We start from the raw sequence: 113034 nt of genomic DNA on the forward strand, positions 1-113034 counted from the left end.
AGCGAGACCTCCTTCAGAACCTCGTGCGAGCCGTAGTGCTTGCTGACGCGCACGGCGTCGAGGAGGGGACGTTCGGATCCACTCTGCCGAGCGTTCGCCTGCGGGGTGTTCGTCATTGGTGGCTCCTCACGAGCGGTGGTGTCACGAGATCACGGGCGAGCCGGCGCTTGGCACGGCGTGTGGGGCCACCGCGCGCCCGGTCGCTGCGGTCGAACGACCGCTCGAGGGAGGACTGGCCGACGCTCGCCACACTCACGATCACCATGTACCAGAAGGCGGCAGCGATCAGCGTCTCCATCACCTGGAGGTTGAACGAGGCGATGTTGTTGGCTGCTCTGATCAGCTCGACGTAGCCGATCACCGACGCCATCGCGGTGCCCTTCAGCATGTTGATGAAGTCGTTGCCTGTCGGCGGGATGATCACCCTCATCGCCTGCGGAAGAACGATCCGCCACATCCGCTGCAGGGGCGTCTCGCCGATCGACTGGGCGGCCTCGATCTGCCCCCGGTCGACGCTGTTGAGGCCCGCCCGGACGATCTCGGCCATGTACGCACTCTCGTTGAGCATCAGGCCGAGGAAGGCCGCCACGAAGGTGGTCATGACGGCGTTCGTCGAGAGGTCGACGAAGACCACGTCGGTGAACGGGATACCCAGCTGCAGCCGGGGGAAGATCAGCGCGAGGTTGTACCAGAGCAGGATCTGCAGCAGCACAGGGAGCCCCCGGAACAGCCACGTGTAGGCGGCGGCGAACCATTTCGCCACGGGGTTCTCGGAGATCCGCATGAGTGCGATGACCACACCGATGATCACCGCCGAGACCTGCGCTGCAACGGCCAGGATGATCGTGTTGACGAGCCCCTGCAGGATGATCGGCGAGATGACGTAGTACGGGATGTCGCGCCAGGAGATGTCGCCCTGCGACGCCCCGTACGCGAGAGCGCCGAGCACGATGAGGATCACGACGGCGATCACCCACCGCCCCCAGTGGCGCAGGCGCACCTGGGGCAGGAGTTCCCGCACGGAGGGGGTCGACATCACTTGCCGCCGTTGACGACCGCGCTGGTGACCTTGCCGGAGGAGATGCCCCAGGCATCCAGGATCTTGCCGTAGGTGCCGTCTTCGATCAGCTGGTCGAGAGCCTTCGCCATGGCGTCGCGGAGGCCGGGGTTGTCCTTGTTCACACCGATGCCGTAGGGGGCGCCGTCGATGACGTCTCCGGGTACGACCTCGAACGCGTTGCCGTCCTGCGTGGTCTTGGAGATGTACACGGCGCTCGGCAGGTCGTTCACGATCGCGTCGATGCGCCCGGTGCGCAGCTGGGTCTGGTTCTGGCTGTCGCTGTCGGTCACCGAGATGTTCAGGGCGGCCTTGCCGTCCGCAACGCACTTCGTGCTGGTGTCTTCGGCGAAGGTCTGCTGGCTGGTGCCGGTGACGACGGCGATGTTCTTGCCGCAGAGCGTGTCGGGCCCGGTGATGCCGGCCGGGTTGCCCTTCTGCACCATCAGCGTGATGCCGCTGGTGAGGTAGTCGACGAAGTCGATCGACTGCTGGCGGGTGGCGGTGTCGTTCATGGCCGCGATGGTGGTGTCGACCCGGCCGGACTGGAGGCTCGTGATGAGAGCGCCGAAATCGAGGTTGGAGTATGTCGCCGCCAGGCCGAGCTTGGTGCCGATCGCCGTGATGATGTCGTGGTCGGAACCGATGACGGTGGAACCGTCGGCTGCGAAGAAGTTGTTCGGAGCGGACTGCACGTTCGAGCCCACCTTCAGCTCCTTCGTCGAGGCAATGGCCTCGGGCACCATGGCCGCGAGCGTCGCGTCTTCGCTGACCGCCGAGAGCAGCGCGGAGGTGTCGGGGATGGTGCTCGAGCCGCCGCCCGCGGCGTCAGAGGAGCCGGCGGCGCCGGGCTGGGGAGCGGAAGGGCCGCCGCAGGCAGAGAGCAGTACGGCGAGCGAGGCGGCGGCGAGGGTGGTCGCCAGCGCTGTTCTGCGGGAGGTGCGCATGGGGGTTTCGTCCTTTGGTTCGTCTTCGGCAAAGAGGCTGAGGGGCACGCTGTGGCGCCTCCGGCCTTACATTAGTCGACTTTTTGCACGATAATAGTTAATTATTATGCTGACGAAGACTTTTTACCAGAACGAAACAAAGTGCCTTCCGGCATCGGGCAGGATGTCTCCATGACCGCTTCCGCCCACGACGAGCCGGAGCGCCGCATCAGGTCCGAATTCGAGCCGTACCTCGCCCTCCTGCCGTTCCTCGCCTCCCTGCTGGGTTCCCGCACCGAGATCGTCCTGCACGACATCAGCGACCTCTCACGGTCGATCATCGCGGTGGAGAACGGGGAGATGAGCGGCCGGAGCGTCGGTGGCCCGGCCACCGACCTGGTGCTGAAGATCCTGCAGAACCAGGACTACCTCGAGCGCGACTTCCTCACCAACTACCTGGCGCAGTCGCAGACCGGCGGGTACTTCCGCTCCTCGACGTTCTTCGTTCGCGACGATGCGGGTCAAGTGATCGGGATGCTCTGCCTCAACGTCGACGACGGGCCCCTCCACGAGGCGCGCCAGTTGCTCGAGTCGATCACCCGGACAACAGGGCTGCTGAAGTCGTCGGGCACCGCGCCCGAGAACCCTCCGATGCCGTCGCCGCCCGCGGAGCTGGGCACCGAAGTGGCGGAGCGCCTCAGCCTCAGCGTCGACGAACTCACCCGCGACAACGTCGCACGCACGGTCGCCCGGCTGGGCGTCGACGGCTCACGGATGACTCCCGACGAGAAGGTGCAGGCGGTTCGCGAGCTCGACTCGGCCGGCATCTTCCTCATGAAGGGCGCCGTCTCGTACGCCGCCGTGGAACTCCACGTGTCGGAGCCGACGGTCTACCGGTACCTCAAACTGGCCCGCGGCCAGCGCTGAGCGCTGAGCGCCCCGCCAGCCCCTGATCACCGGTCGGCCACCCGGTCGAGTCTCCTCGCGGCCTGAAGGTACGCACCCAAGTTCCGCCGTTCGCCCACTGCGACAGCCTCAACAGCAACTGCCTCAATTTCATTCGGAGTGAACCGGTAGACGAGCCGATAGCGCGGCTTCTGGCTGCCATCCGGATCGAAGTACAGCTTGTAGCAGTCGCTCAGATCGCCCGTTTGGGAGTGCTGTCCCAGCGGCACACCCGTGACGCGGCCGTCGCGAACAAACACAAGCATGTCGAGAGCCATCTTGCGTGTTCGAAGATCCGGGAGAGCATGAACATCGTCGGCAAATCCCGGCAAGCCTCGTCAGGGCGAGCCTCCGTTCAGCCACTACCGGTAATCGGCAGCGTCAAGACCGAGCTGATCCGCAAGGTCACTCAGCGGCACGGAGGGACCAGCAGAGGATCGCTTGCGCAGCACATCGGCGATCTCGAGCTGTTCGATCGCCGGCAGGAGCGCGGTGTACAACGCGAACGGGATGACGACGGCCTCGGCCTTACGGTGGGAGCCGAAGACCAATGGCTCCGAGGCGGAGCCTTCAGCGCGGAATCGTTTCAGCGCCTTGGGCAACTCGGTCCGCGCTTCCCGACTCGGAAGAATGGGGGAGGAAGCTGCAAGTGACATGATGACACCTTATCAACAATCGAAAATGTGTACACCTTTTGCGCCACAATTGTGGCCTCTCTCGGCGGTTTTCGGCTGGCGACGGCGGGCGGCCTACAGGCCGGAGTAGGAGTGCAGGCCGTGGAAGAAGACGTTGACGATGCCGAAGTTGAAGAGCACTGCGGCGAAGCCGATGATCGCCAGCACCGCTGAGCGGGAGCCCCGCCATCCGCGGGTCGCGCGAGCGTGGATGTAGCCGGCGTAGATGACCCAGATGATGAAGGTCCAGACCTCTTTGGTGTCCCAGCCCCAGTAGCGGCCCCAGGCGCGTTCCGCCCAGACCGCACCGGCGATGAGGGTGAAGGTCCAGAAGACGAAGCCGACGATGTTGACGCGGTAGGCGAGGTTCTCGAGCCGGGTCGAGTCGGGCAGCGAGGCCATGAACTTGAGCCGCCAGAACTTCGCGCCGGCCACGATCGACTCGCGGCGGTACTGCACGAGCTGGATGGCCGAGAGGGCGAACCCGAGGGCGAAGAAGGCGGTGCCGAGGCTCGCGACGAACACGTGGATGACCAGCCAGGCCGACTGCAGCGCCGGCGGCAGCGGGGAGACGCCGACGTAGTAGTTCACCGTCGAGATGCCGAGCAGGATGAGGACCAGGCCCGTGATGAACGTGCCGAGGAACCGGAGGTCGACCCGGGTGATGACGATCAGGAAGACGCCGACGATGAGCACCGTGCCGGTCATCGAGAATTCGTACATGTTGGCCCACGGCACCCGTGCGGCCGCGATGCCGCGGAGCACGTCGGCTGTGGCCTCGAGCAGGAAACCGATGAGCGTGAACGCCACACCGAGTCGCAGGCTGAGCGACCGCTTGGTGGTGCTCCCGCCGTCGCTGCTGCCGCCTGAAACCGAATTGCCGCCACGCGAGAAGAAACCCGCACGCGCCGGCGTCGTCGCTACGGAGGCGGACTCCGCCGCTTCAGCCCCGGCACCGGCAGCCCCGGCGCCGACCTTTTCGAGCACGCGCTCGTTCACAGTCACCGAACCGTCGACACCGACAGCATTGCCGGCCCCGACCTGCGCGGAACGGCGGGCCAGGTCGAGCGCGAAGGCGATGAAGGCGAACGCGTACACCGCCATGGCGGCGTAGAGGAAGAAGACGGAATACTCGTCGATGGTTTGCGTCACGGTGACAGCCTAAGCGTTAGTTTCCGGCGGCACAGGGCCACCGATCATTTTGGTGTGCCGGTCGGCAATTTCGGCCACCGCGGGCACGAGTCGCGGGTCCTCGCCCCGGGCGAGCCCGGCGTATTCGAGGCTGACGGAACCGTCGGCCCGCTCGGTCGCCTTGACCCACACACGGCGCCTGGGGATGAAGAGCGAGACCAGGAGTCCGAGCAGGGCGAGCGTGGCGAAGAGCAGCACGAATCCCTGGGTCGGGTCGTGGTGGATGTCGAGGGAGGCGAAGCGGGAGACCTTGTCGAAACTGACTGTTCCGAGGCCGTTCGGCAGTTCCGTACTGTCGCCGGGCTTCAGTTCGATCGACTTCACGCCCGTCGACCCACCGGTCAGCTGGCTGAGCGTGTCCGTGTCGAGTGAGTAGACCGACGTGGGCGTTCCCCCGTTCAGTCCGAGGTCGCCCTGGTAGACGTTCAGCGTCAGCACGGGGTAGTCGTCGTCGGGATACGTCGAGTAGTAGGCACCCGTGGTGGAGACCGCCTGCGTCGGGTAGAAGAACCCGATCATGCCGAGTTGTTCGGCAAGACCATCCGGAACCTTCACCACACCGACGCTGGTGAGGCTCGCGTCCTGCGGCAGGAACGGCACGGAGTCGGTGAAGACGACGGTTCCGCTCGGGTCTTTGACCGTGATCGTCGGTGCGTAGCCGTTGCCGAGCAGGTACACATCCGTGCCGCCGATGCGGAGCGGAGAGTTCACCTTGATGTCCGACTGCTGGGGCTCACCGCCCTGCTCCTGGGTCGTGACCCGTGCGTTGTAGTCGAGCGGCTGGCCGAAGGCGCCGTCGGCCTTCGTCTCGTAGGTCGCGCTGAACTGGTCGAGCTTCATCGTGTACGGGGTGAGAGAACTCTCAGTGAAGAATCGTCCGGGGTTGAACGAGTCGAACGCGCTGAGCGTGTTCACGAAGGTCTGGCCGTTCTCGACGAGCACCCGCTGGCCGCTGAAGCCGAAGCCGCCACCGACACCGACGGTGATGAGGATGCCCACCAGCGCGGCATGGAAGACGAGGTTGCCCGTCTCCCGCGCGTAGCCGCGCTCGGCCGACACCGAGGTGACCTCGCCGCCGTTCCGGCTGGGGGCGCTGAAGACGACGGTGCGGTAGCCGGACTTCCGGAGCATCGCCCGCGCGCTCTCGATGGCCGCCGCACCGTTGGTTCCGGGGGCTGCATCGCGCTGCTGGAACCCGGCCAGCCGTGACAGGCGGGCGGGCGTCCGCGGCGGTTTCGCCCTCAGCGCGTCGAAGTGGTGCTTCGCGCGCGGGATGACACAGCCGACAAGGGAGATGAACAGCAGCAGGTAGATACTCGAGAACCAGACCGACGTGTAGACGTCGAAGGCCTGCACCTTGTCGAGAACGGGTGCCCAGTCGGGGTTGTCGACGAAGTACTGGGTGACGCCGTTGGGGTCGGCGGCCCGCTGCGGAACCAGCGAACCCGGCACGGCCGCCAGCGCGAGCAGCAGCAGGAGGAACAGCGCGGTGCGCATGCTGGTGAGCTGTCGCCAGAACCAGCGGAGCCAGCCCACGACCCCGAGCCGGGGCTGGGCGATGTCGCCGCCGTCGCCGCCGTCGGTGCCGCCTGCGGCGCGGGTCGCGAGCGCGGGATCGGGTGAGTCGAAGTGATCAGATGGCCGGGACAAAACCTGTGATCACCGCCTGGAGCTGGTAGGTCCAGGCGGTCCAGAGACCGCTGACCATGAGAATGCCGATGACCACGAGGCCCGCTCCCCCAAGAATGTTGATGATGCGGATGTGCCGCTTGAGGAACCGGATCGTGTGCGTGACCCAGTTGAGCCCGAGCGCGACGAGCAGGAAGGGAACACCGAGCCCGAAACAGTAGAAGAGGCCGAGGAGGGCGCCGTTCCAGGCCGATCCGCCGGTGAGACTCAGTGCCTGGATCGCGCCGAGCGTCGGGCCGATGCACGGCGTCCAGCCCAGACCGAAGACGATACCGAGGATCGGGGCACCGGCCAGGCCGGTCGCCGGGCGCCAGGAGGTCTTGAACGTGCGTTGGAAGAAGCCGAACTGCCCGATGAACACGAGCCCGAGCAGGATTACCACCACCCCGAGCACTCGCGTGATGACCTCGCCCCACACCAGCAGCCACACCCCGAGCGCGCCGAACAGTGCGGATGCCGCAACGAACACGAGCGAGAAGCCGAGCACGAACAGGCTGATGCCGAGCAGCACCCGGCGGCGGTTGCTGCGGGCGCTCGGGTCGCTCAGCCCGCCCACGTAGGCGAGGTAGCCCGGCACGAGAGGGAGCACGCACGGTGACGCGAACGAGACGAGGCCGGCGAGCATCGCGATCGGGATCGCCACGATCAGCTGGCCGTTCAGAACGGCGTCGGCGAACGGATTGACCACGCCTCAGCTCGTCTCGGCGACGGCGCTGCTGATGAGCGTGTCGAGGATGCTCGGTGCCGTGGCCTGGCCGAGGATGCGTGCGGCCACCCGCCCCTGCTTGTCGATGACGAGCGTGGTCGGCACAGCGTTCGGTGCCACGACCCCGCTCATCGCGAGCTGAACCGCACCGTTCGTGTCGATCACCGACGGATAGGTCACCCCGAATGAGGTACCGAACGCGACCGCTGTCGCGGCCTGGTCGCGCACATTGACACCGAGGAACGTGGCCCCGTTGCCCGCGTACTTCACGTTGAGGGTCTCCAGTGCAGGCGCCTCCGCGCGGCACGGGGCGCAGCCGGCGTACCAGAAGTTCAGAACGAGCACCTGGCCGAGGTACTGCGAGGCCTCGACCGTCTCCCCGGTTTCGGTGGTGCCGGTGAACGAGACCGGTTCGGCGCGATCGGCCGCGGGGATCTCGGTGACGGTGCCGTCTCCGGCGATGTACTGCTTGCTGTCGCCGCTCCGGTACTGGGCGGCGAGCGGGTCGCTCGAGCATCCGGCCAGGAGGCCGAGCGCGAGGACGGCGGCTGCCGCTGAGAGCGCGGTGCGACGGCGGGTCGAAGTGCGGTTCACGGATCAGACCGCCCCGTCGTCGACAGCCGCGGACAGAAGGGACCGGGCCGGATCCTCGTAGCCGACCTCGACGAACCGGGCGCCCCGGCGTTCGAAGGAGGTGATGCTCGACAGGTTGCAGCGGCGCCTGCGGGGGTCGTGCCAGAGTCGCTGGCCCGTGATCTCGAGGTGCGTGGACCAGATCGGCAGTTGGTGACTGACCATCACGACATCACCGCCGTCGACAGAGTCGTAGGCGTCGTTCATGGCCGCGATCATCCGTGCCGTGATGCTCGTGTACGCCTCACCCCAGCTGGGACGGAACGGGTTCCGCACCCACGGCCAGTTCTTCGGGTTGCGGAGAGCCCTGTTGCGCGTGGCCGGGCTCATCCCCTCGAAGACGTTGGTCGGTTCGATGATGCGGGGTTCGGTCTGGATGGCGAGTCCGAAGGCCCGCTCGAGGGGTGCGGCCGACTCCTGGGCGCGCTGGAGCGGCGAGGCGAACAGGGCTGACACGGGTCGACCGCGCTCAACGAGTTCGTCGGCAGCGGACTGCGCGATCTCGCGGCCGAGCTCGGAGAGACCGAATCCGGGCAGGCGTCCGTAGAGCACGTGCTCGGGATTGAAGACCTCGCCGTGACGCACGAGATGAAGTTGGCTTGCTACCACGCCCACAAGTCTACGGAGCGTAGAAGTTGCAAAGCTGCCCACCACCTGAAAGCTGCTCCCAAGCTGTAGCAGAGCTTCACGAAAAGGGAAGATGAATGCAATTGTGCTCAACAGTTGTAGAGGGCACCATTGAGTACAGAAAGGTTCACTCATGGCACTCATCATCGTTCTCTCCGTCTTCGCTCTCCTCGCTCTCGTCGGCATCGTCGCGGCCATCATCCAGACCGCCACCGACGGCTACGGGCCCATCGCAACGCGCGGCTACTTCCGCCGCCTCCCCTGAGCCGACTCCCCCGAGCCGCCTCCCCCGAGCCAGCTGCCCGGGGGGCCGCACCCCCGGCACCCCGTGGCCCACGGCATAGGATGAGTCCCCGTGACTGAACGCGTTCTCATCAAAGACCTGTCCGCCCTCGCCGACCAGACCGTCACGGTCTCCGGCTGGGTCGAGACCGTCCGTGACCAGAAGAAGGTGCAGTTCGTCGTTCTGCGCGACGAGTCGGGCGCCGTTCAGCTGGTGAATCCGCGAAACACGGACGCCGACGGCATCGTGATCCCGGACGAACCGGCCGTAACGATCTCGGCCCTCACCCAGGGCTCGTTCGTGACGGCGACCGGCTCGCTGAAACATGACGAGCGCGTCAAGCTCGGCGGCCTCGAGATCAAGCTGGATTCCCTCTCCGTAGCGTCGCTGGCCGACCCCGCCACGCCGATCGCCCCAGACAGCGGGATCGACAAGCGGATGGACTGGCGTTTCCTCGACCTCCGTGTTCCCCGGAACGCTCTCATCTTCCGCGTCCAGACGACCCTCGAGCACGCCTTCCGCACGTACTGGATCGATCGCGGCTATGTGGAGATCCACACGCCGAAGCTCATGGCGAGCCCCTCGGAGTCGAACGCCGAGCTGTTCAAGCTCGACTACTTCGACACGACCGCCTACCTGGCCCAGAGCCCGCAGTTCTTCAAGCAGATGGCACAGTCGGCCGGCTTCGGCAAGATCTTCGACATCGGCCCGGTCTTCCGCGCCGACCCCTCGTTCACCTCCCGGCATGCCACCGAGTACACCGGCGTCGACGCGGAGGTCAGCTGGATCGACAGCCACGAAGACGTCATGGTCATGCAGGAGGAGCTGCTCGTGGCCGGCTTCACCGCCGTCGCCCAGAAGCACGGCGCGGAGATCTCGGAGCTCTTCGGCATCGACATCGTCGTGCCGAGCATCCCGTTCCCCCGCATCCCCCTGCACGAGGCGAAGCAGATCGTGGCCGCCCGCGGGCATGTCATCGACCGGGCCGACGACGACCTCGACCCGGAGGGTGAGCGCCAGATCGCCGCGCACGTCGAGGAGACGTTCGGGCACCAGTTCGTCTTCCTGACGGAGTACCCGACGAGCATCCGGCCGTTCTACCACATGCGGAGCGACGAGAACCCGGCGCTCACGAAGAGCTACGACCTCATCTTCCGCGGCACGGAGATCACCACCGGCGCGCAGCGCGAGCACCGCGTCGAGATTCTCGAAGCACAGGCTGTGGAGAAGGGCCTCGACCCCCGCGAGCTCGACTACTACCTCGACTTCTTCCGCCACGGGGTTCCCCCGCACGGCGGCTTCGGGATGGGCCTCGCCCGCGTGCTGATGTTGATGCTCGACCAGGGCAACCTGCGCGAGGTCACCTACCTGTTCCGCGGCCCGACCCGTCTCACTCCGTAACTCGACGCGGCCACGGCCACGGCCACGGCCACCTGCCCGTCCCGCAGAGCGCGCCAGCAGCCCGTGCGCGCTCATTCGAGCGGCGCCCACCGTGCGCCCGTGACCACGACCGTCGAGAGGTAGCGGAGGCCGACGGTCGCTGACGCCAGTTTCAGAACGTCACGGATGGCGCGAAGGTCGGCGAGGCCCTCCGGATGGTCGTCACACACCAGCGCCAGCGCGAACGCCGCGCCCCCGCGGTACAGCACCTCGTGCAACGCCGATGCGACGAGCGAGTGTGCGCGTGGCTCGCCCGAGAGCCCGCCCGCGAGCGGCACCACGACCCGCAGCCGCAGCTCGCTGTCTGCCACCACGATGAGCATCACGGAGTCTGTTCCGTCACCGCCCGCCGGGTTCGCTGCCACGTGGGCTCGCGCAGCATCGGCGACGTGGCGGGGGCTCTGCAGCACCGCGCCCGGCGGCGGATCGTTGGCGCGGCGCCAGAGTTCCGCCACCGCGACGATACGCCCCGCGGTCGCCACGCCGACGCCCTTCAGGGAGCGCAACTCTCCGACGGTCATCGTCATGAGCTCGGTGACGCCGCCGGTCTGCCGGAGGAGCGACCCCGCACTGTCGAGCACGTTGACCCCGGGCATCCCGGAGCCGAGGACAAGAGCCACCAGTTCGGAATCGCTGAGACCGCCGGGACCGAGCCGGGCGAGTCTCTCGCGCGGCCTGTCTTCTGGTGCGACGCTCCACAGCGATTCACGGGTCGATGTCATGCGGCAACGGTAGAGCCGTCACGCCACGCCGATTACCGTCAGACGTGATCTGTGGATGGATGCCAGCCCTTACCTGCCTGTGGGCGAGAGGAGCAGGCAGGCGCGACCCAGACCCCGGACGGCTCAGACCTCGAAATCGATCGCAGCGCGCCCCGCGAAGAACGGTTTGATCGACGACGAGACCCGCACGTGATCGGGGTGCACTTGGTAGCGGGCGAGCGCCGCCTGGTCCGCATAGTCGGAGATCAGCGCGACATGGGCGTTGCCCGGCGTCTTTTCCACATCCACCACCACCTCGAGCGAGATGATCTCGGGGATCACGCCGACGAGCGACCGCAGCTGCGACGAGATGAAGGCCGCCTGCTCGGCGCGCTTCTCCGGCGACGGCTCGGCGAGCGTGAAGGTGACGATGTGACGGATCATGATGCTCCCAGGAGGGCTGAGGTGAGGCGCGCCGGGTCGACGCGCCAGAAGGTGTGCATTCGGCCGTCGATCAGCACGACCGGAATGTCTTCGACGTGTTCGTCGTAGAGCGCCTGGTCGTCGAAGATCGACACCTCGCGCACGTCGACGCCGACCGGCGGCGTACGACGGGCCAGCTCGGCGACCACCGTCTCGACCACGCCGCGCGCGTCATCGCACAGGTGACAGCCCGGCTTGGAGACGAGGGTGATTTCGATGCGCGCCACGATTTCACTCTAGTGCGGCAGCCTGTGACAGTGGCTCGCTAGCATGGCGCCATGCCCTCCCCCGAAAGGCTCCCCGCCCTCGAACGGCTCCCCGCCCCGGACGGACGCCCCGCCATCGCATTCTTCGACATCGACAACACCCTCGTTCGCGGCGCCACCGTCTACTTCGTGGGTTTCGGCGCCTGGCGCCTTCGCCTGCTGACCGTCAGGGATGTCGCGGTCTTCGCCTGGCAGCAGGCGCGCTTCATCGCGGTCGGCGAGAACATGCGCCACACCGAGAGCATCAAGACGCGCACCCTGCAGATGCTCGGCGGACACACAGAGGACGAGCTGCGCCGGCTCGGCGAAGACGTCTACGACCGCCAGATCGCGGCCCGGCTCCGGCCGGAGGTGGTGGCGAGGGCGCGTGAGCACCTCGCCCGCGGCGACGAGGTCTGGTTGGTGTCGGCGACCGGCGAGATCGTCGCCCAGGTCATCGCTCGGCGGCTCGGCCTGACGGGAGCGCTCGGCACGCGCTTCGAGGCCGACGCCGGGGTCTTCACCGGACGGCTCGACGGCAAGATGCTGCACGGTCAGGCGAAAGCAGACGCAGCCCATGAGCTCGCACGACGGAACGACGCCGACCTCGGAGACTGCTGGGCCTACTCCGACTCCGCGAACGACCTGCCACTGCTGGGGCTGGTCGGGCATCCGGTGACCGTCAACCCTGACGACACCCTCCGCTCCGCGGCAGCCGAGCGCGGATGGCCCACGATGATGCTCCGCAGAACACTCCGCAGAAGACTCCGCGGGCAACACAAAAAGCGCCAGACCGAACCTGCCTGACGGCGGACGGTGCTGACGCTGATTGGCTGAAGAAGGATCTACTTCTTGTTGCGTCGCTGGTGGCGCGTCTTACGAAGCAGCTTGCGGTGCTTCTTCTTCGCCATGCGCTTACGACGCTTCTTAATTACGGAACCCACATGTACCTCACAAGATTGGGGAGTGGTCACGCCGTCAGGAACTGTGCTGCCTGGCGCAACCGAGAAGGAAAAATTGCCTCGCAGCAGTCTAGCGCACTAGCGCGCCTGCTGGTTTTCCGCAGGCGGCGACGAAGCCGGTCGCGCGAGAACCTCTGCCACCGCGGTCTCGGGCACCCGGAACGAGCGTCCGAACCGGATGGCCGGCAGTTCGCCCGAGTGCACCATCCGGTACACCGTCATCTTCGACACCCGCATCATGTCGGCCACCTCGGCGACCGTCAGGAAACGCACGTCAGCCAGATCGTTCGGCATGCGTACGCCTCTCTCGCGATAGGGGTGGAAAACAGGTGGATGTTACCTGAGTGAACTCTAGGGGCTGGTGTGAACGGCTGTCCACCGCAGAAGGCCTCAGCGTTATGGGGAGACCTCAGCACAATGCCGAGGGGCCGGGCCCCGCACCTTCCGGTGCGAAACCCGACCCCGAGCGTTCAGCGACGGTTACTCGTCGCTGCTGTTCGCCTGGCCGACGCGGCGCTGGTGGCGCACGACGAGGGCTGCGATGCCGGCGAGCAGCAGGATGCCCGCCAGACCGATCGGCACGATGGTGCTGAGACCCGTGCTGGCCAGGCCACCACTTCCGTCACCCGATCCGTCACCCGGAACCGGGGTCGCGGTGGGCGTTCCCGGGTCACCGGTCGGAACCGGTCCCGCCGTGGCGGTCGGCGTCGGAGTGCTCGTCGCCGTCGGGGTGGGGGTCGGCGTCGGAGTGGGCTCCGGCGCGGCCTCCGTGGTCACACCGACGAACGTCGAGACGCCCGAGTCACCGTAGGCGACGACACCGAGGTACTTCGAGGAGTAGTCGAGACCCGACCACGAAGCGGTGTACGAGACCGGCGTGCCCTGCGTTCCGGCAACGGTCGCCGGCGCCGTGAAGGCTCCGTCTCCGCTGTCCGGGGTGACGTAGAACGCGTTGAGGTCCATCGCGCCGTTCGCCTGTCCGTCGGGCAGGGCGAAGACGTCGGCGCGGATGTTGTACTTGCCCGCCTCGGGAGCCGCGACGTCGATCCGCTCGTTCGCAGCGCCGGTCGCCGACGAGTACGTCGCGATGACGTTCCCGTCTGCGTCGAGCTGGTCGAGGAACAGATCGAGGTCGGCGCCCTCTTCTGCCGTCGTGATCGACGTCAGGTCGAAGCGCGCCTCGCTGAGGCCAGCGGGGATGGTGAGCGCGAACTCTGCGGTCTCCTTCAACGGGGTGACCGCCGAGTGACCGTCGAGCGGGATCTTCGGGTCCTGGTTGTCGGCGACCAGCAGGTCGGCCTTGGCAAGACCTTCGACCACGAGCGGGATGTCACCGTCGGAGCCGGGCGTCACCGTGACGTCGACCGAGCCGGTGGTTCCGGTTCCGTCGACCTCGTAGGGCGCGGCGATCGGCACGGGCTGCAGCGCAATGGGGCTGCGCACCGTCTGGTCACCGTTCGCCCAGGTGAGGTACCCGGTCGTGTACTCGTTCAGCGGAGCATCCGTTCGCGTGAATGTCACCGTGTAGCTCTTCGACTCGCCAGCGGCGGAGAAGTCGAGCGTCGACGGGGTCACGACGGTGTCGATACCGGGAACGTCGACGGGCTGGGCGGTGAAGGTCCCCGCCTCGGTCGACGTCACCGTGCGGGTGACCGTCTGCGTTCCGGTGAGCGAGCCGATCGCGATGGACGCCAGGTTCAGGTCGCTCGCATCGATCGGCTTCGGGGTGCGACCGACGTCGTAGCCGATGCCCTCGAGGTAGGAGTACCAGTCGTCGACACCGTTCAGGTAGAGCAGTCCCGGGTCGAAGTACTTGGTGGGGGTGACCTCACCGGCGCCCTGGCCGAAGACGTCTTCAACAGCGGCGCCGTCGGACGACACGGTGTTGGTTGCGGTGGTCATCATCGCGGACTTGATCTCCGAGACCGAGGCCTTCGGGTGCACGCCCAGGTAGAGCGCTGCGAGACCGGCGATGTGCGGAGCCGCCATCGAGGTTCCGGAGAGGAACTCCCAGGTCGGGTCTGCACCTTCGGCGTTCGCTGCTGCGGCGAGGATCGCCACACCCGGGGCCGTGATGTCCGGCTTCAGGATGTCGCTGCCGTCGGCGAGCACCGGCCCGTGGCTGGAGAATCCGGCGAGAACGGGGACGGCGGGCGAAGCTCCTGCGGTGTTGCCCTTGGTGAACGTGACCGTCGCACCGGACTTCGCGGAGTACGCGTAGGTCGCATCCCACGCCGGAGCGTCGAGGTGCACGGTGGGCACGGAGTGCTCGTCGAGGTCGATCGAGGAGCCGGTCTTGTTCACCAGCAGCATGCCGATGCCGCCGCCGCGCTTGACCTCGGCCGACTTCGCCGTGCGGTCGTAGACACCGCGCTGGCAGAAGACGATCTTGCCGGCGATCTTCGACGGGTCGAGCGAGTTCGGGGCGCAGAGCAGGGCGTCGGCGACGCTGGCGCTGGCGTTCTTCACCAGGTCGGCCCGCACGAGGTCGCCCTCGACGGGAGCCTCGTCGCCGGGCTGGACGGTGATCGAGCCACCGGCGAACTTGCTGCCGTCACCGAGGGTGGCGGTCGCTTCGTAGCTGGGGATCGTGGATGCCGCGACCGTGGTGTACCACGGCGAAGCGTTGTCGAGCGTGGAGGCGCCGGGGCCGGAGTTGCCCGCGGAGGCGGCGACGAAGATGCCGGCCGAGGCCGCACCGAGGAACGCCTGGTCGGTCAGCGAGACCGTGGTCTGCGCCGAGCTGCCACCGATGGAGAAGTTCAGCACGTCGACACCGTCGAGCACGGCCTGGTCGATCGCGGCGAGCATGTCGGCGGTCGAGCATCCATCGTCGTCTGTTCCGACCGGGTCGGGGCCCGACCAGCAGACCTTGTAGACCGCGATCTTGGCCGCCGGGGCGACACCGCTGATGTTGCCGAAGCTGTTGCCGGCGATGGTCGCCTCTGTCGCGTTGTTGCCGCCGGCGGTGCTGGCGGTGTGCGAGCCGTGGCCGTCACCGTCGCGCGGGGAGACGTACTCACCGGTCGCCGCGGTGCCGATGTTGCCCTGGCCGAAACCGTCGACGTAGTAGCGCGCACCGACGATCTTGGTCGAGCAGTCGCTGGCGGCGAACTCCTCGCCCGTGACGCAGGCACCGTAGAACGTGCTGCCGTCCGCCTTGTCGAAGCGGATGTCGGTGTCTTCGTGGTTCTTCGTGACCTCGTCGGTCAGGTAAGGCGCATCGCCCGGCGTGGTGCCGAGCGCGTCACCGGCGAACGAGGGGTTCTCGGGAGCGATACCGGTGTCGAGGTCACCGATGACGATGCCCTTGCCCGCGTCGGCAACGCCGCCGTTCTGGGCCCAGACACCGTTCGAGCCGTCGAGACCGAGGTACGTGGTCGACGGTTCGGCAGCGGTGATGTGCTTGATCTCGTCGTGGGTGACCTGGGCGACATCCTTGCTGGAGGTCAGCGCGGAGGCCTGCTCGGCCGTGAGGTTCGCCGAGAAGGCGTTCAGCGCGAGCGTGTACGAGTAGTCGATGCTGACACCCGCAGAGGCCGCGACATCCTTCTGGCGGCCGGCGAGGAAGTCGGTGTAGCTGGTGACGGGCGCCGAGCGGGCGTTCATCTGGTCACCGGCGGAGGGCTTGGTGGCGGTGAAGCCGTCGATGCCTCCTTCATACGTGGCCGCTGACGGGTTCGTCAGCGTGACGATGTAGCGACCCGACGTGAAGTCGGTCGCGGGCTTGGTGGCCCCACCCGGCAGCGGAACGAAGCCGACAGCCTTGTCGGTCTGCACCGAAGTGGCCAGGGAGGCCGCGGTGGGGCTGAATGCCGCGGCGCTGCCGGCGGCACCGGCGACAGCGAGCACGAGGGCGGCCGCCGCAGCGACGACAGCACCCCTCTTCGACAGGGAACGGGAATGGGGCGCTGGAGAACGTCGCCGGGAACTACTCACGTAGGAACCTCAATCTGTATTCGAACAGTGTTTGGGCACAGGCCAGGCCCGCACTCGTTCGACTACCCTAAGCAGTTTTCGACCCCCTAGTGGGGGGAGCTATGTTTCCGTTGTGTTAACGATGTGAGCTGGCACAGAATCCTTGCGCTCACAGCAGTTTCTCAGCGCGTATGCCGCGCAGATGAGAGTTTTCCGCGATTAATCACTACTTCTTGAAATGTTCGGAAATCTCCGGGTGACTTCTTCGAGAATCGAGCGCGCACGGCCCGTGGCCGACGCCACCGAGTGACCGACGCGCTCACCCACGATCGACGCCTGGGACTTCGCGCGGTCGGCGAGCTCGGCGAGATCACCCTCGACATCGAGGCCGTCCTCCTCCTGCACCTCGTCGAAGTCGGCGCTCAGGAAGGGGATGAGCCAGTCCTCGACCTCCTCGAGCGGCGAGGCCTCCAGCGCGTAGAAGCGGTGCTGGCCGACCTCCCGCACGCTGACGAGCCCCGCATCCCGGAGCACTTTGAGGTGTTTGGAGACCGTCGGCTGGCTCAGGTCGAGCTGGGAGACGAGCTCCGAGACGCCGATCTCGCCCAGGGGCTCAGCGCCCTCGTCGTCGTGGTCGGCCCCGACGTATCTCTGCAACAGCAGTGAGAGCACGTGGCGGCGCGTGGGGTCAGCTATTACGGAGAAAATGTCAGCCATGGCTACAGGGTAGCGGCCCGGCCGCGTTGTGTCCGCAGGGCACGAGTGCCAAGCTGGGGGGCATGAGTCAGGGCGCACCGGTCAGAGCGCCCCGGTACGGAGTGCGTTCGGGCTCGCGCCGCTTCCGCGACGCCGTCGAGGACTTCTCCGGCCGCTCCCCGTCGCGCTTCGCCGTCATCGTCTTCGTGCTCCTGATCGTGCTGTTCACGTTTCTCTTCTCGCTGCCGATCTCGAGCGCGACCGGCACGTCGACGAACCTGGCGGATTCGCTCTTCACCGCCGTGACCGTCATCTGTGTCACCGGGCTCTCCACCGTCGACATGGCCACCCACTGGTCGTTCTTCGGCGAGGCGGTCATCTACCTCGGCGTGCAGATCGGTGCCCTCGGAGTGCTGACGCTCGCCTCGATCCTCGGCCTCGTCGTCTCACGGCGGCTCGGCCTCCGCTCGCGGATCCTCGCGGCCGGCGAAGCAGACCCGTCGCGCACCCATTCGGGCGTCGCAGGTGCGAGCCAGGCCGTGCGACTCGGCGAGGTGGGCGGGCTGCTCGCCACCGTGGCCGTCAGCGCCCTGGTCATCGAGGGCGGCCTCGCCCTCCTCCTCTTCCCCCGGATGCTGATCGACGGTATCCCCGTCGGAACGGCCGCACTCCAGAGCCTCTACTACTCGGCGATGGCCTTCACCAACACGGGCTTCACCCCCAACGCCGACGGGCTCGCCCCGTACGCGTCGGACTACTACTTCCTCACCGTGCTGATGATCGGCGTCTTCCTCGGCAGTATCGGCTTCCCGGTGATCTACGCCTTCTCGCGGGCTCTCCGCACGCCCGGGCGCAACCAGTGGTCGCTGCACGTCAAGCTGACCCTCGTCACCTCGGTCATCCTGCTGGGGGCCGGCGGCATTCTCTACTTCGCCCTCGAGTTCTCGAACCCGGCCACGTTCGGCCCGCTGAACGGGTTCGACAAGGGCTTCCAGTCGCTGTTCCTGTCGACGATGACACGGTCGGGCGGCTTCTCGACGATCCCCATCGACCAGCTCAACGGTTCCAGCATGCTGGTGACCGACATGCTCATGTTCATCGGCGGCGGCTCGGCGTCGACGGCCGGCGGCATCAAGGTGACGACGATCGCGATCCTCTTTCTCGCCGCCTTCGCCGAAGCGCGCGGCAACGACCAGGTGCAGGCCTTCCGCCGTCGCATCCCGGTCGACATCCTCCGCCTCGCGGTCAGCGTCGTGCTCTGGGGCGCGAGCACCATCGCGATCTCGGCCATCATCATCCTGCAGATCTCGAAGGCCTCGCTCGACGATGTGCTCTTCGACGTGATCTCCGCCTTCGGAACGTCGGGTCTCTCGACCGGCCTCACCGCATCGCTGCCGGATGCCGGCGTCTACGTCATGGCGGCCACGATGTTCATGGGACGCATTGGTACAGTGACGTTCGCCGCAGCCCTGGCACTCAGGCAGAGGCGCCAGCTGTTCCAGAACCCCGAGGAGAGGCCGATCGTTGGCTAGAGACAGGTCGACCGGCGCTCCGGTGCTGGTCATCGGGCTCGGCAGGTTCGGTGCTGCCGCCGCCGACAAGCTCGAGCAGCTGGGGCGGGAGGTGCTCGTCATCGACACCGACGCGATGCTGGTGCAGAAGTGGGCGACGCGCGTCACGCATGTGGTGCAGGCCGACGCGACAGATCTGGATGCCCTGCGGCAGATCGGCGGCCAGGACTTCGATGTGGCGATCATGGCGGTCGGATCATCCGTCGAAGGCAGCGTTCTGATCACCGCGAACCTCGTCGACCTCGGTGTCTCGCAGATCTGGGCGAAAGCGATGTCGAAGTCGCACGGCACGATCCTGGAGCGCATCGGGGCGAACCACGTGATCTATCCCGAGGCGGAGTCCGGCGACCGGATCGCCCACCTCGTATCGGGGCAGGTGCTCGACTTCATCGAGTTCGACGACGAACTCTCGCTCGCCAAACTCCGCCCGCCTGAGGTCGCCCGCGGGGGCGCACTGCAGGGTCTCGGGCTCCGCCGCCGGTACGGCATAACCGTGGTGGGCGTGAAGTCGCACGGCGCCCCCTTCGTCTACGCAGGCGCCGCCACCGAGGTCGGCGCAGACGACTTCATCGTCGTCTCCGGCACGGCCTCGGACATCGACGCGTTCGCGCGACTGCCGCGCTGACCTGCCGCACCGGCCACCGCCGCTGACCTGCCGCGCCGGTCGGTTCTACACTGGGCCAAGGGCTGGAACGAACGAGGGAACATCACGTGAGCACAGGCGGCGGCAACAGAGCGATCTTCGCAGCGCTCGGCGCGAACATCGGTATCGCGGTCATCAAATTCATCGCCTTCGTCTTCTCTGGGTCGTCGTCGATGCTCGCCGAGAGCGTGCACTCCCTGGCCGATTCCGGAAACCAACTCCTGCTGCTGCTCGGCGGCCGGAAGGCCAAGAAGGCCGCCGACAGCGAGCACCCGTTCGGCTACGGCCGCGAGCGCTACGTCTACGCCTTCGTCGTGTCGATCATCCTGTTCTCGGTGGGCGGGGTGTTCTCCCTCTATGAAGGCATCGAGAAGATCGGGAACCCGCACCCGATCGAGACGCCCTGGCTGCCGATCGCCGTGCTGTTGGCCGCGATGGTGCTCGAAGGCTTCTCACTCCGCACCGCGATGAAGGAGAGCAACCACACGCGCGGGAAACAGAGCTGGGTGCAGTTCGTGCGCCGCGCGAAGGCGCCCGAACTTCCTGTCGTGCTGCTCGAGGACTTCGCCGCCCTGGTCGGCCTTGCGCTCGCCTTCGTCGGTGTGCTGCTCGCCATCATCACTGGCAACGGCGTGTTCGACGGCATCGGCACCATCGGAATCGGCGTGCTGCTCATCCTCGTCGCGCTCGTGCTCGGCATGGAGACGAAGAGCCTGCTGGTCGGCGAAGGGGCCAGCGAGGTCGACAACCGCGCCATCCTCGACGCCATCGAGGCGGGCGACGAGGTCGAGCGGGTCATCCACATGAAGACCCTGTACCTCGGGCCCGACGAGCTGCTGGTCGCGGCGAAGATCGCTCTCCCGGCGAGCGCACGGCTCGAGGATGTCGCAACCGCCATCAACTCGGCGGAAGCACGCATCCGCGCCACCGTGCCGATCGCGCGCGTGATCTACCTCGAACCGGACGTGTATGTGGCACCGGTCGACCCCGCGACGCCGACCGAGGCGATCGTGATCAGGGCGTCGGACTGAGGGTCACGACGTCGCACTGAGCGGTTTTCCGTCGCCCGGTTCCGAGTCACCCGATCCGCCCCGTCCGCGGAAGAAGTCCGACAGCAGGGTGCCGCACTCCTCTGCACGCACCCCCGCGAAGACCTCCACGCGGTGGTTCAGCCGACGGTCCCGCAGCACGTCGTAGACCGAACCCGCGGCACCCGCCTTGTCGTCCCACGCCCCGAAGACCACGGTCTTCACCCGCGCCGCGAGGATCGCTCCGGCGCACATCACGCACGGCTCGAGGGTGACCACCAGGGTCGATCCCGGCAGCTGCCAGTCGCCTTGCTGCGCGGCGGCCTCCCGCAGCGCGACGACCTCCGCGTGCGCGGTGGGGTCGTGCAGCAGCTCCCGTTCGTTGCGGCCCCGCCCGATGACCCGGCCCGACGCGTCGAGCACGACAGCGCCGACGGGCACATCGGCGCTCATCAGTGCGCCGGACGCCGCGGCGAGGGCTTCGAGCATCCACCGGTCGTGCTCGGGGGAGACGGGGAGCGGGAGGCCAGGGAGCGGGGAATCTGCCACAGCACCCAGCTCCTCTCCGACGCACGGCACGAGTGACCCGAAGCGGACACCCCTGTAGATTGAGCCTATGCGAGTACACGTTGCCGACCACCCGCTCATCACGCACAAACTGACCGTGCTGCGCGACAGGACCACCCCCTCGGCGACCTTCCGGGCCCTCACCGAGGAGCTCGTCACGCTGCTGGCCTACGAGGCGACACGGAACGTGCGCGTCAACGAGGTCACCATCGAGACCCCCGTGACGACCACCACCGGCGTGGCCCTCAGCGAGCCGCGTCCGCTGGTCGTTCCGATCCTGCGGGCCGGGCTCGGGATGCTCGAAGGCATGGTCAAGCTCGTCCCCACCGCCGAGGTCGGCTTTCTCGGCATGGTGCGGAACGAGGAGACCCTGCAGCCCACCACCTACGCCGAACGCCTGCCCGACGACCTCAGCGACCGGCAGTGCTTCGTGCTCGACCCGATGCTCGCCACCGGCGGCTCGCTGAGCGCGGCCATCGACTTCCTGTTCGACCGTGGCGCCGTCGACGTCACCGCCATCTGCCTCCTGGCCGCGCCCGAAGGCGTGGAGATGCTCGAGAAGCGCACCGAAGGCCGCGACGTGACGCTGGTGCTGGGCGCACTGGATGAGCGGCTGAACGAGAACGGCTACATCGTTCCCGGGCTGGGCGACGCGGGCGACAGGCTCTACGGCCTGGTGTGAATATATTGCTCGCCGCCGCTCCTGCGGCGAGCTGTCCGTAGCGTCCGCCCTCTTTTCGCTGGATCCGCGCAAAAGAATTGACATGGACGCCGATAATCGGCTTTACTCATGACTATGTATGACAACGCGCCCACCCCAACCTCCTTCGAGGCTCTGAGGAACGCCGGCATGATGATGCCCGGCGGCGCCGTCATGTGTTGTCGAATGTGTCGCTGACGAGAACACCCCTCCTCGCCGAGCACTGACAGACCGAACGCCCGCTTCCCTGCCGGCGTCATCGGCAGAGTGCTCCCGGATACCCGCATCCCGGCATCCGTTCTCCGGCTCAAGCCGAATCGACTCACAGCACCGTTCTGAAGGCCCTCACGGTCGCCGGTGCTCAGCATCATCATCCAAAGGATCACCACTGTGTCCATCGCACACCTGACCAGCCCCCGCACCACCTCCTACGTCGCCCCGGCCGAGACCCCGGTCATCCACGCCGCACCGGCGCCCGTCGCCGCCGCCCCCTCCCACATCCGTGCCGTGCCCGCCGGCACTGAGGCCCGCGGCTTCGTCGTCTACGTCGGAATCGATGAGGAGAAGGCCGAAGCCGACGGCACGTCGCTCGGCTCGATCGTCTCGCAGATCAAGGCACTCGTCGCCCAACTCGCCCCGAGCTCAGAGACCTACGCCGCCGTCGCCCTCGCGCCGCGCGGTTCCGGAGGCCGGGATGTCGAGGTCGTACGCCTGGCCCTCCAGGACCCGGCCGCCCTCGCCAAGCACCGCCAGACCACCGAGCCCGAAGCGGAGGCCGACCGGGCCCGCGACGGCGTCGTCATCGACCTCTCCCGCAAGCGCGTGCTGCTCGACAACGAGGCCGCGAACCTCACCTACAAGGAGTTCGAGCTGCTGCAGTACCTGGTGCTCCGTGAAGGCCGCACCATCGAGCGGGCCGAACTGATCTCCTCGCTCTGGGGCGCCGGCCACGAAGACCTCGACGACATCCCCAACGAGCGCACCATCGACGTGCACGTGCGGCGCCTCCGCGCCAAGCTCGGCGACTACGAGGACATCGTGCGCACCGTGCGCGGCGTCGGGTACCGCTTCGACCGCCACGCCGACGTGTCCGTGCGCCAGACCAGCACCCCCTCCCCCGACCTGATCTAGCCGCTCTCGTCCCTCCCTCCCTCCCTCCCCGAACCCGTTTCGCCGGAGTGCAAGGGACCCAAATCGCTCCGGCCCCGAGCGGTTGGCGCGATATGGGTCCCTCGACGCGGAGTGAAAACGACCTCTGGGCAAACTCTGGGGAAAATAACGTTTTGATAACTAGCGCTCCGTTACGCAACCGTTATATAGTTCAAGAGCGTTAGTTGTTTGCTGTGGCAGCGAAGCGCGGAATGTGATTGCAGGACACTCTTGGTGCAAGGGAAAGAGCCGGTCGTTAGCCTCTACGACCGGCTCTTGTCCGTTTAACGGGCACTGTCCGCAACCCGCCCGCCGGGACGCCAACCACGAACTACCCTGTATTCATGACTGACAGAAGCCCCGTGACGAAGGTGTCGCCGATCGCCTCCTGGGAGGCCCTCTTCCGGGCCCAGGTGCAGGTGATGCGCACCCTGGCCGAGGACTTCCCCTTCAAGGGCATCTCCCTCACGGAGTACGACGTGCTGTACACCCTCTCGTTCCAGCCGAACCGGCGGATGCGCATCCGGGACCTGAACTCCCGCACCCTGCTCACGCAGCCGAGCGTCTCGCGTCTCGTCGACCGCCTGTCGTCCCGCGGGCTGGTCAACAAGTCGGTGGATCCCTCCGACGGGCGCGGCACGATCGTCTCCCTCACCGGCGCGGGGTACGAGATCTACCGCGATGCCGCCCGCACGCACGGCCGCTCCATCACCAGCCAGATGACCAAGGCGCTCACCGACGACGAACTCGCCCAGCTCGCGGTGCTCTGCGACAAGCTCCGCATCGGCGTGAGCGGCATCGACGACGACTGCGTCGTGGAAACTCCCGACGCCTGATGGCCTCGCCGAGCATCGTCTGGTTCCGCGACGACCTGCGGGTGGGCGACAATCCCGCCCTGCATGCCGCCGCCGAACGCGGCGAACCGATCGTCTGCGTCTACGTGTTCGACGAGCAGACCGACTACTCCGACACCTCCGTCTTCAGCGACGACTCCCCCGGCATCAGGCCGAACGGCGGCGCCGCGAAGTGGTGGATGCACCACTCACTCGAAGCCCTCGCCGGGGAACTGGATGCCCGGGGCCTCGCCCTCACCTTCCGCTCCGGCCCCGCCGCCCAGGTCATCGCCGGGCTGCAGCGGGAGACCAACGCCGGCGCGGTCTACTGGAACCGGCGCTACGGCCTCGCCGAGCGTGAGCTCGACGCGTCGATCAAGTCCAGCCTCAAGGAGGCCGGTGTCGAGGCGCGGAGCTTCCAGGCGAACCTGCTCTTCGAGCCGTGGACCCTCCGTACCGGCCAGGGCCAGCCCTACAAGGTCTTCACTCCGTTCTGGCGGGCGTGCCTCGGTGCGCCCACCCCGCGACATCCACTGCCCGCACCGTCGGCCGGTCACGTCACGGGCGCGAAGACCGTCCCGTCCGAGAAGCTCGGCGACTGGGCGTTCCTGCCGACGAGACCCGACTGGGCCGGAGGGCTCCGCGACACGTGGACGCCCGGCGAAAAGGCGGCCCACGCTGAACTCCGCGCCTTCGAGGCGGAAGGGCTCGGCGACTATCAGCGCGAGCGCGACTTCCCCTCCCAGGACGCGACGTCACGCATGTCGCCGCGGCTCCGGCACGGCGAGATGAGCCCGTTCCAGGTCTGGCACGGTGTGCGGGATGCTTCGTCGGCAGAGGGTGCAGCATCCTTCCTCCGCGAGGTCGGCTGGCGCGAGTTCGGCTACCACCTGCTCTACCACTGGCCGAAGCTCGGCACCGAGAACATGCGCCCGGCGTTCAACGCGTTCCCGTGGAACGACCCCGACCCCGAGGTGCTCGGCCGCTGGCAGCAGGGACAGACGGGCATCCCGATCGTCGACGCCGGCATGCGGGAGCTCTGGCAGACCGGCGTGATGCACAACCGCATCCGGATGGTCACCGCCTCGTTCCTGGTGAAGAACCTGCTGCTCGACTGGCGGCTCGGCGAGGCCTGGTTCTGGGACACCCTGGTCGACGCCGATCCGGCGAGCAACACGATGAACTGGCAGTGGGTGGCAGGTTCGGGTGTGGATGCCGCACCCTACTTCCGCGTGTTCAATCCGGAGCTGCAGGCCAAGAAGTTCGACAAGCACGGGGAGTACATCAACCAGTACGTGCCCGAGGCGGGAACGCCGGGGTACCCGGAGCCGATCGTCGACCTCGGCGAGTCCCGGAAGCGCGCGCTGGCAGCGTACGACACGATCAAGGGCAGCTGAAACCGGCCCGCAGGTGCTCGGCGCGGGCGTTCAGCCGCCTGCGACCGGAGCTGGCGTGGGCGGCTGTGTCGGAGTCGCCGGCACCTGCAGCGTGCTGTCGAGGCTCCGCCCCAGCTCCTCGGCCTGCGCGTTGAGCGCCTGGAGCTGGTCGCGCAGCGCGTCGTACGCCGCGATGTCGCTCTGGATGCCCGCATACCGGTTCGCGAGGTCGGTCTGCCGGGCCTCGAGCGCCTCCCGCTGCCGGTCGAACTCGGCACGGCTGGAGATGTCGCCCGCGGCTGCCCGGATGTTGAACTCGGCCACATCTGCGCTCAGGGTGTCGCTGTCGGCGGAGTACTGCGAGCTGTTGCGGTCGATCGCGTCGCCCGCGGCGGTGACCTGGGCCGCGAGCGCACTCTCCTGCTCGTGGATCTGGCTGAACACCGCCTCGAACGACGCGTTCAGGGCGACGACCTTCGTGCGGTCGGTGAAGTACTTCGCGTAGTGCGTCTCCAGCTCGGGGCTGAGAGCGGCGACCTCCGTGCCGAAGATCGAGTGCAGCTCATTGTCGCGCTGGCCCGGCTCGGTCTCGGCGTAGCTCAGCATGCGGGCGGCGAGCTCGGGGTCGCCTTTGTGGGCGTCGTACTGCTGTTCGAGCAGGCGGTCGAGGTCGCTGCGGTCGGAATCACTCAGCCGCGCATAGACCGCGTGCAGCATCTCGTGCGCGGCCGTCACCCCACGGATGCCGCTCAGCCGGGCATCCGGCACATCGAAGACATGGATGCTCGAGCCGGTGTAGCAGCCGAGCAGCACGAAATCGTCGGTCGACGACCCGCAGACGCTCAGGAAGTCCGCCGCACTCTCGACCGTCGGCGCACTGGCGTAGAAGTAGAACCGGCCCTCGTCGCCCATGCCGGATTCGTCTGCCATGGCGGTGATCGCGGGGCTCGGGCGGTATTGCCAGACCTCGACCTGGTCTTCGACGCGCTGGTGAACGAAGCTCCACGCCACCGCCCCCACGGGCACCCCGACGATGACCGTGACGACTACGATCAGGGCGATGCGTCGAAGCAGGGCGGATGCCCGGCTGCGCGGCGGCGGCTCGAACTCGTCGCCCGGGGAGTCGAACTCGAAGAGCGTCATACGATCTTCCTCCCCGGGTAGTACGGCACGGGCATCCCGTTCGCTAGATTGAGTTTAAAGATCATGGGGCACCACTCGCTTCTCGAAAGGAAGAGATCATGGGTATTTTCTCTCCAGGCTTCGTCGGAAGGCGGCGGGACGCGAACCCGCTCCTGCCCCCGGGGCAGTACGAAGTCACGAACTTCCCGGTGCTCTCCGCCGGCCCGACGCCGGCGATCGCGAAGGATGACTGGGCGTTCTCTGTGCGCACTGCCGAGGGAACGGCCAAGGCCTGGAACTGGGAGACGCTGATGGACAACCCCATCGACGACTTCACGGTCGACCTGCACTGCGTGACGAGGTGGTCGCAGTTCGGCATGGGCTGGCGCGGCGTCTCGCTCGACCACCTGCTCGACGGCGTCGACACCACGCCCGAATTCGCGATGGCCTCGTGCTACGGCGGGTATACGACGAACGTTCGCACCTCTGACCTGCTCGGCGGCAAGGCGTGGATCGCGTTCCAGTTCGACGGATCCGACCTCGCACCCGAGCATGGCGGGCCTGCACGGCTGCTCATCCCGCATCTCTACCTCTGGAAGAGCGCGAAATGGGTCAACAGCATCACTCTGATGAGCCACCACGAGCTGGGCTTCTGGGAACAGTACGGTTACCACGACGTGGGCGACCCGTGGAAGGAGGAACGCTATTCCTGAGTGGCAGCCCGCGCAGCTGGTCGCGGCGCACGATGAGACGGCGACGGCACGGAGCCTGGTGTTCGACATCCCCGGCTGGCCGGGTCACCTCGCAGGGCAGCACGTCGACGTGCGGGTGACGGCTCCCGACGGGTACACGGCCTCGCGCGAATACTCGATCGCCTCGGGCGAGGTGGATGCCGCACCCTCCGGTCTCGGTGCGTCAGGGGTGAACGTGGAACTCTCCGTCGAGGAACTCGACGACGGGGAGGTGTCGCCGTACCTCGTGCGGGGGCTCGACATCGGCGACCACCTCGAGATCCGCGGACCCGTGGGCGGATACTTCGTGTGGACGGCCGCGCAGACCGAGCCCGTGCAACTCATCGCGGGCGGGTCAGGGGTCGTGCCGCTGATGTCGATGCTGCGGACGCATGCTGCCGCCGGGCATCCGTCGCCGATGCGCCTGCTGTACTCGGTGCGCGGGCCGCAGTTCGCGTTCTACACGGATGAGCTCCGCCGGCTCGTCGACTCGTCGAAGGGGTCACTCACGGTCGACTACGCGTTCACCCGTGAGGCCCCGTCGGGGGCGGACCGTTCGATCGGCCGGCTGATGCGTGACGAACTGGAGATGCTCACGGTGCCGGTCGCTTCGTCGCCCACCACGTACCTCTGCGGTCCGAACAGCTTCGTCGAGGGCATCTCGGGGTGGCTGGTCGAGCTCGGGCACCCGGCGTCGCGCATCCTGACGGAGCGGTTCGGCGGGGCGTAGCCCGCCGGCCCCGGCCTAGCGCATCCCCTTACGACGACGGGAGCCGCTCGCTGCACGGTGCGTCAAGCCGAGTCCTACCGCGAGGGCGAGGGCCGCGAGAAGCGCAAATGGCGCAAATGTGTCGTTTCCCGTCGAGGCCAACTGCCCCGACGAACCGCCCCGGGCGTCCGGCGAGGTGATCGCTGTCGCAGCCGCTATGGCAGGCAGCGTGGTGGCGGCGGGGGTTGCCGTCGGCGTGGGATCGGTCGGATCAACGAAAGGCGGAACGCCGACCTCGTACACCTGAGCCAGATTCATACCCGGGTCGACAGTCGTCAACCCGGGCGCCAGTGAGGTGAACGAAACGAACCGGCCGTCGGCGGAGATGCTGGGTTCGTCCGAGTCGTCGGCGCCACCGAGGCGACTCTGGCGCGCGAGGCTGACCATCAGGGTGGCCTTCCGTGCGAGGTCTCGCACATAGACCTGATTCTGCGACGTGACGCTCGGCTCGACGGTGGTGTAGGCAAGGTCGGAAGCGGTCGACGAGAACGCCACAACACGGCCATCTGCCGAGATGCTGGGAGTGCCCGAACTGCCGTCCGCCCGGGTCGAATTCGTCTTGTCGTAGCTGACCAGGACATTCGTCGCGGTTGCCGAGTCGTAGACGAAGACAGCGGCCGTCAGGCCGATCTGAAGCTCGCCCGTGATGTTGGAGGCGAACGAGCCGTACGCCACCCGGGACCCGTCGGCCGAGAGCGAGACGTCGGCGGACCCGTTGTCAGCGGCCCGTCGGGGCCCGGTCCCGGTCGCGAAGCTGACGAGAGTGGTCTTGTTCGTCGCCAACGTGCGCGTGAAGACCTGCATCTTGCCGTTGTCTGCACCCAGGTTCTTCGCGGTGCTCGAGAAGGCCACGGTCGAACCGTCAGCTGAGATGTGCGGGGCGATCGCGACGTTGTCGGCCAGTTCCGTGGAACTGCCGTCGCTGAGGCTCGCGACCGACGGCTTCGGGTGAGCCGACCTGCTGGCGACGAAGACCTCGAACCCGATGTTCGCTGTTGAACTGATGAGATCGCCCGACTGGGACTGGAAGGCGACCACGGAGCCATCACCACTGATCGAGGGCCGCACCGATTGAAGCTTCCCGCCGTCTTTCTCATCGAATCTCATGCTGATCAGGTCAGTCGAGGACCCGGGGACATCGCGCACGTAGACCTGCGAGGCGGGGGAGAGAGCTGCCACCACAGGGTGAAGCCCCGGCGCGTCGGAGTCGAACGCGACGAAACGCCCGTCGTCAGAGATCGACGGGTGTTCGGAGAGGCCGCCGCCGCCAGCGGTACCGCTGGCGTCCACACTCACCATGGTGGTGATGCCGGAGACCAGGTCGCGCACATACACCTGCTGGAAGCCGCCCGTCACGATGTCGGTCAGTTTCGCCTTCGAGACGAAGGCAACGAAACGACCGTCTCGGGAGACAACCGACTGGAGGGAGTTGGCACCCGCAGAAGCCCCGTTCGCGGCAACGCTCACCATCTCGATGGACCCCGGAGCAGGGACGATCGCCTGTGCCGCAGCGCCACCCAGCAGCACCCCTGCTGCGATCAGGGCAGTGACAACGATGCCGGCAGCGGCTTCGCGGGGAGGCGTGAAGCCCGAGCGGAGGGAGGAGAGACGAACCATGTGAGCTCCAAGGTGACTGAGGAAGTCTCACATTAGCACGAAGAGTCCTCGGCTCCCTACTCCGCCAGGTGGGTGTGGAAGAAGGCGTCGATGCGCTGCCAGGCGTCGGCCGCGGCCTCGGGCTCGGGGCCCGCGCCGAGGATCGCCTTCATCAGCGGACGCATCGCAGCCGGACCCGTCGGAGCGTCATTCAGGAACGAATGGCCGGCGGCGGGATACTCCTTCACATCGTGCGGGATCTTCCGCTCGGCGAGCGCCCCATCGAGCTTCGCTGCCGCGCCACGGAGGCTGTTGTCGCGGCCGCCGTAGCTGCCGACGATCGGGCAGGCACCGGTGAGTGCGGCATCCAGATCGCGCGGGAGCCGGCCGTAGTTCACCGACGCCACGTCGAACCCGCGGTCGGCGGCCGCCACCAGCGCGAACCCGCCGCCCATGCAGAAACCGAGCACGCCGACGCGTCCTGTGCAGTCGCCCCGCGCGACCAGGTAGGAGCGCGCGGCCTCGACGTCGACCCACGCACGCCCCTGCCCGCTCGTGATCGCCTGGAATGTGGCGCGGAGGCACTTGCGCACACCGCCGTCGACGAAGAGGTCGGGCATCAGAACGAGGAAGCCGGCCGCGGCCATCCGTTCGACCTGCCGTTTCATCACGTCGGTGAGCCCGAACGCCTCATGCACCATCACGACCGCGGGCCAGGGACCGGCGCCGGCCGGCACGGCGAGCACGCCGTGGAGGCCCGGGCTCATACCCTCCCGCGCCTGGCCGGTGAGGTCGACGTCGCTGACGGTGGGGGCACCCTGTTCGCTCATGCGCTGAGCCTACCGCCGGGCATCCAGAACCCCGGCGAGTGCAGCGTCACAGCGCCCTGAGCTTCTCGAGCAGAGGCTCGGCGACGGTGTCGAGGAACTCCTGCTGGCGCTGGTCTCCCACCTGCACGAGCGCGATGTCGGTGTAGCCCGCCTCGAGGAACGGCTTCACGCTCTCCGCGAGTTCGTCGAGATCGGGGCCGCAGGCGATGCTGCCGGCGACGTCCTCTTCGCGCACGAACTGGCTCGCCCCGGCGAAACCCGCCGTCGTCGGCAGGTCTGCGTTGACCGACCAGCCGCCGGCGAACCAGCGGAACTGGTCGTGCGCGAGTGTGATCGCCTCCGCCTTGTCTGGTCCCCAGCAGATCGGCACCTGCCCGATCGAGCGGGAGGCCGGCTGGTCGCTGCTGCGGGCGGCATTCCAGCCCGTGACCAGGTCTGCCTCCGGTTCGGTGGAGATGAGGTGGTCGCCGAGCGGCGCGAAGCGGGCGATCGACTTCTCGCCCGACACCGCCAGGCCGATCGGCACTCCGCCGTCGGGCAGGTCCCAGATGCGCGCCGAGTCCACGCGGAAGTACTCACCCTCCCAGGTCACGAGTTCGCCTTTGTGGAGCTCCCGGATGATCTGCACGGCCTCTTCGAGCATGTCCTGCCGGGCATCCACCATCGGCCAGCCCTCACCGACCACGTGCTCGTTGAGGTTCTCGCCGGCCCCCAGCCCGAGGATGAAGCGGCCGTCGGCGAGCAGCTGCAGCGTCGCCGCCTTCTGCGCGACGACCGCCGGGTGGTACCGCACGGTCGGGCAGGTGACGTAGGTGGCGAGTTCGACCCGGTTCGTCGCCTGCGCGACCGCGCCGAGCATGGTCCAGGCGTAGGAGGCGTGCCCCTGCGACACGAGCCAGGGCGAGTAGTGGTCGCTCGAGACCTCGAAGTCGAAGCCGACGTTCTCAGCGTCGACCGCGTACTTCACCAGCTCCTTCGGTCCACTTTGCTCGGTCATCAGCGTGTATCCCCAGCGGGTCATCGTTCCTCCAGTGCGGTGGGTTCGTGGTGGTGCTGCATCCCACGTTTCGCCACCCCTCGCAGCCTGTCAACCCGTTGCCCCGTGGCGCTCAGAACAGCACGGCACCGTTGGTCTCGAGGGCGATGGATGACCGCAGCACTGCACGGCCCACCGCCACCGTTCCGCTGCTGAGCGGTTCGCACCGCACGCCCCCTCGCCCCCGCAGGGCCTGGTGGGCACCCGGGGCCAGCATCACGTCCATCCAGGCGCACGGGTTTGCGGGCCGGTGCCCCTGGAACTCGACAGCACCCTGCCCGGAGTCGAGACTGAACCGCGCCTTCTTCAGCAGGTCGACGTCGATGCCTCGGAGCAGGATGTTGCGGCGGGTGGCATACGGATCGAGAGAGGCCTCAAGCCCGAGTATCCGTTCGACGTGTTCGACCGATTCGACGGCCATCACCGTGACGGACGCGCTGCGATGCGCTGCGTGACCGAAATGTCTGTCGCCGACGATGCCGAGGTGCGCCCGCAGTTGGATGCTCTGCCGCACCTCATCGGGCGCCCCCGTCGGCACGGGCCGCGGCCCGTCGCCCGGCCGCCCTTCGTAGCGGTGCAGTGGTGACGCGAGCAGGTGCACGATCTCCACCTCGTAGCGGTACGGCAGCTCCCCGTCGTTACCGCTCCCTGCCTGCTGCACCCTCCCAGCGTACGCCGGAGCGGCGACGCCCGGGCGGGGCTGGCCCGCGAGGTGGGACTCGCCGCGGGGTGGGCTCGTCCACGGATGGGACTCGCCCGCGGGGTGGGACTCGCCCGCGGGGTGGGCGAAAGGCGCAGGGCGCCGTCGAGGGCGGAGCCGCGACCATCCTCCGAGGGGGGGGTTAGGGGTGGTGGCCGCGGCTCCGGTCATGACTCGCGGCCGACGCCCGGGGGGAGGGAGCGACGACCGCGAGAACCTGGGGGCGGCAGTGGCCGAGCCACTGCCGCGAGGACTATTCGGAGTCCGCCGAGCTGCCCGCCTGCTTCTTTCGGCGGGCAGCCCGGGATCCGAACAGGATCGAGCCGCCGATCAGGGCGAGCGCCAGCGCGCCCACGCCTGCCGCGATGATCGGAGCCTGGCTCATACCGGTCGACGCCAGATGCCCGGCGCCTGAGCCTGAGCCCGATCCCGATCCCGATCCCGATCCATTCTGGTCGCCGCCACCCGAGGCCCCACCGCCGCCCGTCCCGGAGGTCGGCACGCCGGTTGCCGTGGGAGTCGCTGTCGGGTTCGGAACGCCGGTGCCGGTCGGAATGGGCGTCGGCGGCGGAGTGGTGGCGGGCGGAGCAACTGCGGCGATGGCCCGCAGGTAGGTCTGCGCATCCGGGGACGCAGCCGTCTCCGACAGGCCGGGGGCGACCGAAGTGAATCCGACGTAGTTGCCGTCGCCAGAGATCGCAGCCTCGTTCGAAGCAGCCGTTCCACCGGCACTGGGATTCGCTCGTTGCACACTCTCAGCCCGCGTCTTCGACGTCTCCACATTCCTCGTGTAGACCTGCGATTTGCCGGATGTCGCGATCGTTGTAAGGTCCTGCGACACGGAGGTGAACGCGACGACGTCGCCCTTACGGGAAATCGACGGCATCGAAGAGTCACCCACGGCACCCGACGTGCCGTCGGCATTGAACGTCACGAGGGTGTTCTGCTCGCGAACACGATCGTGCAGATAAACCTGCCGAGAGCGACCGATCCCGACCGTGACGAGATTGGCCGCTTTGGAGTCGTAGGCCACTCGGGAACCGTCGAAGGACACCGACGGATTGTCCGACGCCGCGTCACCGAACTCGGTCGTGTCGGCGGCGGCGTAGGTGATCAACGACGTGGTCGAGGCGAGGACACTGTGCAGGTAGATCTGCGCTTGCCCATTGCCTGTCTGACTGGTGATGTCACTGGCCGCACTGACGAACGCGACCGACTGCCCATCACCCGAGAGCGACGGGTGCGTCGAGTCGTCGTTCGGAAGGGTGACAGGGAGGCCGTCTCGGGCGCTCCCCAGCTGGATGGCCGGATCGGTCGCGTTCTCGGCGACGTAGACCTGGGTGTCCGTCGTCGTCAGGCCAGGCAGAATGTCGGTTGCCGCGGACTGGAACGCCACCTTCGAGCCGTCAGCCGAGATCGACGACCACTCCGAGTCACCGTTGCCGCCGGAGAGTTGACGAGGCGTCAGGCTGATCTTTCTCGTCGTTCCGCTCAACGTGTCACGCACGAAGACCTGTGTGAAGGCGTTGCCGATGTCGAGCGGAAGCGCGAGGTTGTGGGCCGCGGATGTGAAGGAGACGAACCGGCCATCCGCGGAGATGGACGGGTCGGTCGAGTCGGCGTTGGCCGAGTCCGTTCCGGCCATCGCCGCGCTCACGAGCGTCGTGACACCCGTGAGCTGGTCACGCTTGTAGACCTGCACCTTCTCATGGTTGCCGACCGTGACGAGGTCGTCTGAAAGCGATGAGAACGCGACGAACCTGCCGTCGGAGGACACGCTGCTCTCACCGGAGACATCGTCACCGGCGTTGGGCGGAGTCGCGGGCGTGACGCTCGTCATCACCGTCTGGTCGAGCGTCGGCAGCAGCGCCGAGGCCGCACCTGACGCGCTGAGGCAGACCGCGCCGACGGCCACCACCGCGCTGCCGAGCGCGACAAGGCGGCGAATGCGTGGGGTGGGAAGGGGGAGATGGGGCATGTGGTCCTCAAGACGCAGAGCAAAGAATGAGCATTGGTCAGCTAAGCTACAGGAGGTTCAGAGCAAGCCGCAACCCCGCCACCAAACCGCCCGTCCGGCGCCTACGAATACCACGCTGTGTGCAGGCGAGAGCCAGCACGAGCCCCTCAGCGAAGCTGGTTAGACTACTGGTGACAGACAGGGGTGCGACAGTTGGGTGGTTCGTTCTGAAGATCATGAGCTACAACCTGCGGCGGCATGCGGCCGTCGCCGAGTTGGAGGAGCTGGTCCTGCGCCACCCCGTCGATGCACTCTGCCTGCAGGAGGGTGAGGGCACCCGCATGCCCGAGCAGATCGGTGACCTGCAGCTCTCCGCGGCCACCTACAAGAGCGAGCTGGGCCTGGCGATCTACTATCGCCCCGACCGCTTCACAGCCCTCGACTCCCACGCGTTCACCCTGCGGAAGGCCATGCACGACCGCGTGCTGCTGCCGGGCATCGAACGCCTGCTGACGACGAGGCTCGTCGACCTGCAGTCCGGCCAGGACGTTCAGCTGGCCTCGTTCCACGCCTCACCGCTCTCCGCGACGAATCTGCTGCGACGCCAGCAGATCGCCCAGGCGCACGTGCACCTCACCGAGCTGACCGGCGACGTTCCGACGGTGATGACCGGTGACTTCAACTATCCGCTGCTCCGCGGCCGGCTCATCAAGCAGATCGAGAAGGCCGGATACTCGCTGTCGCTGAGCGATGGGCCGACGTACTACTACTCGAAGTCGGTGGCGTACCACTTCGACTTCGCGACTTCCAAGGGCATGGATGTACAGCTCGTCGAGACCCTGCCGAAGGGCCTCTCCGACCACCGCCCGATCCTCATCACCGCAGAGATCCTGAAGCGCCAGAACCTCCGCGAGCAGCAGGATCCGGCCAGGTCCGACGCCGACAGGCAGGACGCGGGCCACGACCCGCACAACCCCGTCCTCGACGGCGTCGAGTAACAGAGAGGGCCCCGTCAGGGGCCCCTTCAGGCCTTAAATAGGCACGAAAAAGAGGCCCCCGCCGGGGCCTCTTTTTTCAGCGCTTGAGGATCTTCCCCGGGTTCAGGTTCTTGCCCGGGTCGACCGCCGTGAACATGCCCTGGATGAGGTCGGCGCCGGCCGGCGAGATGTCCTGCTCGGTCCACTCCGAGTGCTCCACGCCGACGCTGTGGTGGTGCGAGAGCGTTCCGCCCGAGTCGATGAAGGCCTGCTGGATGGCCGACTTCACCACGTCGTACTGCGCGAGCGGGTCGACACCGTCGTGGGTGAAGGCGAACGTGAAGTAGAGGCAGGCACCGGAGTGCATCGAGTGCGAGAGGTGGCACATGATCCAGCCGCTCTCGCCGAGCGAATCGTAGGCCTTGTTGGCGGCCGCGAAGACGTTGTCGTAGAGGGGCTTCAGTCGCGACCAGGGCGCGGCCGTCTCCGAGACATCCGCCGCCGCACCGCGGTCGAGCAGGAAGTCGCGGAGGTAGGGCGTGTCGAACTTCTTCTGGTCGTAGAGCGTGCCCGGGCCCTTGCCGAGGGTGATTGCGCCGTGCTTCTTCACGATGCTGCCAACCAGGCTCTTCTGGTGCGCGACGTTGGCGGCCGTGCCCTCGTAGCCGATGAACGACAGGCAGACCTCGTCGAGGTTCCAGCCGCGCTTCTGCAGGAAGGCGAACAACGCCTTCTGCACCTGGCCGCTGATGCCGTGGGATGCCTTCGAGGTCGAGAACGAGAAGGCGGTCTCACGGGCATCCGAGACCCGGGTGATGGAGGGGGCGGCGTCGCTCGTGTTGATGTCGTGCATGGCGGCGAGGCCGGACTCCCAGTCACGGAAGAGGTAGCCGATGACTTCGCGCTTCTCGGGCAGGCGGTGAACCTGCACGGTGGCCTCCGTGATGATGCCGAGGCGACCCTCGCTGCCGAGGATGGCCTCCCGCACGCTCGGGCCGGTGGCCGACGACGGGATGGGACGGACGACCAGCAGCTTGCCCGGCTGCACGACCCGCAGGCCCTTGGTGATGTCGGCGATGTCGCCGTATTTGTCGCTCTGCATGCCCGACGAGCGGGTGGCGATCCAGCCACCGAGGGTGGAGTAGGTGAAGCTGTCGGGCTGGTGACCCATGGTCCAGCCGCGGGCCTGCAGCTGCTCCTCCATGTCAGGGCCGAGCACGCCGGCCTGGATGACCGCGAGGCCCGAGTACTCGTCGATGTCGAGCACACGCGAGAGCCGGCCCATGTCGAGCGAGATGACGGTGCGCGTCTCGGTGGGGATCGGCTCCAGCGAACCGACGATGTTGCTGCCACCACCGAACGGGATGATGACAGCATCCGACGCAACGGCGAGGTCGACGATGCGCTGCACAGCGCTCTCGTCGGCCGGGTAGACGACCACGTCGGGTACGCGCGGGAAGGTGCTCGCCCGCACGCGGATCAGGTCCCGGATGCTCTTGCCGTACGTGTGCACGACACGCTCTTCATCGTCGACGGTCGAGAACTCGGGCCCGACGATCGTCGCGAGCGCCTCGAGCAGCTCGGCGGACGCCTCGGAGGCGGGGACGTCGAGCTCGGAGAAGGCCACCGGAGGGACCGGCTCACGCCAGACGTCGATGCCGACCGCGTTGACGACGAAGGGCGCGAAGCCGGGCTTGTCCTCGTGGTGGAATCCCACCCCTTCGACGCCCCAGCCCCACCATTTCATGTGCTTGACGTCGGTCATGCGGCTCCTTCACGGGGGTGCTCGTCGGAGTCGCCGGTGCTACCTGCGGAATCGACAGTGGGGTGATTGTGGACGTTCGCGCCGGTCTCGGCGAGGAACAGCGCGAACTCGGCCGCATGCATTTCGCGGACGACTTTCTCGATGCGGTCGTTGAAGTCGGTGACGTTCTCGCCCTCGGCGGCGATGAGCGGTTCGCCGAACCGCACACGCACCGGGGGTCGGCCGGGCACGGGCCAATTGCGGCCGCGCGGCATGGCCTGTGTCGCCCCGACGAGTGCCATCGGGATGCAGGGGATGCCCGCCTTGAGGCAGAGCGCCGCGGCGCCGCCCTTGAACGGGGCGATCGTGCCGTCTTTCGAGCGGGTGCCCTCGGGGAAGACGAGCAGCGGCACGCCCGCCTTCAGGAGCTTGCCCGTGAAGCCTGTCGATTTTGCGTTCGCGCTGCGGTCGACGGGAAAGGCGTTGAAGAAGAGGGCGGTGAGGCCCTTCCGCCACCAGACGTCGAAGAAGTAGTCGGCCGCGGCCGCAGCGGCGAGGTAGCGGGAGAGCCGCGAGGGCATCGACCCGAGGATGAGGGGCGCATCCAGGTGGCTGGAGTGGTTGGCCACCACGATGTAGGGGCCCTTCACGTTCTTCAGCAGCGCCCGGTCGGTGATGGTCACGTGGACCATCGACCAGATGACCGGCTTCAGCAGCAGGCGCTGGGCGACGAAACGGGCGCCCGCCTGGGCCTTCGAGGTGTATCTGTTGCCGAACTGCACCTGCTCAGCGTACCCACTCCACCTGCGGAACCGAAACGCGGCCGGAGGATGTCTCAGTCGTTGCGACTGGAGGAGATCTTTCCGGACGCCCAGCGGATTCCGCTCCGCGGAGCGTGCTTGATGACGAACATCAGGAACTGGAAACGGCGCGACGGTATCGAGAGCACCTTGCCCTTCTCCACGTCGCGGAGGCACGTCGCGACCAGTTCGTCGACGTCGACCCAGAGGAATTTCGGGATGGACGACTCCCGGATGCCCGCCCGGGAGTGGAACTCGGTCTTCACCCAGCCGGGGCAGAGCGTCGTGACCTGCACGCCCGAACCGCGGAGCTCGACGGAGAGCCCCTGGCTGTAGGAGGCCACCCACGCCTTGACGGCCGAATAGCTGCCCATCATGACGAACCCGGCCACGCTCGACACGTTCACGATCGTCCCGGAGCCGCGCGAGCGCATCGCACGCCCCGCTGCGGCGCCCAGCATGAGCACCCCACGCACCATGACGTCGATCGCCTTCTCGTGGGGTGTCGTGTCGACGGCGAGCAGGGAGGTGTGCACACCGAAGCCGGCGTTGTTCACCAGCATGCCGATGGGCGACGAGGCATCTTCGAGACGCGCGGCAACCCGCAGCACGTCGGCGCGGTCGCCGAGGTCGGCCGAGATCGTCTCGACCTCGATGCCGTATTCTGTGCGCAGCGACTCGGCCGTCTCGGCGAGCCTGGACTCGTCGCGTGCGACGATGACCAGGTTGTCACCCCGGTTTGCCAGTGCGCGCGCGAACGCCGCACCGATACCCGAGGTGCCGCCCGTGACCATTGCCGTAACCATGGCAATCACGATACGTGATGGCGACGAACCACCGATGCACTTTTGTATGAACGCTCACTTCCTCTGCCCGACCGGAGAACCCCATGACCTCTGACTTCGACATCCGCGAATACACCCGCACGGCCGCGGGCAGCCATGAGGCGACCCTGCCGCTCGCGGCGTTCGCCGAGCATCCGCTCACCGAGCAGACGCTGCAGACGCTCAGCTACCTCCGCGACCTCGAGGACTTCACGATGCACCACATGCGCGACGTGCTGGTGACCCCGAGCCACAAGGACGCCCGGCTCACCGCGTTCCTCGCGACCTGGGCGTTCGAGAAGTTCTGGATCGCGGATGCGTTCGACCGCATCATCGCCGTGCACCAGGACTTCACCCCCGCCACACACCGGGCCCGCTCGGGCGTCGTGCGCTTCGCCCGCGAGGCGATCGACCGGGTCTCACCGATCGTCACGGCCATCCGGTCGAACCTGATCGGCGAGGACATCATCGCCGGTCACGTCACGCGGGGTTACATCGACGAACTCGTCAGCCGGGTGGCCTACTCCCAGCTGGCGAAGAACGACCCGAACGAGGCGCTGGCCGAGGTGCTTACGGGCTTCCAGGCGCTCCGCGACAGGCATCTGCAGTTCTTCGAAGGCGAAACCGTCCGAAGACTGGAAGAATCGGTATCGGCTCGGAAGCTCACCAGGTCGTCGCTTCGGCGCTCGTGGGTGCCGACGGGCACGCACGAGCAACCGATCCAGGAGACCCGATTGATGATGAAGTACGTGTTCAGTGACGCCGAGGGGCGCGCTGGAGTCTCCACTGTCGACCGGGGCATCGACGCCCTTCCGGGCCTCAGGGGGCTGGGTCTCCTGGCGAGGGCGACCAGGCACTACGGCGTGCGGGCCACCGCGTGACCGCGCCGGAGACGTCGTTCAGCCCGCTCGAGGGCCAACACATCATGCTCACCGGCGCCACCGGCTTTGTCGGCCAGGCGATCCTCGAGAAACTGCTGGCGGACTACCCGACCACGCGCATGACCCTGCTGATCAGGCCGAAGGGTTCCCTCACCGGCGAGGCCCGGCTGAAGAGCCTGCTGCGGAAGCCGGTCTTCTCGAAGTGGCGTGAGCGTGTCGGCCAGGAGGAGGTCGACCGAGCGATGACGGAGCGCATCTCCGTGATCGAGTCGAGCATGGGATCGGTCGCGGGGCTCCCCGCCGACCTCGACGTCCTCATCCACAGCGCATCGACCGTGTCGTTCGACCCGCCGATCGACGAGGCCTTCAAGACCAACGTCGGCGGTGCCGTCGGCCTCTATGAGGCGCTGCTGGCCACCGGCAGCGACCCGCACGTCGTGCACGTGTCGACGGCCTACGTCGGCGGTATCAACAAGGGCACCGCCGTCGAGGCGAGCCTGAAGCACTCGATCCAGTGGCGTGACGAGATGGCTGCCGCACTGGCCGCCCGGGTCACCGTCGAGGCCTCCTCGAGGCGCCCCGAGGTGCTCCGCAAGATGATCGCCGACGCGAAGCTCGACAACGGCAAGGTCGGGCCGCATGCGGTCGCCGTCGCCGCCGAGATCGGCCGCACGGAGTGGGTCACGAAGCGCCTCGTCGACTACGGGCGCACCCGCGCGCAGAGCGTCGGCTGGGCCGACGTCTACGCCCTGACGAAGTCGATGAGCGAGCGGGTCGCCGAGGAGCTCTGGGCCGGCAACGGCCACCGTCTCTCCGTGGTTCGCCCCGCGATCATCGAGAGCGCCCTGAAGCACCCCTTCCCGGGCTGGATCGACGGCTTCAAGGTGGCGGATCCGCTGATCATCGCCTACGGCCGCGGGCTGGTGCCCGAGTTCCCGGGGCTGCCCGACAGCATCCTCGACATCATCCCCGTGGACATCGTCGTGAACGCCACCCTCGCGGTCGCGGCGAACCCGCCTGCTCCCGCCGACCCCAAGTACTTCCACCTCTCCTCCGGTGGCCGCAATCCGCTGACGTTCCGGGAGATCTACGAGAACGTGCTGAAGTACTTCCGCGCGAACCCGATCCCCGACGAGCAGCGCGGCCACATCCGCACTCCCTACTGGGACTTCCCCGGCGCCCGGGCGATCGCCCGCAGCCTCCGCACCGGCGAGCGCGCGAACAAGCTGCTGCAGCGCACCCTGCTCCGGCTGCCCTCCACCCAGACCACCCGCAGTTTCATGCGGCAGGCGTCCGCCCGGCAGACCGACCTCGAACTGCTCCGCGCGTACAGCGACCTGTACCAGAACTACACGCAGGCCGAGATCATCTACGACGACTCGCGGACGGCCGAGCTCAACGAGCAGTTGCCGCAGGATGCCCGGCAGACGTTCGGCTTCGATGCCACCGAGATCGACTGGGACCACTACCTGCAGGAGGTGCACTTCCCGGCGGTCACGACGCTGATGCGCACCTTCAGCTCCCGTCCCCGCGCGAAGGTGCAGGCCCCGAAGCCGCTTCCCGAGAACCCCGAAGCAGTCGCGTTCTTCGACCTCGAGGGCACCGTGCTCGCGTCGAACATCGTCGAGCAGTACCTCTGGGTGCGGCTCGCCAGCCTCGACCGCGCGAAGTGGCCGCAGGAGCTCGCGAACCTGTTCGGCTCGCTCCCCCGCTACCTCGCCGCCGACCGCCGCGACCGGGGCGAGTTCATCCGCACGTTCTACCGCCGGTACGAGGGGGTCGACGAGCAGGCGCTCCGCGACCTGATCCATGACACCGTCGGCGACGTGCTGCTGCAGCGGATCCGCCCCGAGGCCGTGCGCCAGATCCGCAAGCACCGTGAGGCGGGGCACCGCACCGTGCTCGTCACCGGGGCCATCGACGTGCTGGTGGAGCCGTTCGTCACCCTCTTCGACGAGGTCGTGTCGAGCCACATGCACTCGAAGGACGGCATCTGGACCGGGCATCTCTCAAAACCCCCGCTCGTCGACGAGGCCCGGGCCGCCTGGCTCCGCCTCTACGGCACGCGCGAAGGCGTCGACCTCTCGAAGTCGTACGCCTACGGCGACAGCATCGCCGACCGGTCCTGGCTCGAGCTGGTGGGGAACCCCCAGGCCGTGAATCCGGATGCCGCGCTGTTCCAGCACGCGACCCAGAAGCACTGGCGCATCCACCAGTGGAGCGACCACAACCACAGCCGGATCGACACCCTCGGCGAACTGCTGCGCGGCGACACCGTGCAGCGAACCTCCTCCATCCCGGCCCTCGGCCCGAGCCCGAAAGAAACCACCCATGAGTAGACCAGGCTTCGTTCTGAGCGTCGACGCGCAGACACCTCCGCTCGTCGTGTTCCAGGGCGAGAAAGTGCTGCTCGAGCGGCTTCCGATCGGTGCGAGCGTGCTGTACCCGCCCGAGGCACTGCAGGGCATCCGTTCGCTCGACGAGGCGATCGGCCGTGCGCTCGACAGCCCCGTCGACAGCGAACCGCTCAGCGCGCTCCTGACGCGCGGCTCACGCGTCACGATCGTGTTCGAAGACCTCTCGCAGCCGGTGACGAGCCGCACGGCTCCGGATGTCCGCCAGCGCGTCATCGAACAGGTTCTCGAGCGGGCCGCCCTGGCCGGCGTCGACGACGTCGAGCTCATCGCCGCCACCGGTCTCCGTCGCCGCCTCACCGCGCTCGACCTGCAGCGTGTGCTCGGCGAACGGGTCTACGCCTCGTTCGCGCCCGACCATGTGCGGAGCCACGACGCCGAAGCAGAGTCCCTGGCGACCGTCGGCGAACTGGCCGACGGCACCCCGATCGAGGTCAACGGTCGGGTCGCGTCGAGCGACCTGGTGATCTCGGTGCGGCTCGCGACAGCGGTCGGCAACGAGGGTGCGGCGGCCGTCGCCACCAAGCTGATCGGCGCGAGGACCGCCCGGGCGCGCGGATCGTTCGCGGCCCGGAGCGCGGCAGCTGCCGCCAGCGGCGCGGCCACGGATACCGATGCGTTCGACGGCCTCGTCGACACCATCGGCGACCGGGCCCGCGTCTTCACCGTCGACGTCACCCTCACCCCCGAGCCCACCGGCCCCGCCTCCGCCTTCCTCAGCAAGCGCGAGAAGGAGTGGAGCCTCACCGACCGCGCCCTCTCCGCCGGTCTCCAGGCCGCCACACGGGTGCTCCCGTCCCGCGCGCGGGTCGGTCTCGCGCAGGTCTCGGGCGTCGGCTACGGCGTCACGTCGGTCGTCGCGGGCAAGCCCAGCTCCGTGCATCCACTGACCGAGGCGTTCCTCGCACAGCAGCAGGTCGGCCAGTTCGACAGCCCCGCGGATGTCGCGCTGTTCGGCATCCCGAACCCGGGCTCCATCGGCTCGAGCCTGAACCCGGTGACGGCAGCCGCACTGGGCCTCGGCCAGATCTTCACCGGTTCGACGGCGGAGCCCGTGGTGCGCGCGGGCGGCACGGCAATCTTCTACCACCCGCTCACCCCGTGGTTCCATCCCCTGCACGACCCGGCCTACATCGACTTCTTCGCCGAGGTGCTCAGCCAGAGCATCGACCCGGCCGTGATCTCCGAGCAGTACGAGGAGAAGTTCGCCGCCGACCCGTGGTACCGGCACGTCTACCAGACGAGCTACGCGAACCATGCGCTCCACCCGTTCCACTCCTGGTACTCGGCGGCCCCGGCCATCGCGCACCTCGGCGACGTCATCTTCGTCGGCGGCGACCACGGCGCGACCAGACGCCTCGGCTTCAAGGCGGCCTCGACCCTCGCCGATGCGCTCGAAATGGCATCGGACTCCGTCGGGCTCAACCCGTCGATCACTTACGTGCACGGCGCACCGGTGAGCGTCTCCGAGGTCAGCTGATGCCGCGTCTGGCGCTCCGCCTCGCCGTCACACCGGCCGTGCACGGGCTCGAGCACGTCACGGAGTCCGACGGGCCGTTCATCTTCGTGGCGAACCACCCGTCGGCGCTCGACGAGGCGCTGGTGCGGGATGCCCTGCGGGGCGTCACCACGAGACTGGTCTCTGTGGCGGTCGAGCCCCGGGCCGGCATCCGCGGACTCGTCGACCACGCGTTCAGCCTCCGCTCGGCCAGCCGCCTCGGCACCCTGCTGAAGAGCGGAACGAGTGTGCTGCTCTTCGCCGAGAAGAACCGCACGGACGATGGATCGCTCGCTCCGCTCGATCTCGGGGCGGCCGCCCTCGGCATCCGCACGGGGGTTCCCCTGGTGCCGGTGTCGCTGCTCGGCACCTTCCGGGCGCTCCCGCCGTGGCGCACCACCGTGGAACCGGGGCGGCCCCGCGTCTCCGTGCTGTTCTCCCGACCAATCCGCGCGGGCTCCGGCGACGAACTCTCCACAGTGACCGACGAGCTCGCCCAGGCGATCTCCACCGGACTGGCCGAGGAATCACGAGGCTGGTACGGTGCTCTCCGGTCGCAGGCCGACGGAGCAGCTCCTGCCGGGTCCGACGGGCAGCCCGAAGCCGGCTGGCGGCGGATGTGGAAGGCGACTGCGACACCGACCGGACCCGACAGACGCCGAGTGTGGCAGTAGGAACCGAGCAGTTCAGCCAGTGTGGCAGCAATTGTCAGATTCACCCCGCACAATAGTTAAAACCCCACCCGCCAGAACTTGGCACTTTTCAGAAACAGGAGGATGAGGAACCGCCCGGTGACGGGCACATCCTCAAGCGCCCATGGCCTTCGACATCGACAACTACACGAAGACTTCGAAGAACGTCGCCTGGGAAGACCTCGATTTCGAGACGTTCCGAACGAATCCCCTGCCGGAGGACACGCTGCGCGTGATCCGCTACATGGCCGACGTCGAATACCACACCGTCTGCTACATGCGTGACATGCTCGTCACCCCGTCGCACCGCGACAAAGACGTGACCGGGTTCATGACGATGTGGAACCGCGAGGAGTTCTGGCACGGTGAGGCCCTCGCCGACGTGCTCCGCATGCACAACATCGAGCTGGAGTTCGACGAGCTGAAGTCGAAGCGCCTGAAGCTCGGCTGGAAGGACCGCATCGATCCCGTGAAGCAGTCCGTGCTCTCGAACCTCGTCGGCAAGGACTTCATCGCCGTGCACATGATCTGGGGTGCCGCCAACGAATGGTCGGCTGTCGCCGCCTACAAGCGCCTCGCCGAGATCGAGGGCCACCCTGTGCTCGCCGAACTGCTGAAGCGCATCGCCATGCAGGAGGCCCGCCACGTGGCGTTCTACGCCACCCAGGCCCGCGAGCGCCTCGGCAAGAGCGTCCTCGCCCAGAAGTTCGCCCGGTTCGCTCTCGGCAAGTTCTGGGGACCGGTCGGATCGACGATCATGGACCAGACCGAGGTCAAGCATGTGATGGGCCACATCTTCGGTGGCATCGACGGCCGGAAGGCCATCAACGCCATCGACGCCCACATCGCGAAGATGCCCGGGCTCAAGGGCCTCACAATCGTCGCCGACTCGCTCGACGGCCACGGCATCGCCGCGGTCTGACCCGGTGAGCTGAGCGCCGACGTGTCCGCTCCGGGGGGAGTATCGGGAGAGGCCGCACGGCCGAGGGCCGCCATCGTCTACAACCCGACGAAGGTGAAGGCCAAACGGCTCCGCGCCATGGTCGAGGCGATGGAGGCCGAGAAGGGCTGGGCTCCGTCACTCTGGGCCGCCACGACGGTCGAGGACCCCGGCCACGACGCGGCGCTCCGCCTGCTGGAGTCGGCGCCCGCCGTCGTGATCGCCGCGGGTGGCGATGGCACGGTCAGCGCTGTCGCCCAGGCGCTCACCCACCAGGAGGTGCCGCTCGGCATCCTCCCGACCGGCACGACCAACCTCTTCGCCCGCGCCCTCGGGCTGCCGCTCGGCGTCATCGGCCTTCCGTTCGTCAACGCGCGGAAGGCGCTGCGTGCGGCGTTCAGCGAGACCGTGCGCACGGTCGACGTGGGCCGGGTGGATGCGGTACTCGAGTCGGGCGAGACGATCAGCCGCGCGTTCACGGTGATGGCGGGCATGGGCGTCGATGCCCAGATGGTGGTGAACACCTCGCCGAAGGGCAAGGACACTCTCGGCTGGACCGGGTATGTCGGCGCGATCCTCGACTCTTTCGTGCGCAACCGGCGGTTCGACCTCAGCTACACGCTCGACGGTGTCGCACTGCCCGAGACGCCCGCGCACACGATCGTGCTCGGCAATGCTGGTGTGCTGCCGGCGGGCATCCGGATGATCCCCGGCGCCCTGATCGACGACGGACTGCTCGACGTGGTGGTGCTGAGCCCCCTCGGGGCCGGCGAGTGGGCACGGGCCATCCACTGGTTCTGGCGCACCAACACCACCTACCTTCCGCGGAAACCCGACGCGCGCGCCGCTGCCGACGGCTCGGCCCCGGTGACGACCTCGTCGGTGCGCCACGCGCGGGCGACCGGAGTGACCTTCGCCGTGACCGAGGCGCAGGACTTCGAGATCGACGGGGAGCACCTCGGCCGGGTGTTGTCTGCCACGGCGTGGATCGAGGCGGGGGCACTTCGCGTGCGCGGCTCGGTCGGCGGCGTTGCATCGTCTGCGTCGAGCCAGCCCGCTGCCGAAGCGAGCGCCGCATCTTCCCGTTCGGGAGGAACACAGCCCACGTCAGCCGAATAGGGCGGCACATCGGCTGAGCTCCTCCCGAATGGGAACGGGAGCGCACCGTCAGGCGAGCCGCGTTCCCTGATGGAAGACGCAGCGGAAACCGGTCTCCGACTCTCGCCAGATCGAGGAGCGGCGGGTCAGGCCAGAGCCGCTTCGCAGCAGGTAGGTGAGCAGGTGGAGCTCTGGGGCGAGAGATTCGACCCGCGGGTCGGAGAACTCGTGCGCATCCAGCGTCGAGGACATGTCGAGGGTCGCGAGCGCCGCCACCATCTCGGGCCGCGACCACAGGCGCCCGGACTGCCCGATCTCCCGGAACTCCGGGTCGAGAAGCTGATCGACAGCCACGGGGTCGAGCCTCACAGCGGGGTCCAGAAGCCGCCGCTCGCAGTCGATCACGGCCTGCTCGACGTACTCGGCACGCGTCAGCTCGTCCACGTCACCCGCGGCAGCACTGCCCCTCGGCCGGGCCGGCGACTCGTGCGCCGGGAGCTCCCCACGTTCATCCATCGATCAACCGTACGTCGCGGTGGGCCGACGCCGCCAGTCCCCCACCGGGGTCACAGCACTCGTTCGGTGGACACCGGAAGGGGTGTCGCACTGAGACCAGCGACCTAAGAACATTCTCACGATCCGGGTGCGACACCCGCGGCGGCTTCGGGGACAATGGAAGGCAGGCGACCGCACCACACACGACCGTTCATCGGAGGAGACCATGACCGCTCGGCCGAGGCGCAGGGTCGCCGGATGGATGATCGGCGGCGCCGTAGCGGTGGCCGCGGTCGTCGCAGGCGGGACTCTTGCCGCCAGCGCGCTCCAGGTGCGCGATGAGAGCGGCCGGCCGACGGGCATCAGCGGGGTGATCGTGCAGGTCGACGAGTCCGGTACGGCTGCGTCGCCCGGCACAGCCGGGCCGGGCGTGACGCCGACGGCGGTGCCGACATCCGCGTCGACTGCCCCGCCGACGACCGACGATCCCTCGGCCTCTCCCTCCCCGACCGGCGCGACCACCGTTCCCGATCCCGTGCCCGTGGTCGTCGACGACCACGGCGGTCAGAACGGGAAGAGCGGTGGCGGCGGCGGAGGGCACGGCAGTGACGGCTGAGGGCAGCACGCCTCTCCCAGCCGCAACCTAAGAGGCCTCTCACCGTGAACTTGGAGGCAGCTTAGAACCCGTCGTCAGACTGAGGACATGGCAAATGCCAGTCACCACTCGCCGCTTCTGCGGCAGACGAAAGGTAGTCATCATGTCCACTCGCACCTCCCGGCGCACCGCACTCCTCGCGACCGCTGCTGTGGCCGCCGCCCTGGTCGGCGGCAGCGTGAGCCTCGCCGCATCCGCGCAGGCCGCACCCCTCACCACGTCGAGTTCCGTCGGCCAGCGTGTCGGTGACGACAACGCCCACGCCGACGACAACGGCGGGCTCCGCCACCACGGCCGCGGGGCCGACGACGCCGCCGGCCACGTACGTCACGGCGGCCACGCCGAACCCGGCGACGACAAGGGTGTGCACGCGGCATCCACTACCGTCTTCACCACTGCCGCCAGCACGGGAGTCGCCGCAGCCGACGACCACGGACGTCGGGGCGGCCACGCCGAACCCGGCGACGACCGCGGCGGTCGCCACGGTGGCCGCGGCAACGACGACGCACCCGGACACCACTGACCGGCACCGCACGCCAGAGGCCCCCGACGTCACAGCGACCCGGGGGCCTCTGGCGTGCTGCCGTCACCCGGTAGGCGCCGTCTCCGGGTCAGCGCAGCCGGTACCCCATACCGCGCACGGTCTCGATGCGGGCGGCGCCGACCTTCTGGCGGAGGTAGCCGACGTACACGTCCACGACATTCGAGCCCGGGTCGAAGTCGTAGCCCCACACCCGGCTGAGCAGCTGCTCCCGGCTGAGCACCTGGTCGGGGTGTCGCAGGAACTCCTCCGCGAGCGCGAACTCGCGCGCGGAGAGGTCGACGAGCTGGCCGCCGACCCGCGCGCGGCGGGAGAGCAGATCGAGTTCGAGGCCCGGAACCGAGAGTAGGGACGGCAAGGCCGTCGCGGATTCCGCAATGCGGAGCCGGATGCGCGCCAGGAGTTCATCGAAGCGGAACGGCTTCGGCATGTAGTCGTTCGCCCCGCCCTCGAGGCTCGCGAGCACGTCATCCGTGGAGGCTCGGGCGGTCAGGATGATCACCGGCAGCTTCAGGCCCGCAGCACGCAGGCGGCGCGTGACCTCGTGGCCGTCGAACCCGGGGAGGCCGAGATCGAGCACGAGCAGGTCGAAGTCGCCGGTGGAGGCGAAGTCGAGCGCGTCGGGGCCGGTGCGCACGATGGTCGTGGCGAATCCCGCCGACTTCAGGCCCTTCTCGATGAACGAGGAGATACGGTCTTCATCTTCGGCGATCAGGATGCCCGTCATGGCTGCTCCTCGCGGTTCGGGGTGGCTGGCGCGCTGGCCGGCAGCACCGGCAGCACCGGCAGCACCGGCAGCACCGGCAGCACTATCGTGAACCGGGCGCCGACCCCCGGCTCTGACTCGAGTTCGACCCGCCCGCCGTGCGCCGCGGCGATGTTCGCCACGATCGCCAACCCGAGCCCGGAGCCCCGCAGACCCCGGCCCTTCGCCGCCGGACCCCGCTGGAAGCGATCGAAGATGCGCGCCTGGGCGTCGGTCGCGACACCCGGTCCCGAATCGGAGACCCAGAGCCGCAGCTCCCGGGCAGCCGGGTCGACCGCGCTGCCGAGCTCGATGCGCTGCCGGGCATCCGGAACCGTGGAACCGCCGTGGGTCACGGCATTCGCCGCCAGCTGCAGCATCGCCTGCGTGAGACGGTCGGCGTCGAGGGGGGTCACGACGTCGGCACGCGCGACCACGATCCACTGCCTGTCGGCGAGGGCGCGCGCCTTGGCGTGGATGCGATCCGTCAGCTCCCCGACGTCGACAGGGGCGAGTTCGAGCGCCTGGAGTCGACCGGAGTCGGCCAGCTGGGTGAGGCCCTGCACGAGTCCGCTCATGCGGTCGACCTCGTCGACAGCGAGGTCGCGGCTGGCGACCACGTCGGCCGGGTCTCCGGTGTCCATGAGTTCCAGGTGGCCGCGCACGATGGTGAGTGGGGTCTTCAGTTCGTGGCCGACGTCGTCGAGCAGCCGGCGCTGGTCGTCGAGGGCGCCCTCCAGGCGGTCGAGCATCCCGTTGACTGTCGTGGTCAGGGCCGACACGTCGTCGTTGCCCCGCACCGGTATGCGCTCGCGGAGGTCGGATCCGGTGATGCGGTTCGCGGCATCGGTGAGGGAGCGGATCGGGCGGAGCAGCCGGCCCGCCACGAACCAGCCGACCAGCGCGACGACCACCAGTGCAGCCGCGGCAACCACCGCGTAGGTCGTGAAGGCCCCGGTCAGCGGCGCGAGTTCACGGTCGAGGTCGACGGCGATCACGAAGACGCCGGTGCGAGCATCCGTCGAGACGGTGACCGGGGCCGCGATGTAGCGGAGGGTGCCGAAGTCGGCCGGAGTCGCCGGGCCGGGATCGAACGTGCCGCGCACGACCCCATTCGCCCCGGTCTCCCGGGTGACGCGGTCGACGAGCGCGGCGCTCCGGTCGAGCCGGAAGTCGACGCTTCCGCCCGGTGACAGCGCGGCGACACCGTCGATGATCGCGAGGCTCGACTCGTTCGCTCCGGGCCGGAGGCGCTGGATGATCGCCGTCAGCGCCTCGTCGAGAGTGCCGGCCGCAGACTCCGTCGCCACGGACTGCGCATCGGCGACGAGCGAGGCGAGCCGGTCATCCACCGCCGACAGGATGCGTTCGCGCTGCAGGAGGTAGGCGGTTCCGCCCGCGGCGACCATGCCTGCCGCCGTGACGAGCAGGAGGGTGGCGAGGATGCGCACGCGCACCGAGACGCCGAACCCCGCCGCCCGCTGCGGGATCGGGGAGTCGGCCATCTGCCCATTATGGTTCGCGTGACGCGGCGCGGGGCGATCGGGGCGTGAGAGTGTTCTTATCGCGGGCGGCGCGCGCGCAAGGGGTGTCCACCGCCCGGATGCGCCGGGTAGCGTCGGGGACATGAACGCATCAGACATCCGCTGGAACGACGAAGCCCGCGCCAAAGTCCTCTCCGACTCCGACAACGTGCTGCGTGAAGCCGTGGTCGACCTGAACGGGAGCATGCAGGGCAAGCCCTCCGACGAGATCTACGCCGCCCTGAACGAGCGCCTCAAGGACCGGTTCATCGACTACGAGCCCGGCCCGGATGTGCGGAAGTACGCCGACGCGATCGCGGCCGGCCAGATCGAGGCGTAGCCGGGCTCTCTGCCTCGTTGCGGAGAAGCCTCACCTGTGGGAACAGGCATTTCTGGACCCAGTCTGAATTGTGACGCCATGTAACGCGGGGGCATGCACGCGGTCGCGTCGTCGCTCAGTATGACTACATGACCAAGCAGATCCGCTTCAATGCCTTCGACATGAACTGTGTCGCCCACCAGTCGTCGGGCATGTGGCGCCACCCCCAGGACCAGAGCTGGCGCTACAAGGAGCTCTCCTATTGGACGGAGCTGGCGAAGCTGCTGGAGCGCGGCAGGTTCGACGGCATCTTCATCGCCGATGTGCTCGGCACGTACGACGTGTACGGCGGGTCGAACGAGGCGGCGATCCGGCACGGTGCGCAGGTGCCGGTGAACGACCCGATCCTGCTGGTCAGCGCGATGGCAGCGGTGACCGAGAACCTCGGTTTCGGCATCACCGCCGGCACGGCCTACGAGCATCCGTACCCCTTCGCGCGCCGCATGTCGACGCTCGACCACCTGACGAAGGGCCGCGTCGGCTGGAACGTCGTCACCGGCTATCTGCCGAGCGCTGCCCGCAACATGGGCCACGACGACCAGCTCGAACACGACGACCGGTACGACGTCGCCGACGAGTACCTCGAGGTGCTGTACAAGCTGTGGGAGGGCTCGTGGGAGGACGACGCCGTCATCCGCAACCGTGAGACGGGTGTGTTCACCGACCCATCGAAGGTGCACGAGATCGGGCACTACGGCAAGAACTACACGGTCCCGGGCATCCACCTGTCTGAGCCGTCGACGCAGCGCACGCCCGTGATCTACCAGGCCGGGGCCTCGCCCCGCGGCATCCAGTTCGCCGCCGGCAACGCCGAGGCGATCTTCGTGGCCGCCTCGACGAAGGCGGGGCTGAAGGAGACGGTCGGGAAGATCCGCGACGCGCTCGAAGCCGCCGGCCGCGACCGGTATTCGGCGAAGATCTACACGCTGCTCACGATCATCACCGACGAGACCAGTGAGAAGGCCCACGCCAAGCACCAGGACTATCTCTCCTACGCCAGCGAAGAGGGCGCCCTCGTCTTCATGTCGGGCTGGATGGGCATCGACCTGTCGCAGTACGACCTCGACGAGCCGATCGGCAATGTGAAGAGCAACGCGATCCAGTCGGCCGTGGCGAACTTCCAGGGTGCGAACGAAGACGGCGGCGAGTGGAAAGTGCGCGACATCGCCAAACTCGGGGCGATCGGCGGGCTCGGCCCGTTCATCGTGGGGTCGCCCACCGAAGTGGCCGACCACCTGCAGGAATGGGTGGAGGACACCGACGTCGACGGCTTCAACCTCGCCTACGCGATCACGCCCGGCACGTTCGAAGACGTGGTCGAGTTCATCATTCCCGAACTGCAGGCGCGCGGCGCGTACCCGACCGAGTACGTTTCGGGAACCCTGCGGAACAAGCTGCACGGGCGTGGCGACCGCCTGCCCTCGGAGCATCTCGGTGCCCAGTACCGGGTGGGCCAACCCGTCTCCGTCGGGTCGTGACCTCGTGATCGCGCTCGAGAAGCTCACGAAGGTCTACGGGCAGGGTCCGTCGGCGGTCACCGTGCTCGACAACCTCGACTTCAGCGTCGCCGCGGGCGAGATCTTCGCGGTCGTCGGGCCGAGCGGGGCCGGCAAGTCGACCCTTGCACAGTGCGTGAACCTGCTGGAGCGGCCCACCTCGGGGTCGGTCGTGGTGAACGGCGAGAACCTGTCCTCGCTGTCGGAGGAGAAGCTCCGGATCGCGCGCCGCCGCATCGGCACGATCTTCCAGTCCGACGGGCTGTTCAGCCGGCGCACGGCCGCTGCGAATGTCGCTCTGCCGCTCAGTTATCTCGGTGTGACGGCGCGTGAGTCGAAGAAGCGCGTCGCCGAACTGCTCGATCGGGTCGGGCTGACTTCCCGTTCCAACTACTACCCGCACGAGCTCTCCGGCGGCCAGCGCCAGCGGGTCGGGATCGCCCGGGCCCTCGCCCTCCGCCCCACGATCCTGCTCGCCGACGAGGCGACCTCGGGGCTCGACCCCGAGTCGACGACCTCGATCACGACCCTGCTGAAAGAACTGCGCGACGACCTCGGCCTCTCCATCTTGTTCATCACGCACGAGATGGAGACGGTGCTGAAGGTCGCGGACTCCGTCGCGCGGCTCGACCACGGGCACATCGTCGAGTCGGGGCGGGTCGTCGACCTGCTGCGCGACGCGTCGTCGCCGCTCGGGCGCGCGCTGAACCCGGTGCGGGTGCCGCTCGTCGGTGCTTCTGACGAAAACGCCTGGGTCGTCAGCTACACGTCGTCGGAGGTGCCGACCGACTGGGTCACGCGCCTCTCCGGCACCCTGTCGACACCGGTGTCGCTGCTCGGCGCGTCGATCGAGACGGTGAACGGTTCGGTCGTCGGCAACGCGACGATCGGGCTGCGGTCATCAGACGCGGCGGCCGTCGTGGCTGCGGCTGCGGCGCTGGGTCTGGATGCCCGGCCGGGCGTCCACGGCGTCGAAGCGTCGCCCGGGAAGGCGGCCGACCGCGCTCCCGGGAAGGCGGCAGACCGCACTCCCGATCGCGAGCCGGCGGAGGTCGCAGCATGAGCGTGCTCGCGAACAACCAGGTGCCGCTGGCCGACATCCCCGCCCTCGTCCTGCCCGCGCTCGGCGAGACCCTGATCATGGTCGGCATCGTCATGGCGATCGTGGTGGTGGTGGGCATCCCGCTCGGTTCGATCATCCACAACCTGGCTCCCGGCGGGCTCTTCGAGAACCCGCCGCTGCACCAGGTGCTGAGCTGGATCGTCAGCATCGGGCGATCGCTTCCGTTCCTGATCCTGATGGCGTCGATCGTGCCGTTCACGCGGTTCATCACCGGCACGAACATCGGGATCGCGGCCGCCGTCGTGCCGATGTCGATCGCTGGGATCGCGTTCTTCACGAGGATCGTCGAGAACTCGCTGCGGAGCGTTCCGCCGTCGCTGGTGCGCGTGGCGAAGGCCTCAGGCGGGTCGCGGCTGCAGATCATCCGCACCGCGCAGCTGGCCGAGGCCGTGCCGTCACTGATCGGCGGGCTCACGATCAACACCATCGCGATGATCGAGTACTCGGCCATCGCGGGCACGATCGGGGCGGGCGGCATCGGCTACGTGGCAGTGACCTACGGCTACCAGCGGTTCGACAACACCGTGATGGGCGCGACGATCATCATCCTCGTCGCGACCGTGGCGCTGGTGCAGGTCACCGGCGACCGGCTGGTGCGAATGACCACGCCGCACGCGGCCACGGCCGGCGGGCGGCGGTACGCCCGGCGTATCGCCCGGGCCGACATCGAGGCGGCGAACGCGGCTTCGCCGGCTTAGGCGCGCGCTTCCCCCCTTCTTCTGTTCTCCCTCGTTTCTCCTTCTTTTCTCACAGCATCCACGAGAGGTACTACCCCCATGTCTGAAACACCCTCCAACAGCACCGACCCCGACTCCGAGCTCGGCTTCGAGCTCAGGAAGCGCCGCCGCTGGCCCTGGGTCGCGGGCGCCGCTGTCGTGGTCGTCGGCGTCGCCGCGGCGATCACCATCCCGCTGCTGACCCCGTCCGCCTCGGCGAACGACACCGCGGGTGCGACGCTCTACGTGGCCACGGCCGAAGGCAACTCCTCGGAGCAGGCGCTGGTCAACTACGTCGCCGCGAACGTTGCGCCGAAGTACGGCATTACCGTTCAGTTCAAGGGTCTCAGCGACAGCAACACGATCAACCGAGCGGTGAGCGACGGTGAAGTCGCCGCAACCGTGTACCAGCACAAGCTCTGGCTCGGCCAGGTTCTCGAGTCGAACCCCGACTTCAAGGAGGAAGCGGCGACGCCGGTGTTCCGCTGGGGCTTCGGGCTCTGGAGTGACAAGTACACCGACGTCTCGCAGATCCCCGACGGCGGAACGATCTCGCTGTACTCCGACCCCGCCAATGAAGCGCAGGGCCTCTGGATCCTCGACAGCGCGGGCCTCATCACGCTGAAGCCGGGCACCAGCAAGGGCACCGCGACGCAGGACGACATCGAGTCCAACCCGAAGAACCTGAAGTTCACGCTTCTCGACTTCGCGGCCCAGTCCCGGTCGCTGCCCGACCTCGACGCGGCCGTCGGCTACACCGAGTACTACCTGGCGGCGAACATCCCGATCGCCAAGCAGATCTTCGCGCCGCAGGCACCCGACGAGTTCGCCGGCCAGCTCACCATCGGCTCGGACTTCAAGGACTCCGACAACATCAAGAAGCTCGTCGCCGCCTTCCAGGACCCGGCCGTGCAGAACTTCCTCGCCACCGACCCGTCGGTAGCGGGCATCCTGCTCCCCCTATCGGCCAACTGACCCCGTCCCCTCTCCCCCTCCCCCTCTTTTCCAATCGAGTGGGCGGTTTGGTCCCTTCCCGCGCGATTTTGGGGACCAAACTGCCCACTCGATTGGGTTTGGGGGGGCGGGGGCGGGGGTGGGGGTCAGGCCGTGGGGTTGCCCTGGAGTTGGAGGGCGATCTGCTCGGCGTCGAGGGCGGAAAGGGCGGCGTCGAGGGTGTCGGCGTTGAAGGTGCCGTCGTCGCGGGCGTCGAGCAGCACGGTGCGCTTCGCCGCAATGAGCGCGAGCGCCTGCTGCTTCGGGGTGCGGGCGGCGGGCGGCGCGGTGCCGTCCGGCTCGTCGGGGCCGTCGTCGTCGGGCACGTCGCCGGAGCTTCCCGAGCTGGTCGTCGTGCTCGCCGCGGCTTCCGGATGATCATCCAGCGCCGTCTCGGCGAGGAGCGCGAACAGGCGTGCCCGTTCGTCCTGGGCGAGCTCCTCATCGGGAGGGGTGAGCTTGAGCATCCGGATGACCAGCGGCAGCGTCCCGCCCTGGATCAGCAGCGACAGCGCCGCAACGACGAACGCGATCAGAACGAGGAGCGAGCGGTTCGGGGTGTCCTGCGGGAGCGTCTGCGCCGCGGCCACCGTGACCGCGCCGCGCATGCCCGCCCAGACGACGACGGCGCCCTCGCGCCAGCCCAGCGGCGCCTGCACGAGGTAGTCGATGTCGGCGAGGGTGCGGGTGATGCGGGTGGTGAAGCGGGTCATGTCCTCGACGGTCGGTGGCCGACGCCGGCGCAGCTGCCGCCGGCGCAGCTGCCGCCGGATGCGCTGCTTCGCGCGCCTACTGAGGTCGGCGCGGAGGGCCCCGTCGGGTCCCTGCACGCCCGGGCCGTAACCCGGCCCGCCCTGCGCGAAGCCGGGGCCGCCCACAACGGCGCCCGGCGCCCAGCCTGAGCCGGGGGCCTCAGACGCGTCGGGGCCCTGCGACGCGTCGGGGCCCTGCGACGCGTCGGGGCCCTGCGACGCCGATACATCCTGCAGCGCGGCGGGATCGTGCGACCCGGCGGGACCCCGCAGCGCGCCAGGGCCCTGCAGCGCGGCGGGAACCTCCGATGCGGCCACTTCCCGCGGCGCGGCGACGGCTTGCGCAGCACCGGAGTCGTCGGCCGCAGCCGCGCTGACACCCTGTCCAAGGGCACGCCACTGCTCCGCGCTCTGCCCCGAACGGGCGGCCTCGATCATCCCTGACGCCCGGGCCGCCGCAGCCGCCGGGTCGGAGAGCACCGACTGCATCTGCGTCAGCCGCGGTTTCATGCTCGCCGTGCGTTCGGAGCGTCTCTTCAGCCCCCGCAGCAACGGCGCGACGTAGGCCGCACGCACCAGCACGGTGAGCAGCAGCGCGCCGAGCGCGATCAGGAGAGTCGGCCCGACGCCCAGGCGCTCCTCCCCCACGTCGGCGAAGATCGACGAGAGTTCGAGTCCCATCAGGAGGAACACGGCGCCCTCCAGCACCATCTCGACGGTGTTCCAGTTCTGGGTGTCCGACTGGCGGCTCTGCGGCGACAGCACCCGCGGCCCGAGGCGGCCAGTCACGAGTCCGGCGACCACCGCGGCGACCAGACCGGAGGCGCCCAGCAGCTCAGCCGGGATCGACGCGAGGAACGGCACCGTGAACGAGATCACCGTACCGACGGTCGCATTCTGGATGCGCGCCCGCACGAACAGGTTCAGCCGGCCGACCACGAACCCGAGCGCCGCGGCGACCACGACCGCGAAGGCGAACGAGCCGATCGTGCCCCAGAGGGAGACGGAGGCGGCCGCTCCGGCGATGGCTGTGCGCAGCAGCACGAGGGCTGTTGCATCGTTCAGAAGGCTTTCGCCCTCGAGGATCGCAATAGCGCGGGACGAAACCGGAGATTTCTTGGCGATCGAGGTGGCCACAGCATCCGTGGGGCTCACGATCGCGCCGAGGGCGATGCCCCACCAGAGACCGAGGCCCGGGATCACCCAGGCGAAGAAAAGCCCGAGCACCACCGACGACGCGATCACCAGGACGATCGACAGCCCGCTGATCGCGGCGAACTCCCGGCGGAAGTTCATGGCCGGCATCGACACCGACGCCGAATAGAGCAGCGGCGGCAGGACGCCCGCGAGGATCAGCTCGGGCTCCACCTGGAACGCCGGCACGAACGGCAGGAAGCTCACGGCGATCCCGAGCGCGACGAGCACCAGCGGCGAGGCCACGCGCACCTTCGGCCCGAGCAGGGCGGCGCCCGCAATGCCCAGTAGCGCGAGCACCCCCGCGATCAACAGTTCCATCACGACACCAGACTGTCACGTCGCGGACTCAGACCCCCGCTGGACTGACCTCCAACCAGGTCACGAGTTCCTGGGGCCGGTTGGTGATGATCGCATCCACACCCGCCGCCACGGCGAGCTCCCACTGTCGGGGCTCATCGAGCGTCCAGGGCGTGACCGACAACCCGGCCGCCCGCAGGTCTGCGGCGAGCTCCGGATGCTCGACCAGCAGCAACCCGTAGGGATTGCATCCGGCGGCACCCACCTCGCCCAGCAGCCGCACGAGCTCCGTCGTCGCAGCCGCTGCTGCCGCTGCTGCCACTGCCGCTGCCTCCGCATCGACCGCACCAGGCAGGGTGCCCGTCACTGCCGCAGAACCCATCCACTCTCGCCGGGCGGGCAGCCCCGGCAGCTCGAAGACGAGCAGCTCGAGCCGGACATCCGGGGCCACCGCCCCCAGCGCCCGCACCGTGTCGACATCGAAGCTCTGCACGACCGTGCGCGCCACCATCCCGGCGAGACGCACCTTCTCGAGCTCCGGGGTGAGCGAACGCTCCTCCCAGCGGCCCTTGAACTCCAGGAGCCACCCGATGCGCGGGTGCCGGGCGGCCCAGGCGATCAGGTCGTCGAAGGTGGGCACGCGGACACCCGCGAACGCCGGGCCGAACCAGGTCCCGGCGTCGGCAGAGGCGAGGGGATGAGCATCCGACTCGGCGACCAGTCCGACGAGGTCGGTCGTGCGGTCGAGGCTGTCGTCGTGGATGACCACCGCGACCCCGTCGGCCGTGAGCTGCAGATCGACCTCGATGGCGTCGGCACCGGCCGCGAGGGCGGCGTCGAACGCAGCGAGGGTGTTCTCCGGGGCGACCGACGAGTTGCCGCGGTGAGCGACGACCCGGGGAGCGCTGACCCGGGGAGCGCTGACCCGCGGGGAGATGACCCGCGGCGTCACAGGTAGGGCACCACGTTCTGCTCGTACGACGTCGTGATGTCGGCAGACGCCTTCGGGAACACGTCGGCGGCCGCAGAGTTCTGCAGCATGATCTGCTCGAGCGCCGTGGTCAGGTACTTGTCGCCCGACGGCACGAACGAGCGCGCCCAGTCCTGCGAGCGCGCATTCTTCAGCTGGTCGACCGCGGTACGGAACTGCGGCTTCTGCGTGTAGATCGCACTCATCGTGGCGCCATCCATCGCCGAGGTGCGCACCGGCATGTAGCCGGTCGCCGCCGAGAACGTCGCCGTCTGTTCGGCGTCGGTGAGGTACTTGAGGAACATGCCGGCCGCGAGCTGCTGCTCGGGCGTCTTGCCCGACGGGATCGCCATGCCCGTGCCGCCCGTCGGCGTGAAGGCGCCCTTCGGGCCGGCCGGCAGAAAACCGGTTCCGACGTCGAACGTCGACGACTTCAGGATGCCTGTCAGTGCACCGGTCGAGGCAACGGTGCAGGCGCTGAGCCCGGCACCGAAGTCGGCCGCCGAGTCGGTCGCCGACACCGTGGCGCTCTTCTTCTCGTTGATGATCGCGCGCAGGTACTCCCCCGCCTCGAGGGTCTCGGGCTGGTCGAGCTTCATGGTCCAGTCGCTCGAGTAGGCGCCGCCCTTGCCCCACATGATGTTGCAGAACCACCACGCGGCCCAGGAGGTGCCCTTGCCGATGCCGAGCGGCGCCGCGCCGTTCATCACAGCGCTCAGTTTCGGAGCCCACTCGTCGAACTCGTCCCAGGTCGCGGGGGCGCGGTCGGGGAGGCCGGCGGCGCTCCAGAGCGACTTGTTGTAGTAGAAGAGCGGAGTCGACCGCGCGTAGGGCATCGCCCAGTGGCTGCCGTTGTACTCGTAGTCGCCGTAGAGGGTGCTGTTGAAGTCGTCGGTGTTCGCGTCGAGGTGCGCGGCGAGGTCGTCGAGCGGGATGATCTGCTGGTTGATCATGTAGCGGAACCACCACACGTCACTCGCGCCGACCAGGTCGGGCACGCTGTCGGTTCCGGATGCCGCCTGGAACTTCTGCGCGATCTCGTCGTAGTTCGCCCCGGCCGTCACCATGTTCACCACGATGCCGGGGTTGGCCGCCTGGAAGCCGTCGATGATGGCCTGTTCTGTCGCCATCGAGTTGCCGGGGTGGTTGGTCCACCAAGTGATGGAGGAGGCGGGCTTGATGTTCGTCCAGTCCTGGGCCGGGGTGGCGGAGGCGGCTGAACCGACATCGCCGCCAACCGAAGGCCCGGCGCAGGCGGCGAGGAGGGCTGTTCCCGAGAGCGCGGCCCCGAAGGCCAGCACGTTACGGCGCGTCACGCCGTTGGGGAAGGCAGTCGAGAGGTCGAAACGAGGCGTCATGGTTCTGTCTTTCTGAAAGTGGGGCGGGTTGGGGAGAGGGGGCATGGAGGTTTGGGGGGGGCTAGCCGGTGACCGCGCCTGCCGTGAGGCCGGCGACGATCTTCCGCTGCATCACGAAGAAGACGATGAGGATCGGCAGGGTGACCAGCACCGTTCCGGCCATCAGCACACCCCAGTTCGTGATGCCGTCGGTGTTCTGCAGCAGCGTGAGGCCGATCGGGAGGGTCATCATGTTCGGCCGGTCGACCACGAGCAGAGGCCAGAGGTACTCGTTCCACTCGGTGACCACCGAGACGAGCGCGACCGCCGCGATGGTCGGAGTCGACATCGGCACGACGAAGGCCCAGAGCCGCCGGAGGTGGCCCGCGCCGTCGAGCGCGGCCGCTTCGAGCACCGAGGGCGGCAGCGAGAGGAAGTGCTGCCGGAACAGGAACGTGCCGAACGCACTCGCCAACCCGGGAACGATGATGCCCTGGTAGGTGTTCAGCCAGCCGAGGCTCGCGACGAGCGTGTAGTTCGGGATGATCACGATCTGCTGCGGAACGAGCAGCGCGAAGATGACGATGGCGAAGAACACCTTCTTGAAGGGCACTTCGATGAACACCAGTGCGTAGGCGGTCATCAGGCCCAGGATGATCTTGATCCCGGCCCCGACGACCGTGGTGATGGCGCTGTTGATGAAGAACGCCCCGAACGGCACCACATCGAGCGCATCGCTGTAGTTCGTCGGCGCGAACGACGACGGCAGCCACTGGATCGGGAGGGAGTAGATCTCCGTCTGGCCCTTGAAGCTGGCCAGCAGCATCCAGACCAGGGGGAGAACCATTGCGGCGACGGCGACCAGGAGGGCGATGTAGCTGCCGATCGGGAATCTGCGCATCATGAGTAGTGCACCTTTCGTTCGACGAATCGCAACTGCACCAGCGTCACGATGAGCAGCACGAGGAAGAGGATGGTGGCGACGGCCGAGGAGTACCCGGCCCGCCCCGCGACGAAGCCCTCCCGGTAGATCTCGTACATCATCGTGGTGGTGCCCTCGAGCGGCCCACCCTTCGTCATCGCCTGGATGATGTCGAAGCTCTGCAGCGAAGAAAGCAGTGTGGTCACGCTGAGAAAGAAGGAGGTCGGGCCGAGCAGGGGCAGGATGATGCGGCGGAAGGTCCTTACGGGACCTGCACCGTCGAGCGCCGCCGCCTCGAGCACGTCGACCTGGATGGCCTGCAGACCCGCCAGGTAGATCAGCGCGATGTAGCCCACGTTCTTCCAGAGCTGCACGATGATGACCATCAACAGCGCCCACTGCGGGTCGTTGTACCAGGCGGGGGACGGCAGGCCGATGGCTCCGAGCACCGCTGCGACGATGCCGAAGTTCGGGTCGAAGACGAACAGCCAGAGCAGGCCGACGGCGACACCCGAGAGCACATATGGAGCCACGATGATCGTTCGGGCGGGGCCGCGCAGCTTGAGCTTCTTGTTGAGCAGCAGAGCGAGCCCGAGCCCGATCACCATGCCGCCGCCGACCGTGGCAAGCGTGAAGATGACGGTCACCCCGATCACCTGCGGGGTCTCCGAGTCGGTCAGCCAGTCGGTGTAGTTGCGGAATCCGACGGAGATGGCTCGCTGCGAGCCGATGTTCCACTGCAGCGTCGAGTAGTAGAACGACTGCAGCAGCGGCTTGTAGGTGAAGGCGATGAGCAGGGCGATGTTCGGGCCGGCGAGGAGCACGAAGAGCAGCCAGTTGCGGGCCTGCATGCGCCGGGACTGGACCTTTCGCGCCCGGGCCCGTTCGGCCGGGTCGGGCACGTTCCGCGTCACGGGAGGCACCGCGCCAGGCCGCTCGCCGGGCCCGGCTTCAGCCTGCCCGGATGTCTCACCCGCCGCTGGGCGCGTCGCTGTCGACGTCATCTGCAACCACCTTCGCTGTTCAGTTCGCCAGCCACGCTAGACGGAGAGAACCCCCCGAAGGGGTGTGCAAAACGGCTTGAACGAACCGGCTGCTTCTCCGTCACGCGCTGTTCAGATTCGGCCGCGAAATTCACCGAGAGATTGCCCTGCGGCAACCGGTTCTGGCGGGTGGCGAATGCCGGGGGCGGTAGAACGTGCGGGCGCGATCAGCGCCGCGTGAGCCGGTACTCGACCTCGGGGCGCCCCGGGGTTCCGTAGCGGGAGGTCTTCTCCGCCGCCCCCGAAGCGACCAGGTGTTCGAGGTACCGCCGCGCGGTGACACGCGACACGGCCGCCGCATCGCTCAACTCGCTGGCCGACAGTGCCTGAGGAGCTGCGGCGAGCGCCGACACCACGCGCTGCAGAGTTCCCTCGGAGAGGCCTTTGTCGTAAGAGACAGGCGCCGCCGAACGCAGGGCACCGAACGTGCTGTCGACGTCGCCCTGTGTCGCCATCGGGCGATCCACGGCGAAACTGTGCCGAAAGTCGAGGTAGCTGCGCATGCGCTCGGCGAAGGTGGCGTACGCGAACGGCTTGATGAGGTACTGCACGATGCCGAGCGAGACGGATGCCCGCACCACGGTCATCTCACGCACTGCCGTGATGGCGATGACGTCGATCTCGAGCCCCGCGCTGCGGATCTGGCGGCAGAGGTCGAGCCCGTACATGTCCGGCAGGTTCATGTCGAGCAGGATCAGGTCGATGGGCGCCGGCCGTGGTTCAGGATGTCGCGGATCCCCGCCGACGGGGTCGTCCGCTGCCCGGGGTGCCGCAGCGCGGAGCTGCCGGATCGCTTCGTGTCCGCTGTGCGCGATCCCCGCCACCTCGAACCCGCCGACCCGCCCGAGGTAGGCGGCATGGGCGCTGGCCGTGATCTCCTCGTCGTCGACCACGAGCACCCTGACGGGAGCGGGGATCATCGGGGCGCCGTCTCGCGCGCAGACTCTCGGTGAGCACCGCGCGGCAGCGTCACGGTCACCACGGCGCCCCCGTCTGCCTCGACGCCGACGCTGCCACCCAGGCGCCGCACGCTCTGGCCCACCAGCGCCAGGCCGAATCCGCGCCCGTGCGGCCCGGCGGCCTTCGACGAGTAGCCCCGCTCGAAGGCGCGGCCGACGTCGTCGATGCCCGGTCCGTTGTCGGAGACCCGGATGACCACGAGCGATTCTCGCGAGTCCGCCATCGAGGCGCCCTCGCTGACAGCCACGACGACACGCGGATGCCCGCTGCCGCCGTCGATCGCCGCATCGAGGGCATTGTCGATCAGGTTGCCCACGATCGTGATGAGGTCGTCGGCGGGCACCCCCATCGGCCCCAGCTCCGGAGCGATCACCAGCTCGAGCTCGGCCCCACGTTCCCGCGCCTCGGCCGATTTGCCCACCAGCAGCGCGGCGAGCACCGGTTCCTCGACGGCTTCGACGAGCTGGTCGGCGAGATTCTGGCCGCGATCGAGCTCGCCGGCAGCGAGCGCGATCGCCTCCTCGCCGCGACCCAGCTCGATCAGCGCGACGATGGTGTGCAGCCGGTTCGCGTGTTCGTGCGTCTGCGAGCGCAGGGCGTCGGAGAGCGTCCGCATGTTCTGCAGCTCCCCCGAGATGCGCAGCAGGTCGGTGTGGTCGCGGAGGGTCGTCACCGTGCCCATCACGCGGCGTGAGGTACCACGCCCCGGGGCCACCGCGACCGCGGGTTCCTGGTTCACCACCAGCACCCTGTTCTCGGTGACGAAAATCTCGTCGACGGCACGGTCTCCACTTGCGAGCAGGCCCCGCAGGGCATCCGGAACCCGCAGCTCGGAGACCGCCACCGGAACATCTCCCGAGACAGGAAGACCGAGCAACTCGGCAGCCTGGTCATTGTGCAGCACGAGCCGTCCGCGGGAGTCGACGAGTACGAGACCCTCCCGAACGGAGTGCAGCACGCCCTCGTAGTACGAGAACATGCGGCTCATCTCCTCCGGCCCGCGCCCCCACGTGACACGCTGCAGATACCGGCTCAGCAGCCACGACGCGAGGGCGCCGAAGAGCAGGGTGAGGCCGGCGAAGCCGAAGACGAGCGGCAGCCGTTCGGCCAGCGCGCCCGACACCTTCGACACCGTCACCCCGGCCGCCACCAGCGCGACGACGGTTCCCTGCTGGTTCAGGATGGGCACGACCGCGCGCACCGACGGCCCGAGAGTGCCGGTGTAGGTCTCGGTGAAGGTGCGTCCCTCGAGGGCCGGCTCGATGGTGCCGACGAACGGTCGGCCGATCTCCTCCGGGTTGGGGTGCGTGAACCGCGTGCGGTCGGGAGCCATGATCGTGATGAAGTCGGTCGCGGTGTCGGCCATCAGGTTCTGCGCGTAGGGCTGCAGCAGGACGCTCGGATCGGCACCGGGGATTCCGCTGCCGGCCGACCCCGCAGCATCCGGTCCCGCCGCCTGGATCGCCTCGAGCACGAACGGATTGTCGGCGATCGAGGTCGCCACCGAGACGCTGTGGTCGGCGGCGCTCGTCTCGACGATTCCGCGGGCGTCGTTCCAGAGCCAGGCCAGCGCCGCGGCCGTCAGCAGCAGGATGAACACGAACTGCAGTGCGAAGAGTCGCCGGGAGATGCTCCAGCGACGGATCCAGGCGATCATGCGGCGTGCCCACCTGCCCTGTTCTGCTCTCGCGACGGTGCGAAACGTTCGGTCACCCTCAGGCTAGACGCCCTGGGCTCCGGATGCCCGCGAACACTATGAACAGAACCCCGGGCCACCACGTCTTCTGTTCGAGGATTGCCCCACTGAACAGCGCCCACGACGTCGTGCGGCGACATTCGAAAGGGAACACTCATGGCAAAGACGCCCCACTCGGCCGGCACCGCCGGTACGGCCCGCACCTCCGGCCCCGGCCGCAGCAGAAGACGCCTCGACCGCGCGCACTACCTCTACCTGTTCGTCATCGTCGCCGTCGCTGCGGGCATCGCGGTCGGACTCCTCGCCCCCGAGTTCGCGAAAGGGCTGAAGCCGCTCGGCGACGGCTTCGTCGCGCTTATCAAGATGATGATCGCGCCCATCATCTTCTGCACCATCGTGCTGGGCGTCGGATCGATCGCGAAGGCGGCCACCGTCGGCAAGATCGGCGGACTGGCCCTCGGCTACTTCATCATCATGTCGACGTTCGCTCTCGGTATCGGACTGGTCGTCGGGAACATCATCCACCCGGGTGACGGACTGAACATCGCCAACGCGACCTACGACACGACGACGCTGGCGCCGGCCGATTCGACGCAGTTCATCCTCGGCATCATTCCGACCTCGCTGCTTTCCTCGCTGACCGCCGGCAACATCCTGCAGGTGCTGTTCGTGGCGCTGCTGGTGGGCTTCGCGCTGCAGCACCTGGGTGCGAAGGGCAAGCCGATCCTGAACGCGATCGGGCAGATCCAGGTGCTGGTGTTCCGCATCCTGTCGATGATCATGTGGGTTGCGCCGATCGGCGCGTTCGGTGCCATCGCGGCGGTCGTCGGCAGCAGCGGCGCGGCCGCACTGGTGAGTCTCGGCACGCTGATGATCGCCTTCTACATCACCTGCGCGCTGTTCATCGTGGTCATTCTCGGCGGGCTGCTGTGGCTGTCGGCACGCACGAACATCTTCCAGCTGATGCGCTACCTCGGCCGCGAGTACCTGCTGATCGTGTCGACGTCGTCGAGCGAGGTCGCCCTGCCGCGCCTGATCGCGAAGATGGAGCACGTGGGCGTCACCAAGTCGGTGGTGGGCATCACGGTTCCCACTGGGTACTCGTTCAACCTCGACGGAACCGCGATCTACCTCACCATGTCGTCGCTGTTCATCGCCAACGCCATGGGCACGCCGCTGAGCATCGGCGAGCAGATCTCGCTGCTGCTGTTCATGATGATCGCCTCGAAGGGCGCTGCAGGCGTATCCGGTGCCGGGATCGCCACCCTCGCCGGCGGCCTGCAGGCCCACCGCCCCGACCTCGTGAACGGCGTCGGCGTGATCGTCGGCATCGACCGCTTCATGTCGGAGGCCCGCGCGCTGACGAACTTCACCGGGAACGCGGTGGCGACCATCCTGATCGGCACCTGGACGAAGCAGATCGACCACGAGCGCGTGCGCGCGGTGCTCTCCCGGCAGCTGCCGTTCGACGAGGCGACGATGAGCACGGAGGACGACGAGCCGCACGTGGGCGGGGCGGGCGACGCGGGCTCGGCGGGCTCAGCCGGCTCGGGCTCGGCGGGCGCCGCGGGCTCGACGGGCGACGTGGATGCCGCGGCCCACGCCAAGGTGACCACCTCGGAGATCGCTGCCATCGTCGACGGCCCCGTCGGGAGCCGCCGCTCCCGCTGAGCCGCGGCACCACGCGCGAACGGACGTCGCTGGGCCGACACGCCTCCGCAGAGGCGGTCGTGTTGGCCCAGCCTCGTCCGTTCGCGCTGTCGCAGGGACAGCCGCGACATCCGCGCGGGCAGCCGCGGGGCCGCGCAGAGCGCCTAGGCTCGGGGGGTGACCTCCCTCGCCGACGCCGCCGGTTCGCCGGGCCCCGGCGGGGCCAGCAGCGCGGGCAGCGCGGGAGCGCCTCGCGCGAGGCCGCGCGGGCGGAGCGGCGGGGCCAGGCGGAGCGGCGCGGCCGGACGGGCGGCACGGTGGGCCGCCACGCGCGTCGCCGGGGCGGTTTTCGTGCTGTGGGCGGTCGCCACGCTCATCTTCTTCGGCATCCGGCTGATCCCGGGTGACCCGGCGGAGGCGATCCTCGGCGGGCCGGGATCCCGCGCGACGCCCGAGGCGCTGGCCCAGGCACGCGCCGAGTTCGGGCTCGACCAGCCCCTGTTCACGCAGTACCTCGGCGAGCTGGGGCGGCTCGCGACCGGCGACTTCGGCACGTCGTACGCCTTGAAGGTGCCGGTCGGGCAGGTCATCCTCGACGGCCTCGGCAGCACACTCGTGCTCACCGTCGTCTCCCTCGCGGTCGCCTGGCTGCTCGCCATCGCCCTCGCCCTCTGGGCAACACGGGGCGGACGGGTCGCGGCAGCGGTCTCGACGGTGCTCGAGATCGTCGCCGCTGCCGTGCCGAACTTCTGGCTCGGTACGATCCTGATCCTGCTGTTCAGCGTGGGGCTGGGCTGGCTTCCGGCGATCAGTACGCCGGGCATCCCGGGCCTCGTGTTGCCGGTGCTCACGTTGGCGATCCCGCTGGCCGGGTTTCTGGGGCAACTGATGCGCGAGTCGGTGCTGAACGCTCTGGATGCCCCGTTCACGGTCTCCGCGCGGGCCCGGGGTGAGAGCGAGACCGGTGTGCGGCTGATCCATGCGCTCCGGCACGCTGCGCTGCCCGCGATCAGCCTGTCGGGCTGGGCGTTCGGGTCGCTGATCAGCGGCGCGGTCGTCGTGGAGACGGTGTTCGCGCGCCCCGGCGTCGGACGCACGCTGCTCAACGCGGTGCTCATCAGGGACGTTCCTGTGGTCATCGGCGTCGTCATGGTGGTTGCGCTGGTGTACATCGTGGTGACGATCGCGACGGATCTCGCCGACCGGATCGCCGACCCGCGGCTCCGGATGCAGGGCGGCGAACGGTGAGCGGGTCGGCGGGCGCGCCGCTGCTGCCACCGACGCCGACGCCGACGCCGACGGCCGCAGGCTCCCCGGTCAGGGATGGCGGGCGTGGCAGCGCCGCGCTCGCCGCGCTCGGCGCCCTCCGCCACCTCCACGCAGCGGAGATCGCCGCCGCCCTCGTGCTGCTCTTCCTCCTCGTCGCCGCGATCGCCCCCCAGCTGCTCACGGCGAGCGACCCCCTCGGCATCGCACCCGCCGACGCCTTCACGCCGCCGTCGCCCGGGCACTGGTTCGGCACCGACGAGTCCGGGCGCGACATCTTCACCCGGGTCGTCTACGGAGCGCGGTCGTCGCTCGTCATCGGCGTCGCGGCGACGGCGATCGGGCTGGTGCTGGCGGTCGTCCTCGGCTCCCTCGCCGGCCTCGGTCCGCGCCCGGTCGACTTCGGCGTGAACCGGCTGCTCGAGGTGCTGTTCGCGTTCCCGGGCCTGCTGCTGGCGCTGCTGTTCATCACGATCTTCGGGCCGGGAGTGGCGACGTCGACGGTCGCAGTGGGGCTCGCGACGGCGCCCGGCTATGCGCGGATCATCCGGTCCGAGATCCGGTCGATCCGTGGATCGGGGTACATCGAGTCCGCGACGGTGCTCGGACGGAGCCCGGCGCAGATCTTCCGGCGACACATCCTGCCGAACGTGGCCGCCGGGCTCTTCGCGCTCGCGACGCTCGGGGTCGGGCAGGCGATCGTCTGGGCGGCAGCGCTCAGCTTCCTCGGGCTGGGCGCGGTGCCGCCGGCCGCGGAGTGGGGCGCGATGCTGTCGGCGGGGCGCACCTACATCTCGGTGGCGTGGTGGCTGACGTTCTTCCCCGGGGCGTTCGTGGTGCTGGCGGCGGCGTCGGCGACGCTGCTCGGGCGGGGCCTCCAGCGACGGAACCGGGAGCGGTGATGGGCGGCGACGGAGCGGGCGGCGGGTTGGATGGCTCGGCCGGAGGTGCGGGCCGCGGGCCGGGCGGCGGCGAGCCGGAGGCCGCGGACCGGGCGGTGCTCGACGTGCGGAACCTCCGCGTCGCGTTCCGGAACGGCCGGGATGTCCAGGCCGTCGTCGACGGGGCGAGTCTCCGCATCGAGCCCGGGCAGTGCCTCGCGCTGGTGGGCGAATCGGGGTCGGGCAAGAGCGTGACGGCCCGCAGCATCCTGGGCCTGGCCGGCGACAACGCTGTGGTCACGGCCGATCGCCTCACGGTCGGCAACCGGAACGTGCTCGCACTTTCCAACCGCCAGCTGCGGGCGCTGCGCGGAGCCGACGTCGGCCTCGTTCTGCAGGATGCCCTCGTCTCGCTCGATCCGCTCCGCACGGTGGGGCGCGAGATCGCGGATGCCCTGCGGCTGCACACGCGACTGACCCCGTCTGAGCGGAACGCCCGGGTGCAGCAGCTGCTCACCGACGTCGGGGTTCCGGAGCCCCGACTCCGCGCCCGGCAGCGGTCGGGTGAACTCTCGGGCGGCCTCCGCCAGCGTGCGCTGATCGCCTCGGCGATTGCGCTCGACCCGCCCCTCCTCATCGCGGACGAGCCGACCACCGCCCTCGACACCACCGTTCAGGAGCAGATCCTGCGCCTCCTCGAGCGTCTGAAAGGCGAGGGTGCTGCGATGCTGCTGATCAGCCACGATCTCGCCGTGGTCGGACGCATTGCGGACACCATCGCGGTCATGACTAGCGGGCGCATCGTCGAGCAGGGGCCGGCCGCCCGCGTGCTCGGCGATCCGCAGCACGAGTACACAAAACGCCTGATCTGGGCGGTGCCGTCGGGCCGCCCGCGCGGCTCCCGCCTGGCGACGCCCCGCGCGGCCTCCCCTGCCCCTACCCCTGCCTCTGCCTCTGCCTCTGCCTCTGCCCTCACCCCTACCCCTGCCCTCGCCCCCTCTTTCGCCTCCGCCCCCTCTCCCCCCACCCCCTCTCCCCCCGCATCCCCACCTCCGCCCGCGCCGAAGGGCCTCAAACCGTTCCACAGCGCCGCCCTCCCCGCACTATGGGTCCCTTCGACGGGCGACGACACGGGCGGCGACACGAGCAGCGGAGGGGCGGCGGGGCGGGCGGGCGGCGCGGTGCTCGAGGCGCGCGGCCTCGTGAAGAGCTACCGCAACCCCGACGGCACCGGCCGTGTCGTCGTCGACGACGTCTCGTTCGTGCTGGAGCGGGGGCGCACGCTCGGGCTCGTCGGCGAGTCGGGGTCAGGCAAGACGACGACCGCGCGCCTCGTACTCGGTCTGACAGCTCCGGATGCCGGAACCGTCACCCTCGGTGGCGCCCCGTGGAGCGTCCTGAACGAACGCCGACGACGCCCCGAGCGGAGGCGGATCGGGGCGATCTACCAGGATCCGCTGGGGTCGTTCGACCCACGCTGGACGGTGCGGGAGATCCTGTCCGACGCCCTGGCCGGCGGTCACGGCTTCCCCGGCGGCGGGACAGCCCGAGATTCCCGCGGCACGGAGGGTGCCGTCGCCGACCTCCTCGACTCGGTCGGCCTGGCCTCGTCGCTCGCAGGCCGGCGACCCCTCCACCTCTCGGGCGGCCAGCGGCAGCGGGTGGCGATCGCGCGGGCGCTGGCGCCGCATCCGGAGATCCTCGTCTGCGACGAACCCGTCTCGGCCCTCGATGTGTCGGTGCAGGCGCAGGTACTCGACCTGCTCGACGAGTTGCAGCGCGAGCGCGGGCTCAGTTACCTCTTCATCTCCCACGACCTGGGCGTGGTGCAGCACATGAGCGACACGGTGGCGGTGATGTTCGACGGACGGATCGTCGAGCAGGGTCCGAGCGCCGAGGTGTTCGCCCACCCCGAGCACGAATACACGCAGCGCCTGCTGGAGGCCGCCCCGCGCCTGGCCTGAACCGCACGCGGACCGACGACCGCGGGCATCCGGAACCTAGTGCCGCGCCCGAGCCCACCCCAACGCTGGGGACGGCCCCGGTCATCCGGAACCTAGAGCGTGAAGGCCGTCTCGAACAACGTCAGTACCGGCGGGCCGGCCAGGATGGTGCCGAGCGAGCTCTTGCCCTCGTCGGTCGCCCGCCAGGCGCGGTAGGCCGTGTCGGCCTCAATCGACTCCCAGCGTTCGACGATGGTGACGTGCGCGGCATCAGCGCGGTCGATGAGCACGTCGACACCCAGGTTGCCCTCCCGGGCGCGGGTCTGGGTCAGCACACTGCGGATCACGGCCTCGGATTCGGGGACGGCTTCGGCCTTCAGACGCAGTTCGAGCAGGGCGGTGATCATGGTTCTCCTTCGTCGGTGCGCGGAACGGTCACGCTCGCGCGCAGTACACCCAACCTGCCACAGCCTGCATCGATTCCTCCATCGGAGGGATGATTTTCCCCGCCGATCGCTCCCGGATCCGCACGACGCTGGCCCCTTCGCCACGAGCGCCGCCTACGGTGTTCTTATGGTCCGCGCTCTCACCTCCCGCCAGTTGGGAATCGACATCGGTGTTGCGGCCGTCCTCGTGATCATCGCGATCGCGTACACGGCCCAGACCGGCTACATCGGTTTTGCTGAGACGGCCGTGTCGTTCGGCCTGGGCGCGGCACTCGCGCTCCGCCGGTTCAGCCCGCCGCTCGCGCTCGGCTTCGCCTGGCTGATCGCTCTGCTGCAGATGATGCTCCGCCAGGACCCCGGGCTCGCCGACCTCGCGATCCTGCCCATCCTCTATTCGACCGCCGCGTACGGGCCCAGCGTGCTGCGCTGGCTCGGCTTCGCCTCGACGTTCGTCGGGGCAGGCATCGCGACGCTCTACACCGTCACGGTTCCCGCTCTCCTCAGCTATGCGACGCCGTCCGTGATCTACGACGGTCTGCGGGCCGGGCTGAACGGTGAGTTGGCGACGGCGGCGCAGAGCACCCTGATCGTCTTCACGGGATCGCTGGCGGTGTTCATCCTGAGCTGGGTGCTGGGTGTGCTGACGCGCGCGTTCTCCCGTTCCGAAGCGAGCCGTGCAGCCCAAGCGGCTGCCGAGAACGACCGGCTGCTCGCCGAGCAGGCGGTGATCGTGGAACAGGAGCGCAACCGCATCGCCCGCGACATGCACGACATCGTCGCCCACTCGCTCGCCGTGGTCATCGCTCAGGCCGATGGTGCCCGATACCTGCATGCCGCTTCGGCTATGGGACCCGTCGAGGGAGCCGACGATCTCGTCGGGGATTCGCTCACGACGATCGCCACCACCGCCCGCGGGGCTCTGGCAGACGTGCGGGTGCTGTTGGGCGAACTCCGGCACCAGGAATCGACGGCGCCGCAGCCGGGTCTCGGGGAGCTGGATGATCTGGCCGCCCAGTTCCGTTCGACAGGTCTCGCGGTCGAACTCCATTCGAGCGGCATCCCGAGCCCTCTTGGCGCGACACGCGAGCTCGCCGTCTACCGGATCGTGCAGGAGGCGCTGACGAACACCCTCCGGCATGCCGACCAGTCGAAGCCCGTGGTCGTCGCGCTCGACTGGGGGCGGGAGGATCTCTGGCTGACGGTGACGAGCGCGCTTCTCGCCGATCGTGGTGCTGCGGCGGCCGACCTCGCCATGCCCGCGCGGGCGCCCTCTGCGGCCGTGACCGCTGACCGATCGGCGATGACATATGCCGGTCACGGCATACCCGGCATGGTCGAACGCGCCGCCCTCGCTGGCGGACACCTGGCTGCGGCACCTCGCGGCACCCTCTTCGTGGTCTCTGCACAGCTTCCCGTCCCGGCCGAATCTGTCGCCACAGCGTCGGTCAGCACTGAGTCCGACACGGCGCAGGCTGCGACACAGGCCGCCACCGCATGAGCGACACCCTGGTCATCCGGGTCGCTCTCGTCGACGACCAGGCCCTCTTCCGCTCCGGGCTCCGGATGCTCGTGGCGAGCCAGCCCGACCTGACCCTCGTGGGCGAGGCCGCCGACGGCACCTCCAGTATCCCGATGGCAGCCGAGACCCACCCCGATGTCATCCTGATGGACGTGCGGATGCCCGGCATGAACGGTATCGAGGCCACCCAGCGCATTCTGGCGGCGGCGGATGCCCGGGGTGCCGCGCGGCCGCGCATCATCGTGCTGACCACCTTCGACCTCGACGAGGCCGCCGCGCGTGCCATCCGCAGCGGGGCCAGCGGATTCGTGCTGAAGGACGCCGAACCAACCTTCCTGCTCTCAGCGATCCGGATGGTGCACACCGGCAGTGCCGTGATAGCCCCCTCTGCCACGCGCGAACTCTTCGACCGTTTCACGGAGGGTTCGGCGAAGTCTCCCCCACCGGCCACCTTCCAGACCCTGACCACCCGGGAGCGGGCGATCTTCAGCCAGGTGGCCCGTGGCCTCAGCAACGCGGAGATCGCCGCCGACGAATTCGTCAGCGAGGCAACGGTCAAGACGCACCTCAGTCGCGTGCTCGGCAAGTTGGGTCTCCGCGACCGCGTGCAGCTCGTGGTGTTCGCCTACGAGCACGGCCTCGCCGGCTGACGCCACCTCATCTGCCCCCGCTCGCACCCAGCGCCCGCTCAGCACACACCTCATCCCTTCGGCTGACCCCGGTCATCCGTTTGAGCGATCCGCCCGGCCCGCGCCTTTCCTATGGTCAGAACATGACCCCCGAAACCCTCACCCCGCCCCTCCCGGCCCGCCAGCATGTCAGTGCTGCCCGACAGGCGCCGATCGCCGAGGTACTGAACCTCAGCAAGAGCTTCGGCTCCGACTCCGCCGCCGTGACTGCGCTGGCGAACGTGACCCTGCGGCTCGAAGCGGGCAGCTTCACCGCGATCATGGGACCGAGCGGCTCGGGCAAGTCCACGCTCATGCACATCATGGCCGGGCTCGACTCCGCGACATCCGGAACCGTCTCCCTCGGCGGAACCGACATCACCCGCCTCGACGACCGCGCACTCACGCTGCTGCGTCGTCGCCGGATCGGGTTCGTGTTCCGGTCGTTCAATCTGGTGCCGACGCTCGATGCTCGGCAGAACATCCTGCTGCCGTTCGAGCTCGACGGGCATACCCCCGACGCTGAGGAGAGCGCCCGCATGCTCACCCTCGTCGACGCGCTCGGGCTCACGGCGCGTCTCGGCCACCGCCCCCATGAGCTGTCGGGCGGGCAGCAGCAACGGGTCGCGATCGCCCGGGCTCTCGTCACCCGCCCCGACCTCGTCTTCGCCGACGAACCCACCGGCAACCTCGACTCGGCGTCGAGCCGCGACGTGCTCGCCCTGCTCGCCGCGGCCAGCCGGGAGCACGACCAGAGCATCGCCATGGTGACCCACGACCCTGTCGCCGCGAGCTTCGCGGACCGCATCGTCTTCCTCGCCGACGGACGGGTGGTGGATGATCGGGGCCCCTCCTCCGCGCACGAGATCAGCCGGCTCATGCTCGAGCTCGAGGCCCGCGCGTGAGCGGGTTCGCCCGCGCCGGCCGGAGCGCCGCTCGCCGCACGCCGGCCGGCCGGAGCGTCGCCGCCCTCCGGGAGCACACCCCGAGCATCCTCGTCGCCGCCCTTAGCGCCGCCTTCGGCGTCTCGCTGCTCGAAACCGTGAGCGTGCTCACCACCGCCATCGCCGCCGACGACGTCACCGGCGCCAGCGCCACCGTCGCATTCATCCTGCCGGTCGCCGCCGTCGTCTTCGTGAGTATCGCGGTGTACGTCGGCGCCGTCGTCACGGCCAACAGCTTCCAGACGATCATCGCCGGCCGCACCCGCGCGATCGCCCTGCGCCGTCTGATCGGCTCCGATGCACGGTCGGAACGGGCAGCCGTCACCCGCGAGGGGCTCTTCGTCGGCGTGCTGGGCGCCCTGCTCGGGGCACTCGGCGGAACCGTCGTCACGATCCTCCTCACAGCCTCGACCGTCGCGCTCGGGCTGCTGCCCGACCTGCCCTACGCGCCCGTCACCCCGACGGTCGCGCTTCCCGTGGTCGCGGTGGTGCTCACCACCTGGGCTGCATCGTGGGTCGGATCCCGCAGCGTGCTCGCCGTGACGCCCCTGCAGGCGATCGGCGCGGCGGGCGAGGCTAACCAGCGTGAGGCCGCTGGCGGCCCGGCCCGGGCGGTGGTCGCGGTGTCGCTGTTCCTCATCGGCGACGTGCTCCTCGCAGCGGGGGTCTTCGTCGGGCTCAGCGACCCGAGCGGCGTTCTCGTCGCGCTCGCCGGCGGCATCGTGTCGTTCCTCGGAGTGGTGGTCGGGGCGAACAGGGTGCTGCCGGTCATCCTGAGCGCCGTCGGCCACCTCTTCGGACGCGGACCGACCGCCCGCCTGGCCGCCCGGAACGCCGTGCGGAACCCCGAACGGAGCGCCCGTTCGACCGTCGGCCTGCTGATCGGCGTGACGCTCATCACCACATTCGCGGTCGCGACGGCGGGCTTCCAGCAGATGATCCACACAGCGCAGGCCGCTCAGCCGGAGGTGTACGAAGGGGTCGACCGGATGCTCGTCACCACCGTGGCCGTCTTCTCGGCCCTGATGGGATTCAGCGCCCTCATCGCGGCTGTCGGCCTCGTCACGACCCTCTCGCTCAGCGTGCTGCAACGCACCCGCGAACTCGGACTGCTGCGCGCTCTCGGCTTCACCCGCGGGCAGCTGCGCCGGATGATCGTGGCAGAGAGCGCGGCCCTGACCCTCTCGGCGGTCGCACTCGGCCTCGCGCTCGGAACGTTCTACGGCTGGGCCGGAGCCCAGTCACTGCTCGGCGGGATCTCCGGAAGTCCCGGCCTCGTGCCGCCCACCGTCCCCGCACTCCTGCTCGCGGCCGTCGCCCTCGCGGCGGCGCTCCTCACGCTGCTCGCGTCGCTCGCGCCCGCCCGCCGCGCCACCCGCCTCGCTCCGACAGCGGCTCTCGCCTCCCCCTGACCCGCGCGAAGAGCGATCGAGAGGACGCAAACTGCTCCAAAAGTCGCATCCTTCGACAGTTTGCGTCCTTTCGGCGAGGCCGATCGCGCTGCTCGCCCGCCCGCCTGCCCGTCAGGTTCGGACGCCGCACGCCTGTCTACAATGGAGGCGAACCTCGGGAGGGTCCCCTGTCACGTCTGCCCACGAGCGAACAGTCGCGCCGCGACATCCGCCCGCAGAGCCGCCCCCCGGGCCGCGCGCAGCAGAGCCGCGACCGCCGGAACCCCTCCCTCCGCGACCTGACCCGCTCCGAGTTCAACCCCGCTCCGCTCATCGGCATCGCCGCGGTGCTGGTGCTGCTCGGCATCCGGTGGCTCGCCCCCGCCTCGCTCACCGAGTGGATGACCGACCCGGCCCGTGACTTCGTCACTCTCACGATCAGCGTCATCATCGAGTCGCTGCCGTTCGTCTTTCTCGGCATCGTGCTGTCGAGCCTGGTGCAGGTGTGGTTGCCGGAGGGGTTCCTGCTGAGGCGCCTGCCGAAGAACCCGGCCCTCCGACGGCTCAGCATCTCTCTGCTCGGTGTTCTGCTGCCGGTCTGCGAGTGCGGGAACGTGCCGCTCTCCCGCGGCCTCATCATGAGCGGCCTGACCGTCGCGGACTCGATGACATTCCTCTTCGCCGCCCCGATCCTCAACCCGATCACCATCATCACGACGTACCAGGCGTTCGGCTGGAACGACGGCATCCTGGTCTCCCGCATCGTCGGCGGGCTGCTGATCGCGAACCTGGTGGGCTGGATCTTCAGCCGCCACCCGCAGCCCGAGAAGCTGCTGACGCCCGGGTTCCAGGAGGCGTGTGCCATCGATGCGGCAGCCCCGCGCACGGGGCGTCTCCGCCGCACCTTCCTGCAGTTCTCGAGCGAGACCAGCGCGATGATGCCGGCGCTGTTCATCGGGGCGGGGATCGCCGGGCTGATCCAGGTGGCCGTCTCCCGCAACATCCTCATCGCCCTCGGCAGCAACCCGCTCTGGTCGGTTCTGGCACTCATGCTGCTGGCGTTCGTCGTGGCCATCTGTTCGAACGTCGACGCGTTCTTCATCCTGTCGTTCGGGTCGACGTTCCTGCCCGGCGGCATCGTCGCATTCCTCGTCTTCGGGCCGATGATCGATGTGAAGATGCTCGCCCTGCTGCGCACCACGTTCACAGCAAAGACCCTCGTGCAGGTGAGTATCCTGATCGCGATGTGTGCAGCGACTCTCGGACTGGCGGTCAACTATGTCCTTTAGCCGCCTGGTCTCCCGCTGGCAGGGTCTCGCGCTCAGCCTCGTCGGCGTCGTCGCCACCGTGTGGCTGGGGTTCGCCGGGCAGCTGGGGCTCTACATCCACCCGCGCTACTCCGTGTTCACCCTGATCATGGCGGGTATCGCGGTGGTGCTCATCGTGGGGGCGTTCGCGGTGGTACCGTCGGCTGACGACGAACACGAACACGAACACGGGCACGATCACGGCCCCGAGCACGACGGGCACGGTCACGGTCCTGAGGCGCATGGCGACCAGCACGGGCATCCGGTCGCCCACGACGCCCTGGTGAACCGCAACGCGCCGGGCCCGGGCCGCCCCCGCCGCAGCAGGCGGTTCTGGATGCTCGCCGGCACCGCCGCGAGCCTCGCCGTCGTCGCGGCCGCCGTCGCCACCCTGCTCGTGGTGCCGCCTTCGACGCTGACCTCCTCCACGGTCGAACAGCGGAGCATCAACAGCTCCTCGGCCACGCTCGGCAGCACCAGCGCGCAGGCCGCGAGCACCACCGACGACACGTCTGCGTACACGGTGAAGAACTGGTCGCTGCTGATGCGCCAGGGCGTCGGACTCGACTACTTCGCCGGCCGGGCCGCCAGCGTGACCGGGTTCGTCACCCCCGACGCCGATGACCCCGACAACGTCTTCTTCATCGCCCGTTTCGTGGTGACCTGCTGCGCGGTCGACGCCCAGCCGGTCGGCGTCGCGGTGTACCAGCCGGGCTGGCAGAGCTCGTACCCGGTCGACAGCTGGGTGAGCGTCGACGGCACGTTCGGCGCCGATCCGAGCGTGCTCAGCACCGCCTCGATCGTGTTGCAGCCCGACCGGATCAGCGCCATCGACCAGCCGTCGGACCCGTATGTCTACTGACCCGCGCGCCCCCGCCGGCCCGCGCACCCCCGCAGAGCCGCCCGCCCCCGCCGGCCCTCCCGCCACCGCCGACCCGCGCACCGCACGGCGGTTCCGGATACTCCTCTACGGCAGCATCGCCGTCTTCGCCCTGCTCGCCGCCGGCCTGGTCGCACTGAACCTCACGCAGGGACCCCGGATGACCGCCGCCCAGCTGAACGTGGCCACCAGCGTCGAGCGGGCGGGCCAGCGGCTGCTCCTGCAGGCGAACGAGGTCATCGCGCCGGTCGCCGACGCGCAGGTCACGGTGAGCCCCGCAGCCGAGGTGAAGACGACGACGAACCAGACGAGCATCCAGATCGAGTTCACCGGAATTCTCGCGTACAACACCACCTACACCGTGACGGCGACGGGCGTGCGGAGCACCTCGTTGGATGCGACCTCGACCTTCAGCTACTCGTTCACCACGCCCGACGCGAACGTCTTCACCCTGCTGCGGGGGCAACCGGATGACCGGATCGAACGCTCGTCCCTCACCGCCGGCACCGGTGAGACTGTCTACAGCGCTCCGAACATCAGCCTCTTCACCACCCTCGGCCAGAAGCTCGTGGTCGCGACCACCGACTCCGACGGCTACGACCTGCTCGACATCGTCTCGCCCGACGGATCGGCGGCCAGCATCCCCGTGCAGCTCGCCGGCCCCGGCACCGTCACCGGGCTGGTCTCCTCGGCGAAGAGCAACCTCTTCGGGTACACCTACCGTGCGGCTCCGTCGCCCTACTACCCGACCTCCGACGACCAGCTCTACATCTACGACACCACCCTCGGCCAGGCGTATTCGATCCCGGTCACGGGGCCCGACCGCGAGCTGCTCGCCGTGCAGTCGTGGGCGTTCCTGCCCGGAACCACCTCGCTCGTGGTGCAGGACCCCGGCGGCGCGCTGTTCCTGGTCGACGCGCTGGGCCTCCTCGACGGCTCGTCCGCCGCTGTCGAGGTCGGGTCGGCGGATGCCCTACTGGGTTTCCTGCCGAACACGAAGACACTCGTGACGGAGACCGCCGGGTCGGCCTCCACGATCGACTTCGCCCAGCCCGGCACCCCGGTGACGGCGCCGTTCGCGTTGGCCGCTGCACCCCCGAACGGCTCGCTCGCTGCACCTGCGACTGCCGCCGCCGCTGCAGCCGCGACCGGCGGGCCCGCGACCGGTGCCGCCGCCGAGGCCACCGCCCCCGGCGAACCTGCAGCCCTTACCGGAGCCCCCGCCGCCACCGGCGGAACGGGCGGGGCAACCGCCGCCCATCCGGAACCTCTCGATGCCTCGGGCACCATCGTCACCCCCGGACCTGATGCCACGACCCTGCAGAAGATCACCGGCACCGGCACCGAAACGCTCTTCACGGCGCCGGAGGGCAGCACGATCATCCGTTCGTGCCTGTCGACCAACGGCCGGTACGCGGTCGCGGAGACGGCTCCGGCCACGGCGGCCGCCGCAGAGGCTCCGGATGTCGCGGCCGACGCCACGACGACCTACATCCCGCTCGACGACCCCACCGCCTCGCGCACCGTCGCCGGCTCGAACCCCGACTGGTGCAGCGCCGCCTGACCGCGTGCGCCACCCCCCGCCCGCCGAACCGCCGACCCGCCAGCCCGCCGCCAGCCGCCCGCCGCCCGCCAGCCACCCCCAACCGCGGAAGCGCTACACATTGTCGCCTCCGCGTGTGCGCGCGCAGGCGCGGACGCGACAAACGGTAGCGGATCGTGCCGGAGGGTGCGTGCGCAGCGCGCAGGAGCGGGCGGCCGGGGGGGGGCGGGACGGGCGGGGCGGCTCAGTTGCCGCCGGTGAGGATGCCGTAGATGCCCGTGCCGAGGAAGTACAGCCCGACGGCCGCGACGCCGATCCAGATCGCGATTCGCGTGTTCGTCGGCCGCTTCGGATCCTTCGGATCCGTCGGCTCTTCGGGTGCGGGGGTGTAGCTCACGATGGGTGCCCAGTCTCGTCGGCGAAAACAGCATCGTCTCACACATCGGGGCCGACTGCTGAGCATGTGACTGTCACACGCCACACTCCGCTCCGAGCGGCCGGGGGCATAATGAACCCGTGCCATCCGACCCGACCCGCAACCGCGCCCCGAGCATCCGTGATGTCGCGCGGCTCGCCGGCGTCTCGTACCAGACGGTCTCGCGGGTGCTGAACGATTCGCCGAACCTCCGCGAGGAGACCAAACTGCGGGTGCAGCAGGTCATGGACGAGCTGCAGTACCGCCCGAACCGCGCCGCGCGGATGCTCGTGACCAGCCGGTCGCGCACCATCGGCATCATCTCGGCCTCGAGTTCCCAGTACGGGCCTGCGTCGAGCATCACGGCCATCGAGCAGGCCGCCCGCGCGGAGGGCTACTTCGTCAACATCGTGAACCTCGACGGCAGCGACCGCGCCTCGATCGAGCGGGCCCTGAACCACCTGCTCGACCAGGCCATCGAGGGGCTCGTCGTGATCGCGCCCCAGGTGCGCGTCTTCAACACCTTCACCGAGATGAACCTCTCCGTGCCGTTCGTGACACTGCAGTCGACCGGCACCTCCGACCATGCCCTCTCCGTCGACCAGATCGCCGGCGCCCGGCTCGCGACCCGGCACCTGATCGAGCTCGGCCACCGCAACATCTACCACCTAGCCGGCCCCCAGGACTGGATCGAGGCGGAAGCCCGGATGCACGGGTTCCTCACCGAGATGAGCGAGCACGATGTGGCCGCCACCGCCCCGATCCTCGGCGACTGGACGGCCGAGTTCGGCTACTTTGCGGGCCGCGAACTGCTGAGGGTGCGCGACTTCACGGCGATCTTCTCGTCGAACGACCAGATGGCGCTCGGGCTGATGCACGCCATCCGGGATGCGGGACTCGACGTCCCCGGCGACATCAGCATCGTCGGGTTCGACGACATCCCCGAGGCGCGTCACTTCTGGCCGCCGCTGACGACCGTGCAGCAGGATTTCGGAGAGCTCGGCCGACGCGCGGTGGAGCTTCTGCTGAATGGTGGCGGTCAGCTCGGAGAGCACCCTGCAGGCATCGTGCCCGACCTGATCGTGCGGGAGAGCACGGGGCCCAGTCGCTTCTGAACCGATTCAGTCGCTTGGGGAAGTACCGAGGGCAGCAGGGGCACAGCGCGTTACAGAACTGTGACAACTGGCGCTTGACAGGTGTTGCAGGCTTATGGCTAACATGAGTCCAGCCCAATGTGACCGTTCACATGACAGGCTCACCTCATCACCAGCCTGAAGAACACACACCGGCCGAGCACAGACAGTGCGGGCCGCATCCGAGACGAAGGAGTCCGTGTCATGAACTACGGCCCTGAGACCGAAGTCCTCATCGCAGGCCTTCGTGAAGACGTCGCCCGGCTGCACTCCGAGCTGACCCGGTACGGACTCATCGCCTGGACGAGCGGCAACGTCTCTGCCCGCATCCCGGGCCGGGAGCTGTTCGTCATCAAGCCGTCCGGCGTGCGGTACGACGACCTGGGCCCCGAGAACATGATCCTCTGCGACTTCGACGGCGAGGTCATCACCGAGACGCCGGGCAGCGATCGCCAGCCCTCGAGCGACACCGCAGCGCACGCGTACATCTACCGCAACATGCCGCAGGTCGGCGGCGTCGTGCACACCCACTCGACCTACGCCACGGCGTGGGCGACCCGGGGCGAAGAGATCCCCTGCGTCATCACCGCGATGGCCGACGAGTTCGGCGGCCCGGTCCCGGTCGGCCCGTTCGCGGTGATCGGCGACGACTCGATCGGCGTCGGAGTCGTGAAGACCCTGACCGGACACCGCTCGCGCGCCGTCCTGATGCAGAACCACGGTGTCTTCACAATCGGCCGTGACGCGACCGACGCCGTCAAGGCTGCGGTGATGGTCGAGGACGTCGCACGCACCGTTCACGTCGCCCGCCAGCTCGGCGACCCCCTCCCCCTGCCGCAGGAGAGCATCGACGCTCTCTTCAGCCGCTACCAGAACGTCTACGGTCAGGCTCCGGAAGGTGCCCTCCAGTGACCCGCCCAGCGCCCAGCGCTCCCCACGATTTCTCGCTCCCGGCGAGACACCAGACCTGCGTGACTCCCGACTCGGGGATCCGCCGGACACACAGCACCTGCTGACAAAGAAGTCCCTCCCCTTGCACAAATCGAAAGGAAACACAGTGAAGAAGAAAGTTGTACTTTCCCTCCTGGCCTCCGCGGCCATGGTGGTTTCACTCGCAGCCTGCTCCTCGGGCAGCTCATCAGGCTCCTCCACCGACGGCGCTGCCGCCGGTGCCGGTGGCCTCATCGGTGTCGCGATGCCGACGAAGTCGTCGGAGCGTTGGATCGCCGACGGCAACAGCATCAAGGAGCAGCTCGAAGCGGCCGGCTACACGGTCGACCTCGAGTACGCCGAAGACGACATCCCCACCCAGGTCAGCCAGCTCGAGAACATGATCACCAAGGGCGCCAAGGCCCTGATCATCGCCTCGATCGACGGCACCACGCTCACCAACACGCTGCAGAACGCCAAGGACAATGACATCCCCGTCATCGCCTACGACCGCCTGATCCGCGACTCCGAGAACGTGGACTACTACGCGACGTTCGACAACTACAAGGTCGGCGTCGAGCAGGGCACGTCCCTCCTCACCGGCCTCGGCGTGCTCGACGCGAGCGGCAACAAGACCGGTACCAAGGGCCCGTTCAACATCGAGCTGTTCGCCGGTAGCCCCGACGACAACAACGCGACGTTCTTCTTCAACGGCGCGATGGACACCCTGAAGCCGTACATCGCCGATGGAACCCTCGTCGTCAAGAGCGGCCAGACCGACTTCAACACGGTCGCCACCCTCCGTTGGGACCCGGCCACCGCCCAGTCGCGCATGGAGAACATCCTCACGTCGACCTACTCCGACGGAACCACGAAGGTCAACGGCATCCTGTCGCCCTACGACGGTATCTCGCGCGGCCTGATCTCCGCCGTCACCTCGGCGGGCTACACCGTCGGCGCCGGCTTCCCGATCATCACCGGCCAGGACGCTGAGCTCGACTCGGTCAAGGCCATCAACGGCGGAGAGCAGTACTCCACCGTCTACAAGGACACTCGCGAGCTCGCGAAGGTCGCCGTCGCCATGGCCAGTGCCGTTCTCGAGGGCAAGACGCCTGAGACGAACGACGACAAGACCTACGACAACGGCAAGAAGGTCGTTCCGTCGCAGCTCCTGCAGCCGGTCATCGTCACCAAGGACCTCATCAAGAGCGTTCTGATCGACGGCGGCTACTACACCGACGCACAGGTCAACGGCTAGTCTGAACCACCCCGGAATCCGCCCGGCCCTGCAGCTTCTGCCGGGCCGGGCGGAAACCCCTTTTTGCACCACCCACACACTTTTAGAGGAAGAGATATTGTGACCACCAATATCCTGGAAATGCGCAGCATCACGAAGACGTTCCCCGGCGTCAAGGCGCTGCAGAACGTCACGCTCGACGTGGCCCGCGGCGAGGTCCACGCGATCTGCGGTGAGAACGGTGCCGGCAAGTCGACGCTCATGAAGGTCCTGAGCGGGGTCTACCCCTTCGGCACCTACGAGGGCGACATCGTGTTCGAGAACGAGACGATGGAGTTCCGCGACATCCGGGACAGCGAGGCCAAGGGCATCGTGATCATCCACCAGGAGCTGGCGCTCAGCCCGTTCCTGTCGATCGCCGAGAACATCTTCCTCAACAACGAGATCAAGGGCGCCTTCGGCCTGATCGACTGGAACAAGACCAACATCGAGGCCTCGAAACTCCTCGCCCGGGTCGGTCTCCGCGAGAACCCCACCACGAAGGTGCGGGAGCTCGGCGTCGGCAAGCAGCAGCTCGTCGAGATCGCGAAGGCACTCTCGAAGCGGGTCAAGCTGCTGATTCTGGATGAACCGACCGCCGCCCTCAACGACGAGGACAGCGATCACCTCCTCGACCTGATCCTCTCGCTCAAGGGCCAGAACATCACGTCGATCATCATCAGCCACAAGCTCAACGAGATCAAGAAGATCTCGGACACGGTCACGGTCATCCGCGACGGCAAGGCGATCGAGACGATCGCCAAGACCGACGTGACTGAGGAACGCATCATCAAGGACATGGTGGGCCGCGACCTCGAACACCGCTACCCCGACCACACCCCGCACATCGGCGAGGAGATCCTGCGCGTCGAGAACTGGACGGCCTACCACCCGCAGGACCCGACGCGCATCATGGTCGACAACGTCAACCTGAACGTCAGGCGCGGCGAGATCGTCGGCATCGCAGGGCTCATGGGCGCCGGGCGCACCGAGTTCGCGATGAGCCTGTTCGGCCGCTCCTACGGCACGCGCATCTCGGGCCAGGTGTACAAGCACGGGGTCGAGATCAAGACCCGCACCGTGTCGGAGGCCATCGACAACGGCCTCGCCTACGCCACCGAGGACCGCAAGTTCTACGGCCTGAACCTCATCGAGGACATCAAGCGCAACATCTCGATGGCCTCGCTGAAGAAGCTCGAGCGCGCCGGTCTCGTCGACGACAACAAGGAGTACGAAGTCGCCGACGGGTACCGCAAGTCGATGAACATCAAGGCGCCTTCGGTGCTGTCGAAGGTCGGCAAGCTGTCGGGTGGCAACCAGCAGAAGGTCGTGCTGAGCAAGTGGATCTACTCCGACCCCGACGTGCTGATCCTCGATGAACCGACCCGCGGCATCGACGTGGGCGCGAAATACGAGATCTACACGATCATCAACAAGCTCGCCGCCGAGGGCAAGGGCGTCATCGTCATCTCGAGCGAGCTGCCCGAACTCCTCGGCATCTGCGACAGGATCTACGCCATCGCCGAAGGCCGCATCACCGGTGAACTGCCCATCGCAGAAGCCACCCCCGAAACGCTGATCAAGTACATGACCATGGAAAAGGAACGCGCCTGATGTCCAACCTCGAAACGAAGCCGTCAGACGACACGGCCGCCGGTGGCCGGGTCAACCCGGTCGAGAACAAGTTCACCACCGCCCTCAGCCACGTGCTGAGCGACCTGGGCAAGAACGGCATCTTCATCGCCCTCGTGCTCGTGGTCGTGGTGTTCCAGATCCTGACCAACGGCGTGCTCCTCCGCCCGCAGAACGTCTCCAACCTGATCGTGCAGAACGGGTACATCCTGATCCTCGCGATCGGCATGGTGATGGTCATCGTCGCCGGCCACATCGACCTGTCGGTCGGATCCGTCGCGGCCTTCGTCGGCGCCGTCTCCGGTGTCTTCGCCGTGAACATGGGGCTGCCGTGGTGGCTGTCGATCATCCTGTCGCTGCTGATCGGTGCCGCCGTGGGAGCCTGGCAGGGCTTCTGGATCGCCTATGTGGGCATACCCGCGTTCATCGTGACGCTGGCCGGCATGCTCATCTTCCGCGGGCTCGCGCTCGTGGTGCTCGGCAACGCGAACATCGGTTCGTTCCCCGAGGAGTACCGCGCGATCGGTAACGGCTTCCTCACGAACGTCTTCGGCAACCTCGACGTCGACCCGCTCACGATGGGCGTCGCGGTCATCGCGATCATCGCCCTGATCATCCAGTCGGTGCGCACCCGCCGTGGCCGCCAGAGCTACGGCCAGGCCGTGGAGCCGATCGGCTGGTTCATCGGAAAGCTCGTGCTGGTCACGATCGTCGTTCTGCTCTTCGCCTACGCTCTCGCCACCTTCAAGGGCATCCCGGTCACGCTGATCATCCTCGCCGTGCTCATCCTGATCTACGGCCTGGTCATGGGGCGTTCGGTCTTCGGCCGCCACATCTACGCCATCGGTGGCAACCTGCACGCTGCCGAGCTGTCGGGCATCAAGACCCGCAACGTCACCTTCTGGCTGTTCGTCAACATGGGCGTGCTGGCTGCCCTCGCGGGCCTCGTCTTCACCGCCCGCCTCAACCTGGCCGGCCCGAAGGCCGGTGACGGCTTCGAGCTCGAGGCGATCTCCGCGGCCTTCATCGGTGGTGCGGCGGTCACCGGCGGCGTCGGAACCATCGGCGGCGCCATCATCGGTGGTCTCATCATCGGTGTGCTGAACAACGGTATGTCGATCATGGGTATCGGCATCGAGTGGCAGCAGGCCGTCAAGGGCCTCGTGCTGCTGCTGGCCGTCGCCTTCGACGTCTACAACAAGCGTCGTTCGGGCGGTCGTTGATCCGGCGCGTCTGAACGATCGGTCTGAACGGATGCCCGTGCACGGCCCGTCCCTCACCCTGAGCTCTGTCTCAGCGAGGTCGGCGGCCGGCACGGGCATCCGTTCTGTGTCGTTCGAGGTGTCTGGCGGCAGCGTGCACGGGATCCTCGGCGAGAACCTCTCGGGGGCATCCGAAGTGCTCGCGGTGATCGGCGGCTTCCTGCCCGTGGCCGGCGGCCAGCTCACGATCGGCGGCATCGAACGCCACTTCGTCGGCGCCGCCGCGGCCGAAGCAGCCGGCGTGCGGGTGCTCCGCGCCGATCCCGCCGTGGTGCCGCACACCTCCGTCGCCGAGAACATCTTCCTCGGGCACGAGAAGTCGGCGGGCGGCTTCGTGCGGTTCGGCCGGATGAACGCCAACGCCTCCGAACTGCTCACCCGCTTCGGCCTCGGTGGCGCGGTGGATCCGGCCAGCAGGGCAGGCGACCTCGGCCGGGCCGAGCGCTGGATCGTCGAGTTCTGCCGCTGCATCGTCGCGGAACGCACGGTGGTGCTTCTCGACGAGCCCTTCTCGGGTCTGGATGCCCGGGGCCTCGCCCTCGTCGCAACGGGCATCCGGCGGCTCTCCGCCGAGGGGGTCACCGTGGTCGTCGCATCGCACCGCCTCGATCTGCTCCGCCGGGTCGCGTCGAGTATCACGGTGCTCTCCCGGGGCGCCGCCGTCGAGACTCTCGCCCTCACCGCGGATTCGCCCTCGACCGAACAGTTGGTGCGGCACATGACCGCCAACATCGTGGTCACGCCGCGCCCGCAGCACGAAGACCTGGAGCCCGGCCCCGTGGTGTTCGAGCTCTCGTCGTGGACGGCGTACCACCCGGTCGACACCGCCCGCACCGTGGTGCAGGATGTCTCGCTGACTGCCCGGCGCGGGGAGATCGTCGGGCTGGCCGGTCTTGAGGGATCGGGCATCAGCGAGCTGGCGCTCAGCCTCTTCGGGCGCACCTTCAGCTCCCGCGTCAACGGAACGATGCTGGTCGGTGGCCGGCCGCTCGAGGCGGCGACACCCCAGGAGTCGGTCGCAGGCGGGGTGGGGCTGTCGACGACGGCCAACACGAAGTACGACCTGAACCTCATCGGCGGCATCCCGTCCCGCATCTCGTCGGGCATGCTGGCGCGGTTCGCGAGGCTCGGCCTCGTCGACCGGGACCGGGACTACCGCACGACCGCCGCGCCCGCCTTCGGGCTCGGCGGCATCTCGGCACTGGTCACGCGGCGCGGAGCGGCGGGCACGGGTGGCGCGGGCGGCGCAGGCGGTCGGGCGGGAGATGGCGCGACGGGCGGCACCGGATGGCCGGCGGGAGCCCAGCGTCACCTCGATGCCCTCGGCGCCTGGCTCGACCTGCCCCTCGGCCAGCGGCCCGTGGTCGTCGTGCTCGATCATCCGACCGCCGCCCTCTCCCCCGACCGGGTGGCCGCGCTGCGCGACCTCATCGTCGAACTGGCGGCCGGCGGAACGGCGGTACTGCTCGCGTCAGACGACCTCGACGAACTGCTCGTGCTGACGAACCGTGTCTACACGCTCGCCGACGGGCGGGTCACGGCAGAACTCCTCACGCGCGTCGCGACGCCGTCGGGCCTGCTGGCGAAGATGATGGGCTGAGGGCGCCGCGAAGCGCGGTCAGCGGCCGACCCCGCGGTCAGGCGCGGCCCTTCAGGATCAGGTTCCAGTACACCCACGGCAACACATACCGGTCGGCGATGAATGTGGCCCGCCGCTCCTTTGCGAGACCCTTCCAGAACGGGATGGTCGGCTTCGGCCGGTAGCGGTCGTCGAACTCGGAGAACACCACCGTCGTGCGGGAGACTGTGAACGGGCAGACGGAGTAGCCGTTGTACTGCTGCGGCAGTGGTTTTCCCTTCAACGCAGCAGCCAGATTCTTCGCAAGCACCAGGGTCTGCTGGCGAAGGGCTCCGCCCGACTTCGAGTTGATCGTCGCGGCCGCGTCGCCGAGCGCCCACACGTCGGGGTACCGCGGGTGCCGGAGGGTGAGGGCGTCCACCTCGACGAAGCCGCCGGGGCTGGCGGGGTCCGCCAGGGCCGTCGAGGCCAGCCAGTCCGGTGCGGACTGCGGCGGCACCGCGTGCAGCACGTCGTAGGAGAGATCCTCGGCCTCGCCACCCGGGCCCTCGACGACGATCGACTTCTGCCGGGCATCCACCGCCGCGAGCTCGCTGCTGTACCTGACCTCGATTCCGTACTCGGCGACCTTCCGTTCGAGCTCCGCATCGATCATCGGCATGCCGAACAGCGTCGGGGTCGGCACGACGAGCACCACCCTGATGTCCTTCAGCACTCCGGTCTCCCGCCAGAAGTCGCAGGCCAGGTACATCGGCTTCTGGCTCGCGCCCGCGCAGGTGGCCGGCCCGTCGGGCTGCGTGAAGACGACGGTGCCGGTGCGCACGCCGCTCAGCACCGACCACGCCTTCTGGGCGTACTCGAATTCGTAGTTCGAGATGCCGAACGGTGACTCCATGGCCTCGACCAGGCCGGGCACGGCATCCCAGTCCTTCTGGATGCCCGGGCACACGACCAGCTGGCCGTAGCCGATGCTGCGGCCGGACGTCAGAGTGAGCGTCTTCGCGTCGGGGTCGATGCTCCCGACGCGGGCCTTGATCCAGCTGACGCCCTTCGGGATGACCGACTCCTGCGGCCTCGTCGCAAGACGGGCTGGCGCGGTCCCGCCGGCCACGTGCGAGAACATCGGCTGGTAGAGGTGATGCTCGCGGGGTTCGATGACCGCGACATCCTGCACCCCATAGCGCCGCAGACGCCCGGCGACCGACAGCCCCGCATTGCCGCCGCCGATGATGACGACGTTGTGGTGCTGAATGCTCGTGCTCAGGTCGCTCATCCCCTCACCGTACGGAATTCCGTGGCCTGCAGTCAGGCGTTGCGCATTCGGCACAACCCTGTATGCGCGTCCAAAGATCTTTTTGCAACGCTTCACTTGCAAAGAAGTCTTTGCAGAGGTATCTTTGGATTATGGATGATCGCCCCACCGTCACGCCGAACCGCTCAATCGACATGACCAGCCTCAAGGGGTTGGCGCATCCGCTGCGCGTGCGCATCCTCGATGCGCTCTCCACCTACGGCCCGAACACGTCGAGCGGACTGGCCGAGCGCTTCGGCGAGTCGAGCGGGTCGATGAGCTACCACCTCCGCCAGCTCGAGAAGCACGGCTTCGTGCAGGAGGACGCCTCCCGGGGTTCCTCGCGCGAACGCTGGTGGGAGAGGGTGCCCGGCGGCATCGAGGTCGACAGCGTCTACCCTCCGCGAAGCGCGGAGCGGGCGGCCAGCGATCTCGTGCAGCGCGAGTGGCAGGTCACCCGCGATGCGCTCTTCAACGACTTCCTCATGCAGGGAGCCGACCAGCTCGAACCGCGCTGGTACGAGGCATCCACCATCGACACCGTCAACCTGCGCCTCACCTCGTCACAGCTCGCCGATTTCGTCGCCGAACTGCAAGCGGTCGCCGACCGCTACATCCAGCGCTACCGCAACCAGCGCGCACCCGGCACCCGACCCGTACAACTGCAACTCAACGCCTTCCCCGTCATGGACGCGGAAGAGATCCCTGGAGGGGAAGACTCATGAACACCGCACCCACCCTGCCCCGCCGCCCGGCCGGCGCCCACGCCGCGCCCGCCGCCGCCCAGCCCACAGGCCCCGTCGCCGCCGCGGCCCCCACGACCGAGCCCACTGCTGCACCCTCCGCCGCCACGGCCCCCGCGCCCATCGCTGCGGCCGTGCCCGCCCGCACGCCCGACCCCACTGCTGCACAGGTCATCGCGCCGACGCAAACCACCCTCGCGCCCATCGACCGCGCTGTCCTCGCCCTCGGCACCGCGCTCGTCGCGTGGAGCCGCCGCGCCGAACGCCGCGCAGCGGCGCATCCGGTGCCCGTCATCGTCGCCCCGGCCGACGCCACCCCAGCCCACGTCACATCGCCGACCAGCGACTGCACGGAGCGCGAGCTGCACCACCTTCGCCGCGTCGCCGCGGCCGACCGCGCCGTCATCTTCGCGCAGCGCGACCTCGGCGCCAACCGCCTCCTTCGCTGACCCCTAGCCCCCGCCCCCGCCGGCCGCCGGCCAGCCGCCACACCCTCGACACCCGAATCGAGTGGGGAGTTCTGGTCCCATCCGCGCCAGGACGACCGAAACCCCGGAAGTTGCCGGTTCGGAGGACCGATACCGACAACTTCCGGGGTTTCGACTGACGCGGGCGGGCGGGGCGGCCCGTGGCGGGTTACTCCTCGAGCGCGGCGTCGAGCGTGATCTCGACTCCGGTGAGGGCCTTCGACACAGGGCAGGTGTTCTTGGCGTCGGTTGCGGCCTGCAGGAAGGTTGCGGCGTCGATTCCGCTGACCTCTCCGCGAACGCGCAGCGCGATGCCGGTGAGGCGGAAGCCGCCCTCGGGGTCCGGGCCGAGCGAGACGTCGGCGCGCACGTCGAGCGCCTCGACGGTTCCGCCGGCAGCGCCGAGCACGGCCGAGAACTGCATCGCATAGCAGGCGGAGTGCGCCGCGGCGAGAAGTTCTTCGGGGCTCGTGAAGCCGTTGGCGTCGTCGGCGGCCCGCTTCGGGAACGAGACGTCGTAGGTACCGAGCTTCGAGCTCGAGAGTTCGACCTGGCCCTCGCCGGTCTCGAGGCTTCCATTCCAGGCGGTGCGGGCGGTACGAGTGGGCATTGTGCTCTCTTTTCGGTGGGTTCCTGCAGTGGATGGCCGGGGATGCCGGCCGGGTCAGAGAAGGTAAAGGGTTGGGCGGCGCTCAGCCGGTCGCCCGGATGTGTTCGGCCACGCCGGCAACCCGGTCGCGGAGCTCCTGGATCTCGGGCAGTTCGAGCCCGGTGGCGCCGCAGACCTGGTCCTGGATGCCGGCGGTCTTCGAACGCAGAGCGTCGCCGTCTGCCGTGAGAGACACGAGCACCGAGCGCTCGTCGGCGGGCAGCCGCATGCGACTGACGAGGCCGGCAGTCTCCAGCCGGCGGAGCAGCGGAGACAGCGTGCCCGAATCGAGTGCCAGTCGCTCGCTGAGTTCGGCCACGGTCGTCGCGCCCTGCTCCCAGAGCACCAGCAGCACGAGGTACTGCGGGTAGGTGAGCCCGAGCGGCTCGAGAAGCACCCGGTAGCGCGCGGTCAGTGCCCGCGAGGCGTTGTACAGCGCGAAGCAGATCTGATCGTCCAGCAGGGGTGCGGAAGCGGCCTTCGGGGACATGCTCCAAACAGTATCACATTGCGCACAATTCAGTTGTGCGCAATGTGATGGTCATCGAACAGCCGTTCAGAACCCCTTGCCCGGGTTCAGCGTGCCCAGCGGATCGAGTCCGTTCTTGATGGCTTCGTGCATCCGGATGACCGCCCCACCCAGCTCCAGCCGGGCACCATCGAGCTTCAGCAGCCCCACCCCGTGCTCGCCGGTCACCGTGCCACCGAGCTCCAGGCAGTCGGCCACGATCCGGTCGAAGGCCGTCTTGGCCCGGGCCTTCGCCGCGTCGTCGCCGACCGGCGCGATGATCAGCGGGTGCAGGTTGCCGTCTCCGGCGTGCGCGATGTTGGCGATGACCACGTCGTTCCGGGCGGCGGTGCGCTGGATGCGCTGGAGCATCTCCGGCACGGCGGAGCGCGGCACGCAGATGTCCTCGGTGAGCACCGGGCCGAGCCGTTCGAGCGCGGGGTACGCGAGCCGACGTGCCAGGAACAGGCGGTTGATCTCGTCGGCGTCCGTCGCCCGTTCGACACTCGACCCGCCCGCTTCGGCGAACAGTGAAGCGATCCGGTCGGCGAGCGACTCCCCCGCCGGCCCGGTCTCGTCGACCTTGGCCAGCAGCAGCGCCTGCGCGCCCGACGGCAGGCCGAGGTTCTGCCACTCGTCGACGGCGACCAGGCAGGTGTGGTCGATGAGCTCCAGTGCGGCCGGGATGATGCCTGCCCGCGAGATGGCAGCAACGGCGACGCCGGCGGCTTCGAGCGAGGGGAAGTAGCCGATGACAGCACGCTCCTCGCGGCCCGCCAGGGGAAGCAGCCGAACGGTCAGCTCGGTGATGATGCCGAGCGTGCCCTCCGAGCCCACCATGAGCCCGGCGAGGTCGTAGCCCGTGACGCCCTTCGCCGTGTCGTGGCCGAGCGACACGATCTCGCCGCTCGCGAGCACCACGGTCATCCGCAGCACGTAGTCGCGGGTGACGCCGTACTTGACACAGCAGATACCACCTGCGTTGGTGGCCGCATTTCCGCCGATCGTGGAGATGGCCGAGCTGGCCGGGTCGGGCGGATACCAGAGGCCGAAGCCCGCGACGTGCGCGCGCAGGGCGTCGTTGATGACGCCGGGCTGGGTGACTGCGTAGCGCTCGTCGACGTTGACGCTCAGCACCTCGTTCATGAGTTCGAGCGAGACGACAATCGAGTTCTCGATGCTGTTGGCGCCTCCCGAGAGGCCGGTTCCGGCTCCGCGTGGCACGACGCGCACGCCGCGGTCGGATGCCCAGCGCACCACGCTCGCAACCTCCTCGGTCGACGTCGCGAGCACCACGGCGAGAGGCGGCACGAAGTCGGCCCACTCCGCATCGTCGTGGCTGTAGCGGGAGAGGGATTCGGCGTCGGTGAGCACGCGCCCGGGTGCGAACTGTTCGAGATGGTCGAGGCTCTCGAGCTGGTTGGTCGTCATGGTCCAAGCCTAGACACCATGGGCGACGCCGTCAGCGGATCTCGTAGGTGCCGTCGAGCCGTGCGCGGCCGACGACATGGCCGGCCATGGCCCGCACGGTGTCGTCGAGGGTGAACTTCTCCGGCAGGTCGACGTGGGTATCGAGGGCGAAGAGCTGGAAGACGTAGGAGTGCGGGCCGTGGGAACGGACGGGCAGCGGGCCGGCGTAACCGCGGTGGCCGAGTCCGCCTCTGCCGTGCCGCAGCCCGGGTACGGGGCTCGGGTCGGCCAGGCCGTTCTCGGGGATACCCCGCAGTTCGGGATCGATGCCGACGGTCAGGTCATGGATGGCCGCCTTCCCGAAGGGCACATCGGGATCCTGCACGATGAGCACCAGCTCCAGGATGCCCGCCGGGGGCTCCGTCCAGGTGAGGGCGGGCGAGAGCTTGGGGCCGCGCAGCCTGCCACGGTGGCGTTCGGGGATGGGAGTGCGGTGGTCGAACGCGGGGCTCGCGAGCGTGAAGTTCTCGGGCGCCTGCAGGTCGGCGGCGGCCCAGGCGAGCGTGTGCTCGCCTGCGTGCCGGTTGCGGAGGAGGAGGCCGATGGGGTTGGCGGGCATGTGGGGCGTTCTTTCGTTCGGATGAGGGGGGCCGACATGTGCTTCTTTAGGTACACTAAGTATTTATGGAGCCGAAAGCAATTCACCCTCAGACAGGCACCGCCCTCGACGATGCGCTCGGCGCCCAGGTTCGATCGACAGTGGGACGGATCTATCGTCGATTCCGCAGCGAGCGCCCAGCGGGCGCCCTCGGGGACACCGCCCTGGACGTTTTGCTTTACCTCAACAAGCACGGGCCGCAGACGCTGACGCAGCTCAGCGAGCAGGCCCAGGTTGCGCCCGCTTCGATGAGCCAGAGCGTGAACCGGCTCACCTCGGCCGGTTTCGCGAGCCGCACTCCCGACCCGCACGACCGACGCAAGGTTCTCTTCACCGCGACATCCGAGGGCGACGAACTCGCCGTGGCGACCCGGGTGCACCGTGACGCCTGGCTCGATGCCCACCTGGACGCGCTGAGCCCCGAAGACCAGGCGGCGATCGCCCGGGCCTGCACGGTGCTGAGCGGCATCGCCGACCTCTGAGGCGTCGCGGGCGTCGGGGGCGTCGGACTCAGCCGCCGAGTGCCCGGCGCTCGCTCAGCCAGCGCGCGTGGAGCGACCACGGGTCGTCGACGCCTCGGGCGAGCACACCGATGTGCGCCTCGAGCTCCGGATGCACGGCGAACCACTCGCTCCGCGGCACCCGGTGCGTGGCGAACTGTGCGTGCCGGAGTTGTTCGAGCATCCGCCCGCCCGGCTCGAACGCGAGCAGCTCCTCGTAGTGCAGGCTGCCGAGCCGTTGCCGCGGGTTAGCAGACGTACCGATCTTGATGCGCTCCCCGGAGCGGATGTAGTAGACCACCTCGACCCGCGAAAAACCGGAGCCCGGATCCGGGTCGGGCACCTCCCCCGCCTTCCATTCACAGACGGCGCAGAGCCAGCCCGACGGGTATCGCACGCCGAGCCTCGACCCGCAGGCACGGCACGGCGACGGCAGCACATCGGTGACGCCCACCCCGCGGGCGACCCAGTCGTGCGCGAGCAGCAGATGGTGTTCGCAGAGGGCCAGCGGGGCATCCACCTCGACCGGCTCGCCGCACACCCGCCCGCCCGCGTCGACGCTGCAACAGATTGCGCGGCTCATGCCCCGACCCTAATCCCCCCCTCCGACACCCACCCACCCCACCCCACCCCCACCCCCACCAGATCGAGTGGGCAGTTTGGGCCCTAAAACCGCCTGTTTGGGGCCCAAACCGCCCACTCGACGTATTCGGGGAGGGTCAGACGGACTCGTTGTGGCGCCAGACCGCGTCGGTCACCCAGGAGAGTTCGTCGCTGAAGCGTGTCAGGAGGCGGGCGAAGTCGGCGCGGTCCTCCTCGTTCCACTTGCCGACGAGGGTGTTGTAGACGTCCTGCGCGATTCGGCGGTGCCGGTCGATCGCCACGGCACCGGCCTCTGTCGCGCTCACCAGCACCGCGCGGCGGTCGGCGGGATCGGGCGTCCGCGTGACGAGGCCGGCGGATTCGAGGCGTTTGACCTCGGTGGTCATCGTCGACTTGTCGACCTCCAGCCATTCGGCGAGCCGCGACATCCGGATCGGCTTCGAGGCGACAAGACGTTCGAGCAGCCAGGAGTCCGTGCTCGACAGCGCAGCACCCTCGGCATCGTGGAGGCTCCGGCGATTCTCGGCGCGCGTCGACCAGCGCTGGATGAGGGCGAGCGTCGACTCGATCGACTCGCCCACATTGACCGGTTCCGGGGTAGCTGGATCCATACCTGAAAGTTTCCTGTCCAATGTGGTTCTGGATTTGGTTGGTGCGCTCCAACCAATATAGTGGGAGCACACCAACTAAATTACACCCCCTCCACTCACCCTCCGAACAACCAGGAGCACTTCACCCATGGAAATCCCCGGCTACGTCTGGCTGCTGACAATCGTCGGCATCCTGGCCCTCCTCGCCTTCGACTTCTTCTTCCACGTGCGGAAGGCGCACGAGCCCACATTGAAGGAGGCCGCCAAGTGGTCGGCCATCTACGTGGGCATCGCCGTCGTCTTCGGCATCGGCGTGCTGGTCTTCGGCGGCCAGACGCTCGGCACCGAGTACTTCGCCGGTTACATCACCGAGAAGGCGCTGAGCGTCGACAACCTGTTCGTCTTCCTGATCATCATCGCGAGCTTCAGGGTTCCGCGCGCCGACCAGCAGAAGGTGCTGCTCTTCGGCATCATCTTCGCGCTGATCGCCCGCACCGGGTTCATCTTCATCGGTGCCGCCGCGATCAACTCGTTCGCGTGGCTGTTCTACCTGTTCGGCGGGTTCCTCATCTTCACCGCGATCAAGCTGCTGCGCCCCGAGTCGGAGGGTGATGACGCCGACAACGTGATCATCCGCCTGGCGAAGCGCATCTTCAACACCACCGAGCGCTACGACGGCGACAAGTTCTTCACGATCGAGAACGGCAAGAAGGTTCTCACGCCGATGCTCCTCGTGATGGTCGCCATCGGTGGAACCGACCTGCTGTTCGCGCTCGACTCCGTGCCCGCGATCTTCGGCCTCACGCAGAACACCTACATCGTGTTCACCGCCACCGCGTTCTCGCTGATGGGTCTCCGCCAGCTGTTCTTCCTGATCGACGGTCTGCTCGACCGCCTCATCTTCCTCAGCTACGGCCTCGCCGCGATCCTCGCCTTCATCGGTGTGAAGCTGGTGCTGCACGCTCTGCACGAGAACAACCTGCCGTTCCTGAACGGTGGCCAGCCGATCCCGGTGTTCGAGATCAGCACCGAGCTCTCGCTGATCGTCATCATCGGTGTTCTCACCATCACCGTGCTCGCCTCGCTCTTCAGCCCGGCAGGCAAGGCGAACACCATCATCAGCGACTCGCGTATCCAGGCCAAGAAGTTCGTCGAGCACGACTTCAAGGGCGACACCGCCGAGCGCGACGCCACCTACAACAGGATGGTGGCCCGCGAGCAGGCCATCGGAACCCTCTCCGAGAAGCAGCGCGCGAAGGCCGCTGACGACGAGGAGCTCGTCGCCCTGCTGGCCCAGGCTCACGAACTGCACGGCCAGAGCGCAAAGTAACGCCGTATCCTCTAGCGTGGGAGAGCATCCCAACGCTCCGAACGCACGACCAAGGAGAAAACATCATGGGTCTGAGCTTGCAAAAAGGCCAGTCACTCTCACTGACGAAGAAAGACGGCGGGGCTCTCACGAAGATCCGCCTGGGGCTCGGCTGGGACAGCGCCGCCCCCGTGAAGCGCGGCCTGTTCGGCCGGGCGAAGGCGGCCGACGAGATCGACCTCGATGCGTCGGCCATCTTCTTCGACGCCTCAGGCAAGGTGCTCGACACCGTCTGGTTCCAGCAACTGGCCAGCAAAGACGGATCGGCCACCCACACCGGCGACAACCTCACCGGCGCCGGCGACGGTGACGACGAGACCATCCTGGTCGACCTCTCGAAGGTCTCCCCGGCGGTCTCGCAGATCGTCTTCGTGATCTCGAGCTACACCCAGCAGTCGTTCGACATGGTCGAGAACGCCTTCAGCCGCGTCGTCGACGACTCCGCCCCCGGCTCACCCGAGGTGGCCCGCTACCAGCTCACGGACTCCGGCACCCACACCGCGATGATCATGTCGAAGGTGTCGCGTGAAGGAGCAGGCTGGAGCTTCAAGGCGATCGGCAATCGGGCCAACGGCCGCTCCGTGATGGACCTGCTGACCCCCGCCGCCCAGGCACTCTGAACGCACACAACCAACAAGGAGCACTGATACACATGGCAGGACTCACTCTCGCCAAGGGAAACAACCTCTCGCTCACCAAGACCAGCCCCGGGCTCACCGTCGCCACGGTCGGCCTCGGCTGGGACCCGCGCACCACCAGCGGCGAAGCATTCGACCTCGACGCGTCAGCGCTGCTGCTGGGAGCCGACGGCAAGGTCCGCTCGAGCGCCGACTTCATCTTCTACAACCAGCCTGCGACCCCCGACGAGTCGGTCAAGCACCTGGGCGACAACCGCACCGGTGACGGCGACGGTGATGACGAGCAGATCAACATCGACCTGCAGAAGGTCGCCTCGGACGTGCAGCGCATCGTGATCGCCGTGTCGATCGACAAGGCCGACGAGCGCCGCCAGAACTTCGGCCAGGTGCGCGCCGCCTACTGCCGCGTCGTCGACCAGGACGGCCAGGAGATCGTGCGCTTCGACCTCAGCGAAGACGCGGCCCCCGAGACCGCGATGGTCTTCGCGGAGGTCTACCGCAACGGCGCCGAATGGAAGTTCAAGGCCGTCGGCCAGGGCTACATCACCGGTCTCGCCGGAATCGCCGGTGACTTCGGCGTCCAACTGGGCTAGAAAGGCTCCTTCGATGAGTACTCCTCTCACTCCCCCCGACGACAGCGACGTCGCGCAGGCCTCGTCGCTGGTGCTGCGCGCTCCGGATGCCCCCGACATCGTCGTGGCGGATGCTGCGCCGGGCATGGTCCCGGTTCCGTCCGAGCGGCAGACCGAGATCTCCCGCCAGGCCCGCGAGTTCGTGGCCGAGGTGAGTTCGCTCGACCCGCGGAGCCCCGAGTTCCAGACCAAGGTCGAGGGCATCTCGCAGATCGGCGGGGCCGAGATGGTGCAGTCGGGCGGGTACTCGACGCGGATGCTCGAACGCTCGTCCACGTCCGTCGCGGGCGCGAAGAAGACCGGCAACAGCGCGCAGATCACCGTGGCCAACACCCTCGGCGACCTCCGCACCACGGTGGAAGACCTGACGCCGAACGCGGCAGACCTCGGCGTGGGCCGCAAGATCCTGGGATTCATCCCGGGCGGCAACAAGCTGGCGCGGTACTTCCAGAAGTACGAGAGCGCCCAGACGCAGCTCGACAAGATCATCAAGTCGCTGATGGCCGGCCAGGACGAACTGCTGAAGGACAACGCCGCTCTCGCCGGCGAGAAGGTGCAGCTCTGGGAGACGATGCAGGCGCTCAGCGAGTACGCCGTCTTCGCGAAGGCCCTGGATGCCGCGACCGTCGAGAAGATCGCTTCCAGCCGCGCCTCCGGCCAGATCGAGGAGGCGCAGAAGCTCGAAGCCGACGTGCTCTTCCCGATCCGCCAGCGCCACCAGGACATCCTGACCCAGCTCGCCGTCTCGGTGCAGGGCTATCTCGCGATGGACCTGATCCGCAAGAACAACCTCGAGCTGATCAAGGGCGTCGACCGGGCCCGCACCACCACGATCGCGGCGCTCCGCACGGCGGTCATCGTCGCCCAGGCTCTCGCGAACCAGAAGATGGTGCTCGACCAGATCGATGCGATCAACACCACGACGAACAACATGATCCTGAAGACCAGCGAGATGCTGAAGGACCAGACCGTGCGCATCCAGGAGCAGGCCGGCAGTTCGGGCGTGAGCGTCGAGACACTGCAGAAGGCGTTCGACAACGTGTTCCAGACCATGGATGCGATCGACACCTTCCGCGCCTCGGCGGCCAAGAACATGGAAGGCACCGTCGCGGCACTCGAGACGGGCATCCAGAAGGCGAAGCCGTACCTCGAGCGCAGCCGCCAGGGAGACCAGGGCGAGATCTCCCGATGACGCTGAGGTGACGCCGTGACGTTCGGTCGTTTCGTGAACTCGCTGTTCGGCGGGCCTGCACCCGAGGCGACGCCGACGGTGGTCGACGACGTGCCCGCCGCAGCGACGCTCACCGAGGACGAGCAGACCGCGAAGGCTCTGGATGACCTCCGGAGCACGGTGCGGCGCGCCGGCCGTGACCTGCCGACCGTGCTCTTGTCGCGGCTCGGCCAGATCGACGACCTGCTGCGCGACGTCGTCGCGACCATCGCCGCGCAGGGAGCCTCGACCGAGCAGCGGGTGCTGCTGGAGGCGATGGTGCGCGACTACATCCCCACGCCGCTGCACGCCTTCCTCGCGCTGCCGGAGCGCGACCGTGCCGACGACTCCGCGGCCACCGCGCTGTTCGCCGAGCAGCTGGGGCTTCTCGAAGGGACCGTACGCGACATGCTGAACCAGGTGCGTATCGGCGCGATCGAGGAGCTCTCGACGCACGGGCGTTTTCTCGCCGACAAGTTCCAGGCACCGGATCCGGGCCTCACGCTGGGCGGTCGGTGATGGCCTCGCTCATCCCCGGGGCCAACGCCGCCCTCACAGCAGAGAACCCCGGCCTCGCGGAGGTTCTTGTCGGGTTCGGCTGGGAGGTCATCCCGAGCCGTGGGCCGCAAGCCGAACTCGTGCCGCTCGCGATCATGTGCGACGCGGACGACAAGGCGATCTCGAACGACCACCTCGTCTTCTTCAACCAGCTCGAGAGCCAGGACGGATCGGTGCAGTTCGTCGACACGTCGGACGCCGAGGAGATCGACGTGGACCTCTCGCTCGTGCCCGAGGCGGTCGAGAAGATCGCCTTCCTCGTCTACGTCGACCCTGACGTGCGCGGTGCCGCCGACTTCTCGGCCGTGCGCTCGGCCTACGTGCGCGTCGCGACGAAGGACGGCCGCGAACTCGTGCGCTTCGACGTGCCCCTCGCCGACAACCGCAACGTGCACGCCATGCTCTTCGGCGAGCTGTACCGGCACCGCGCGGACTGGAAGTTCCGCGCCATCGGCCAGGGCTATGCGAACGGTCTCGCCGGGGTGGCGCGCGACTTCCGGATCGAGCTGTAGGCCCGTGGCGCTGAACCGGGCGGCGGTGCGCCGCGACCTGCCCTACCTGCGGCGGCGCGTGAAGCCGGCGGCGGCGGTAGCGGATGTCGCGGGCGCGGGTGCGGCGGCGGGGGCCGGCTCGGCTGCCCCCGCACCGACGACCGCACCCAGCGGCTCCGGCGGCCTCGACCTCCGCCCCGCGGGAGCAGCGACCCCCGCACCCAGCACCTCCGGCGGGCTCGACCTCCGCCCGGCAGGATCTGCCCCCGCGCCCAGCACCTCCGGCGGGCTCGACCTCCGCCCGGCCGGAGCAGCGACCCCCACGCCCAGCACCTCCGGCGGGCTGAACCTCCGCCCCGCGACATCCGCAGCACCGACGGGCCGGCCGGCCGGGGCGCCCGGGCGCGGGAGCGAGCCCGGGGGCGGCTCCGCACGCCGCCCCGCGCGGCCGTCCCTCCCCGGGCCGTTCCCCGCGCCCACGATCGACGAGGTGCGGGAGCTCGGTGCGGGGCATCCGGTGCTGCGGTTGGATGCCCGGCGCTCCGCCATCGGCAGCCTCATCGTCTCGGGCGCGTACGCCATCGCGTGGGAGAGCACCGACCTCGTGACTGGGGCCCTGACCCTCACGTCGGGCGGCGTCGAAACCGTCGGCACCCCCGTGATGACCCCCGGCAACCGGGCCCTCGTCGGTTTCGACGACGGCGATGCCATCGTGGCGCTCCGGCACCTGCGTGACCTCCGGCGCGCGCTCTTCGTGGGGAACGGCTCCGAGCCGATCGGGGTACAGCTCTTCGACGGCGCCCAGGTCACGCTGTCGGCATCGGTCGGCGGCGGGTCGGCGGGTAGCGGGCCTGCGGGCAGCGGGGCCGGGGACGGCGGGTCTGCCGGCGGCGATCGGATGTTCGTGCTGACCCTGCTGCGGATCGGCGCCTTCATCGAACTGCGCGCCGAGCCGGTCGCCCGCGATGTGTCCCCTGCCGCCCTGCACCGCGAGTTCGGCTACCAGATGACCGCGCGCCTCGATGCGCGCCAGCCCCGGACGAGGTAGGCCCAGATGCGACACTTCCGATCCGTCGGTGAGACCGAGGCGGCCACGCTGTTCCACCGGCTGCCCCGGGAGCTCAGCATCGACTCACCACCCGACCTGCTGGCGGCCGCGCTCGGCGCGACGCTCTACGTGCCGGGCAACCGTCCCGAAATCGCGCGCGACGTGCGCAAGCAGGCGACCCGTGGCTGCATCAGCATGGTGCTGTGCCTCGAGGACTCCATTCCCGACACGTCGGTGGCGTTCGCCGAAGCGAACGTCGCCGGCGCGATCCAGAGCCTTGCGGGGCAGGTGCCCGAGGAGCAGGTACCCGACGGGCAGCCCGGCGAGACGGCGCCCGGCGAACTGCCGCTGCTGTTCATCCGCGTGCGCACCCCCGAGCAGATGCTCCGGATGGCCGAACTCTGCGGCGACGGTCTCGCGCTGCTGAGCGGTTTCGTGATTCCGAAGTTCCAGAACGACGACGGGTACGCCGACCTGTTCTTCGAGGCGCTGCGGCAGATCCACGAGCGGTTCGGGCCGGGCGAGGGCAGTGAGGGCGGCCGTGAGGCCGAGAACAGCCGTGAGGGCAGCGGCGGTGAGGGCAGCGGCGCCGAGGGCCGGGGCGGGCGGCGGCTCCGCATCATGCCGATCCTGGAGTCGCCGACGATGGTGCACACCGAGACCCGCACCGCCGCCCTCTCCGCCATCGTCGATGTGCTGCACGCGCACCGTGACGACATCCTCGCCGTGCGGATCGGCGCCACCGACCTGTCGAGCGTCTTCGGCCTGCGTCGGTCGCGCGAGCTCACGGTGTACGACGTGAAAGTCGTCGCGGCCGTGATCGCCGACATCGTGAACGTGCTCGGCCGCCCCTCCGACAACTTCGTCATCACGGGGCCGGTCTGGGAGCACTTCGACACGTCCGAGCGGATCCTGCGGCCGCAACTGCGGCTCACCCCGTTCATGGAGGCCAACGAGTCCGAGCTCCGGCAGCGCCTGATGCTCGGCGGGCTCGACGGGCTGATCAAGGAGATCTCGCTCGACCAGGCCAACGGGTTGCTCGGCAAGACGGTCATCCACCCCACCCATGTGCCCGTGGTGCACGCGCTCTCGGTGGTGAGCCATGAGGAGTACCTCGACGCGCTGTCGATCGCCGGGAACGTCGGGGGTGGCGCGAGCGCGTCGCCGTACCGCAACAAGATGAACGAGATGAAACCGCACCAGGCGTGGGCCGAGAAGACGCTCGTGCGCGCCGAGGCGTTCGGGGTGGCCGCCGAGACGACGACGTTCGTCGATCTGCTCGAGACGAGCATGCGATGAGCGGTTCGGGGGTCGGTGCCACCCTCGCCACCTGGACAGGCGGGTTCGCGGAACGCGAGGTCGGCATCCGGGTGCGAACGGATGACCGGCGGAGCCTCGTGCCCGTCGAACTCCTCGTCGGGGTCGCCCTCCGGCGGAACCCCCGCCGCGCGCAACTGCTGGTCTCGACGGTGCTGGCCAAGCACGTGCCCACCGACCCCGGCCTCGCGATCGTCGCTGCCCAGCTCCTCGGGCTGCTCGTGGGCGGTGAGCTCGACGGGAACCGCCCGCCGGGCGGCCTGTTCGCGCGGCTCGCGCGCATCCTGCAGCAGATGGAGGAGGCGGGCGGCGGGGCTGCCTCCGCCTCTGCCCCTGCCTCTGGCTCGGCCTCTGCCTCTGCCGGGCTGGCTGCGCTGAGGGCCGAGGTCGCCGAGCTTCGGTCGAAACATCCGGAGGTCGTCACGATCGGTTACGCCGAGACCGCCACCGGGCTCGGCCAGTTCGTCGCGGAGACCATCGGGTCGTTCTACATCCACTCGACGAGGCACGCACCGGCCGGCCGCGCACCCTTCGCGGGCTTCGAGGAAGAGCACTCGCACGCGACCAGCCACCAGCTCTACCCGGACCGGACCGACTGGCTGCGGCCGGGCGGCACGGTCGTGCTCGTCGACGACGAGCTCAGCACCGGAACCACGATCGTGAACACGATCCGCGCCCTGCACCAGGTGGCGCCGCAGTCGCGCTGGGTCGTGGCGTCGCTCATCGACCTGCGCTCCGACGTCGACCGCGCCCGCTTCGACACCCTCGCGGAGGCGCTCGGAACGTCGATCGCGGTCGTCGCGCTGGGCTCCGGCACGGTCGACCTCCCGCCCGACGTGCTCGCTCGCGCCGCGCGCGCCCTCCCGCCCGCCGCGCCGGCTCTCCCGGCCGACGCCCTCGCGCTCCCGCGCGCCGCCCCGGTCTCGCCGCGGTCGCAGCGCGCGCAGGGGGCATCGAAAGGACCCGAACTGCTCCAATCCGCCCCCGAAAGAGCAGTTAGCGTCCTTTCGATGGCCGAATCGGGGGTGGAGAGCCGGGAGGCGGAGAAAGCGGGAAGCCGGGAGGCGGGGGCCGGGGCCGGGGCGCTCACGCTCGTCGAGGTCGCGGGGGGAGGCGACAGGAGCGCGCGGTTCGGCGTCGATGCGCGCCCGGGCGGCCTCGACGGCGCCGCAGCCCGGATCGTGGCGGCGCTCGACCCCGTGCTGCCGGGCGGGGCGACGCTCGTGCTCGGCTCGGAGGAGTACATCGCGCTGCCCCTCGCGGTCGCCGACGAGCTCGCCCACGGGCACAGGCGTACAGGCGGGCAGCGCTCCGTGCGGTTCTCCACCACCACGCGGTCCCCCATCGCGGCGATCGACCGGCCCGACTACGCCATCGCGAGTGCCCTCGGGTTCCAGAGCCACGACCTCACGAGCGACGGGTTCGGACCCCGGTTCGCCTACAACCTCACACGCAGCGGATGTCGGTTCGACGCGATCGTGTTCGTCCCCGAGCCCGACGCCGACCGCGACCGGATGCTCGCCGCCGACGGTGTGGCCGAGGCTCTCCGCCGCGTGACCGACCACGTCTTCGTCGTACTCACCCACCCCGAGGAGCCGGCCACCCCGTGAGCCCCACCGATCCGCAGCCCCCCACCCCCGGCGCACCCGCGACCCCCGCAGGGCCCGCCACCCCCGGCGCACCCGCCACCCCCGCAGGGCCCGCCACCCCCGCAGCACCCGCCACCCCCGCAGGGCCCGCCACCCGCGGCGCACCCGCCACCCCCGCGGCACCCACGCCCGGCGAGCCCACCAACACGGCAGGGCCCGCCACGCCCCTTCCCACGCCCCTCACCGGCCCCGCCTTCGGCTCGTACTCCGCCGACGACGTGACCTGGCTGCTGAAGGACCTCGGCGACGCGCAACTCGAGGCTCCCGCCGCGGAGCGTGAGCGCGACATCCAGAGCGGGCGGGCGAACTACGCCGAGACGCTGCCCGTCGAGTATGTGCCGAGCGCCGAGTACCAGCAGCTGTTCGCCGAGGCTCTCGCCCGGTCGAGCCGCCGCGTCGCCGTGGCCGTGGGGGTAGTCACCGAACTGGTGCTCGCCGCGCGCGGCGGCCGGCCCGTGCTGGTGTCGCTGGCCCGCGCGGGAACGCCGATCGGCATCCTCATGAAGCGCTGGGCCGAACGGATGCACGGGATCGAGGTCCCGCACCTGACGATGAGCATCGTGCGGGGGGTCGGGCTCGACCAGACGGCCCTCCGTTACCTCGCCAGCACCTTCGACCCGGCGCGCATCATGTTCGTCGACGGTTGGACGGGCAAGGGCGCCATCGCCCGCGAACTCACCGCGGCCCTCGCGCTGTTCGCCGAGACCGACGGGACCGTCTTCGGCGACGACCTCGCGGTGCTCGCCGACCCGGGCCACTGCGTCAGCATCTTCGGCACGCGCGACGACTACCTGATTCCATCGGCGTGCCTGAACTCGACCGTGTCGGGCCTCGTCTCCCGCACCGTGTTCAACCGCGAGCTGATCGGGCCGAACGACTTCCACGGTGCCAAGTTCTACGAGGGGCTGCGGGGCGACGACGTCTCGGCCGTGTTCCTCGACAGCATCGGAGCGCACTTCGGCGACGAAGCTGTGCGAGCGGAGGTCGCCGCCGGCGTCGCCGAGGCGGAAGCCGAGACGCGCGCAGGCGACCGCACGCCCAGCTGGGAGGGGTGGCGCGCCGTCGAACGGATCAGCGCCGACTACGGCATCGACAACGTCAACCTCGTGAAACCCGGTGTCGGCGAGACGACCCGGGTGCTGCTCCGCCGGGTGCCGTGGAAGATCCTGGTGCGGCCCGGCGCCCGCGACGACATCGCCCACGTGCTCCTGCTCGCCGAACAACGCGGGGTGCCGATCGAGGAGGTCGACGACCTGCCCTACAGCTGCGTCGGCCTGATCAACCCGCTCGCGACAGCCGGGCCGCAGCGCACGAGCGCGGGGGCCGACCAGTGAGCGAAGGCACGCCGACCGTCGCAAACACCCCGACCGTCGCGAGCACCCCGACCACCCTCGCCGCCTGCGACCTCGACCGCACCCTCATCTACTCCCCGCGCGCCTTCTGGCTCGACACGGCCGACGCCGACGCGCCGGGCATGGTCGTCTCCGAGCTCTACCAGGGTGCGCCGATCTCGTTCATGACGCGCCGGGCGGAGGCGCTGCTCGTGGAGCTCCGCGCCGTGAGCGTGTTCGTGCCGGTGACGACCCGTACGGTCATCCAGTACCAGCGTGTGCAGCTGCCGGGCCCCGTGCCGGAGTACGCGATCACCAGCAACGGGGGTGTGCTGCTTGTCGACGGGGTCTCGGATGCCGCGTGGGCAGCCTCGGTGCGCCACCGCCTGGCCGAGCAGGCCGCCCCCATCGCCGAGGTGACCGCGCTGCTCGAAGACCCCCTGGCGGCGCCGTGGATCCTGAAGGTCAACGACGCCGAGAACCTCTTCGTCTACGCCATCGTCGACCGCCCGGCGCTGCCGACGGCCTGGCTCGAACAGCTCGAGGCGACCTGCCACGCGTTCGGCTGGTCGGTCTCGGTGCAGGGCCGGAAGCTCTACTGCGTGCCGCACGCGGTGACGAAGAGCGACGCGGTCGCCGAGGTGCGACGCCGGTCGGGCGCGTCGACGGTTCTCGCCGCGGGCGATTCGCTGCTCGACCAGCGGATGCTCGAACACGCCGATCTCGCCTTCCGCCCCGCCCACGGGGAACTCGAAGAGGCGGGTTACGCGCACGGCAACCTGACAATCACGGGCAGCGTGGGCATCCTCGCCGGTGAGGAGCTCCTGCAGCTGATGATCGCCGCCTGCAGAGGCCGGCGCGCCGCCGACCTGGCCGGCTGAGCCCCACGCACGGGCAGGATCGCGTACGGTGGGGCCTGTGCGGCATCCGAGCACAGGGGGCCCACGCGGGTCTCCGGGTGTGCGGCGCCGAGAGCTCTGCGTTGGGAACCCATGACCGGCACGCACGAGGGGAGCCGGGGCGCCCAGGCCGACGAGCCGCAGAACCCCGTGCTCTCGGAGTGGCAACGCGAGCTCCTCGCCCCGTTCCTGAAAGCCCTGCCGATCACCGGCCTGTCCCTCTCCGTCTCCGGGTACTCGGGGCAGGAGTCGACGCTCGCCGTGTCCGACGCCACCGCAACGGAGCTCAGCGAGCTGCAGTTCGCCCGGGGCCAGGGACCGCACTGGAAGGTCCTGGCCACGGGCCGGCCCGTGCTGGTTCCGGATGTCGCGGCCTCCGCCGGCGAATGGCCCCTGTTCGGTGAAGCCCTCGCGGGACTCCCCGTGGGCGCCATCTTCGCCTTCCCGCTGCGCATCGGTGCCGCCGTCGTCGGAGTCGTCGACCTCTACAGCTCGGTTCCCGGCGGTCTCGACGTGCGGCAGGCGCAGACCGCGGCCGGTCTGGCACAGGCCGCGACCGGCACGGCAGTGCGGCGCGCCACCGAGAGCGCGAACGACGATGCCCCGCACCCCTCGAGCCCCGTACCCGAGACCCGGCGCGAGGTGCAGCAGGCGACCGGGATGATCCTCGCCCAGCTCGACGTTTCGGCAACGGATGCGTTCTACCGACTCCGGATGCACGCCTTCTCAAACGGACGCTCCCTCCAGTCCGTGGCCCTCGACGTGATCGCCCGGTCCATAGATTTCCGGGATCTCGAGTAATGGCCGACAATGAGATCACGACCGACGAACAGCACGATGAGAGCAGCCCAGTGAGCGATACGTCACGCGAAACGCTCCTGAGTGCGGCGTTCGTGAAGCTGGCCGACACTCTCGTCGACGATTTCGACATCGTCGACCTGCTGCACACCCTCGTCGACGAGTGCCGGCGCATCCTGAACATCGAAGCCGCCGGCCTGATGCTCGCCAACCAGGACGAACAACTCGAGCTCGTCGCGTCGACCAGCGAAGAGGCCGAGCTGGTCGAGATTATGCAGATCAACGCCGGCGCGGGTCCCTGCGTCGATGCCTACACGGGCGGCGACGCAGTCGCCGTGGCCGACATCGCGGCTGAGCAGGAACACTGGCCGGCCTTCAGTTCCGCTGCCCTCGCCCTGGGCTTCCACGCGGTGTACGCGACACCGATGAAGCTCCGTGGGCGGGTGATCGGCACCCTGAACCTCCTCAGCACGAGCGTCGGAGTGCTGGAGGAACGCGACGCGAACGCCGCTCGCGCCCTGGCCGACGCGGCGACGATCGCCATCCTCCAGGAGCGACTGCTCCACGAGACGACGATCGTCACCGAACAGCTGAACCACGCGCTCGAGAGCCGGATCTTCATCGAGCAGGCCAAGGGCGCGCTGGCGCAGACGTTCTCGGTCTCCATGGACGAGGCCTTCCAACTGCTCCGCAACTACGCCCGCCGCAACAATCTCCGGCTCCAGGTGGTCGCTGCGGGAATCGCCGATCGGAGCATTGCCGCAGCAGAGCTGGCCACACCGGCGTGAGCGTGCACGAAGCCGACATCCTCATCGTGGGCGGCGGGATCGCGGGCCAGTCGCTCGCCGCGGCGCTGGTCGGGGCGGGTGGCGCCGCCCCCGGCGGTGCTTCCGGCAGCGCCCCGCGTGTGATCGTGGTGGAGGCGGAGAACACGCTCGGCCACCACACCAGCAGCCGGTCCGCCTCGCAGATGCAGCCGTCGTACGGCCCGCCCGAGATCCGGGCGCTGACCGCCGCCACGCTCGGCCTCATGCCCGGCATCGAGCGGGCGCTCGGGACGAGCATCCTGAGCCCTCGGCCGCTCATCTGGTGCGGGCTCCGCGGGTCCCTGGCCCAGGTCGATTCGGTGCTGGCCACGGTTCCGGATGCCCGGGAGGGCTCCATCGCCGAAGCTGTCTCGCTGCTGCCCGCGCTCCGCGCCCGGGCCCTCGAGTCGATCGCGTTCGACCAGAACGCGAAGGAGGTCGACGTCACCGCGCTGCTCGGCCACTACCGGGAACGCATGAGCGCCGGCGGGGTCAGCGTGCTGCAGGGTTCGCCGGTGACGGATGCCCGGCCGACCTCCGACGGATGGAGTGTGACGGCGGGCGAGGCCCTGATCCGTGCCGGGGTCGTCGTGAACGCCGCGGGGGCGTGGGCCGACCCGCTCGCCGGGCTCTTCGGTATGGCACCCCGCGGGCTGCAGGCCTACCGGCGCACCATCGCCGTCGCCCCGGCGACCGGCCGCCCCGTCGACCCGTCGTGGCCGATGGCCTGCGACATGGGCGACACGTTCTACTTCCGGCCGCAGGGCAGCGAGATCCTCGCCTCGCCGCTCGAAGACCTGCCGAGCGCGGCCGAGGATGCCCGCCCGCGCGCTTCGGACATCGCCGACGCCACCCGGCGAATCAACGCCGTGACCGACCTCGCGCTCGGCGCGCCGACACGGTCGTGGACGGGGCTCCGCACCCTCAGCCCCACCGGCCTGCCGATCGTCGGCCGCGAACCGGGCGACCCCACGTTCTACTGGCTCGCCGGGCAGGGTGGGTACGGCATCCAGACCTCGGCGGCACTCGGCAGGCTCGTGGCCGCGGACCTGCTCGGGCAGCCGGCCGGCCTCGGCGATGCCGCCGCAGCGGCTTTCGCACGCCTCGAGCCCACCTCGGCTGCCTCGCCCGCGGCGCCCGCCTCGCCCGCCGCCTGAACCGCCTGAGCCGTAAGCCGGCCCGGGCAGGTCAGGCGAGGCGTCGAGCTCGCAGCACCACGTCGTGGGTGTGGTGCGACCCGGCGCCGGTGGCGACGTGCCGCGGGCGCACCTCGTCGACCTCGACGACCCACTTGTCGTCGAGCAGCGCGGCCACGTTCGCGGGACTCACATAGTCGTCGGGATGGAAGCCGTGCACCTTCGCCTCCGAGACCGTCGGAGCGGGGTGGTGCACGACGAGCAGGGTGCCCCCGGGCGCGACGACATCCATGAGCGTGTGCTCAGCAACGTTTCCGGGGGTGCGGAACAGGGCCGGGTACTGCGCCGAGACCAGCTCGAAACTCCGCGGTGCCAGGGCGGCCTCGACCAGGCCGGAGTGCAGCCAGGCGACGTCTACGCCGCGTCGGCGCCCCTCGGCTTCGGCGCGCTCGAGCGCCACGCGCGAGACATCCAGAGCAGTCACCTGCCAGCCCTGTTCGGCGAGCCAGAGCGCATCCGCACCCTCGCCGCAGCCGACGTCGAGCACCCGCCCCGGGGCCAGGCCGGCCGTCTCGGCGAGAAGCGTGCCGTTCGGCTGGCCGCTCCAGAGCCGGTCGGGGCCGGAGTAGCGCTGATCCCACACGGCCTCGACCGCAGAGCTGCCCGCCGCGCCGGCCTCCACGCCCACGCCCGCCCCCGCATCCGCAGCCGCGCCCGCCCCCGCGTCGGCGTCGGCGCCCGCGTCGAAGGGAAGGGTCGCGGTTTCATGTTCAGCCATGCCCCCAGCATGCCGCCTCCACTGGATTCCCGTCGAATCCCTCTGCCAGAATGGCAACAACGTCAGGAGAATCCCCCATGCGCAAGCTCACCGCCGGCCTCTTCATGTCGATCGACGGCGTCGTCGAGTCGCCGAACCTCTGGCAGTTCGACAGCTTCGACGACGAACTCGGCGCCCAGATGGGCGCGCTGATGGGCTCGGTGCAGACCGCGGTGCTCGGTCGCTCCGGCTACCAGGACTGGTCGGCCTACTGGCCGAACGCAGGCGACGGCGACCCGTTCGGTGCGTTCATCAACCCGATCGAGAAGCTGGTCGCCTCGCGCACCCTCACCGGTGACCTCGCCTGGCAGAACTCGACCCTGATCGAGGGCGACGTGCTCGAGTTCCTCGCCGGGCTCAAGCAGACCGACGGCGGCGACATCTCGCTCTTCTCCAGCATCTCGCTCACCCGCCAGCTGCTCTTCGCCGGGCTCCTCGACGAACTGACCCTGATGATCCACCCCGTCGTCGCCGGCGCCGGCCGCCACCTCTTCGAACCGGATGACCCCACCACCCGCCTCGAGCTCCTGCGTTCCACGATCACGAGCAAAGGCAACGCCGTGCTCACCTACGCGCTCCGCGCCGCCTGACTGCCCCGCCCCCGGCGGTCAGAGCGAACTCTTGCCTCGCCTGATTGCTTCGTGCTTCCGCGCGAGTACCTGGTCGATGCGCTGGCACTCACTGATCAGCCGGGCGGCTTCAGGATGAACGTATCCGGCGATCCCGATGAGATCGTCACGCAGCCGTTCGATCGGGGCGCGAAAGATCGGCTCGTGATGCGCAAGGCGATTGCGGAAGCGGCGGACATCGTCGAGTTCTCGATGCAGCTGTTTCCTCCGCCGTCCTCCAAGAAAGGGAAAGGCCTTTTCGACTCTCGGCTGCCTTTCGCGCCGCATGAGTCGCACGGTAGGAAGGTTCCACCAATCATCGGCTCGATTCATACGCATCGCGTCGTGCACAGAGTTCCGCACGACCACCTCGACGATACTGATGGGCCCCCAGAAAGCAGCCGTCAATTCCACATTCCAGACATACAGTCGCGCCGCATGATCGGCATGGCCCTCACAGTGATCGAGGTACGTTGCGAACCGTGGCTCGCTGAGCAGCGACGGCAGATTTGGCAGGGCGGACGGATCCACGGGACTCCTCGAGATCATCGCCCCCTGCAAACGACAGTCGCCCCAGGAGTCCGGCTGAGGCCGAATAGTCCTGGGGCGGTACATGAGGAATTGTTTCATAGAGAATGGACGCAGTCAAACGGGTGCTCCCGCACGCGCGGGCGGGTCAGGGCGCGAGCGCCGCACGCGCCTCTGCGTGGAACGCCTCGAACGCGCCGGGATCCGCCAGCGCCTCGCGACTCGCCCCCTCGAACCAGCGCTCGTGAGGCATGACCTCCTCGGCGAGTGCCACCTCCGCCCGATCGTGGAACCGGATTTCTGCGAAGTCGGCGCATGGTTCCCAGAACCGGCCCAGATCATCCACCGACCAGCGGTGCAGCGCCGCGTAGTCGAGCGGGTCGAGAGCCGCTCCCCGCCCACGCCGCCGGTCTCGTTCACGTGACGGGCGAACCGCGCGAGCCGCGACGATGCGGCGACGGACGGATCGGGCATCCACACCACCGGCGGCGCGCCCTCAGGGGAGCTCATGTGAGAACACTGGCGACTGGGCCATGCCCGCGGGGCAAGAGCAGTGAGGCAGGTAGTCCCAGTGCCTCCCCCACAGGCTGGTTCGCGGCGTACCGTGGGGTCATGGGCGACCTCCGAACCGACATCCGCGAATTCCTGACGTCGCGGCGCGCGCGCATCACCCCCGAACAGGCCGGCCTCCCCGCGTACGGCGGCAACCGCCGCGTCGCGGGCCTCCGCCGCGAGGAGGTCGCGATGCTGACCGGCGTCTCGGTCGACTACTACGTACGCCTCGAGCGCGGGAGCCTCGCCGGCGCCTCCGACAGCGTGCTGGACGCACTGGCGAACACGCTGAAGCTCGACGACGCGGAGCGCCAGTACCGCTTCGACCTGGCGGGCACGTCCGGCCCGGCCCGCAGGGGCCCGCGCAGGAAGCCGAGCGCGGTTCGGCCGGCCGTACTGCAGGTGCTCGACGCGATGACGGATGCGCCGGCCTGGGTGCGGAACGCCCGGCACGACATCATCGCCGCGAACCCGATGGGCCGGGCCCTGTACTCGGCGGTTTTCGACGATCCGCGACGGCCGGTCAACACGACACGGTTCACCTACCTGAACCCGGCGGCACGGGAGTTCTGGCGCGACTACGACCAGATCGCCAACGACGCGGCGGCCATGCTGCGACTTGAGGCGGGCCGGAACCCGCACGACCCCGACCTCATCCACCTCGTCGGTGAGCTGTCGACGCAGAGCGAGCTCTTCCGTGAACGGTGGGCCTCCCGGGACGTGGTGTTCCACCGGAGCGGGCTGAAGCGCCTGCACCACCCTGTCGTCGGCGACCTCGACCTGAACTACGAGTCGATGGTGCTGCCGAGCGAGCCGGACCTCGTGATGAACGTCTACACGGCCCCCGCCGGTTCGCCGACTGCGGATGCCTTGCGGGTGCTGGCCTCATGGGCCGCGACACAGGAGCAGGGCGCTTCGCTGGTCGACTCCCGGGCGCTGTAACACGATCCCGTGGTGCCTCGGGGCGGCCCTGCACCAGAACAGGTCACCCTCGAAACCTAAGGGCGCGACACCCCGGAGGCCTGATCCGAGGCCCGCTTCCACACCGGTTCGGGCACCCTGAAGGTACCCGACTGCACTCCCTCGCCGTGCATGCCGCAGACGGGAGACGAGATGCGGTCGCCGTCACGAACCACGCTGAGAACCTGGTTGCCGACCCTCTCGCATCCCGGGAAGATACACGGCGGACCGGAGAGACCTCCGGTGCTGTTCCTTGGCGCAGAGGCCCTGCGCAGTGCCGTGACCACCCGGTGGACGATCACGATCGAGCCCTGCTCATGTCGGTGCCCGGCTCGGGGAGAGGACGCGACAGCCCCCGGATCTCCGCGTTCCTGACCAGCTCATCGTGGGGGATGACACCCCAGTCGATGTCGTGCGCATGCTCGCTGCAGACAGGGCACTGCAGGGTGTCTTTTTCCCGGTCAAGGTCGATCGTCTTCGCGACAGGCTCCACGCAATTCTCGAAGACACATCTGACATCGGGCATAGTGCGTCCTCTCCGCTGCAGGGTCTGGGCTGCGAGAATCATTCAATCGTATGGGACTAAGCCATTCGGGTGACACACTTGACAAGCGAAACATTATTATGTTCGCCATTCAGATACGCTGTCCCACACGCCCTCACTCGCCTGTCCTGGCGATGTGCAGTTCGGCTCGAGGGGGGAGTGGAAGACGTGGTCGCAGACCTCATCATCGCTGCAGAACTCACACGGAGGGCACTGTTCACCGGTGCCGCTTCCGGGGCGGTCGCACCTTCGGCTCTGGCCGACACCGCGCCCGCATACATTCCGGTCTCCGACAAGGCGCAGCCGAATGGGGTCGCCTCCCTCGACGCCGACGGACACATCTACGTCGACCAGATCCCGCCCGGGCTCGCCACTCTCGACGCCGACGGACACGTCTACGAATCCCAGCTCCCTCCCGCACTGGCCCTGCACGACGACCTCGTGTTCAACGTGCGGGACCACGGCGCCGCAGGCGACGGTGTACAGGACGACCTTCCCGCCATCCGGGCGACCATCGCCGCCGCGACCGCACACGGGGGCGGCGTCGTCTGGTTCCCGGTCGGGATCTACGCCATCTCGGCCCCGATCGGCGACACCTCCACCGGGCTGAGCAACCTCACGCTTGCGGGGGCCGGATCCCAGATCGCCACGATCCGTGCGACGACGAATGCACCGATCCTCACGGGCATCTGGTACTCGTGCACGGTCGTGAACCTGGTACTCGACGCGAACGGACAGGGCGCGCCCTGCATTTCCGCCCATCTCGACAAGACGCACCTCGAACGTCTGTGGCTGCTCAACTGGAACGGCTTCGGCATGACCCTGAACGACGGCACCTTCAGCGATGACGGTGGACTGCTCAATGTCATCAGCCACTGCAACATCCAGCAGAACACGGGCACGGGAATCTCCACCGGCTACCGTTTCTACGACTCGTGGATCTCCGACAACAACATCGGAGCCAGTTACGCCGATCTCTCGCTGGAGGGGGGACCGGTGCGCGTTCTCGGCAACCATCTGGACGGATCCCCCACCTACAACATCGAGTTCCGGGGCAACAAGAGGATCGTCGTCTCGAACAACATCCTCGAGGGGTCGAGGAAGCAGTCGATCGTGTACCGGATGCCCCCCTGGCTGACATCTGACAAGCCGCAGATCCAGATCATCGGCAACACATTCTCCAATGGCGGCAAACTCGCCCAGAACGTGTACCCCGCCATCTCCATCACCGGCGTCTCGAGCGCCGCCCGGACCGAGGGTTTCACGGTCACCGGAAACACGTTCGCCTGCGACGATGTCGGCGCAGGCTGGACCTACATCATCGAGGCACAGTTCGCGCGGACCATCGCGGCCGTCGGCAACCAGTGGAAAGAGGGCCACATGGCCACACAACCATGCCGGTTCGTCACCTGCTCGAACACCGAGGTGATCGGCAACCACGCCGACAACGTGGTCAAAACCACATGACGATCGGCGGGCCCGTCTCGGAATCGGTCGACGAACTCCGCCGGATCATCGACGAGAGAGACATCCGCACCTATTTCCAGCCTGTCGTGGACCTCGACTC

At 68.6% G+C, this 113034-nt stretch carries 115 protein-coding genes (2 of these 115 cut by a window edge); 65 read left to right on the plus strand and 50 right to left on the minus strand.

Features of this window, described 5'->3' with window-relative positions:
• The 3 genes in view from FB464_RS13040 to FB464_RS13050 are tightly spaced (each overlapping or abutting the next) and all read right to left on the minus strand, a layout consistent with a single transcriptional unit that may run on beyond the window.
• Window positions 1-116 carry the 5' portion of an amino acid ABC transporter ATP-binding protein gene (locus tag FB464_RS13040; RefSeq protein ID WP_116413471.1) on the minus strand. Its footprint begins 691 nt before the window's first position, so the window shows 116 of its 807 coding nt (coding positions 1-116); its start codon is at window positions 114-116; its stop codon lies beyond the left edge, outside the window.
• Window positions 113-1036, minus strand: a complete 924-nt coding sequence (locus tag FB464_RS13045) for an amino acid ABC transporter permease (RefSeq protein ID WP_116413470.1) — start codon at window positions 1034-1036, stop codon at window positions 113-115. The genes FB464_RS13040 and FB464_RS13045 overlap by 4 nt, the downstream gene beginning before the upstream one ends.
• On the minus strand, window positions 1036-2052 hold the full coding sequence (locus FB464_RS13050) for an ABC transporter substrate-binding protein (RefSeq protein WP_246093056.1): 1017 nt from the start codon (window positions 2050-2052) through the stop codon (window positions 1036-1038). Before FB464_RS13050 ends, FB464_RS13045 begins: the two co-directional genes overlap by 1 nt.
• 123 nt (window positions 2053-2175) lie before the next feature.
• On the opposite strand from FB464_RS13050, the gene FB464_RS13055 reads away from it, so the two are divergent.
• Window positions 2176-2910: a helix-turn-helix transcriptional regulator gene (locus FB464_RS13055; protein WP_116413468.1), complete on the plus strand. Its 735-nt coding sequence runs from the start codon at window positions 2176-2178 to the stop codon at window positions 2908-2910.
• Window positions 2911-2936: 26 nt separating this feature from the next.
• On the opposite strand, the gene FB464_RS13060 is transcribed toward FB464_RS13055, so the two are convergent.
• The 7 genes from FB464_RS13060 to FB464_RS13090 form a co-directional block, all read right to left on the minus strand.
• Entirely contained in the window at window positions 2937-3206 is a 270-nt protein-coding gene (locus tag FB464_RS13060) for a hypothetical protein (protein ID WP_116413467.1), read from the minus strand.
• 84 nt (window positions 3207-3290) lie between these two features.
• Window positions 3291-3584, minus strand: coding sequence for a hypothetical protein (locus tag FB464_RS13065; protein ID WP_142206700.1), 294 nt, complete (start codon window positions 3582-3584; stop codon window positions 3291-3293).
• 93 nt (window positions 3585-3677) lie between these two features.
• On the minus strand, window positions 3678-4754 hold the full coding sequence (gene ccsB / locus FB464_RS13070) for a c-type cytochrome biogenesis protein CcsB (RefSeq protein ID WP_425472418.1): 1077 nt from the start codon (window positions 4752-4754) through the stop codon (window positions 3678-3680).
• Between the two features lie 9 nt (window positions 4755-4763).
• A complete protein-coding gene (resB, locus tag FB464_RS13075; RefSeq protein ID WP_425472419.1) occupies window positions 4764-6443 on the minus strand; it encodes a cytochrome c biogenesis protein ResB in 1680 nt (559 codons plus the stop codon).
• Entirely contained in the window at window positions 6427-7170 is a 744-nt protein-coding gene (locus FB464_RS13080; RefSeq protein ID WP_484422036.1) for a cytochrome c biogenesis CcdA family protein, read from the minus strand. The genes resB and FB464_RS13080 overlap by 17 nt, the downstream gene beginning before the upstream one ends.
• 3 nt (window positions 7171-7173) lie before the next feature.
• Window positions 7174-7782, minus strand: a complete 609-nt coding sequence (locus FB464_RS13085; RefSeq protein WP_116413465.1) for a TlpA family protein disulfide reductase — start codon at window positions 7780-7782, stop codon at window positions 7174-7176.
• Window positions 7783-7785: 3 nt separating this feature from the next.
• Window positions 7786-8430 carry a histidine phosphatase family protein gene (locus FB464_RS13090; protein WP_116413464.1) on the minus strand — a complete coding sequence of 215 codons (645 nt, stop codon included), beginning with the start codon at window positions 8428-8430 and terminating at the stop codon, window positions 7786-7788.
• A gap of 151 nt (window positions 8431-8581) precedes the next feature.
• Between FB464_RS13090 and FB464_RS20455 the strand changes: the two genes are divergently transcribed.
• Window positions 8582-8713: a hypothetical protein gene (locus FB464_RS20455; RefSeq protein WP_281279775.1), complete on the plus strand. Its 132-nt coding sequence runs from the start codon at window positions 8582-8584 to the stop codon at window positions 8711-8713.
• Window positions 8714-8803: 90 nt separating this feature from the next.
• Window positions 8804-10132, plus strand: a complete 1329-nt coding sequence (aspS, locus tag FB464_RS13095) for an aspartate--tRNA(Asn) ligase (protein ID WP_116413463.1) — start codon at window positions 8804-8806, stop codon at window positions 10130-10132.
• Window positions 10133-10203: 71 nt separating this feature from the next.
• On the opposite strand, the gene FB464_RS13100 is transcribed toward aspS, so the two are convergent.
• The 3 genes from FB464_RS13100 to FB464_RS13110 form a co-directional block, all read right to left on the minus strand.
• Window positions 10204-10893, minus strand: a complete 690-nt coding sequence (locus FB464_RS13100; RefSeq protein ID WP_116413462.1) for a UPF0758 domain-containing protein — start codon at window positions 10891-10893, stop codon at window positions 10204-10206.
• 123 nt (window positions 10894-11016) lie between these two features.
• On the minus strand, window positions 11017-11316 hold the full coding sequence (locus tag FB464_RS13105) for a Dabb family protein (protein WP_116413461.1): 300 nt from the start codon (window positions 11314-11316) through the stop codon (window positions 11017-11019).
• Window positions 11313-11582, minus strand: coding sequence for a glutaredoxin family protein (locus tag FB464_RS13110; protein WP_116413460.1), 270 nt, complete (start codon window positions 11580-11582; stop codon window positions 11313-11315). The genes FB464_RS13105 and FB464_RS13110 overlap by 4 nt, the downstream gene beginning before the upstream one ends.
• A 51-nt stretch (window positions 11583-11633) precedes the next feature.
• On the opposite strand from FB464_RS13110, the gene FB464_RS13115 reads away from it, so the two are divergent.
• Window positions 11634-12407 (plus strand): HAD family hydrolase, encoded by a 774-nt coding sequence (locus FB464_RS13115; protein WP_116413459.1) that lies wholly within the window; start codon window positions 11634-11636, stop codon window positions 12405-12407.
• Between the two features lie 38 nt (window positions 12408-12445).
• On the opposite strand, the gene FB464_RS13120 is transcribed toward FB464_RS13115, so the two are convergent.
• From FB464_RS13120 to FB464_RS13135, 4 genes are all read right to left on the minus strand, one after another.
• Window positions 12446-12544 (minus strand): 30S ribosomal protein bS22, encoded by a 99-nt coding sequence (locus FB464_RS13120; protein WP_003792170.1) that lies wholly within the window; start codon window positions 12542-12544, stop codon window positions 12446-12448.
• A 96-nt stretch (window positions 12545-12640) separates the two neighbouring features.
• Window positions 12641-12856, minus strand: coding sequence for a helix-turn-helix domain-containing protein (locus tag FB464_RS13125; RefSeq protein WP_116413458.1), 216 nt, complete (start codon window positions 12854-12856; stop codon window positions 12641-12643).
• A gap of 186 nt (window positions 12857-13042) precedes the next feature.
• A complete protein-coding gene (locus tag FB464_RS13130) occupies window positions 13043-16501 on the minus strand; it encodes a S8 family peptidase (RefSeq protein WP_246093057.1) in 3459 nt (1152 codons plus the stop codon).
• Between the two features lie 198 nt (window positions 16502-16699).
• Window positions 16700-17197 (minus strand): ArsR/SmtB family transcription factor, encoded by a 498-nt coding sequence (locus FB464_RS13135; RefSeq protein ID WP_116413457.1) that lies wholly within the window; start codon window positions 17195-17197, stop codon window positions 16700-16702.
• A 62-nt stretch (window positions 17198-17259) separates the two neighbouring features.
• Between FB464_RS13135 and FB464_RS13140 the strand changes: the two genes are divergently transcribed.
• From FB464_RS13140 to FB464_RS13150, 3 genes are all read left to right on the plus strand, one after another.
• On the plus strand, window positions 17260-18708 hold the full coding sequence (locus FB464_RS13140; RefSeq protein WP_116413456.1) for a TrkH family potassium uptake protein: 1449 nt from the start codon (window positions 17260-17262) through the stop codon (window positions 18706-18708).
• Window positions 18701-19372 carry a potassium channel family protein gene (locus FB464_RS13145; protein ID WP_116413455.1) on the plus strand — a complete coding sequence of 224 codons (672 nt, stop codon included), beginning with the start codon at window positions 18701-18703 and terminating at the stop codon, window positions 19370-19372. The genes FB464_RS13140 and FB464_RS13145 overlap by 8 nt, the downstream gene beginning before the upstream one ends.
• An 86-nt stretch (window positions 19373-19458) precedes the next feature.
• Window positions 19459-20421, plus strand: a complete 963-nt coding sequence (locus tag FB464_RS13150; protein WP_116413454.1) for a cation diffusion facilitator family transporter — start codon at window positions 19459-19461, stop codon at window positions 20419-20421.
• Window positions 20422-20424: 3 nt separating this feature from the next.
• Here FB464_RS13150 and tadA read toward each other — a convergent pair whose 3' ends face one another.
• A complete protein-coding gene (gene tadA / locus FB464_RS13155; RefSeq protein WP_281279777.1) occupies window positions 20425-20967 on the minus strand; it encodes a tRNA adenosine(34) deaminase TadA in 543 nt (180 codons plus the stop codon).
• A gap of 67 nt (window positions 20968-21034) precedes the next feature.
• Between tadA and upp the strand changes: the two genes are divergently transcribed.
• From upp to FB464_RS13175, 4 genes are all read left to right on the plus strand, one after another.
• Window positions 21035-21667 carry a uracil phosphoribosyltransferase gene (upp, locus tag FB464_RS13160; protein ID WP_116413453.1) on the plus strand — a complete coding sequence of 211 codons (633 nt, stop codon included), beginning with the start codon at window positions 21035-21037 and terminating at the stop codon, window positions 21665-21667.
• Window positions 21668-22075: 408 nt separating this feature from the next.
• Window positions 22076-22816, plus strand: coding sequence for a winged helix-turn-helix domain-containing protein (locus FB464_RS13165; RefSeq protein WP_116416408.1), 741 nt, complete (start codon window positions 22076-22078; stop codon window positions 22814-22816).
• 362 nt (window positions 22817-23178) lie between these two features.
• Window positions 23179-23670 carry a MarR family winged helix-turn-helix transcriptional regulator gene (locus FB464_RS13170; RefSeq protein WP_116413452.1) on the plus strand — a complete coding sequence of 164 codons (492 nt, stop codon included), beginning with the start codon at window positions 23179-23181 and terminating at the stop codon, window positions 23668-23670.
• The gene (locus FB464_RS13175) at window positions 23670-25064 is read left to right on the plus strand and encodes a cryptochrome/photolyase family protein (RefSeq protein WP_116413451.1); all 1395 of its coding nucleotides are present in this window, start codon (window positions 23670-23672) and stop codon (window positions 25062-25064) included. Before FB464_RS13170 ends, FB464_RS13175 begins: the two co-directional genes overlap by 1 nt.
• A 30-nt stretch (window positions 25065-25094) precedes the next feature.
• Here the strand turns inward: FB464_RS13175 and FB464_RS13180 are convergent, their stop codons facing one another.
• On the minus strand, window positions 25095-26186 hold the full coding sequence (locus tag FB464_RS13180) for a hypothetical protein (RefSeq protein ID WP_116413450.1): 1092 nt from the start codon (window positions 26184-26186) through the stop codon (window positions 25095-25097).
• Between the two features lie 98 nt (window positions 26187-26284).
• Here FB464_RS13180 and FB464_RS13185 point away from each other — a divergent pair, with 98 nt between their 5' ends.
• Together FB464_RS13185 and FB464_RS13190 are read left to right on the plus strand one after the other, a co-directional pair.
• The gene (locus FB464_RS13185) at window positions 26285-26878 is read left to right on the plus strand and encodes a molybdopterin-dependent oxidoreductase (RefSeq protein WP_116413449.1); all 594 of its coding nucleotides are present in this window, start codon (window positions 26285-26287) and stop codon (window positions 26876-26878) included.
• Between the two features lie 16 nt (window positions 26879-26894).
• Window positions 26895-27626, plus strand: a complete 732-nt coding sequence (locus tag FB464_RS13190) for a ferredoxin reductase (RefSeq protein ID WP_281279804.1) — start codon at window positions 26895-26897, stop codon at window positions 27624-27626.
• A gap of 15 nt (window positions 27627-27641) precedes the next feature.
• Here FB464_RS13190 and FB464_RS13195 read toward each other — a convergent pair whose 3' ends face one another.
• The 5 genes from FB464_RS13195 to FB464_RS13215 all read right to left on the minus strand — a co-directional run bounded on the left by FB464_RS13195 (window position 27642) and on the right by FB464_RS13215 (window position 33805).
• On the minus strand, window positions 27642-29282 hold the full coding sequence (locus tag FB464_RS13195) for a TolB family protein (protein ID WP_116413447.1): 1641 nt from the start codon (window positions 29280-29282) through the stop codon (window positions 27642-27644).
• Between the two features lie 56 nt (window positions 29283-29338).
• Entirely contained in the window at window positions 29339-30091 is a 753-nt protein-coding gene (locus FB464_RS13200; RefSeq protein ID WP_116413446.1) for a dienelactone hydrolase family protein, read from the minus strand.
• A 46-nt stretch (window positions 30092-30137) separates the two neighbouring features.
• Window positions 30138-31112, minus strand: coding sequence for a TIGR03557 family F420-dependent LLM class oxidoreductase (locus tag FB464_RS13205; RefSeq protein ID WP_116413445.1), 975 nt, complete (start codon window positions 31110-31112; stop codon window positions 30138-30140).
• Between the two features lie 88 nt (window positions 31113-31200).
• Window positions 31201-31788: an MOSC domain-containing protein gene (locus FB464_RS13210; protein ID WP_116413444.1), complete on the minus strand. Its 588-nt coding sequence runs from the start codon at window positions 31786-31788 to the stop codon at window positions 31201-31203.
• A 292-nt stretch (window positions 31789-32080) separates the two neighbouring features.
• Window positions 32081-33805 carry a TolB family protein gene (locus tag FB464_RS13215; protein ID WP_116413443.1) on the minus strand — a complete coding sequence of 575 codons (1725 nt, stop codon included), beginning with the start codon at window positions 33803-33805 and terminating at the stop codon, window positions 32081-32083.
• A gap of 170 nt (window positions 33806-33975) precedes the next feature.
• Between FB464_RS13215 and FB464_RS13220 the strand changes: the two genes are divergently transcribed.
• A complete protein-coding gene (locus FB464_RS13220) occupies window positions 33976-34782 on the plus strand; it encodes an endonuclease/exonuclease/phosphatase family protein (RefSeq protein ID WP_246093059.1) in 807 nt (268 codons plus the stop codon).
• A gap of 76 nt (window positions 34783-34858) precedes the next feature.
• Here FB464_RS13220 and FB464_RS13225 read toward each other — a convergent pair whose 3' ends face one another.
• From FB464_RS13225 to FB464_RS13235, 3 genes are read right to left on the minus strand one after another with little or no spacing between them, the layout of a single operon-like run.
• A complete protein-coding gene (locus FB464_RS13225) occupies window positions 34859-36526 on the minus strand; it encodes an FAD-binding oxidoreductase (protein ID WP_116413442.1) in 1668 nt (555 codons plus the stop codon).
• Entirely contained in the window at window positions 36523-37287 is a 765-nt protein-coding gene (locus FB464_RS13230; RefSeq protein ID WP_246093060.1) for a lysophospholipid acyltransferase family protein, read from the minus strand. The genes FB464_RS13225 and FB464_RS13230 overlap by 4 nt, the downstream gene beginning before the upstream one ends.
• Window positions 37288-37340: 53 nt before the next feature.
• Window positions 37341-38111 (minus strand): SDR family NAD(P)-dependent oxidoreductase, encoded by a 771-nt coding sequence (locus tag FB464_RS13235; RefSeq protein WP_116413441.1) that lies wholly within the window; start codon window positions 38109-38111, stop codon window positions 37341-37343.
• An 83-nt stretch (window positions 38112-38194) separates the two neighbouring features.
• Between FB464_RS13235 and FB464_RS13240 the strand changes: the two genes are divergently transcribed.
• The 6 genes from FB464_RS13240 to FB464_RS13265 all read left to right on the plus strand — a co-directional run bounded on the left by FB464_RS13240 (window position 38195) and on the right by FB464_RS13265 (window position 45673).
• Window positions 38195-39010, plus strand: a complete 816-nt coding sequence (locus FB464_RS13240; protein WP_116413440.1) for a hypothetical protein — start codon at window positions 38195-38197, stop codon at window positions 39008-39010.
• Complete coding sequence (locus tag FB464_RS13245) at window positions 39007-41349, plus strand: HAD-IB family hydrolase (protein WP_342780716.1); 2343 nt, start codon at window positions 39007-39009, stop codon at window positions 41347-41349. The genes FB464_RS13240 and FB464_RS13245 overlap by 4 nt, the downstream gene beginning before the upstream one ends.
• A complete protein-coding gene (locus tag FB464_RS13250; RefSeq protein ID WP_170151835.1) occupies window positions 41342-42904 on the plus strand; it encodes a lactate racemase domain-containing protein in 1563 nt (520 codons plus the stop codon). The genes FB464_RS13245 and FB464_RS13250 overlap by 8 nt, the downstream gene beginning before the upstream one ends.
• Window positions 42904-43596, plus strand: a complete 693-nt coding sequence (locus FB464_RS13255) for a lysophospholipid acyltransferase family protein (RefSeq protein WP_116413438.1) — start codon at window positions 42904-42906, stop codon at window positions 43594-43596. Before FB464_RS13250 ends, FB464_RS13255 begins: the two co-directional genes overlap by 1 nt.
• 142 nt (window positions 43597-43738) lie before the next feature.
• Complete coding sequence (locus FB464_RS13260; protein ID WP_116413437.1) at window positions 43739-44536, plus strand: ferritin family protein; 798 nt, start codon at window positions 43739-43741, stop codon at window positions 44534-44536.
• Window positions 44537-44557: 21 nt separating this feature from the next.
• Complete coding sequence (locus FB464_RS13265; protein ID WP_142206701.1) at window positions 44558-45673, plus strand: diacylglycerol/lipid kinase family protein; 1116 nt, start codon at window positions 44558-44560, stop codon at window positions 45671-45673.
• 48 nt (window positions 45674-45721) lie between these two features.
• On the opposite strand, the gene FB464_RS13270 is transcribed toward FB464_RS13265, so the two are convergent.
• Entirely contained in the window at window positions 45722-46168 is a 447-nt protein-coding gene (locus tag FB464_RS13270; RefSeq protein ID WP_116413435.1) for a nuclear transport factor 2 family protein, read from the minus strand.
• A gap of 205 nt (window positions 46169-46373) precedes the next feature.
• Between FB464_RS13270 and FB464_RS13275 the strand changes: the two genes are divergently transcribed.
• Together FB464_RS13275 and FB464_RS13280 are read left to right on the plus strand one after the other, a co-directional pair.
• The gene (locus tag FB464_RS13275) at window positions 46374-46763 is read left to right on the plus strand and encodes a hypothetical protein (RefSeq protein ID WP_142206702.1); all 390 of its coding nucleotides are present in this window, start codon (window positions 46374-46376) and stop codon (window positions 46761-46763) included.
• A 142-nt stretch (window positions 46764-46905) separates the two neighbouring features.
• On the plus strand, window positions 46906-47325 hold the full coding sequence (locus FB464_RS13280) for a hypothetical protein (RefSeq protein ID WP_116413433.1): 420 nt from the start codon (window positions 46906-46908) through the stop codon (window positions 47323-47325).
• Between the two features lie 88 nt (window positions 47326-47413).
• On the opposite strand, the gene FB464_RS13285 is transcribed toward FB464_RS13280, so the two are convergent.
• Window positions 47414-48070 carry a response regulator transcription factor gene (locus FB464_RS13285; RefSeq protein WP_116413432.1) on the minus strand — a complete coding sequence of 219 codons (657 nt, stop codon included), beginning with the start codon at window positions 48068-48070 and terminating at the stop codon, window positions 47414-47416.
• Complete coding sequence (locus tag FB464_RS13290) at window positions 48067-49593, minus strand: sensor histidine kinase (RefSeq protein ID WP_170151834.1); 1527 nt, start codon at window positions 49591-49593, stop codon at window positions 48067-48069. The genes FB464_RS13285 and FB464_RS13290 overlap by 4 nt, the downstream gene beginning before the upstream one ends.
• Before the next feature lie 121 nt (window positions 49594-49714).
• Between FB464_RS13290 and FB464_RS13295 the strand changes: the two genes are divergently transcribed.
• From FB464_RS13295 to FB464_RS13315, 5 genes are all read left to right on the plus strand, one after another.
• A complete protein-coding gene (locus tag FB464_RS13295; RefSeq protein ID WP_116413430.1) occupies window positions 49715-49951 on the plus strand; it encodes a hypothetical protein in 237 nt (78 codons plus the stop codon).
• 128 nt (window positions 49952-50079) lie between these two features.
• Complete coding sequence (locus FB464_RS13300; protein WP_116413429.1) at window positions 50080-51468, plus strand: LLM class flavin-dependent oxidoreductase; 1389 nt, start codon at window positions 50080-50082, stop codon at window positions 51466-51468.
• On the plus strand, window positions 51425-52549 hold the full coding sequence (locus tag FB464_RS13305) for a methionine ABC transporter ATP-binding protein (protein WP_246093061.1): 1125 nt from the start codon (window positions 51425-51427) through the stop codon (window positions 52547-52549). Before FB464_RS13300 ends, FB464_RS13305 begins: the two co-directional genes overlap by 44 nt.
• Window positions 52546-53307, plus strand: coding sequence for a methionine ABC transporter permease (locus FB464_RS13310; protein WP_116413428.1), 762 nt, complete (start codon window positions 52546-52548; stop codon window positions 53305-53307). The genes FB464_RS13305 and FB464_RS13310 overlap by 4 nt, the downstream gene beginning before the upstream one ends.
• A 78-nt stretch (window positions 53308-53385) precedes the next feature.
• Window positions 53386-54300, plus strand: coding sequence for a MetQ/NlpA family ABC transporter substrate-binding protein (locus tag FB464_RS13315; RefSeq protein WP_116413427.1), 915 nt, complete (start codon window positions 53386-53388; stop codon window positions 54298-54300).
• Window positions 54301-54425: 125 nt separating this feature from the next.
• Here FB464_RS13315 and FB464_RS20265 read toward each other — a convergent pair whose 3' ends face one another.
• The 7 genes from FB464_RS20265 to FB464_RS13350 form a co-directional block, all read right to left on the minus strand.
• The gene (locus FB464_RS20265; protein ID WP_116413426.1) at window positions 54426-56585 is read right to left on the minus strand and encodes a cation:proton antiporter; all 2160 of its coding nucleotides are present in this window, start codon (window positions 56583-56585) and stop codon (window positions 54426-54428) included.
• A 28-nt stretch (window positions 56586-56613) separates the two neighbouring features.
• Window positions 56614-57516, minus strand: a complete 903-nt coding sequence (locus FB464_RS13325; protein WP_116413425.1) for a glycerophosphodiester phosphodiesterase — start codon at window positions 57514-57516, stop codon at window positions 56614-56616.
• A complete protein-coding gene (locus tag FB464_RS13330; protein ID WP_116413424.1) occupies window positions 57513-58892 on the minus strand; it encodes an ABC transporter substrate-binding protein in 1380 nt (459 codons plus the stop codon). The genes FB464_RS13325 and FB464_RS13330 overlap by 4 nt, the downstream gene beginning before the upstream one ends.
• A 61-nt stretch (window positions 58893-58953) precedes the next feature.
• Window positions 58954-59775, minus strand: a complete 822-nt coding sequence (locus FB464_RS13335; protein ID WP_116413423.1) for a carbohydrate ABC transporter permease — start codon at window positions 59773-59775, stop codon at window positions 58954-58956.
• On the minus strand, window positions 59772-60797 hold the full coding sequence (locus FB464_RS13340) for a carbohydrate ABC transporter permease (protein WP_425472422.1): 1026 nt from the start codon (window positions 60795-60797) through the stop codon (window positions 59772-59774). The genes FB464_RS13335 and FB464_RS13340 overlap by 4 nt, the downstream gene beginning before the upstream one ends.
• A 206-nt stretch (window positions 60798-61003) precedes the next feature.
• Window positions 61004-61756 carry a response regulator gene (locus tag FB464_RS13345; RefSeq protein WP_116413422.1) on the minus strand — a complete coding sequence of 251 codons (753 nt, stop codon included), beginning with the start codon at window positions 61754-61756 and terminating at the stop codon, window positions 61004-61006.
• Window positions 61753-63453: a sensor histidine kinase gene (locus FB464_RS13350; RefSeq protein ID WP_116413421.1), complete on the minus strand. Its 1701-nt coding sequence runs from the start codon at window positions 63451-63453 to the stop codon at window positions 61753-61755. Before FB464_RS13350 ends, FB464_RS13345 begins: the two co-directional genes overlap by 4 nt.
• A gap of 195 nt (window positions 63454-63648) precedes the next feature.
• Between FB464_RS13350 and FB464_RS13355 the strand changes: the two genes are divergently transcribed.
• The 4 genes from FB464_RS13355 (at window position 63649) to FB464_RS13370 (ending at window position 69253) form a co-directional block, all read left to right on the plus strand.
• Complete coding sequence (locus tag FB464_RS13355) at window positions 63649-65163, plus strand: cation:dicarboxylate symporter family transporter (protein ID WP_170151833.1); 1515 nt, start codon at window positions 63649-63651, stop codon at window positions 65161-65163.
• Between the two features lie 156 nt (window positions 65164-65319).
• The gene (locus tag FB464_RS13360; RefSeq protein ID WP_116413420.1) at window positions 65320-66390 is read left to right on the plus strand and encodes an ABC transporter permease; all 1071 of its coding nucleotides are present in this window, start codon (window positions 65320-65322) and stop codon (window positions 66388-66390) included.
• Window positions 66387-67310, plus strand: a complete 924-nt coding sequence (locus FB464_RS13365) for an ABC transporter permease (protein ID WP_425472423.1) — start codon at window positions 66387-66389, stop codon at window positions 67308-67310. Before FB464_RS13360 ends, FB464_RS13365 begins: the two co-directional genes overlap by 4 nt.
• The gene (locus FB464_RS13370) at window positions 67310-69253 is read left to right on the plus strand and encodes a dipeptide ABC transporter ATP-binding protein (RefSeq protein WP_116413419.1); all 1944 of its coding nucleotides are present in this window, start codon (window positions 67310-67312) and stop codon (window positions 69251-69253) included. The genes FB464_RS13365 and FB464_RS13370 overlap by 1 nt, the downstream gene beginning before the upstream one ends.
• 92 nt (window positions 69254-69345) lie before the next feature.
• Here the strand turns inward: FB464_RS13370 and FB464_RS13375 are convergent, their stop codons facing one another.
• Window positions 69346-69639, minus strand: a complete 294-nt coding sequence (locus tag FB464_RS13375; protein WP_116413418.1) for a putative quinol monooxygenase — start codon at window positions 69637-69639, stop codon at window positions 69346-69348.
• Window positions 69640-69805: 166 nt separating this feature from the next.
• Here FB464_RS13375 and FB464_RS13380 point away from each other — a divergent pair, with 166 nt between their 5' ends.
• The 7 genes from FB464_RS13380 (at window position 69806) to FB464_RS13410 (ending at window position 77951) form a co-directional block, all read left to right on the plus strand.
• Window positions 69806-71176: a sensor histidine kinase gene (locus FB464_RS13380; protein WP_116413417.1), complete on the plus strand. Its 1371-nt coding sequence runs from the start codon at window positions 69806-69808 to the stop codon at window positions 71174-71176.
• Window positions 71173-71847 (plus strand): response regulator, encoded by a 675-nt coding sequence (locus FB464_RS13385; protein ID WP_116413416.1) that lies wholly within the window; start codon window positions 71173-71175, stop codon window positions 71845-71847. Before FB464_RS13380 ends, FB464_RS13385 begins: the two co-directional genes overlap by 4 nt.
• A gap of 122 nt (window positions 71848-71969) precedes the next feature.
• A complete protein-coding gene (locus tag FB464_RS13390) occupies window positions 71970-72770 on the plus strand; it encodes an ABC transporter ATP-binding protein (protein ID WP_116413415.1) in 801 nt (266 codons plus the stop codon).
• The gene (locus tag FB464_RS13395) at window positions 72767-74221 is read left to right on the plus strand and encodes an ABC transporter permease (RefSeq protein WP_116413414.1); all 1455 of its coding nucleotides are present in this window, start codon (window positions 72767-72769) and stop codon (window positions 74219-74221) included. The genes FB464_RS13390 and FB464_RS13395 overlap by 4 nt, the downstream gene beginning before the upstream one ends.
• Before the next feature lie 326 nt (window positions 74222-74547).
• On the plus strand, window positions 74548-75489 hold the full coding sequence (locus FB464_RS13400; protein ID WP_246093062.1) for a permease: 942 nt from the start codon (window positions 74548-74550) through the stop codon (window positions 75487-75489).
• Window positions 75479-76369 (plus strand): TIGR03943 family putative permease subunit, encoded by an 891-nt coding sequence (locus FB464_RS20460; RefSeq protein ID WP_116413413.1) that lies wholly within the window; start codon window positions 75479-75481, stop codon window positions 76367-76369. Before FB464_RS13400 ends, FB464_RS20460 begins: the two co-directional genes overlap by 11 nt.
• Entirely contained in the window at window positions 76359-77951 is a 1593-nt protein-coding gene (locus tag FB464_RS13410; protein WP_116413412.1) for a hypothetical protein, read from the plus strand. The genes FB464_RS20460 and FB464_RS13410 overlap by 11 nt, the downstream gene beginning before the upstream one ends.
• 223 nt (window positions 77952-78174) lie before the next feature.
• Here FB464_RS13410 and FB464_RS19855 read toward each other — a convergent pair whose 3' ends face one another.
• Entirely contained in the window at window positions 78175-78327 is a 153-nt protein-coding gene (locus tag FB464_RS19855; protein WP_170151832.1) for a hypothetical protein, read from the minus strand.
• Window positions 78328-78446: 119 nt separating this feature from the next.
• On the opposite strand from FB464_RS19855, the gene FB464_RS13415 reads away from it, so the two are divergent.
• From FB464_RS13415 to FB464_RS13440, 6 genes are all read left to right on the plus strand, one after another.
• Window positions 78447-79460, plus strand: a complete 1014-nt coding sequence (locus tag FB464_RS13415; protein WP_116413411.1) for a LacI family DNA-binding transcriptional regulator — start codon at window positions 78447-78449, stop codon at window positions 79458-79460.
• Window positions 79461-79682: 222 nt separating this feature from the next.
• Window positions 79683-80390 (plus strand): L-ribulose-5-phosphate 4-epimerase, encoded by a 708-nt coding sequence (locus FB464_RS13420; protein ID WP_116413410.1) that lies wholly within the window; start codon window positions 79683-79685, stop codon window positions 80388-80390.
• 145 nt (window positions 80391-80535) lie between these two features.
• Entirely contained in the window at window positions 80536-81666 is a 1131-nt protein-coding gene (gene chvE, locus FB464_RS13425) for a multiple monosaccharide ABC transporter substrate-binding protein (RefSeq protein WP_116413409.1), read from the plus strand.
• 99 nt (window positions 81667-81765) lie between these two features.
• Window positions 81766-83298 (plus strand): multiple monosaccharide ABC transporter ATP-binding protein, encoded by a 1533-nt coding sequence (mmsA, locus tag FB464_RS13430; protein ID WP_116413408.1) that lies wholly within the window; start codon window positions 81766-81768, stop codon window positions 83296-83298.
• On the plus strand, window positions 83298-84539 hold the full coding sequence (gene mmsB / locus FB464_RS13435; RefSeq protein ID WP_116413407.1) for a multiple monosaccharide ABC transporter permease: 1242 nt from the start codon (window positions 83298-83300) through the stop codon (window positions 84537-84539). Before mmsA ends, mmsB begins: the two co-directional genes overlap by 1 nt.
• Before the next feature lie 31 nt (window positions 84540-84570).
• Window positions 84571-86178: an ATP-binding cassette domain-containing protein gene (locus FB464_RS13440; RefSeq protein WP_116413406.1), complete on the plus strand. Its 1608-nt coding sequence runs from the start codon at window positions 84571-84573 to the stop codon at window positions 86176-86178.
• A 37-nt stretch (window positions 86179-86215) separates the two neighbouring features.
• Here the strand turns inward: FB464_RS13440 and FB464_RS13445 are convergent, their stop codons facing one another.
• A complete protein-coding gene (locus tag FB464_RS13445; protein WP_116413405.1) occupies window positions 86216-87430 on the minus strand; it encodes an NAD(P)/FAD-dependent oxidoreductase in 1215 nt (404 codons plus the stop codon).
• Between the two features lie 131 nt (window positions 87431-87561).
• Between FB464_RS13445 and FB464_RS13450 the strand changes: the two genes are divergently transcribed.
• Together FB464_RS13450 and FB464_RS13455 are read left to right on the plus strand one after the other, a co-directional pair.
• A complete protein-coding gene (locus tag FB464_RS13450; protein WP_116413404.1) occupies window positions 87562-88173 on the plus strand; it encodes an ArsR/SmtB family transcription factor in 612 nt (203 codons plus the stop codon).
• Window positions 88170-88640 carry a hypothetical protein gene (locus tag FB464_RS13455; RefSeq protein WP_116413403.1) on the plus strand — a complete coding sequence of 157 codons (471 nt, stop codon included), beginning with the start codon at window positions 88170-88172 and terminating at the stop codon, window positions 88638-88640. Before FB464_RS13450 ends, FB464_RS13455 begins: the two co-directional genes overlap by 4 nt.
• Window positions 88641-88827: 187 nt before the next feature.
• Here the strand turns inward: FB464_RS13455 and FB464_RS13460 are convergent, their stop codons facing one another.
• From FB464_RS13460 to FB464_RS13475, 4 genes are all read right to left on the minus strand, one after another.
• A complete protein-coding gene (locus FB464_RS13460) occupies window positions 88828-89268 on the minus strand; it encodes an OsmC family peroxiredoxin (protein WP_116413402.1) in 441 nt (146 codons plus the stop codon).
• Window positions 89269-89350: 82 nt separating this feature from the next.
• Window positions 89351-89797 carry a MarR family winged helix-turn-helix transcriptional regulator gene (locus FB464_RS13465; RefSeq protein ID WP_116413401.1) on the minus strand — a complete coding sequence of 149 codons (447 nt, stop codon included), beginning with the start codon at window positions 89795-89797 and terminating at the stop codon, window positions 89351-89353.
• 66 nt (window positions 89798-89863) lie between these two features.
• Window positions 89864-91246, minus strand: a complete 1383-nt coding sequence (locus FB464_RS13470) for an FAD-binding oxidoreductase (protein ID WP_116413400.1) — start codon at window positions 91244-91246, stop codon at window positions 89864-89866.
• 31 nt (window positions 91247-91277) lie between these two features.
• Entirely contained in the window at window positions 91278-91844 is a 567-nt protein-coding gene (locus FB464_RS13475; protein ID WP_116413399.1) for a YbhB/YbcL family Raf kinase inhibitor-like protein, read from the minus strand.
• A 65-nt stretch (window positions 91845-91909) separates the two neighbouring features.
• On the opposite strand from FB464_RS13475, the gene FB464_RS13480 reads away from it, so the two are divergent.
• Window positions 91910-92365, plus strand: coding sequence for a MarR family winged helix-turn-helix transcriptional regulator (locus FB464_RS13480; RefSeq protein ID WP_116413398.1), 456 nt, complete (start codon window positions 91910-91912; stop codon window positions 92363-92365).
• Between the two features lie 28 nt (window positions 92366-92393).
• On the opposite strand, the gene FB464_RS13485 is transcribed toward FB464_RS13480, so the two are convergent.
• Both FB464_RS13485 and FB464_RS13490 read right to left on the minus strand, forming a co-directional pair.
• Window positions 92394-92966, minus strand: coding sequence for a GIY-YIG nuclease family protein (locus FB464_RS13485; protein WP_116413397.1), 573 nt, complete (start codon window positions 92964-92966; stop codon window positions 92394-92396).
• Window positions 92967-93102: 136 nt separating this feature from the next.
• Window positions 93103-93597, minus strand: a complete 495-nt coding sequence (locus FB464_RS13490; protein WP_116413396.1) for a MarR family winged helix-turn-helix transcriptional regulator — start codon at window positions 93595-93597, stop codon at window positions 93103-93105.
• Between the two features lie 127 nt (window positions 93598-93724).
• Here FB464_RS13490 and FB464_RS13495 point away from each other — a divergent pair, with 127 nt between their 5' ends.
• The 14 genes from FB464_RS13495 to FB464_RS13560 all read left to right on the plus strand — a co-directional run bounded on the left by FB464_RS13495 (window position 93725) and on the right by FB464_RS13560 (window position 107479).
• Complete coding sequence (locus FB464_RS13495; RefSeq protein ID WP_116413395.1) at window positions 93725-94906, plus strand: TerC family protein; 1182 nt, start codon at window positions 93725-93727, stop codon at window positions 94904-94906.
• Between the two features lie 65 nt (window positions 94907-94971).
• Window positions 94972-95565 (plus strand): TerD family protein, encoded by a 594-nt coding sequence (locus FB464_RS13500; protein WP_116413394.1) that lies wholly within the window; start codon window positions 94972-94974, stop codon window positions 95563-95565.
• A gap of 32 nt (window positions 95566-95597) precedes the next feature.
• Window positions 95598-96176 carry a TerD family protein gene (locus tag FB464_RS13505; protein WP_116413393.1) on the plus strand — a complete coding sequence of 193 codons (579 nt, stop codon included), beginning with the start codon at window positions 95598-95600 and terminating at the stop codon, window positions 96174-96176.
• Between the two features lie 13 nt (window positions 96177-96189).
• Window positions 96190-97407, plus strand: coding sequence for a toxic anion resistance protein (locus tag FB464_RS13510; RefSeq protein ID WP_116413392.1), 1218 nt, complete (start codon window positions 96190-96192; stop codon window positions 97405-97407).
• Between the two features lie 15 nt (window positions 97408-97422).
• Window positions 97423-97944, plus strand: a complete 522-nt coding sequence (locus FB464_RS13515; RefSeq protein ID WP_116413391.1) for a hypothetical protein — start codon at window positions 97423-97425, stop codon at window positions 97942-97944.
• Entirely contained in the window at window positions 97944-98495 is a 552-nt protein-coding gene (locus FB464_RS13520) for a TerD family protein (RefSeq protein ID WP_116413390.1), read from the plus strand. The genes FB464_RS13515 and FB464_RS13520 overlap by 1 nt, the downstream gene beginning before the upstream one ends.
• A 4-nt stretch (window positions 98496-98499) precedes the next feature.
• On the plus strand, window positions 98500-99522 hold the full coding sequence (locus FB464_RS13525; protein WP_116413389.1) for a hypothetical protein: 1023 nt from the start codon (window positions 98500-98502) through the stop codon (window positions 99520-99522).
• 6 nt (window positions 99523-99528) lie between these two features.
• A complete protein-coding gene (locus FB464_RS13530; protein ID WP_116413388.1) occupies window positions 99529-100821 on the plus strand; it encodes an HpcH/HpaI aldolase/citrate lyase family protein in 1293 nt (430 codons plus the stop codon).
• Complete coding sequence (locus FB464_RS20020) at window positions 100818-102449, plus strand: phosphoribosyltransferase domain-containing protein (protein WP_116413387.1); 1632 nt, start codon at window positions 100818-100820, stop codon at window positions 102447-102449. The genes FB464_RS13530 and FB464_RS20020 overlap by 4 nt, the downstream gene beginning before the upstream one ends.
• Entirely contained in the window at window positions 102446-103822 is a 1377-nt protein-coding gene (locus tag FB464_RS13540; RefSeq protein WP_246093063.1) for a cysteine protease StiP family protein, read from the plus strand. Before FB464_RS20020 ends, FB464_RS13540 begins: the two co-directional genes overlap by 4 nt.
• Window positions 103819-104700 (plus strand): HAD family hydrolase, encoded by an 882-nt coding sequence (locus FB464_RS13545; RefSeq protein WP_116413385.1) that lies wholly within the window; start codon window positions 103819-103821, stop codon window positions 104698-104700. The genes FB464_RS13540 and FB464_RS13545 overlap by 4 nt, the downstream gene beginning before the upstream one ends.
• A gap of 111 nt (window positions 104701-104811) precedes the next feature.
• Entirely contained in the window at window positions 104812-105519 is a 708-nt protein-coding gene (locus FB464_RS13550) for a GAF and ANTAR domain-containing protein (RefSeq protein ID WP_116413384.1), read from the plus strand.
• On the plus strand, window positions 105519-106304 hold the full coding sequence (locus tag FB464_RS13555; protein WP_116413383.1) for a GAF and ANTAR domain-containing protein: 786 nt from the start codon (window positions 105519-105521) through the stop codon (window positions 106302-106304). The genes FB464_RS13550 and FB464_RS13555 overlap by 1 nt, the downstream gene beginning before the upstream one ends.
• Window positions 106301-107479: an NAD(P)/FAD-dependent oxidoreductase gene (locus tag FB464_RS13560; RefSeq protein ID WP_116413382.1), complete on the plus strand. Its 1179-nt coding sequence runs from the start codon at window positions 106301-106303 to the stop codon at window positions 107477-107479. Before FB464_RS13555 ends, FB464_RS13560 begins: the two co-directional genes overlap by 4 nt.
• Before the next feature lie 31 nt (window positions 107480-107510).
• Here FB464_RS13560 and FB464_RS13565 read toward each other — a convergent pair whose 3' ends face one another.
• The gene (locus FB464_RS13565) at window positions 107511-108236 is read right to left on the minus strand and encodes a class I SAM-dependent methyltransferase (protein WP_116413381.1); all 726 of its coding nucleotides are present in this window, start codon (window positions 108234-108236) and stop codon (window positions 107511-107513) included.
• Window positions 108237-108313: 77 nt separating this feature from the next.
• On the opposite strand from FB464_RS13565, the gene FB464_RS13570 reads away from it, so the two are divergent.
• A complete protein-coding gene (locus FB464_RS13570; RefSeq protein WP_116413380.1) occupies window positions 108314-108865 on the plus strand; it encodes a dihydrofolate reductase family protein in 552 nt (183 codons plus the stop codon).
• An 18-nt stretch (window positions 108866-108883) separates the two neighbouring features.
• Here the strand turns inward: FB464_RS13570 and FB464_RS13575 are convergent, their stop codons facing one another.
• Both FB464_RS13575 and FB464_RS13580 read right to left on the minus strand, forming a co-directional pair.
• Window positions 108884-109414: a hypothetical protein gene (locus FB464_RS13575; protein WP_246093064.1), complete on the minus strand. Its 531-nt coding sequence runs from the start codon at window positions 109412-109414 to the stop codon at window positions 108884-108886.
• A 145-nt stretch (window positions 109415-109559) separates the two neighbouring features.
• A complete protein-coding gene (locus FB464_RS13580; protein ID WP_116413379.1) occupies window positions 109560-109889 on the minus strand; it encodes an acetyl-coenzyme A synthetase N-terminal domain-containing protein in 330 nt (109 codons plus the stop codon).
• Between the two features lie 134 nt (window positions 109890-110023).
• On the opposite strand from FB464_RS13580, the gene FB464_RS13585 reads away from it, so the two are divergent.
• Entirely contained in the window at window positions 110024-110905 is an 882-nt protein-coding gene (locus tag FB464_RS13585; RefSeq protein WP_116413378.1) for a helix-turn-helix transcriptional regulator, read from the plus strand.
• Window positions 110906-111221: 316 nt separating this feature from the next.
• Here the strand turns inward: FB464_RS13585 and FB464_RS19870 are convergent, their stop codons facing one another.
• Window positions 111222-111491: a hypothetical protein gene (locus FB464_RS19870; protein WP_116413377.1), complete on the minus strand. Its 270-nt coding sequence runs from the start codon at window positions 111489-111491 to the stop codon at window positions 111222-111224.
• A 144-nt stretch (window positions 111492-111635) separates the two neighbouring features.
• Between FB464_RS19870 and FB464_RS13590 the strand changes: the two genes are divergently transcribed.
• A complete protein-coding gene (locus FB464_RS13590) occupies window positions 111636-112934 on the plus strand; it encodes a right-handed parallel beta-helix repeat-containing protein (RefSeq protein ID WP_142206704.1) in 1299 nt (432 codons plus the stop codon).
• Window positions 112931-113034 carry the 5' end (the start) of a sensor domain-containing phosphodiesterase gene (locus tag FB464_RS13595; protein ID WP_170151831.1) on the plus strand. 1126 nt of this gene lie beyond the right edge of the window, so the window shows 104 of its 1230 coding nt (coding positions 1-104); the start codon lies at window positions 112931-112933; the stop codon falls past the right edge of the window. Before FB464_RS13590 ends, FB464_RS13595 begins: the two co-directional genes overlap by 4 nt.

The organism is Subtercola boreus (assembly GCF_006716115.1).
Taxonomy (GTDB): domain Bacteria; phylum Actinomycetota; class Actinomycetes; order Actinomycetales; family Microbacteriaceae; genus Subtercola; species Subtercola boreus.

Coding starts and splice junctions, on each gene's coding strand:
- FB464_RS13045 (WP_116413470.1), bottom strand. CDS start 1,036: ATGTCGACCCCCTCCGTGCGGGAACTCCTGCCCCAGGTGCGCCTGCGC.
- FB464_RS13055 (WP_116413468.1), top strand. CDS start 2,176: ATGACCGCTTCCGCCCACGACGAGCCGGAGCGCCGCATCAGGTCCGAA.
- FB464_RS13060 (WP_116413467.1), bottom strand. CDS start 3,206: ATGGCTCTCGACATGCTTGTGTTTGTTCGCGACGGCCGCGTCACGGGT.
- FB464_RS13065 (WP_142206700.1), bottom strand. CDS start 3,584: ATGTCACTTGCAGCTTCCTCCCCCATTCTTCCGAGTCGGGAAGCGCGG.
- FB464_RS20455 (WP_281279775.1), top strand. CDS start 8,582: ATGGCACTCATCATCGTTCTCTCCGTCTTCGCTCTCCTCGCTCTCGTC.
- FB464_RS13100 (WP_116413462.1), bottom strand. CDS start 10,893: ATGACATCGACCCGTGAATCGCTGTGGAGCGTCGCACCAGAAGACAGG.
- FB464_RS13105 (WP_116413461.1), bottom strand. CDS start 11,316: ATGATCCGTCACATCGTCACCTTCACGCTCGCCGAGCCGTCGCCGGAG.
- FB464_RS13115 (WP_116413459.1), top strand. CDS start 11,634: ATGCCCTCCCCCGAAAGGCTCCCCGCCCTCGAACGGCTCCCCGCCCCG.
- FB464_RS13125 (WP_116413458.1), bottom strand. CDS start 12,856: ATGCCGAACGATCTGGCTGACGTGCGTTTCCTGACGGTCGCCGAGGTG.
- FB464_RS13135 (WP_116413457.1), bottom strand. CDS start 17,197: ATGGCTGACATTTTCTCCGTAATAGCTGACCCCACGCGCCGCCACGTG.
- FB464_RS13140 (WP_116413456.1), top strand. CDS start 17,260: ATGAGTCAGGGCGCACCGGTCAGAGCGCCCCGGTACGGAGTGCGTTCG.
- upp (WP_116413453.1), top strand. CDS start 21,035: ATGCGAGTACACGTTGCCGACCACCCGCTCATCACGCACAAACTGACC.
- FB464_RS13170 (WP_116413452.1), top strand. CDS start 23,179: ATGACTGACAGAAGCCCCGTGACGAAGGTGTCGCCGATCGCCTCCTGG.
- FB464_RS13175 (WP_116413451.1), top strand. CDS start 23,670: ATGGCCTCGCCGAGCATCGTCTGGTTCCGCGACGACCTGCGGGTGGGC.
- FB464_RS13180 (WP_116413450.1), bottom strand. CDS start 26,186: ATGACGCTCTTCGAGTTCGACTCCCCGGGCGACGAGTTCGAGCCGCCG.
- FB464_RS13185 (WP_116413449.1), top strand. CDS start 26,285: ATGGGTATTTTCTCTCCAGGCTTCGTCGGAAGGCGGCGGGACGCGAAC.
- FB464_RS13195 (WP_116413447.1), bottom strand. CDS start 29,282: ATGGTTCGTCTCTCCTCCCTCCGCTCGGGCTTCACGCCTCCCCGCGAA.
- FB464_RS13200 (WP_116413446.1), bottom strand. CDS start 30,091: ATGAGCGAACAGGGTGCCCCCACCGTCAGCGACGTCGACCTCACCGGC.
- FB464_RS13205 (WP_116413445.1), bottom strand. CDS start 31,112: ATGACCCGCTGGGGATACACGCTGATGACCGAGCAAAGTGGACCGAAG.
- FB464_RS13215 (WP_116413443.1), bottom strand. CDS start 33,805: ATGCCCCATCTCCCCCTTCCCACCCCACGCATTCGCCGCCTTGTCGCG.
- FB464_RS13225 (WP_116413442.1), bottom strand. CDS start 36,526: ATGACCGACGTCAAGCACATGAAATGGTGGGGCTGGGGCGTCGAAGGG.
- FB464_RS13235 (WP_116413441.1), bottom strand. CDS start 38,111: ATGGTTACGGCAATGGTCACGGGCGGCACCTCGGGTATCGGTGCGGCG.
- FB464_RS13240 (WP_116413440.1), top strand. CDS start 38,195: ATGACCTCTGACTTCGACATCCGCGAATACACCCGCACGGCCGCGGGC.
- FB464_RS13250 (WP_170151835.1), top strand. CDS start 41,342: ATGAGTAGACCAGGCTTCGTTCTGAGCGTCGACGCGCAGACACCTCCG.
- FB464_RS13255 (WP_116413438.1), top strand. CDS start 42,904: ATGCCGCGTCTGGCGCTCCGCCTCGCCGTCACACCGGCCGTGCACGGG.
- FB464_RS13260 (WP_116413437.1), top strand. CDS start 43,739: ATGGCCTTCGACATCGACAACTACACGAAGACTTCGAAGAACGTCGCC.
- FB464_RS13270 (WP_116413435.1), bottom strand. CDS start 46,168: ATGGATGAACGTGGGGAGCTCCCGGCGCACGAGTCGCCGGCCCGGCCG.
- FB464_RS13275 (WP_142206702.1), top strand. CDS start 46,374: ATGACCGCTCGGCCGAGGCGCAGGGTCGCCGGATGGATGATCGGCGGC.
- FB464_RS13280 (WP_116413433.1), top strand. CDS start 46,906: ATGTCCACTCGCACCTCCCGGCGCACCGCACTCCTCGCGACCGCTGCT.
- FB464_RS13285 (WP_116413432.1), bottom strand. CDS start 48,070: ATGACGGGCATCCTGATCGCCGAAGATGAAGACCGTATCTCCTCGTTC.
- FB464_RS13290 (WP_170151834.1), bottom strand. CDS start 49,593: ATGGCCGACTCCCCGATCCCGCAGCGGGCGGCGGGGTTCGGCGTCTCG.
- FB464_RS13295 (WP_116413430.1), top strand. CDS start 49,715: ATGAACGCATCAGACATCCGCTGGAACGACGAAGCCCGCGCCAAAGTC.
- FB464_RS13300 (WP_116413429.1), top strand. CDS start 50,080: ATGACCAAGCAGATCCGCTTCAATGCCTTCGACATGAACTGTGTCGCC.
- FB464_RS13310 (WP_116413428.1), top strand. CDS start 52,546: ATGAGCGTGCTCGCGAACAACCAGGTGCCGCTGGCCGACATCCCCGCC.
- FB464_RS13315 (WP_116413427.1), top strand. CDS start 53,386: ATGTCTGAAACACCCTCCAACAGCACCGACCCCGACTCCGAGCTCGGC.
- FB464_RS20265 (WP_116413426.1), bottom strand. CDS start 56,585: ATGGAACTGTTGATCGCGGGGGTGCTCGCGCTACTGGGCATTGCGGGC.
- FB464_RS13330 (WP_116413424.1), bottom strand. CDS start 58,892: ATGACGCCTCGTTTCGACCTCTCGACTGCCTTCCCCAACGGCGTGACG.
- FB464_RS13335 (WP_116413423.1), bottom strand. CDS start 59,775: ATGATGCGCAGATTCCCGATCGGCAGCTACATCGCCCTCCTGGTCGCC.
- FB464_RS13340 (WP_425472422.1), bottom strand. CDS start 60,797: ATGACGTCGACAGCGACGCGCCCAGCGGCGGGTGAGACATCCGGGCAG.
- FB464_RS13345 (WP_116413422.1), bottom strand. CDS start 61,756: ATGATCCCCGCTCCCGTCAGGGTGCTCGTGGTCGACGACGAGGAGATC.
- FB464_RS13350 (WP_116413421.1), bottom strand. CDS start 63,453: ATGATCGCCTGGATCCGTCGCTGGAGCATCTCCCGGCGACTCTTCGCA.
- FB464_RS13355 (WP_170151833.1), top strand. CDS start 63,649: ATGGCAAAGACGCCCCACTCGGCCGGCACCGCCGGTACGGCCCGCACC.
- FB464_RS13370 (WP_116413419.1), top strand. CDS start 67,310: ATGGGCGGCGACGGAGCGGGCGGCGGGTTGGATGGCTCGGCCGGAGGT.
- FB464_RS13375 (WP_116413418.1), bottom strand. CDS start 69,639: ATGATCACCGCCCTGCTCGAACTGCGTCTGAAGGCCGAAGCCGTCCCC.
- FB464_RS13380 (WP_116413417.1), top strand. CDS start 69,806: ATGGTCCGCGCTCTCACCTCCCGCCAGTTGGGAATCGACATCGGTGTT.
- FB464_RS13385 (WP_116413416.1), top strand. CDS start 71,173: ATGAGCGACACCCTGGTCATCCGGGTCGCTCTCGTCGACGACCAGGCC.
- FB464_RS13390 (WP_116413415.1), top strand. CDS start 71,970: ATGACCCCCGAAACCCTCACCCCGCCCCTCCCGGCCCGCCAGCATGTC.
- FB464_RS20460 (WP_116413413.1), top strand. CDS start 75,479: ATGTCCTTTAGCCGCCTGGTCTCCCGCTGGCAGGGTCTCGCGCTCAGC.
- FB464_RS13410 (WP_116413412.1), top strand. CDS start 76,359: ATGTCTACTGACCCGCGCGCCCCCGCCGGCCCGCGCACCCCCGCAGAG.
- FB464_RS13420 (WP_116413410.1), top strand. CDS start 79,683: ATGAACTACGGCCCTGAGACCGAAGTCCTCATCGCAGGCCTTCGTGAA.
- mmsB (WP_116413407.1), top strand. CDS start 83,298: ATGTCCAACCTCGAAACGAAGCCGTCAGACGACACGGCCGCCGGTGGC.
- FB464_RS13440 (WP_116413406.1), top strand. CDS start 84,571: ATGCCCGTGCACGGCCCGTCCCTCACCCTGAGCTCTGTCTCAGCGAGG.
- FB464_RS13445 (WP_116413405.1), bottom strand. CDS start 87,430: ATGAGCGACCTGAGCACGAGCATTCAGCACCACAACGTCGTCATCATC.
- FB464_RS13450 (WP_116413404.1), top strand. CDS start 87,562: ATGGATGATCGCCCCACCGTCACGCCGAACCGCTCAATCGACATGACC.
- FB464_RS13455 (WP_116413403.1), top strand. CDS start 88,170: ATGAACACCGCACCCACCCTGCCCCGCCGCCCGGCCGGCGCCCACGCC.
- FB464_RS13460 (WP_116413402.1), bottom strand. CDS start 89,268: ATGCCCACTCGTACCGCCCGCACCGCCTGGAATGGAAGCCTCGAGACC.
- FB464_RS13465 (WP_116413401.1), bottom strand. CDS start 89,797: ATGTCCCCGAAGGCCGCTTCCGCACCCCTGCTGGACGATCAGATCTGC.
- FB464_RS13470 (WP_116413400.1), bottom strand. CDS start 91,246: ATGACGACCAACCAGCTCGAGAGCCTCGACCATCTCGAACAGTTCGCA.
- FB464_RS13475 (WP_116413399.1), bottom strand. CDS start 91,844: ATGCCCGCCAACCCCATCGGCCTCCTCCTCCGCAACCGGCACGCAGGC.
- FB464_RS13480 (WP_116413398.1), top strand. CDS start 91,910: ATGGAGCCGAAAGCAATTCACCCTCAGACAGGCACCGCCCTCGACGAT.
- FB464_RS13485 (WP_116413397.1), bottom strand. CDS start 92,966: ATGAGCCGCGCAATCTGTTGCAGCGTCGACGCGGGCGGGCGGGTGTGC.
- FB464_RS13490 (WP_116413396.1), bottom strand. CDS start 93,597: ATGGATCCAGCTACCCCGGAACCGGTCAATGTGGGCGAGTCGATCGAG.
- FB464_RS13495 (WP_116413395.1), top strand. CDS start 93,725: ATGGAAATCCCCGGCTACGTCTGGCTGCTGACAATCGTCGGCATCCTG.
- FB464_RS13500 (WP_116413394.1), top strand. CDS start 94,972: ATGGGTCTGAGCTTGCAAAAAGGCCAGTCACTCTCACTGACGAAGAAA.
- FB464_RS13505 (WP_116413393.1), top strand. CDS start 95,598: ATGGCAGGACTCACTCTCGCCAAGGGAAACAACCTCTCGCTCACCAAG.
- FB464_RS13510 (WP_116413392.1), top strand. CDS start 96,190: ATGAGTACTCCTCTCACTCCCCCCGACGACAGCGACGTCGCGCAGGCC.
- FB464_RS13520 (WP_116413390.1), top strand. CDS start 97,944: ATGGCCTCGCTCATCCCCGGGGCCAACGCCGCCCTCACAGCAGAGAAC.
- FB464_RS13530 (WP_116413388.1), top strand. CDS start 99,529: ATGCGACACTTCCGATCCGTCGGTGAGACCGAGGCGGCCACGCTGTTC.
- FB464_RS20020 (WP_116413387.1), top strand. CDS start 100,818: ATGAGCGGTTCGGGGGTCGGTGCCACCCTCGCCACCTGGACAGGCGGG.
- FB464_RS13550 (WP_116413384.1), top strand. CDS start 104,812: ATGACCGGCACGCACGAGGGGAGCCGGGGCGCCCAGGCCGACGAGCCG.
- FB464_RS13555 (WP_116413383.1), top strand. CDS start 105,519: ATGGCCGACAATGAGATCACGACCGACGAACAGCACGATGAGAGCAGC.
- FB464_RS13565 (WP_116413381.1), bottom strand. CDS start 108,236: ATGGCTGAACATGAAACCGCGACCCTTCCCTTCGACGCGGGCGCCGAC.
- FB464_RS13570 (WP_116413380.1), top strand. CDS start 108,314: ATGCGCAAGCTCACCGCCGGCCTCTTCATGTCGATCGACGGCGTCGTC.
- FB464_RS13585 (WP_116413378.1), top strand. CDS start 110,024: ATGGGCGACCTCCGAACCGACATCCGCGAATTCCTGACGTCGCGGCGC.
- FB464_RS19870 (WP_116413377.1), bottom strand. CDS start 111,491: ATGATTCTCGCAGCCCAGACCCTGCAGCGGAGAGGACGCACTATGCCC.